Below are 95,828 nucleotides of genomic sequence, written 5' to 3'. Positions count from 1 at the left end.
GGTGCCAAATCTCTGGATGGTGCCGCCGGTCCATTGGACGGAAGCGGAGCCCCCAGCCCCACCGTTGCCCCCCGGCCCCCCCGTGGTGATGCCGCAGATCCGGCCGTCGCTGGCAGCCCCGCTGCCGCCCGGGGCCCCCCCGCCCCCCCCCGCTGGGGGGGGTGGGTGCCTCCGCCGGGGGGGGGGGGGGGGGGGGGGTGGTGCCCCCCCCCCCCCCCCGGCCGGTTCGCTCAGCGGCCGCGCGCCATGAAGACGCGGCCCGCGTCGTCGCCCGAGCGGCGGCGCGGGGCTTCGCCGCCGCGCGGCGCGTCGGGGCGGCGCTGCTGCTGCCCCTGCGGCTTCGCCGGCCCGCCCTTCGCGGCGGGCTGGTGACGCGCCTGCGCCCCCTGCGGCTTGCGCGAGGGCTGCTGATCGCGACCCGGGCGCGGCCCGCGCTGCGGGCGCACTGGGGTGGCGCGATCGTCCAGGCGGCCAGACTTGTCGGCGCGGTGGTCCTCCATCGGCACGGACTGGCGCGTCAGGCGCTCCACCGCTCGCAGCAGGCCCAGCTCGTCCGGCGCCACCAGGGCCACCGCCTCGCCCTCCGCCCCGGCGCGCGCCGTGCGGCCGATGCGGTGGACGTATGTTTCCGGCACTTCCGGCAGGTCGTGCTGGATGACGTGCGTCACCTCGCGAACGTCGATGCCGCGCGCCGCGATGTCGGTCGCCACCAGGATCGGCGCCCGGCCCGACTTGAACTCGGCCAACGCCCGCTCGCGCTGGCTCTGGCCCTTGTTGCCGTGGATGGCATTGGCCGCGAGCCCGTCCTGCTCCAGCGCCTTCACGATCTTGTCCGCGCCGTGCTTGGTGCGGGAGAAGATCAGCGTGCGGCCCACGCCCTCGCCGCGCAGCAGCTTGGCGAGCGTCGCGCGCTTCGCGCCCGGCTCCAGCAGGATGGCGCGCTGGTTCACGCGCTCCGCCGTGGTGGCGACGGGCGTCACCTCCACGCGCACCGGTTCGCGCAGCATGTCGCGGGCCAAGTAGGCGATGTCGGACGGCATGGTGGCCGAGAAGAACAGCGTCTGCTGGCGCTGCGGCACCGCGGCCACGATCTTGCGGATCGGCGGCAGGAAGCCCTTGTCGAGCATCTGGTCCGCCTCATCCAGCACCAGCACCTCGACATGGTCGAGGCGGGCATGGCGCGTGCCCATGTGGTCGAGCAGGCGGCCCGGCGTCGCCACCAGCACGTCCACGCCGCGCGCCAGGGCGCGCTGCTGCGGCACGTGGCCGACGCCGCCGAACACCACCTCGGTCGAGAAGCCGAGATGCTTGCCGTACTTCTTGAAGCTGTCCGCGATCTGCGAGGCCAGCTCGCGCGTCGGGCTCAGCACCAGCACGCGGCAGCCGCCGCGCGGCGGGCGCCCACCGCCCTGCTTCAGGCGATGAAGGATGGGCAGGGCGAAGGCCGCGGTCTTGCCGGTGCCGGTCTGGGCGATGCCCAGCACGTCGCGGCCCGCGAGGCCGGCCGGGATGGCCTGCGCCTGGATGGGGGTGGGAGTCTCGTGCCCAGCCTCCGACAGCGCCTGCAGCAGCAGGGGGTCGAGGCCGAGTTCGTCAAAACGGGTCATGATTCATCCTGCGGCGCGAGCGCGCCGCGTGTCGTCGTATCGTGGGGAAAGCCCCGCGTTCTGGGCCGTTCCGGGCTTGAAAGCCTCATGGAACCGGCAGGACGGGCCTGGGCTTTCGCCAGGCCGGCTAACGCGGCCGGTTCCGGGCGGGCCAGGAGGCCCGCGCGACATTCCCAACATGCTGCATTGCAGCGGCGATTGCAAGATCAGGCGGTGGGGAGGCGATGAAATCCCGGCTCGCTCGGATCTTCCGCCAGGCTTTCCTCCAGCGAATCGACGCGCGCCGCGGGCGGGCCGCGCCGGCAGGCGAGGAGAACTTCCTGCACGGAGGGCCGGTCACCCGCCAGCAGCGCCTCCACTGACCCGTCGCGCCGGTTCCGCACCCATCCCGCCAGGCCATGCGCCCGCGCCTCCGCGACCAGCCAGTCCCGGTAGCCCACGCCCTGCACGCGCCCGGCGATGCGGACCAGCGTCGCCATCAGCGCGCCAGCGCCGCGAGGCGCGCCGCCATGGCGATCTCCCCCGCCACGCGGGTCCGCCGCTCCTCCGCTTCCCAGTCCAGGCCCCATCGCTCCTCCTGGAACAGCTCGTCCAGGATGGCGAGGCGATGCGCTTCTTCCGGCGCGAGGCCGCCCTGCGTGACTGCGAGCCCCAGCACCAGCGAGCCGAGCGCGGGCACCAGCACGCCCAACGCCGCGAGGGCCACGGGCGGGTGCGCCGCCACCGCCCCCTCCAGCGCCCGCAGCGCTGCCGAGGGCTGGCGCAGCGGCATGATGCCCTCCGTCACCGCCAACTCCGCGCCCAGCGCATCGCGCGACCAGTCGAGCCAGGGCTGCCATGCCTTGGCCTGCCGCGCCGCCAGCGCCGGGTCATCGGCGCGGTAGCAGAGCAGGTCGGTCTCGCCATAGCGGGCAATGGCGGCGACGGTGGGGGCCGGGTCGGGGGCGATCCGCTCCGCCGCCGTGCCAACGAGGCGGGTGAGCGGCACGTCGTCCCAGCGCATCTCGCCGCCCTTCGTGCCGCCCGCGGCCTGCCATTCCGCCGCCAGCGCATCGGCGAGCGGCGCCTGCTCGACGGAAAGCGTGCCGCCGCCCGGCAGGCGCACCGGGCGCCCGTCCAGCCGCACCGCGAAGCGGCCATCCTCCGGCACCACGCCGGCCTCGTCCCAGAAGCGCTTCATCGCAGCAGTCCGCGCAAGAGGTTCTCGATCACGGGGGCTGGGTTGCGCGCCGGGTCGGCCGGCCGTGCCGCAGGGGCGGGCACGGGTCCCTCCCGTCCGCCCCGCGCCACGCGAAGCGCCGCGCCGCAATCCGGCAGGGACGGCCCCGCCTGGTTGGGCAGCACGCCGCCGATCCCAGGCACCAGCCGCTCCAGCTGATTGCCCAGATCGCCGGCCAATGCCCCCTCCACGAGGCCGCGCGCTTCCAGCTTCGGGTCCAGCAGCGTGCCGGTCACCGGGATGGGGGCGCGCACCCGCACCCCGGCGACGCGGAGATCCACGGTGATCCGGCCATTCAGCGTCTCGTCGCGCAGATTGACTGTCCCCTCCCCGGCGGCGCGGCCGGGCGCGCCTTCGAGATACAGCACCTCCGTCCGCGCCACGCCGCGGTCCAGCCGCCAGCGGAAGGCGCCGCAGGAAAGCGGCACGGCGCCGCCGGCCCCCGGCACGATCTGGCCGACCGCGTTGGCCCATCCGCCGGTCAACCGCCCTTCCGTCACGGCGAGGCCAAGATGCCCCGTGGCGGTCGCCGCCAGGGCCCGGGTGGTGCGTCCCTGCCCGCGCAGATCCATGTCCAGGTCGCCACGCCCCTGCACCGGCCCGCCTCTTGTCAGCGCGCCGAGGTCAAGCCCCTGCCCGCTCCCCGCCACCTGCAAGGCCGGCGGGTCGGCCATCGCATCCGCCGCGAGGCGCAGGTTGATCCGGCCGCCGGGCACCGTCGCCTGGAACGGATCGAGGCGCGCCCGACCGCCTTCGTTGACGAGGCGCCCGGACACGTCGCGGTAATCCGTCCCGCTCCAGCGCAGCGCGCCGATGCGGAAGCGCAGGTCGGAATCGAAGAGCCGCAGTGCCGAGACATCCACGGGCACCTCCGGGATCAGCCGGGCCGGACCCCCAGGCGCGGGCGAAGGCGTCGGCGCTGCCTGGGCCGCAGGGGCCCCCGCCCCGGCCGCGGCGCGTGCCGTCAACACGTCGAGGTCGAGGCGTTCGGACTGCACCTCCCCCCGCAGGCTGGGTCGTCCGGCCCAGCCCAGTTCCAGGTTCCCGCGCAGATCGCCCGCCGAGGAGTTGAAGGAAAGCTCTTCGAGCGCCGCGCCGGTGGTCCCGCGCGCCGTGACGCGCGCCGCCAGAGCCACGTCGCGCAGTGGCGGCAGGCCGATGCCGGCCAGGGCGGCGACAGGGGCAAGCTCCGGCGCCCGTCCTTCCACACGCAGCGCGCCGGGCCACTGCCCGGTCACCGCAAGGGTGCCGCCTGCCGCCTCCGCGCGCAGCGCGACGGGGGCTGGGCGCCCCTCGGTGAAGGCGATGGGCGTGGCCTCTCCCGTGATCACCAAGGGCTGGCCGCGAAACTGGCCGCGCGCGTCCAGCCGTGCCGGGCCGTCGATCGCCGCCATGGAAAGCCGCGCCCCTTCTAGGGTGAAGTCGGGCAGCGCACCGCCCTGCGCCGTCGCCTCCAGCGAGGCGAGGCGCGGCGTGCCGCCCACGATCCCACCCTCGGCGCGCAGGGACACGCCGGTCAGCGGCGGCAGCGGACGCCCTGCCAGGCCCGACAGATCGGCCAGGCGCGGTGCCTGCGCCTCCAGCCGCCCCTGCCAGTCCGCGCCCTCGCGCCGCGCCTCGGCGGAAACGCGGGCGCCGGGCAGCGTGGCGGAGATCCGCCCGCCCTCCGGGCCGCCGCGCCCTTCCACCAGCGCCTCCGCGCCGCGCGCCACCAGCGTGGCGGAAAGGTCGTAGGGCTGGCCCAGCCCCGTCCCGGCGATGCGGGCGCGCGGCACGACGATTCGCTCGCCGCCCACGGTCACCACCCAGTCGCGCAGCGTCACCTCGCGGATGTCGAGCGCCGTGCCGTCCTCCGCCGGGCGCGCCGTCGGTTCGGGGGTGGGCGCAGGCGCGACCTCCGCGCGCGTGGGGGTAAAGTTCCAGTTTCCCTTCTCCAGTAGGAGGTCGCCGCCTTCCAGGGTCAGTGCGCGCACCTCGGCCCGCCCGCCGATCAGCGGCAGCAGGGCGAGGCGAAGCTCGGCGCGGCGGAGCGTCAGCATCTCGGGCCGCGAGCCGCCCTCGACATTGCCCAGTCGCGCCCCCTCCAACACCACCACGGGCACGAGCCCCGGCGTCAGCGCAAGGCGTTCGGCCGAGAAGGGGCGGCCCGTGGCGCGCGACACCGCCTCGACGAGGCGTGGCCGGAAGGAGTCCGCGTCGAAGAACAAGAGAAATCCGCCGATGACGAGCAGCGGCAGGAGGATGACGAGGCCCAGAGCCACGAGGAGCCAGCGCCTCATGCCCGGCGCCTCGGCGGGCGGGGGGCGGGATTGTCGAAGCCCAGGAAGCGCATCGTTTCCTCCATGTGCGGCGGCACCGCCGCTTCCACCTCCAGCATGCCGCCGTCCGGGTGCGGCAGACGCAGGGCACGGGCATGGAGGTGCAACTGGCCGGACAAGCCTTCCAGATGCGCCGCCGCCCCGCCGTATTTTCCGTCGCCCAGGATCGGGGTCCGCAACGCCTCGGCACAGTGGACGCGAAGCTGGTGCGTGCGCCCGGTCAGCGGCTCCAGCCGCAGCAGCGCCGCGCGACGACGGGCCTTGTCCAGCACGGCGAACTCGGTCGTGGCGCGGCTGCCCTTGGGGTCGGGCGCCATGCGCTCGCCGCGCGGGCCGCCCTCCTTGGACAGCGCCATCTCGATGCGGCCGCCCGCGTGTTCCGGCTCGCCCACCACTACGGCCCAGTAGGTCTTGTGCACGTCGCGGCCCCGGAACGCCGCCGCCAGCGCACCCGCCGCGGACTGGCTGCGCGCCAGCACCAGGAGGCCGGAGGTGTCGCGGTCCAGCCGGTGGACAAGGCGCGGCCGATCCTCCGCGCCGAAGCGCAGTGCTTCCAGCGCACCGTCCAGGTGGCGCGTGATGCCGGGCCCTCCCTGCACGGGCAGTCCATGCGGCTTGTCCAGCACTATCACGCTCTCGTCGCGGAAGAGCACCCGCGCCTGGAGGTCGCGGGCCAGGGCCTCGGGCACCGGCTTCGGCTCGGCGCGGGGCGCCGGGGTGGTTGGCATGGGGGGGACGCGCAATTCCGCACCGGCAGGCAGGCGCGTGTTGGCCTCGGCCTTGCGGCCGTCCACGCGGATCTGCCCGGTACGCAGCATCTTCTGCAGGGCCCCCTGGGTGAGCGCGGGGAAGCGGCGCTTCAGCCAGCGGTCGAGGCGCGTGTCGGCCTCGGCGGGCGGGACGGTGAGGATCTCAGGCATGGCCGCATCATAACGCAGCCGGGCCGCCCCGGTCAGGCGGCCCCTTCCGGAGGCCGGTCCACGGCCCGGACGCCGCGCAGGAAGGCCAGGGTCCCGGCCAGCCGCGCCGACCACTTGGCGCGCGACGGATGGAAAGGCCGGAAGGCCAGCCGCGCCGCCAGTTCGGCCGCCAGGCCCACCCCATGCGCCGCCGCCCGCACCCTGCCGCGATGCTTGCGCTCCATGTGCAGGGCCGACCACGCCATGTGCCAGTGCTTCCACCATTCCAGGCGCGGCGAGGGTGCGGAGGAGCGACCGGCGGCGTGGTCCAGGGCCGCTCCCTGCACATGCACGAGCGAATGCCCCGCCCGGCGCAGGCGAAAGCACAGATCGTCATCCTCGAAATACAGGAACAGCGCGTCGTCGAAGCCGCCTACGGCGCGGAAGGCGTCCATGCGAAAGAACATGGCGGAGCCGCCGACATAGGGCGCGCAGCAATCCCCCGAGGGCATGGCGGGCACCGCCCCGCCGCGCTTCTCGAACAGCCCCGGCCGACCGAATTGCAGCGCCCCGTCCGGCGCCCAGCAGCAAGGCGCCAGCATACCCGCTCCCGGATAGCGTTGCGCCGCATCCAGCAAGGCCTCGAACATGCCAGGGCGGCAGCGCACATCGGCGTTCAGCAGGATGCCGAAGGGGGTCTTCACCTCGGCGAAGCCGAGATTGGCCGCGCGCCCGAAGCCCAGGTTGCGCGCAGGCCGCAGCACCTGGGCCCGCGGCGCAAGGCGAGCGGCGAGGTCGGCGCTGCCATCCCCGCTCGCATTGTCCACCACGACGAGCGGCACCGCCTCCGGGATGGAGGCGAGGCAGCCAGGCAGAACCTCCGCGCTGTTGAACGACACCACGACGGCGGAAACCGCGCCGATCCCCTCCGTCATGCGTGCCGAACCCGCATCAGTCCTGCGCCCACTCCCAGGCATAGCCCGAGGTGGCGCGCTTCAGCCGCCCGGCCGTGGGGCTCGGGAAGTGAATGGGCAGCAGCACCGTGTCCGTATCCGCCACTTCCGAGAACACCTCGCGCCGCGTCTTCCGCGCTGCCTCCGCGTCCCAGCAGAAGATGGTGGAAAGCTCCGGGTCCGAGCACTGAAGCTGGTGGTGGAACATGTCCCCGGTGATCATCGCGCGCTTCCCGCCGCTCTCGATGCGCAGGCAGCAATGGCAGGGGGAATGGCCAGCGGTGAGCATGAGCGAGATGCCGGGCTCGATCTCGAACCCCTCCTCCACCAGCAGCGCCTGCCCGGCCTCGACAATGGGCTTGCAGTTCATGCGCCACACGCCGCCCGCGCCGCCGGGGCGATCCACGCCCTCCTGGTCCAGCTTCTCCCAGGCTTCGTACTCGCCCTTGTGGAAGACGTATTTCGCACGCGGGAAGAAGGGGACCCAGCGCCCATTCTCCAGCTTCGTGTTCCAGCCCGAATGGTCGATGTGGAGGTGGGTGCAGAAGACGTAGTCCACGTCCTCCGGCTTCAACCCCGCGACCGCAAGCTCGTCCAGCCAGCGCTGCTTGGGGAAGTCCATGGGCGGGCCGTAGCCCTTGTCCTCGCCGGTGCAGGTGTCCACGAGGATGACGTGGCGCGCCGTGCGGACGATGAAGGTCTGGTAGGTGATGACCATCTTGCCCGACTCGCGGTCGAACACCTCGGGCTGAAGCCCGGCGACGTTCTGCGCCTGCTTCGCGGAATCGTAGCCGAGAAAGAAGTCCTCCGGCCGCCGCCACGGCCCGTCGCGCTCGATCACGCTGGTGATGGACACGTCGCCGACGCGCAATTCCTTCATGTCGTTTCCCCTGGTTGCACCCGAAAAGGTGCCCCCTTCCCGTGCGGGAGGGAACCCCGGCCCGTCAGGCGCCGCGCGCCAGCACGCCGCGCGCCAGCGCCTCGAAGGCAGGGATGGGAAGCTCCTCCGCCCGCTTCTCTCCGGCGATGCCGGCGCCTTCCAGCAGCGCCTCGGCGCCGCCCAGGGATTTCAGCGCGCCGCGCAGCATCTTGCGACGCTGCCCGAAGGCGGCGGCCGTCACCCGCTCCATCGCCCGGAACAGCGCCGGCTCCGGCTGATCCGCGCGCGGCTGCAGCACGACCACGGCGGAATGGACGCGCGGCGGCGGGCGGAAGGCCCCAGGCGGCAGGCGCAGCCCGATGAAGCACTTCGCCACCCACTGCGCGATGACGGCGAGGCGCCCGTAATGCTCCGTGCCCGGCGCGGCGACGATCCGCTGCGCCACCTCCTCCTGGAACATCAGCACCAGCCTTTCCCAGGCGGCCGCCTGGGCCAGCCAACCGAGCAGCAGGGGCGTGCCCACGTTGTAGGGCAGGTTCGCCACCACTTGCCGCGGTGCCGGCAGCGCCGTGCCGTCGAAGCGCAGCGCGTCCTGCCGCAGCACGGTGAGGCGCCCGGGCTGGGCCGCCTCGAGCTCCGCCAGCGCGGCCAGGGCCCGCTCGTCCAGTTCGACGGCGGTCAGGTGCGCGAGAGGCGAGGCAAGCAGCGCGCGGGTGAGGCCGCCAGGACCGGGGCCGACCTCCAGCACGTGGCGGCCCGAAAGATCGCCGGCCAGCAGCGCGACCCGGCGGCACACCGCCTCGTCCAGCAGGAAGTGCTGACCCAGCGCCTTGCGGGCATCCAGCCCGAAGCGCCGCGGCACCTCGGACAGGGGGGTTAGCGCCTCCCCGCTCAGCCGCGGGTCTCGATGATGGCGCGGCGGCGCAGGTCGCGCAGCAGCTGGCGGCTGATCACCTCCACGCGCTCGCGCAGGATCTGGCCGCGCGCCTGCTCGGCCGTGAAGCGCGGGGCCTCGCGCTGCTCCCGCTCGCACACCATCAGCAGCAGGATGCCGTCATTGGAAATGACGGGCTGCGAGGCGCGCCCGATGGGCAGGGAGGCGAGCATCTGCCGCAGCGGCGGCGGGTTCAGCCCCTCCAGGCGAAGCGGGCCGGGATCCGCCGGGCGGTCGCTGGTGCGGGGCTGCTGCTCCATCGCCTCGCAGCCGCGCAGCGTCGAGGAAAGGCGCTGCGCCCGCTCCAGCATCTGGCGATGCTGCTCCGTCGGGTTCTGCGGGTCGAGGCGCGTGGCGAAGGGCAGGAAAAGCTGCCGCACCGAGATCATGGTGGAACGCTGCTCGGACCCCGCCTCGCGCTTCGCACGCAGCGTGACGATCTGGTAGCCGCCCGGGACGCGGATCGGATTGCTGACCGCGCCGGGCGGCATGCGCTCGATGATGGAGGCGACCTCGGAGTCCAGTTCGCGCGGGACGACCCAGCCAAGGTCGCCGCCTTGCAGCGCGGATTGCGCCTGGCTGAACTGCGTCGCCACCACCGGGAAGGGGGAGCCGCGGCGAAGCTGGCCGATCACGTCCTCGGTGAAGCCGCGCACCTCGGATTCCACGCGCGGGTCGTCCACCGGGATGAAGATCTCGCCGACCAGGTACTCGGTCTGGCCGCGGCGGGCCTCGTGCTCGGCGACGGCGTCGCGGACCTCCGCCTCGCTCACCTCCGCCTGTGGGCCGAGGGCGACGCGAAGGAGGCGGCCCCAGCCGATCTGCACGCGGATCTGATCGTACAGGACGCGCGGCTGCACCCCGGCGCCGCGAAGCTGGGCGCGCAGCGCGCCGGAGGGCAGGCCGTTGCGCGACTCGATCTCGCGCACCGCCTCGGCGATGTCGTTGTCGGTCACGGCGATGCGCTGGCGCTGCACCTCCTGCAGGCGCAGCTTCTCGTCGATGAGGAGGCGCAGCACCTGCGGCTGCAGGCGCGCCAGCGTCTCCGGCTGGACGGGGACGCCGGAATTCAGCGCGAAGAGCCGGGCGCGCGAGGCCACCTCGGCCTGGGTCACCACGTCGCCATTCACGACGGCAAGGATGCGGTTGGTGGCGCCGGGCGCCTCCACGGCGCGCGGAGCCGCGCCGCGCGTCTGGGCGGGGGCGGGCCCGGCCATGAGGGCCAGGAGGGCGAGGGACGAGGCGGCGACGCGGAGCATGGTTGCGCGTCTTAGCGCAGTTCCGCGCCAAACCGGAACTGCCTGCCCTGGCAGGGTTGGCCCTGCCCGCTCAAATCGCCCGCAGGAAGTAGTCGCCCACGGTCTTGAAGCCGACCCGCACGAGGAAGACGGTGTTGCCCAGATACTCCCGGTTGGTGATCGGATCGCTGGCGAAGCGGCGCAGGAGGCGGCCTTCGACGATGAAGCACTCGTCCTCGTAGCCGCCCGAGGCGATGACAGCGACCGGCTCCTGGCGGCGCACGTCGTAGCGAACGCTGGCGTTCAGGCGCCACACCCCGCCCGCCGCGGATCGGACCTGGCCGCCCACGCCGAAGGACACCTCGTTCCGCCCCTGGTCGCCGGACAGGAACGGCAGGGCCGGGGCGTAAAGGTAGCCCGCGGTGAAGGAGAGCCCTTCCACCGGCCCCACCCGGCCGAGGGAAAGCCGCGCGACAGCCTCGCTCTGGCGATGCTGGCCCGACTCGCTGTCCAGCCGGGTCCGGCCCGTCAGGTCCAGCCACGACACGGGGGAGACGCCGACCCGCGCCACATAATCGGACCAGCGGCGCTCCAGCCCGGTGTTGCGCGGGAAGATCGCCTCGTCCGACATGCGGTAGGAGCGGCCGACGACGCCTTCGACCCGCCCGCCATTGGGGAACCGCCAGGCGCCGCGCAGCGCCGCGTCCACCCGCGTGCCGCCCTCGAACCGGTCGCGGCCGGCGAAGCGGTCCAGCTGGAACAGGTTGGCGTCGTTGAACTCGAAATCGACCGCGTCCTCGTTGGGGAACATGGTCTGCCGGCCGGTCGAGGGACCGGTCACGACCTGGATGCGCGGCTCGATCAGCTGGCTGCCCCAGGCGCCGGCGTCGCGGACCAGCGGCATGCGCCAATCCACGGCGAGGCGGAAATTGCCCGCCACATGCTCGCCATTGGCCGCCGGCTGGGAGACGGTCAGCTTCTCCTGTCCCCGCGCCACCACGCCGCGGAGGTCGCCCTGCGCGCGGACGGTCCAGATGCCGCCCGCCGCGTCGTGGAAGGGACGCTCCCACCGGGCCCGCGCCGTGACGCGCTGGCTCCACGCACCGACCGGACGGGTGAGGCCGAGCAGGCCGGAATCCACCGTCAGGTAGCCGCCTAGGATCTTCCGGCCCGGCGCCCACTCATAGAAGGCATTGGGCGTCACATAGGGCGTTTGGCTGAGGTTGTCGGTGGAGCGCAGCCCCTGATAGGCGCGCAGATCCACCCGCGCATAGGCTTCGGTGCCCCAGAATCCCTCCGCATACACGTCGCTCACCAGGAAGCGGCGGATGTCGAAGCGATAGGTGCGCAGATACTGCTCGGAGGAGGCGCGGTTCAGGTTGAAGCCCGCGCGCCAGTTCTCGTTCAGGGCGACGCGGCCGCGGGCGAAGATGTGCCCCGACAGCTCGGAACTGGTGCGGACCCCGGCCGAAAGCCGCTCGGCGTCATTGCCGTCGAAATAGCCGATCGAGCCCTGGACCTGCAGCTCGCCATTGTTGAAGCGGCGACGGTATTCGAGACCGAGATTGGGCAGGACCTTCTGCGCGATGATTGGCGTCACCAAAAGGTCCTGCGTGTCGTCGATCGCCCAGAAATACGGGACCTCGGTGAAGGCGCCGAGGAATCGCGTGTAGCCCAGCGTCGGGAACAGGAAGCCCGAGGCTCGCGGCGTCTGCGGATCGGGGTGCGAGAAAAAGGGCGTGTAGAGCACCGGCACGCCGCCGATCTGGATCGTGGCGTCGCGGTAGGAGATGCGCTGCGCCTCCCGGTCCTGGGTGGCGAGGCGCGCGCGCATCTGCCACAGCGGCGGGCGCTGCGGGTCCTCGGCGCACAGGTTGCAGGAGGAATACACGACGCGCGCAAGATCGGTGACCGTGCCGCCGCTCCGCCGCGCCCCATTCGCGGCCATGCGCGCATTCTGCGCAAGCCGGGCCCGCACCTCGCGCAGCACGCCGTCGCGGAAGCCCTCGGTCAGCTCCACTTCCTCGGCGTAGAGAACGGTGCCGTCCGCCTCGATGATCTGTACCTGGCCGCGCAGGATCGCGACGCCCGTCTCGCGGGCGTAGATGAACTCCTGCGCGCGGAGGAAGCGCTCGCCCTGCCACGCCTCGACGTTGCCGCGTGCGGTGACGATGCCGCGCTCGCGGTCGTACTCCACCTCCTCGGCCGTGAAGGTGACGGGCTGGTCGCCGCCGGAGGGCTGAGCCTCGGTGCGCGGCGTGGAGGGCGCGGCAGGTGGCAGGGCCGGCAGGTCGCGCAGCGTCGGTCCCGGCACGCTCGCCAGCCCTTCGGCCGACGGCGCGAGGTTCACCACCGAGCCCTGCGCGAAGGCGGCACCCGAGGCGATGGCAAGCGCGATGCCCGCCGCGCCGCTCAGCAGGGAATGGCGGCTTCGGTCGCGATGGGTGGGAAGCCCGCCGCGGGCGAGCCGCGGCTGGAAGGGGGGCGGGGCGGCCATTATCCGTCCTCCTGATAAACAAGCAACGCTGCGGAAGTCAGCAATCCGGCCACGGCCGGTACCCAGGCGGCGATCGCCACCGGCAAGGCGCCGCTCTCGCCGAACTCGCCGGTGACACGGTCGAGCACGAAAAGCGCGAAGCCCGCGGCCACACCGGCGCCTATCATGCGCGCAACGCCGCCGCGGCGCGAGTGCCGCATGGAAAACGCGGCGGCCAGCAGCGCCATGGCGATGGCCAGGACGGGCGCGCTCAGCATGGACTGGAACTGCAGCCGGTGCCGCAGGGCCGAGAACCCGGCCGCCTCCAGCACCGCGATGAAGCCTGGCAGCGCCCAGAAGGAAAGCGTGTCGGGCGAGGCGAAGCTGTCCTCGATGCGGTCGGGCGTCAGGTCGGTGGGCAGCGCCATCGTGCCGGCGGCGCGGGGCTGCCGGTCGGCGCCGAACACGACCGCCTCGTCCAGCACCCAGGTATTGGGCAACAGCCGCGCATGCGGCGCCTCGACGCGCTCCAGCGCGCGGTCCGTCGCGGAAAGCCGCCAAATCGTCACTTCGGTCAGCACGAACTCCGCGCGCGCCGAGGCGAGGAGGCGCGCCGGGCGGCCGGACACGATGGCGATGCCGTTCGGATCGATCCCCCGGTCCGACTGGCGCAGCCAGAGCCGCCCGCCTGCCAGCGCGGTCACCCCGCCGCCGGCGCGCAGGAAGGTGGCGTCCAGCCGCTCGGCCCGCGCCAGCATGGCCGAGGAAAGCGGCGAGATGGCCGTGATGGACACGAGGCCGAAGGTGAGCGCCACCACGACCGGCCCGGCCAGGAAACCCCAGGCCGAGACGCCGGCCGCACGCGCCACGATCAGTTCGGAAGCGCGCGCAAGGCGCCAGAAGGCGACGATGCCGCCGAGCAGGATGGCGAAGGGCAGGATCTGCATGGCGACGAAGGGCACGCGCAGCCCCGCGATGCCGGCGACAAGGCCGAAGGTCGCATCGGGACGCGTGGAGGCGCGACGCAGCAGCTCGATGAAGTCGAACATCGAGACGAGCAGCGTCAGCGCCACGAGCATCAGCGTCGCCGTGCCCAGGAAGCGCCGGGCGACATAGAGGGTGAGGGTCGGCGCCAGGATCATCGCGCCCAGCCCCGCAGCCGTTCCGTCAGCCCGGGCATGCCGCCCACCACCCAGGCGGAGATGATGCCCGGCAGCAGCGCATGCAGCCAGATCAGGAAGATGAGCTTCGGCTGCCGCGCCGCCATGGAACCGATGCCGAGGCCCAGCGCCAGCAGCCCGACCATGACCAGCGCCCCGATGGCGAGTGGCCCGGTCCCGCCATGGCGACGGAACCCCGCCGTCAGCGCCACAGCGAGCGCCAGCATGGCGAAGCTCAGCGCGGTGAGCGGACCCGCGAGGCGCTGATGCGCCTCCGCCAGGAAGCGGCGGCGGTCGCGCACCGAGATCTCCGGCTCGGGGTGGAACAGCTCCTCCAGCGTGCGTTCCTGGGCATTGCGGAAGCGGCTCGCCTCCGTTCCCCGGCTCGCCCGGGCAAGGTCCAGGCTGTTCTCCTGGAAGGACAGCACGGAAAGCCGCGGCACCGCGTTCGCGTCCGGCTGCCCGCCGCGCTCCAGCTGCTGGCGCTGGCCGTTGAACAGCGTCACGCGCGGCCCCTCGGGCGTCTGGGTCAGGCGGCCGCTTTCCGCCAGGATCGTCACCGGCGCGCCGCGTTCCCGCGTGTCGTGCACCAGGATTCCGCGCAGCGTGCCATCCGCGTCGCGGGAGCGGGCGTAGACGGTCAATTCTTCGCCCACCGCGGAGAAGACGCCTTCCTGCAGCAGCAGCCCGGCCATCTGGTTGCGGATCTCGAATTGCCACTCGCGGAAGGCGCGCGCGGAAACCGGCGTGAGCCAGAGGTTCAGCACGTAGCAGAGCATCGTCGCCACCGTGCCGATGGCGAGCGCCGGCCGCGCCAGCTGCCAGTTCGACAGCCCGGCGGCGCGCATCACCACCAGCTCCCGGTCGCTGGCGAGGCGGACATAGGTGAACAGCGTCACGACGAAGGTGGTGATGGGCAGGATGACGCCAAAGAAGGAAGGCAGTAGCAGCCCCGTCAGCTCCAGGAACACCCAAAGCGACAGGCCGCGGTCGAGCACCAGTTCGATGAAGCGCAGGGACTGCGTCAGCCAGACCAGCGCCGCCAGCCCCACCGTGACGGCGAGCAGCGCGGCGCCGAGCTGGCGCATCATGTAGGTGTCGAGGCGGCTCATCACCCGGTCATGCGTCCCCGGGCAGCACCTTGCCCGGATTCATGATGCCCAGGGGGTCCAGCGCGGCCTTGATGGCGCGCATCGCCGCCAGCTCCGCGCCGCCGCGCCATCCGGCCATCATGTCGGTCTTGAGCCGCCCGACCCCGTGCTCGGCGCTGAAGGAACCGCCCAGGCGGCGCACCACCTCGTTCACCGTGTCCATGATGTCGTGCGAGCGGGCGAGGAAATCCTCGGCCGTCATGGATTCCGGCTGCTGCAGGTTCATGTGGATGTTGCCGTCGCCCATGTGGCCGAAGGGCACGGGGCGTGCGCCGGGGATTAGCGCACGGCAGGCCTCCGATGCCTCGCGGATCAGCGTGGGCACGGCGGAAACGGGCACGGAGACGTCGTTCTTGACGGAAGCGCCGGCGCGCTTCTGCGCCTCCGGATGCTCCTCGCGCAGGCGCCAGATCGCGGCGCGCTGCGCCTCGGACTCGGCCAGCGCCGCGTCCGTCACCTCGCCCGCTTCCATGGCCGCCTCCAGCACGCCCTCCATCAGCGCGCGCAGCCCGGCCCTTTCCCGGCTGGCCGAAAGATCCACCAGCGCGTAATGGGCCGCCCTTTCGGAGAGCGGCAGGGTCGCGCCCTCCACGTAGCGGGTGACGAGGTCCATCCCGGTGCCGGACATGTATTCGAAGGCGCGCACCGCGCCCTCGTCGGCGGTGCGGAACCGGCGGAACAGGGTCAGCGCCGCATCCTCGTCCGGCACGGCGCAGAGCGCGGTGGCCGTCTCGCGCGCCGCGGGAAAGATGCGCAGCACGGCGCGGGTGATGATGCCGAGCGTCCCTTCCGCCCCCACGAACAGGTGGCGCAGCGCGTAGCCGGTATTGTCCTTGCGCAGCCGCCGCAGCCCGTTCACCACCGAGCCGTCGGGCAGGACCACCTCCAGCCCCAGCATCAGCTCGCGCGCATTGCCGTAGCGCACGGTGGTGTTGCCCCCGGCATTCGTGGAAAGCAGCCCGCCGATCATCGCCGTGCCCTCGGCGCCGAGCGAAAGCGGGAAAAGCGCCCCGTGCTCCTCGGCCGCGCGCTGGGCATGGGCCAGGACCAGCCCGGCCTCGACCGTCATGGTCATATCGGCCGTGTCCACCTCCAGCACGCGGTTCATCCGCGCGAGGCTGAGCACGACCTGGCGCGGCTTCGCCTCCGGCGTCGCCCCGCCCACCATGGAGGTGTTGCCGCCCTGCGGGATGATGGCGATGCCGTCCCGCGCGCACAGGCGGACGCAGGCGGCGACCTCCTCCGTCGTGGCGGGGCGCAGCACGGCCATCGCCTCGCCGCGCCAGAGCCCCCGCCAGTCGCGCAGATACGCCTCCATGTCGGACGGATCGGCGATGATGCCGGCCGGGCCGAGGATCGAAGCGAAATCCGGGGGAAGGCTATCCAGGGGCATGGATGGGTTATACCCGCCCCGGCGCCAGAGTCACCGAGGCGCGGCGGCGCGGGCGAGGCGATCGCGGATCGCTTCGGCCAGCCCATCCCCCGGCACCGGCATCGCGGCAATGCGAAGCAGGCCGCGCCGCGACCCTTCCGCATCCAGGAAGCGAAGCCCGGCGAAGAGGCGCGCAGCCGCCTCCCGCAAATCGCCGCTTTCCGAAAGCTGGAAGCTCAGCCCGGCGCCTTGCAAGGCTGGCCCGAAGGCGAGCAGCGCCTCGTCCGGCCCCGCCTCCTGCGCCTCCAGCCGGACCGGAAGGCCCGGCGCGTAGTGGGACAGCAGCAGCCCCGGCGAGCGCAGGGTCGGGCTGGGCCCGGCATCGGGCTTCAGCGGACGCCCGACCGGGCCGATTACCGCCTCGATCGCCTCGGCCGGGATGCCGCCGGGGCGCAGCAGCGCCGCGCCGCCGGCCGACAGGTCCAGTACGGTGGATTCCAGCCCGACCGTGCATTCGCCCCCTTCAAGCACCGCGGCGATGCGCCCACCCAGCTCGTCCAGCACATGCGCGGAGGTGGTCGGCGAAACGCGGCCCGAGCGGTTCGCGGAAGGCGCGGCGACCGACGTCCCGGCGGCCCGCACGAACTCCAGCGCAACGGGATGCGCCGGCACCCGCACTGCCAGCGTGTCCAGCCCGGCCCCGGCGAGCAGCGCGACTCGCGAATCCACCCGGCGCGGCAGGACCAGGGTCAAAGGCCCAGGCCAGAAGGCCGCGGCCAGGGCCTGGGCACGCGAATCGCCGCGCACCTCGGCGAAGGCCGCGCCGGCATCAGGAAAGTGGCAGATCAGTGGGTTGAAATGTGGCCGCCCCTTGGCCTCGAAGATCGCGGCGACGGCGCGATCGTTCCGCGCGTCGCCGCCCAGCCCATAGACCGTCTCGGTGGCGAAGGCGACGAGTTCGCCCGCGCGCAGCAGCGCCGCCGCTTCCTCCGGATCCTGCAGCAGCCGTGTCACGGCCGCGTGCCGAAGGCCAGGAATCCGTCCTGCCGGTAGCCGGGCTTGCCGTAGCGAAGGGGCCGCCCCTGGAGGTCGAGCACGGCGCCCCCGGCCCCTTCCAGCACCGCCTGGCCCGCGGCCACGTCCCATTCCATCATCGCGGCGCGCGGGCGGGGCGACAGATCGGCCTCGCCGGCCGCGAGGCGCGCGAACTTCAGCGCGGAGCCGAGCTTCAGCACCCCCGCCAGCTTCATCCCCGCGCAATGCTCCGACACGGCCGCCTCGTCGGTGCGGGAGCGGCTCTGCACCACCACCACGCCCTCGGGCGGCGGGCGGCGGGTGCGCAGGGGGGTGCGGCGGCCGGCCTCGTCCTCCGTCCAGGCGCCGATCCCCGCCCCGCCGGCGTGCACGAGGCCCCGCGCGGGTTCCGCCAGCACGCCCAGCAAGGGGACACCGGCCTCCACCAGCGCGATGCAGGCGCAGAACTCGTCGCGGCCGGCGGCGAATTCGCGCGTGCCGTCCAGCGGGTCCACGAGCCAGAAGACCGGGGCCGGAGGCGGCGGGTCCGAGGCCTCGCAGGCCTCCTCGGCCACCACGGGCCAATCGGGCGTCAGGGCCAGCAACCCTTCGGTGATGACCGTCTCGGCCAGGCGGTCGGCGGCGGTGACGGGGCTTTGGTCGGACTTGCGCTCCACCGCGAAGCCGGCCCGCCGCACTGCCATGATCGCCTCGCCGGCCTGCCGAGCGAGGCGGGCCATGGCGTCGAGGAGGCGGTGATGTTCCATGCCCCCGGGCTTATCCCCCCGCCCCACATGACGCAACGCGGGGGGCGGCCTATCCTCGCGCCCACACATTCGCGGAACCGGAGCCTTCATGCCCGACATCGCCTTCACCAAGCCGACGCTGCCCCGCTCCGGGGCGCTGGTCCTGCCCTGCTTCGAGGAATCCCCGCTGCCCGCCATGGCGCAGGCGCTGGACGAGCAGGCGGGCGGCGCCGTTGCCCGCGCGGCGCAGGCTGCCGCGTTCAAGGGCCGCAAGGGCCAGTCCGTCCTGCTCTGGGCGCCCGTTCCGTCGCTGACCCGCGTCCTCCTGCTCGGCCTCGGCAAGCGCGACTCGTTCAAGGCAGAGGAAGCGGGCGGCGGCCTCGTCCCGCATCTGCGGATGGAGCGCGAGGCGACCGTCGCGACGGAAGGGCTCTCGGGCGCCGAGGTGGCGGAGATGGCGATGGGCGCCCTGCTGCGCGACTGGCGCTTCGACCGCTACCGCACGACGGAAAAGCCGGAGGACAAGCCCAAGCTCGCGAAGCTTTCCTTCGCCACGGCCGAGGCCAGCGCTGCCAAGGCCGCCTTCCCCGCCCTGCGCGCCGTCGCCGATGGCGTGTTCCTGGCCCGCGAACTGGTCGCGGAGCCGGCGAACATCCTCACCCCCGCCGTGCTGGCCGATCGCTGCCGCGAACTCGAGCGCTTGGGCGTGCAGGTGGAGGTGCTGGGGCCGAAGGAGATGCGCAAGCTCAACTTCGGCGCGCTTCTCGGCGTCGCACAGGGCTCGGCCAACGAGGCGCGCACCGTGGTGATGCGCTGGAACGGCTCGGGCCGCCGCAAGCCCGAGAAGCCGCTCTGCTTCATCGGCAAGGGCGTCACCTTCGACACGGGCGGCATCTCCATCAAGCCGGCGGCGGGGATGGAGGACATGAAGTGGGACATGGCCGGCGCCGGGGCCGTGATCGGGCTGATGGCCGCGCTGGCCGGGCGCAAGGCCAAGGCCGACGTGGTGGGCGTGGTCGGGCTGGTGGAGAACATGCCCTCCGCCACCGCGCAACGCCCCGGCGACGTGGTGACGACGGCCAGCGGCCAGACGGTGGAGGTGATCAACACCGACGCGGAAGGGCGCCTCGTCCTCGCCGACGTGATCCACTACGCGATCGAGCGCTTCGACCCGCAATTCATCGTGGACCTCGCGACGCTGACCGGCGCCATCATCATCGCGCTGGGCCACGAGCATGCAGGCCTCTTCGCCAATGACGACGACCTCGCCGCGCGCATCGAGGCGGCAGGCCGAGCCACGGGCGAGAAGTGCTGGCGCATGCCGATGGGCGAGAGCTACGACAAGCAGCTGAAATCCGAGATCGCCGACATGAAGAATGTCGGCGGGCGTCCCGGCTCCTCCATCAGCGCGGCGCATTTCATCGGGCGCTTCGTGCAGGGCAAGCCCTGGGCCCATCTCGACATCGCCGGCACGGCGTGGAGCAGCAAGGACACGGCCACCGTGCCCAAGGGCGCCACGGCCTTCGGCGTGCGCCTGCTGGACCGCCTCGTCGCCGAGCATCACGAGGGGTGATCCGACTCCGCCGCGCCCCCGACGAGGAGGCGCACCGCCTCCTCCCCGACTCCGCGCTGTCGCGCGGCGAAACGAGGGGCGAGGCGGGGCTGACCCGCGTCGGCGCCGCCGGAGCGGAATCCGCGCGCGACTTCGAGGCGTTGGGCGCGCGCGCCGTTGCCGCCGCGCCGGTGGAGGCGCGGCACCTCGCCCTCGACACGCGCGACTTCCCGGCCGGGGCGGCGCGTGCCCTGGCCATGGGTGCGGCGATCCGCGCGCACCGCTTCTCCCTGAAATCCGTGCCCGGACACCGCAGGCTGGAAGTGGTGGCCGATGCGCCGCGCAGCCTCGACTGGGAGCGGGCCGAGGCGACCCTGGCCGGGATGGAGTTCGCCCGCGACTGCGTCGCCGAACCGGCGAACCGCCTTTCGCCCGAGGGCTTCACACGCCGCCTCCTGGCGCTGGAAAAGGAAGGGCTTTCCGTCCGCGTCCTCGATGCCGTGCGGCTGAAGGCGTTGGGCGCGGGCGGCCTGCTGGCGGTGGGGGGCGGCGCGGTGGAGCCGCCGCGTCTCGTCGAGATCGGCTGGAAGGGCAGCTTCGACGCCCCGCCCGTCGCCTTCGCCGGCAAGGGCCTCTGCTTCGACACGGGCGGCATCTCCATCAAGCCGGCGGCGGGCATGGAGACGATGCGCGCCGACATGGCGGGGGCCGCTGCCTGCGCGGGCGCGATGCTTGCCCTCGCCCGCCGCCGCTCCCCCTGCCCCGCCGTCGCGCTGCTCGCCATCGCGGAGAACGCGACGGGCGCGCGCTCCTACCGGCCCGGCGACGTGCTGCGCATGGCATCCGGCGTCACGGTGGAGGTTCTGGACACGGACGCGGAAGGGCGCCTGGTCCTCGCCGACGCGCTGCACCTCGCTGCACGGAACCACCGGCCACGCGCCTTGATCGACCTTGCGACCCTGACCGGCAGCGTCATCGTCGCCCTTGGCCATGCGCGCGCGGGGCTGTTCGGCAACGACCCCGCCCTGGCCGCCGCCGTCGCCGCCGCCGGGGAGGCGGTGGGCGAGCGGGTCTGGCCGTTGCCGATCGGCGAACGGCATCGCGACGATCTGCGCTCCGAGATTGCCGACCTGCGGCAATGCGCCCCCGCCGGGTCGGGCGCCTGGGGCGGGCGCCTCCTGCCCGATGCCTGCCATGCCGCCGCCTTTCTGCGCGAATTCGCCGGAAGCCTGCCCTGGGCGCATCTCGACATCGCGGGCGTGGACACCGCGGAGGATGACGAGGGGCTCGCCGCACGCGGCCAGCCCACCGGCTTCGGCGTCCGGTTGCTGGACGCGCTGGTGGAGCGGCATTTCGAGGATCCGCACAGGGTCTGACGGAATCCCGGCCGGGGTGGTAACCACTCCCGGTGACGGAGATCGGCTTCTACCACCTGACACGCTCGCCGCTGGAACAGGCCCTGCCGCGCCTTCTGGGCCGCGTGCTGGAGATCCCGGCCCGGGCGCTCCTGCTCTGCCCGGACCCCGAGCGGCTACGCGCACTGGACGACGCGCTCTGGACCTGCCCGGAGCCCGACTGGCTTCCGCACGGGACGGAGGAGGCCGAGAACCAGCCCATCTTCCTCACGGCGGAGGACCAGCCGCCACCCAACGGCGCGCGTCACCTGTTCCTGGTGGAAGGCGCGGAATCCGCGCATCTCGCCCATTACGAGCGCGGCTTCGACCTGTTCGACGGCAATGACCCGGCGGCCCTGGAGGCGGCCCGTCGCCGCTGGCGCGCCGCGAAGGAGGCCGGGCACGGCCTCACCTACTGGCAGCAAGGCCCGCGCGGCTGGGAACGCAAGGCATGAATGACGACCCCATCCCGCCGGTGCTGGAGACGGCGAATTTCCTGCTCGAACGCCTCGACGCGCCGCCGCGCTTCCGCGCCGGGATGGGCGCGCTGGCCGGTTTCGAGGTCGGAGGGTGGGCGCTCGACACGCAGGACCCGGCCCGTCCCGTCACGGTGGAGATCTGGGTCGCGGGCGAGTTGCTGGGCACGGCGGAAACCGGGCTCGAGCGCGGCGACATCGCCCGCTTCGTTCCCGGAAGCTGGGCGGGTTTCCTGCTCGACCTTCGACGCTGCGCGCCGGAGCGGCTCTTGGCCACGCTGCGCGCCCTCCTGCCCCTGCGCGACGACATGCGCCCCCTGGCGCTGCGGATCGAGGGGCTGGCGCAGCTCCCGCCCCATCCATCCTCCGGCATCACGGCCGACGCGCTGCGACGGGCGCTGATGACGCTCCCGCCCGGCTTGCTCCTCGCCGCGCAGGAGGAAGCGCCCTCGCCCAGCCATGGCGCGCTGCTCGCCACCCTCGCGGGGGAGGCGGCGCTGTTCGACGAGGACGCGCACCTCGCCGCCCATCCCGAGGCGCGGCGCACCGACCGCTCGGAACTGGCTGCCGCCTTTGAGGACGCCCTGGCCCGCGCCCTGCCCCCCGCCGAGCCCGACGGGACCTACCCCTACGGCGACGCCGTGCTGCTGATGCGCGGCGAGGTGGCACTGGCCGAAGGCCGCGCGGGCGAGGCGCGGCAGGCGCTGATGCTCGGGGTGGCGCGCCTGCTCGGCGAGGCGCTGGCGACCCATGCTGCGACGGCGCTGGACGCCGCCTGCGCGGCGCTGGAAGCGGGGCAGCTTTCTGCCGACCCCTGGCGGGAACGCCTTCTGGCCCGCGCCGCCTTCTTTCTCGCCCTGGCGCTGGAGGATGGTCCGCGCACCGCCGAGGCGTGGCTCGGCCGCCTCGCGCCGCTGCTGGACCGGCTGCACACGGCGGAGTCCGGCGGGCGATCGCGCCTCTCCGATCTGCGCTGGTGGGTCCGCCTTGCCCCCTTCCTGCTCGGCAACCGCGCGCCGGGGGCCGGGGCGTTGCGCACGCTCTGCCTGGAGGCGTGGCAGCAGGCGCCGCCCGGCCAGCGCGAGGGCAAACCCATGCCGCCTACGCCGAGGATGCGGCGCCTCCTCCTCCTCGCCTGGTCGGCCGAGGCCGCTGCGGCGGGCCAATGGAACGAAGCCCTGGCCGCCGCGCTGCAGGCTTCGCGCGAGTTGCTGTCGCTGCGCGAAGGCCCGTGGCGCCGCGCCATCCGCCCGGTCCTGCTGGCCCTGTTCGAAGCCGCCTCCCCGGACGCGCGCGACCTCGCCGCCGTGCTGGCCGCGATCTTCGAGGCGAATGCGGCGCCGCGCCGCGCCCCGGCCGGGCTCGCCTTCCTCCGGCTCTGCGGGCTGGCTGCGATGCCCTCCCGCCGCATCGCCCCGCGCCGGGAAGCGGCTCGGCCGGCGGTGGACGTGGCTTTCCTGGTCGGCGCCCCGGAAGGCGAGTCCCTGCGCTACCGCGTACTGAACCTGGTGGAGGCGCTGGAGGAGCGCGGCCTGCGCGCCGAAACCTTCCTGCCGCATGAGGGCGACCGCCTCGCCGCGCATTGCGGCTCGCTCGCCACGATGGTCGCCTTCCGCGCGCCGCTGGGCGAGCGCCTGGAATCCGGGCTGCGCGCCGCGCGTCGCCTCGGCGCCCGCGTGGTGTTCGACGTGGACGACCTCACCTTCGACCCCGCCCTGGCGCACGAGATGCGCTCCCTCGCCGAGATGGACCGGCAGGAGCGCGAGGGCGCGATGGTCGGGCTGCGCCTGTATCGCGAGGCGCTGCTGGCCGCCGATGCCGTCACCGGCTCGACCGCCGCCATCGCCGAAGCGGCGGAGGCGCTGGCCCGCCCGGCGCGAATCGTCCCCAACACCCATGGCGCCTTCGAGCGCCACATCGCCCGCCGCACGCCGCGCCACGACGAAGCAGGCATCGTGCGGCTCGGCTATTTCAGCGGCACCTGGACCCATCGCGGCGACTTCGCCCAGATGGAGCGCGCGGTGCTGGAGGCGATGCGCCGCCACCCGCAGACGCGCCTCCTCGTCGCGGGGGCGCTGCGGCTCGGGCCCGAATGGGATGAGTTCGCGGGGCGCATCACCCGCGCCCCGCTGCTGCCGCATCCGCTGATGCTGGAGCTCTACGCGCAGGTGGACGTGAACTTCGCGCCGCTGGAGCACGGCGCGCGGTTCTGCGAGGCGAAGAGCGAGCTGAAGGTGTTCGAGGCCGGGCTGTTCGGCGTCCCCTCGGCCGCCAGCCCGACCGCCCCCTACGCCGCCGCCATCACCGACGGGGTTGACGGCTTCCTGGCCGCGAGCGAGGCCGACTGGACCCGCGCCCTGGACCGGCTGATCGCCGAGCCGGAATTGCGCCGCCAGATCGGCGCGGCGGCCCGCGAACGCGCCTTGCGGCAATTCGCCGATGCGCGCGCCGGCGAGGCCTGGGAAGCGGCGAAGGCCGACCTCCTCGCCACCGCGCCGCGCCCGCTTTCCCTGTGCCTCCTTCCTCCATCCGGCAAGGCCGAGGCAGCAGAAGCGTTGCGCCTGGGCGAGGCGCTGTCCCTGCTTGGCCACCGCGTGGCGCTGGACATCCCACTAGGCGGCGAGGCGGACTCCACCTTGCCGGTCGCCGCGAACCCCGCCGGCCTCGCGCCCGACCTGCTGCTGGCCACGGATGGCCCCAGCCTGCCCCGGCTGCGGCCGCTGGAGGCGCAGACGGGCGGCCGCGCCGCGCGGCTGATCCAGGTGGACGAGGCTGCGCGCGAGCCGCTCGGCGCGCGACGCCTGGCAGCCGAGGCGGCGTTATCCCTCCCCCTGCCGCGCATCGCCCGTGGCGCGGTGCTGGCGGAGCGGCTGGGCGCGGCGCGCTTCGACCCGGCGCCGGACCGCACCCTGTTCCACCCGCGCCCGGAAACCGGCCGCGCGGCGCGCCTCGTCGCCTTCCGCACCGATTCCGACGACCCGTTGCGCTGCCACGAGCTCGGCATCGCGGCGCTGGAGCAGCTGCGCGCCATGGTGCCGGGCGTGGAGATCGTGGTCGCCGGCATTCCAGCACCGAAGCCGCGCAAGCCGGAAGACCCGCCGCCGCGCCGCCCCGTGCGCGCCCTGCCCGCCGGGCTTTCGGAGGAGAAGGCTTGGCCCGATCGCATGGCCCGCGCCCTGCTCTACAGCGCCGCCACGGTGGGGCTGTGCTTCGCGCCGGACGGAATGGACGAGGCGGGGTTCGAGATGGTGGCCTGTGGCCTGCCGGTGGTGGATGCGCTCTCGCCCCTCGCCCCGCGCGAGGACGCGCTGTGCCGCCGGGTGGAGCCGGCCCCCGAGCACATCGCCCGCGCCCTGGCCGGGCTGCTGGACGACGCGGCGGCGCGGGAGGCGCAGGCGGCGCGCGCGACTGCCGCGCTGGACGCGCTGCCCGGGCCGATCGGGCAGGCGCGCCAGGTCGAGGCGTGGCTGAGGGGGCTGGTCAGCTCTCCATCATGATGCCGGTGATCTGGGCCATCTCGCGCCAGCGCTCCACCTCTGCGCGCTGAAAGGCGGCGAAGGGCGCGGGGGCCAGCGGCGCCGGGTTCAGCCCCGCCTGGGCGAGGCGCGGCGCCATGTCCCCGGCGTTCAGTGCGCCCAGGAAGGCCTCGGCGAGCCGCGTCACCCGCGCGGGCTCCGTGCCGGCGGGCGCGAAGAGGCCGAACCACGCATCCACCGCCATGTAGGGCATTCCCGCCTCGGCGGCGGTGGGCAGGTCCGGGAAGCCCTCGATCCGCGCGGGCGCGCCGATGGACAGGGCGCGCAGCCGGTTGTCGCGCACGAGGTTCACCACGCCCGGCCAGGTCGAGACGTAGAAGTTCACCACCCCCGCCACTGTGTCCTGCGTGGCCGGGCCGCCGCCGCGATATGGCACGTGCGTCGCGTCCATGTTGTTCCGGCGCACGAAGGTCTCGGCGATGACGTGCGAGGCGGAGCCGGCCTGCGAGGAGGCGTAGGTGACGCGCCGCCCGTCGCGCCCCATCGCCACCAGCCCGGCCATGTCGCGCGCCGGGGAGTTCGCCGGCACCACGGTGGCGTGATGCACCGTCGCCAGCCGCGCGACCGGGGCGAAGCTTTCGGTGACGTTGTAGGGCAGGTTGCGCGCCATCCACTGGTTGCTGGCATGGGTCTGGTTGTGGCCCAGCACCACCGTGTTGCCATCCGCTGGGGCGCGCGACGCTGCCTCCGTTCCGATAATGCCACCCGCACCCCCGCGATTATCCACCACCACCGCCTGGCCCAGCGTCGCACCTGCGCGCTCGGTCAGCAGCCGGGCCAGGATGTCGGTGGACCCGCCAGGCGGGGCCGGCACGATCAGGCGCAGCGGCGCGCCGCCCTGAGCCAGCGCGAGGGCAGGCGCGGCAAGCGGCAGGGCAAGGACGTGACGGCGGCGGATCATCTGCTTCCTCCCGGATCTCGCCGCCGAGCATAGCGGCGCCGGCGCCGCCGGGCGAGGCGGGTTGCTGCCCCCTGCCCCCGCCGATACAAGCTTCCGCACCGGCCGAGGGACGCGCGATGGCGGAAAAGCAGGACGACATCCGGACCCGCATCGCGGCCGACTGGGCTGAATCCGACTACTACGACGAGGCGGAACGCTTCACCGAGGTGTTCTGGACACCCTCCTTCGTCTTCCGGCCGCGCTTCGAGAAGCTGGACCTTTCCAACGTCATCGAACTTGCCTGTGGACGCGGCCGCCACGCCGCGCAGTGCATCGACCGGTGCGGCATGCTTTCGCTCGTGGACGTGAACCGGAGCAACATCGAGGCCTGCCGGCGCCGCTTCGCGGGGCACCGCAATGTCCGCTTCCTCGTCACGCCGGGCAACTCCCTGCCCGACTGCCCGGACGGGACCTTCAGCGCCCTCTACTGCTACGACGCCATGGTCCATTTCGAGCTGCTGGACATCGTGGACTACCTGCGCGAGACGCGGCGCGTCCTGCAGCCAGGCGGGCGGGCGCTGCTGCATGTCTCCAACAACATGAGCAATCCGGGCGGCCACTATCACCAGAACACGCACTGGCGGAACTTCGGCCACGTGGACATCGTGCGCCACCTCGCCGACCGGCTCGGGCTTTCCGTGCTGGAGCACGAGGTGTTCGACTGGTCCGGCGCACCCAATCTCGACGCAGTGCTGCTGCTGGAGCGTCCGGGCGCCTGACTCCTCAGGCCGTCTCCAGCGCCTCGCTCAGCTCCAGCCACTCCATCTCCAGCCCTTCGACCTCCTTGGCGATGGCGGCGCGCCGCGCCGTGGCGCGGGCGATCAGGTCGGGCTTGGAGCGCTCGTAGAGGCGCGGGTCGGACAGGGCGGCATCGATGGTGCGCGCCTCCTCCGCCAGCTTCGCCATCTGCGCCTCCACCGTCTTCAGGCGCTGGCGCAGCGGCGCGGCGGCGGCACGGCTCTCGGCGCGGGCGCGGCGATCCTCGACGCGCGGGCCGGGCGCCGCCTCGGGCTCGGATGCCGCGCGGGCGGCACGGGCGCGCTCGGCCAGGTGGACGCGGTAATCATCCAGGTCGCCCTCGAAGGGCTGCACCGCCCCATCGGCCACCAGCCAGAGCCGGTCCGCCACCAGCCCGACCAGATGCGGGTCGTGCGAGATCAGGATCACCGCGCCCTCGTAATCGGCGAGCGCCTTCACCAGCGCGTCGCGCGCGTCGATGTCGAGGTGGTTGGTCGGCTCGTCGAGGATGAGCATCTGCGGCGCCTCGCGCGTGCAGAGCGACAAGAGCAGCCGCGCCTTCTCCCCGCCCGAGAGCGAGCGCACGCGCGTGTCCGCGCGGTCGGCATCCAGCCCGAACCGCGCCAGCTGCGAGCGGCACTGCGTCTCGGTCGCCTTGGGTAGCGCCGCCTGCATGTGGGAGAGCGGCGTGCCGTCGAGGTCGAGGTCGTCCTCCTGATGCTGGGCAAAGAAGCCCACGCGCAGCCGGCGGTCGCGGTGGATGTCGCCGGAAAGCGGCTCCATCCGCCCGGCCAGCAGCTTGGCCAGGGTGGACTTGCCGTTGCCATTCGCGCCCAGCAGCGCGATCCGGTCCTCCTGGTCGATGCGCAGGTCCAGGCCGCGCAGCACCGGCACGCCGCCATAGCCCACGGCCCCGCGCCGGATGGTGAGGACGGGCGGCGGCAGCGCCTCCGGCTCGGGGAAGGAGAAGCGGGTGGGCACATCCTCCACCAGCGATTCCACGGCGGGCAGCCTTTCCAACGCCTTCAGGCGGGACTGCGCCTGCCGCGCCTTGGTGGCCTGGGCGCGGAACCGGTCCACGAAGGCCTGCATGTGGGCGCGCTGCGCGACGATGCGAGCGTTCTGCGCCGCCTGCTGCGCCTGCCGCTCCGCCTTCACCCGCACGAAGCTCTCGAAATTGCCGGGGTAGAGGGTGATGCGCTGCCGGTCCAGGTGTGCGATGGAATCCACACAGCGATCGAGCAGCCCGCGGTCATGGCTGACGATGATCGCCGCGCCCGGGAAACGCTGCAGCCAAGTTTCAAGCCACATCGCCGCCTCGAGATCGAGGTGGTTGGTCGGCTCGTCCAGCAGCAGCAGGTCGGGCTGGGTGAAGAGCGCGCGGGCCAGCGAGACGCGCATGCGCCACCCGCCGGAGAATTCGCGCGAAGGCCGGTCCTGGGCGGCGGCATCGAAGCCCAGGCCGGACAGGATGGTGGCGGCGCGCGAAGGGGCCGAATCCGCCTCGATGGCGATCAAACGTTCGTGGATCTCGGCGGCGCGGGACGCCTCCGGCTCCGCTTCCAGTTCCGCCAGCAGGGCGGCGCGCTCCGTGTCCGCGGCCAGGACGATGTCCAGCAGCGCCGTGTCCCCTGCCGGGGCTTCCTGCGCGACGTTGCCGAGCCGGGCGCGGGCGGCGAGACGGATCTCGCCGGCATCGATGGGCTGCTCTCCGAGGATGGCGCGCAGCAGGGTGGACTTGCCGGCTCCGTTGCGGCCGACCAGCCCGACCTTGCGGCCGATATCCACCTGCAGGGACGCCCCTTCGAGCAAGGGACGCCCCATCATGCGGAGCGTGACATCACGGATGGCGAGGACGGTCATGGCGGCCCCTTCTATCCGCGGCGGCGCACTCCCGGCTAGGCGGGCTTGTCCTTCGCGGGCGGCTCGGGCGCCCATTCATCGGTGATGAGCTTCTGCTGCTCGCTCACCTCGCGCAGCTCCTCCTCCGAGGGTGGGCGGGGGATGTAGCCCTGCTTCTCCTTCGGGGTCTTCTTGCTCTCGTCCATGCGGGGCCTCCTTTGGTGGGACGGAGGCTCAACGCATGAGGCGGCGTCAGGACTTGCGCCGCGCCGCGCGCCCGGCCATAGCCCCGGCCATCCCAATCCAGGAGACGATAGGCATGGCCACCGAGCGCACCTTCAGCATCATCAAGCCCGACGCCACGCGGCGCAACCTGACCGGCGCCGTCAACGCCGTGTTCGAGAAGAACGGCCTGCGCGTCGTGGCGCAGAAGCGCCTGCGGATGACGCAGGAAATGGCGGAGACCTTCTACGGCGTCCATCGCGAGCGCCCGTTCTTCAAGGACCTCGTGTCCTTCATGACCTCCGGCCCCGTGGTCGTGCAGGTGCTGGAAGGCGAGAACGCCGTGGCGAAGAACCGTGACCTGATGGGCGCGACCAACCCGGCCAATGCCGCCGAGGGCACGATCCGCAAGATGTTCGCCGAGAGCATCGAAGCGAACAGCGTCCATGGAAGCGACAGCGCCGAGAACGCGGCGATCGAGATCGCCTATTTCTTCGCCGGCTACGAGATCGCGCCGTAACCAGCAGACGGGCGGGCGCCGCGCCGAGGCGCGGCCCCGCCTGATGCGGGCCTCAGCCCCAGAACAGGTAGAGGCCCACCAGCACCACCACCGTGGCGCCGACCGCGAGCGGGATGCTCTTCACGAAGGCATCATACAGGGCGCGCCGGTCGCCGATGATGTCCTCCGCCTTCACGGGGATGAAATCAATCTCGGTGTTGTGATCGGCCACCTGCGCGCTTCCCTCGAATTCAACTGGTGGCGTCGTGTGTAGGAAGCCCGAGGATTTCGGGCAAGGGGTTCGCCAGCGACCGCCCGCGCGCGCCCTCCGCCGCCACCACCGCGCGCCCCGCCTCCAGCCAAGCATGGCCCGAAACCAGCCAGCCCAACGCCGCAGGGTAGAGGCGGTGCTCCTGCTCCAGCACGCGCGCCGCCAGCATCGCCTCGTCGTCGCCCTCCAGCACCGGGACGGCGGCCTGCGCGAGGATCGGCCCCTCATCCACGCCGGGGGTCACCAAGTGGACGGTGCAGCCATGCAGCCGCACCCCCGCCGCCAGGGCACGGCGATGCGTGTCCAACCCCGGAAAGCTCGGCAGCAGCGAGGGGTGGATGTTCACCATCCTGCCTTCCCAGCGCCGGACGAATCCCTCCGTCAGGACGCGCATGAAGCCGGCCAGCGCGACATACTCGACCCGCGCCTCCTCCAGCGCGGATTGGAGTTCGGCCTCGAAGGCCTCGCGCGTCCGGCCACGGCTCGGCACCACTCGTCCCGGCACGCCAGCCTTGGCCGCCAGTTCCAAACCGGCCGCGTCGCCGCGGTTGGACACGACCAGCGCGATCTCGGCCGGGTAGGACGGGACGGAAGCCGCCGCAAGCAGCGCGGCCATGTTGGAGCCGCGCCCGGAAATCAGCACGGCGACGCGGGACCTCACAGCGGCAGCTTCCCCAGCATCTCCACCCCGGAATCGCCCTCGGTCAGCGCACCGATGCGATACGCGGCGACCCCGGCCGATTGCAGCGCGATGGTCGCCGCGGGCACATCCGCCTCGGCGACGACGAGGATCATGCCAAGGCCGCAATTGAAGACGCGCAGCATCTCCGCCTCCTCCACCCCGCCGAGCCGGGCCAGCCACGGGAAGACGGGCGGCAGCGGCCAGGACCCGCCCTCCACCACGGCGCGGATCCCCTCAGGCAGGACACGCGGCAGGTTCCCCGGCAGCCCGCCCCCGGTGATGTGGGCCGCGGCCTTCAGCAGCCCCGCGCGATGCAGCGAGAGCACCGGCTTCACGTAGATCCGCGTGGGCTCCAGTAGCGCATCGGTCACCGTCGCGCCCTCCGCGAAGGGCGCCGGGTCGCCCATCCCGACGCCGGCAGAGTCCAGGATCCGCCGCACCAGCGAGAAGCCGTTGGAATGCACGCCCGAGGACGGCAGGCCAAGCAGCACGTCCCCTGCCACGACCGCCCGCGGCAGCAGCGCGTCCCGCTCCGCCGCGCCGACGGAGAACCCGGCGAGGTCGTAATCCTCCCCGTGGTACATGCCCGGCATCTCGGCGGTCTCGCCGCCGACCAGGGCACAGCCAGCCTCGCGGCAACCCTCCGCGATGCCGGCAACCACCGCGGCGGCTCGTTCCACCTCCAGCTTCCCGGTGGCGAAATAATCCAGGAAGAAGAGGGGCTCCGCGCCCTGCACGACGAGGTCGTTCACGCACATGGCGACGAGGTCGATGCCGACCTTGTCGTGCCGCCCGGCATCGATGGCGAGGCGAAGCTTGGTCCCGACTCCGTCCGTGGAGGAAACCAGCACCGGGTCGCGGAACCCGGCGGCCTTCAGGTCGAAGAGCGCGCCGAATCCGCCGAGCCCGCCCATCGTGCCCGGCCGGTCCGTGGCGCGGGCATGCGGCTTGATCCGCTCCACCAGCGCGTCGCCGGCCTCGATGCTGACGCCGGAAGCCGCGTAGGTCAGTCCGTTGCTCGGGGCGTTGGTCGGGGAACTGGTCAGGGAAGCCTCCGATGCGGTAAGGCGTTGAAAGGAGGGAGAATGGATGGGGGACCCCACGTGACCGACCGAATTCGCCGACGCGCAGCCCTCCTGGCCCCTCTCTCCGTGGTGGCGTTTTGCCTTCCCGGGGCGGCGCAAGACAACCCCCTGGTGCAGCGCGGGGTGCCGGCGGAGGCCACGGCCGACAATGCGGTGCAGGCGCGCGACCGCGCCTTCGCCTCGGCGCGCCGCATCGCGTGGCAGCGCCTCCAGGCCGCGACGGGCGCGTCGGGCAGCCCCTCCGATTCCCAGCTGGAGTCCATGGTGAGCGCCATCGTGGTCGAGGAGGAGCGCACCACCCCGACCCGCTATGTCGGGCGGCTGACGGTGCAGTTCGCCTCCGGCACGGCGGGGCTGAGCCGCCCTTCGGGCGGTGGCGGCGGCGTTTCCGTGTCCATGGCGCCCGTCGCCAACATCGAGGCCGCGGCCAGCTTCGGCAGCCTGGGCGAGTGGCTGGAGCTTCGCCGCCGCCTCCTCGCCGCCGAGCCGGTCGCGGGGGTCGAAGTCATGTCCATCGCAATCAACTCGGCCCGGCTGCGACTTTCCCTGCGTGCCCAGCCGGGCGACGCGCAGGGCGGCATCTTCGCCGCCGGGGTCCTGGTGGACGGCGATGGCCCCTCCTGGCGGGTCGGCCTTGCCCCGGGGCGCTGAGCCCCCTCCGGCCGAGGGGTCGCCGCGTCACGCCCTGCTGACGCTGCCCAACCTCATCACCCTGGCGCGGCTTGTCATGGTGCCGCTGACGGTCTGGCTGGTCGTGCAACACCGGCTGGACCTCGCCTTCCTGGTTTTCCTCGCCGCCGGAATCTCCGACGCGCTGGATGGCTGGCTGGCGCGGGCCCTGGGGGCGCGCAGCGTGGTGGGGGCGATGCTCGACCCGCTGGCGGACAAGGCACTGCTGGTGTCGGTCTACGTCACCCTCGCGGTGATCGGCGTGCTGCCCGACTGGCTCGCCATCCTCGTCGTGTTCCGCGACGTGATGATCCTGGGCGGGCTGGCGCTGCTCTGGATGCTCGGGCTGCGGCCGACCATCCGGCCACTCGCCATCTCCAAGCTCAACACCTTCGCGCAACTGGCCCTGGCCGGGCTGGTCCTGTTCACCGAGGGCTTCGGCGTCCCGCTCGGCCCCGCCGTCACGGTGCTGATCCTCGCCACGGCCGTCACCACGGCGGGCTCGCTCATCGCCTATGTCGCCGCGGCATCGGGCCAATTGCGGGGCCATGGATGAGCGAGGCCGCCCCCTCCCCCGGGCGCGGCCGCCCGCGGCCCCGCACCGCCACGCCGCGCCAGCGCCTGATGCTGACGCTGGGCGCGCTGGGCGTCCTCCTGCTGGTGTTCTGGATCTTCTCGCCGATCCTGACGCCCTTCGTGCTTGCGATCGTGCTGGCCTATTTCCTGGACCCGGTGGCGGCGCGCCTTGCCCGCATCGGCGTCCCGCGCGGCCTCGCGGCCGGGCTCCTGGTGCTGATGATCCTCGCCGCCGGGCTGCTGGCCGCCCTGCTGCTGTATCCGCTGGTCATCGCGCAGATCGGCGTGCTGCTCACTCGCCTGCCCGGCTACATCGCCACCATTGGCCAGGCCCTGCGGGACTTCATGATCTCGCTGGAGGCGCAGGCGGGACCCGAGGTGGTGGATACGCGGCTGCGCGAACTCGTCATCGGCCAGGCGGGCGCCATGCTCGGCTGGCTCGGCACGGCGGCGACGCGGCTAATCGGCGGCGGATTCGCGCTGTTCAACGTCTTCACCCTCGCCATCGTGACGCCGGTCGTCGCCTTCTATTTCCTGCGCGACTGGCCGCGCATGATCTCGCGAATCGATTCCTGGCTTCCCCGCCGCTCCGCCGCCACGCTGCGGCAGTTGGCGCGCGACATGGACCGGGTGCTGTCCGCCTGGCTGCGCGGACAGCTCCTGTGCTGCCTGCTGCTGGGCGCCTTCTATGCCATGACGCTCTCCGCCATCGGGCTGGAGCTGGGGCTGATGGTGGGTCTCCTCGCCGGGCTCCTGTCCTTTATTCCCTATGTCGGCTCCTTCACCGGCTTCGCCATCGCGGTGCTGCTGGCGATCGGGCAATGGGGCACCACCGGAGCGGCGCTGCTGGTCACCGCGATCTTCGCGGTGGGGCACACGGTGGAGGGATACGTGATCTATCCGCGCCTGCTGGGCGACCGGGTGGAGCTGCACGCGGTCTGGGTCATCTTCGCGCTTTTCGCCGGTGGCGTGGCCTTCGGCTTCCTGGGCGTCCTGCTCGCCGTGCCGCTGGCCGCGGCGCTGGGCGTGCTGGCGCGGTTCTGGCTGCGGCGCTACCTCGAAAGCCCGCTCTACCTCGATCCGCCGCGACCCTGATGTCCCAGCTCGTCCTGCCGATCTTCCCCCCGGCCGCGTTCCGGGAGGAGGAGTTCATCGCCGATGGGAGCAACGAGGCGGCGCTGCGCTGGCTGGAGGCGCCGGACCGCTGGCCGAACCGGCGCCTCGTCCTCGCCGGGCCGCTGGGCACCGGCAAGACGCACCTGCTGCACATCATGGCGGCGCGCCACGGCTGGGACCTCCGCGACGGCCCGGCGCTGCGCGGCCTGCCCCCCGCCCCCCGGCGGGGCGTCGCGCTGGACGACGCCGACATGCCGGGTGACGAGGCGGCGCTGTTCCACCTCGTCAACGCCTGCGCCGAGGCGGGGCATCCCCTGCTGATGGCGGCGCCGCGCCCGCCTGCCTCCTGGCCTGTTCGCCTGCCCGATCTCCGCTCCCGTCTCGCCGCCAGCGGCCTTGCCACGCTGGAGGAGCCATCCGATGCGCTGCTGGAGGCGTTGTTCCGCAAGCAGCTTTCCGAGCGGCAGCTCCAGCTGGACCCAGCCGTGCTCGCCGCGGTGCGGTTGCGCCTGCCCCGATCCGCCGCCGCGGTGGCCGAGGCGGCCGCGCGGCTGGACCGCGCCTCCCTTGCCGCCGGGCGGCTGTCACGCCCCATCGCCCTCGCCGCCATCGCGCCCCTTGCCGCAGATGACGATCCCGAGACGACCGGCAGTGACCCGGTGCGGCAAGGCCCGGCGCTGTTGTAGGCTCTCCCGCATGTCGCAGGCCGAAACCCTCCTCCGCGCGCCCGAAATGGGTCCGGAGCGCTTCTTCAACCGGGAGATTTCCTGGCTCGACTTCAACACCCGCGTGCTGGAGGAGGCGGCCAACCCCCGGCACCCCCTGCTGGAGCGGCTGCGCTTCGTCGCCATCTCCGCCTCCAACCTCGACGAGTTCTACTCGGTGCGCGTCGCCGGGCTGGTGGGGCAGGAGCGGGAGGGCATCACAATGTCCTCGCCGGACGGGCTGTCGCCGACGCAGCAGCTTGCCGCCATCGAGACCCGCGCCCTCGAACTCGTGGAGGCGCAGCAGGAGGCGTGGCGCACGGTGCGCGGCCTGCTGCGCGATTCCCGGCTCAGCGCACTGGAGGCGGATGAGCTGGGCGAGCCGGACATCGCCTGGTTGGAAACCTATTTCCTGGAGCGCATCTTCCCGGTCCTCACGCCGCTGGCGGTGGATCCGGCGCATCCCTTCCCCTTCGTGTCCAACCTGGCAATCTGCATGGTCCTCAAGCTGGTGCGCGAGGAGGATGGCGGCACGATGCGCGCGCTCATCCCCCTGCCGCCGCAGGTGGAGCGCTTCATCCGCTTGCCGGACGGGGATGGCACCGGTATCAGATTCGCCGCGCTCGAGGACGTGGTGACGCTGAACCTGCACCACCTCTTTCCAGGCTTCATCGTGGCGGAGCGCGGCCTGTTCCGGCTGATCCGCGACACGGACGTGGAGTTTGAGGAAGAGGCAGAAGACCTCGTCCGCTCCTATGAGAGCGCGCTGAAGCGCCGCCGCAAGGGCCGCGCCATCCTGCTGGCCGTCGAGGCCCGCATGCCCGCCGACATGGTGGACTTCGTGGCGGAGGAGCTGGACGCCGACCGAAAGTCGGTGGTGACGGTGGACGGGCTGCTTGGCGCGTCCGACCTGCGGCAGCTGATCGTGGATGACCGTCCGGACCTGCTCTTCACGCCCTACACGCCCCGCTTCCCCGAGCGGATCCTCGATTTCGGCGGTGACTGCTTCGCGGCGATCCGCACCAAGGACATCATCGTCCACCACCCCTATGAGAGCTTCGACGTGGTGGTGCAGTTCCTGCGCCAGGCGGCGCGCGACCCCAACGTGGTGGCCATCAAGCAGACCCTCTACCGCACCACGCGCGACAGCCCCATCGCCAAGGCGCTGATTGAGGCGGCGGAGGCGGGCAAGAGCGTCACCGCCATGGTGGAGCTGAAGGCCCGCTTCGACGAGGAGCGCAACATCGCCCTGGCGCGCGAGCTGGAGGCGGCTGGCGTGCAGGTCGTTTACGGCTTCGTCGAGCTGAAGACCCACGCCAAGGTCTCGCTGGTGGTGCGGCGTGAGGGGGCGCTGATGCGCGCCTATGCCCATTTCGGCACGGGCAACTACCACCCGATCACGGCACGCATCTACACGGACCTGTCCTTCTTTACCGCCGACCCGGCGCTGACGCGCGACGCCGCCAAGCTGTTCAACTACATGACCGGCTATGCCCGGCCGGAGGCGATGGAGAAGCTGGCCTTCGCGCCCCTCACCATCCGCCCCACGCTGCGCGGGCTGATCGAGCAGGAGATCGACTTCGCTCGCGCCGAGAAGCCCGCTGGCATCTGGCTCAAGATGAACTCCCTGGTGGATGAGGAACTGATCGACCTTCTCTACCGCGCCAGCCAGGAGGGGGTGCGCGTCGAGTGCATCGTGCGCGGCATCTGCTGCCTGCGCCCCGGCGTTCCCGGCCTTTCGGACAACATCCGGGTGAAGAGCATCGTCGGACGCTTCCTGGAGCATTCGCGCATCTGCGCCTTCGGCAACGGGCACCGCCTGCCCTCGCGCCGCGCGCGGGTCTATGTCTCCTCGGCCGACTGGATGGCGCGCAACATGGATTGGCGCGTGGAAAGCCTGGTGCCGATCGAGAACCCGACCGTCCACGCACAGGTCCTCGACCAGATCATGGTGGTCAACCTGCGCGACGCCGCCCAAAGCTGGGAGTTGGAGCCGGATGGCAACTGGCGCCGCCTGCCCCCCGACCCCAACCAATTCTCGGCGCACGGATATTTCATGACCAACCCCTCTCTTTCCGGCCGCGGCTCCGCCCTCAACCCTCCGCGTCAACGGACCCCGCGCCGCAAGGCCAACCGCCTCTACCAGGACTGAGGGGGTGGAGGCAGAACGCTTCGGGGTCGTGGATCTCGGCTCCAACTCGGTGCGCCTCGTCGTCTACGAGGGGCGGGAGCGCAATCCGCACGCCATCTTCAACGAGAAGGCCGTGCTCGGCCTCGGGCGCGGCCTGCACACGACGGGCCGGCTCCACGACGGTGCCGCCGCCCAGGCCTTGACCGTGCTCGGCCGCTACCACGCACTCGCCCGCGGCATGGGTGCCGAGCCGATCGAGCTGCTGGCGACGGCGGCGGTGCGCGACGCCTCCAACGGCCAAGAATTCCTCGCCGGGGTGCAGGACGCCATGCCCGGCGTGGCGCTACGCATCCTTTCGGGCGACGAGGAAGGGCGGCTTTCCGCCGAGGGGCTGCTGCTCGGCGTGCCGCATGCCGACGGGGTGCTGGGCGATCTGGGAGGCGGCTCGCTGGAACTGGTGCGCCTCGTTTCCGGCCGGATCGAGGACACGGTGTCCCTGCCGCTCGGCACCATCCGCCTCTGCGACCGCGCCGAGGGCGACGTGACCCGCGCCCGCGCCATCGCGGAGGCGGAACTCAAGACGGTCCCCTGGCTAGGCGCCGCGCCGATGAAGGACCTGTTCCTGGTCGGTGGCACCTTTCGCGCCCTGGCGCGCATGCACATCGCCCAGACCGGCTACCCGCTGCACATCGTCCACCACTACGCCATCCGGCGGGAGGAGGCGCGCGACCTCGCGGGGGTGGTGATGAACGCGCCGCGCCGCGCGCTGGAGCGCATGCCCGAGGCGCCGGCCAAGCGCGCGGGCGACCTGCCCTTCGCCGCGGCGGTGCTGCGCCGCCTTCTCCGCGCCTCCGGCGCGGGGCGCGTGGTGTTCAGCGGCAATGGCCTTCGAGAAGGCTGGTACGCCCGACATCTGCCCGGTCCCGTGCGCTCCGAGGACCCGCTCCTCGCCGCCGCGCGGGAATTGGGGCTGCGGCTGGGGCGCGACCCGGCGTTGCCGGAAGCGCTCGTGGAATGGACCGCCCCCCTCGCCGAGGACGGGCCGGGCGAGGCGGAACTGCGCGTCGCGGCCTGCTGGGTGGCCGATACCGGCAGCCGCGACCACCCGGATTACCGCGCCGAGCAGGCCCTGCTGCGCCTCCTGCGCCTGCACGGCGTCGGGCTGGACCACCATTCGCGCGCATTCCTCGCCCTCACGACGGCCATGCGCTACGACGCGGAACCGGCGATGCCGGGGCTTTCCGTGGCGCGCGGCCTGCTTTCCGCCGCGACGATCCGCCGCTGCGAGGTGCTGGGCGCCGCCTTCCGCCTCGCCTTCACCCTGTGCGGCGGCGTGCCGGCACTGCTGCGCGCCACCTCGCTGGAGCGGCAGGGCGCTACGCTGCGCCTCCTCCTCGACCCCGGCGCGGGCGTCTTCGCGGGCGAGCCGGTGCGGCGGCGCCTGGAAGCCCTCGCCCTGCTGCTGGGGCTGGAGCCGGTGCTGGAGGGGGGCTGAACCTCAGACGGGCCGGAACAGCGCCAGCACCAGGGACAGGGTGCCGACGCTGAGCGCCGTGCTGACCAGCACGGCGGCTCCGCTCTCATCCGCGCCGCTGCTGTAGCGCCGCGCCAGCAGAAAGGCATTGGCGCCGGTAGGCAGCGAGGCGGTGAGCACCGCCACCGCCGTTTCCAGCGGTGAAAGGTCGAGCAGGCGGCAGAACCCCCAGACCAGCAGCGGCAAGGCGCCCAGCTTGAGGACCACGGTCATCGCCGTGCGCCCCGCCGCGCCGCGTGCGTCAAAACCGTGCAGGCTGCCGCCCAGGCAGAACAGGCTGACCGGCGGCGCGGCCGCGCCCAGCAATTCGAGCGTCGCCCGGGCCGGGGCAGGCACCGGTAGACCGAAGAAGGACCAGATTAGCGCCGCCAGCACCGCCATGACCACCGGGTTCCGGACCACCCCGCCCAGCGTGGCACGCAGCAGGGGCGCGGGCCGGGCGCCGGGGTTGCGCGCCACTTCCGCCACCACCGTCGCCGTGCCGAGCAGAACCAGCGAATGCAGCGCCAGGATCGCCAGCAGCACCGCCAGCCCGCGCTGCCCATAGGCGGCGGCGACCAGCGGAATCCCCATCATCACCGTGTTGCCAAAGGTGACGTTGAGCGCGAGCGCCCCCGACCCCGCCAAGCCCAGCGGTCGGCGCGCCAGGAGGATCGTCGCCCCGTAGAGCACCGCCGTGCCGCCGAAGAAGGCGAGCGCCGCGCCCCCGCCCCCCGCATATCCCGCCGTACCGCCCGCGAAGAGCAGCGCCGGCGCGGCGAAGGAGAAGGCGAAACCGGTGAGGCCCTTGAACCCCGCCTGATCCACCCAGCCGCGCATCGCCGCGACATAGCCCGCGAGGATCAGCGCGAAGACCGGCGCCGCGACGGAAAGCACCGTGGCGGCCGCATCCGTCACGCCAGCAGGCTTTCCACGAAGCCCGGCAGCCAGGGCTGGCGGGACCGGTGCGTGCGCGCGGCATGCAGGATGGCGCGCACCTCCGCCACCGTCGCCTCGAAGTCGCGATTCACCAGGACGTGGTCGAACTCGTCCCAGTGACGCATCTCCTCGCGCGAAGCGGCCATCCGGCGCCGAATCTCGTCCTCCGTGTCCGTCGCGCGGCCGCGCAGCCGGCGCTCCAGTTCCTGCATGGAGGGGGGAAGCAAGAAGATGCCGACCACGTCGCAGGCCATGCGGTGCTTCAGCTGCCGGTGGCCCTGCCATTCGATGTCGAACAGCACGTCGCGCCCGGCCGAGAGCGCCGCCTCCACCGGGGCGCGCGGCGTGCCGTAGGAGCGGCCGAGGAAGCGCGCATGCTCCAGCAACTCCTCGCGTCCGACCATTGCGTCGAACTCCGCCTCGCTGCGGAAGTAGTAGTGGACGCCCTCCTTCTCGCCCGGGCGCGGCGCGCGGGTGGTGGCGCTGACCGAAAGGGCGAGGCCCGGCTCGCTGCCCAGCAGGGCGCGGGACACGCTGGTCTTGCCGCCGCCCGGCGCGGCAGCAAGGACGAGGCAGACGCCGCGGCGCGGGGGGACGCTACTCGACATTGGCCGCCTGCTCCTTCAGCCGCTCGATCGCCGCCTTCAGCTCCAGGCCCAGCCGCGTCAACTCCGTGCTCGCCGATTTGGAGCAGAGGGTGTTCGCCTCGCGCACGAATTCCTGACCGAGGAAGTCCAGCCGCCGGCCGATGGCCTCGCCCTCCGCCAACAGGGCGCGGGCGGCGGCGATGTGGGAATCGAGCCGGTCCAGTTCCTCCCGCACGTCCGAGCGGGCGGCGAGCAGCGCCACCTCCTGCGCCAGCCGCTCCTCCGGGAAGCGGCGGCGTCCCTCCTCGCCGAGCAGCCGGTCCAGCGCTTCCTCCAGTCGGGCGCGCTGGGCGCCGGGCTGAGTTTCCGCCTCGTGCCGCGCGGCGGCCGACAGCGCCGCAACCTCGTCCAGTAGGCCCTCCAGCACGGCGCGCAGCCTCTCGCCCTCGCCGATGCGGGAGGCGGCCAGCGCGTCCAGGGCAAGGCGGAAGGCCGCGAGCAGCGCGGTGCGGCGCGCCTCCTCCTCGCCCTCTTCCGGCTCGGGGATCTCGGCGCGCAGGATCCCCGGAAGGGCCAGCAACGCCTCGGCACGGGGGGCCGGGGCGCCGGGGATGCGGGCGGAAAGTTCCAGCGCCATGCCGAGCGCACGTTCCAGCGCGGCGGGATTGGGGGAAAGCACAGGCCGCTGGTCCCGCTGCACGGAAAGCGCGACCTGCACGCTGCCCCGCTTCAGCGCCTTGCCGGTTGCGTTGCGCGCGGCGGCCTCCAGCGCCTCCATGCCCGGGGGGAGGCGGAAGCGCAGTTCCAGCCCGCGCCCATTCACCGAGCGCAGCTCCCAGGCGAAGGGCGCCCCGTCGGGCAAGGTGCCGGCCTCGCGCGCGAAGCCGGTCATGCTGGAAAGCGGGGATGAGGCGGGCATGGCCGGTGTTTCCCGCGCCATGCCGCCCGAGGCAAGGTCTAGAAGGGCGTCAGCTTGAACTCGCTATCCACCGGATCCCCGCCCACAGCGGGAGTGAACCTTGCCACCCCGAAAAGCTGGCCGGCCTCCATTGCCGCCTCCAGCTTCACCTCGTGGGGTACCCGATCCAGCAGCACCTGGCCCAGGGCGACGAAGCCACCCCCCTCGACGGCGCGACCGCGCAACTCGCCCATTCCGACGATGCCACCATGGGACTCGAGGCGGATCGTCACCTCACCCGCCTCCGCACTTCGCTCGACGAAAAGCCGCAGCCAGCCGCCGCGCGCGGCTGTCGCGTTGAAGTGCGAGCCGCGATAACCGCCCGCCCGAACCGCCAGGACCGGCGCCGGGGCGGGTGGCGACACGGGTGTGGCTGCCGCCGGGGACGCGGGGGCGGACGCCGGTGCCTCCGCCGCCGTGGCAGGGGCGGATGGAGCCGGCATGGGCGGCGCTTCGGCCACGGGAGCAGGTTCTCTGCCCGGCAGCAGCCATGCCCCGGCCAGGACCGCGCCCAGCGCCACAAGCCAGAGCAGGATCAGCCCGGTCCGGCGCGGCGGTGCGGGCTCCTCCACGAGCGGGGCGGCTTCTGGGACAAGGGCCGGCGGACCGGACCGGATGGGCGTGGGCGCAGGCCCGGGCTCGGCAGCCGGCTCGGGCTTCGGCTCGGGTTTAGGCTCCGGTGCCACCGTGGCCCGCGGACGCATCGCATCCGCGACCTCGACATGCTGCGCCCCGACATGAGGCGCGCCCTCCATCTCGGCCAGGAAAGTCGCGGCCCGGCCCAGCGAGTTCACGAGGCGCGGCAGCCCGCGGGACAGGAGCGCCAGAACCTCCACGGCTTCGGTGGTGAAACGGTCGGGATCGCTGCCCGCCGCGGCCAGGGTGGACGCGACGAAATGCCGCACTTCTTCTGGTGTGAGCGGCGCCAGGGAAACCAACACGACCGGGCAGGACATGCCCTCCAGCCGCCCGACGAAGCCCGGCAGGGCGGCGATGGCGACGGGAACGGCGGCACTGCACAGCCTGTTCAGCGCCGTATCGTCCAGCGAGCCCGCCTCGTCCACCAGCAGGGTCGATCCGGTTTCATCCGGATCGGCGAGCAGGGCATGCTCCAGGAAGCGCACCGGACGGCCCTCGTCGCGCAGGCTCCGCTCCAATTCGCGCAGCAGCAACGTCTTGCCCGATCCGGCCTCGCCCAGAAGCAGGACGACACGGCCTTGCCGCAGCGCCTCCATGGCGGCCGCGCGGGCGCGCTGCCAGGAGGCGTGCGGAACTGCATCCGCCACCTTCACCTGCAACTGAAAAGGCAGACTGGCCGCTGGCGGCCGCGCCAACTCGTTCACCCGTGCCCCCGGTCTGATCCCGGCGGAGTCTTACACCCGCCAGGATCAAAACGCACCAAGAGAGGGAAAGTTTATTGGGCCGGGGGCGCGCCAGCCCGGCCCTGGATCAGCCGCGCTGGATCAGCTCGATCTTGTAGCCGTCCGGATCCTCGATGAAGGCGATCAGCGTGGTGCCGAACTTCACCGGGCCGGGCTCGCGCGAGATCTTCACGCCCTCGGCGCGCATCTTCTCGCAGGTGGCATAGATGTCGGGCACCCCGATGGCCAGGTGGCCGAAGGCCCCGCCCATCTCGTACTTCTCCACCCCGTAATTGTAGGTGAGTTCGAGCACCGTCTCCTTGCTCTCGTCGCCATAGCCGAGGAAGACGAGGGTGTACTTGCCGTCCGGCACGTCGTTGCGGCGAAGCTCTCGCATGCCGAGGTGCTTCGTGTAGAACTCGACGCTGCGTTGCAGGTCGCCGACGCGCAGCATGGTGTGCAGGTAGCGGAAGCTCATTCGGTTTACTCCTCGATTCCGGTGATGAAGATTTGCGCCTGCTCCGCTGCGCGCAAGGCTTCGGCGCGATCGGCGATGATCGTGCCCCCCGCGGCCACCGCGATGCCGCGCAGCCCGGCCGCCCTGGCCCCCTCCACCGTGCGCGGGCCGATGATGGGCGCGTCCACGCGCATCTCCTGACCGCGCTTGGGCAGCTTCACCAGCACGCCGCCGGCCCCCTCCTGACGCAGCGTCGCGGCGCGGGCCAGCAGCGCATCCGTGCCCTCGATCGCCTCGATGCCGAGGATGAGGCCCTGCTGCACCACCACGGCCTGCCCGACATCCTGCGCCGCCAGCGCATGCAGCACCGCCACGCCGCGCGCGATGTCGGTGCGCGCCGCCGCATCCGGAGCGGGCCCCGCCAGAAGGCCCGCGGGCGCCATTGCCTCCTGGATCAGCGATTGCGGCGCCACGACGCTGAAGCCTTCCTCCTCGAGGAGGCGGACCAGTCCGCGCAGCAGCGCGTCGTCCCCGCGCAGGAAGGCGGGGCCGAGACGCGCCAGGGCACGCGCGGTCCAGGCATCGGGCCAAAGGCCAGTCAGGGAAGGACGGCGGGCCGTGCCGCACAGGGCGATGCGCGTCACCCCCTCGCGCCGGAAGCGGTCGAGGATGGCGCCACCCGCCCCGGCCCGCTCCACCATGTGGGGCAGATGCGCAAAGGCCGCGGGGTCGCCGAATTCGCGGATGCAGGCCACGAAGACGGGGCCTTGGGCGGCGGCGGCCTCGGCGACGCGAAGGGGAAAGGGACCGCCCCCCGCGATCACCCCGACCGTCACGTCCCGCTCTCCTCCTCGTCGCCGAACTCGGCGGCCATGCGGCCGGGGCGGATCAGCTCGCGCCGCCGGTCGCCGGCGCGGAGGAAGGCGATGACCTCACCGACCAGCGCGTCGCCGGCGAACTGCGTCTCGGCCTGGGTGAGGCGCTCCTGGAAGGTGCCCGGCTCACGGAAGATGAGGCGGAAGGCTGCGCGCAGCGCGTGCAGGTTCTCGCGCGCGAAGCCGCGACGCCGCAGCCCGATCACGTTCAACCCGACCAGGCGCGCGGGCAGGCCGAAGACATTGCCGAAGGGCGGGACGTCGTTGGTCACGCCCGCGAGGCCGCCCACCATCGCCTGCCGGCCGATCCGCACCATCTGGTGCACGGCTGCTCCACCGCCAAGGAAGCAATTGTCGCCCAGCCGCACATGCCCGCCCAGCATGACGTTGTTGGCCAGGATGACGCCGTTGCCCAGCGCGCAATCATGCCCGACATGCGAGCAGGCCATCAGCAGGCAGTCCGTGCCGACGCGGGTGAAGCCGTCGCCACCCACGCTGCCGCGATGCACCGTCACGTGCTCCCGCAGCGCGCTGCGCGCCCCGAGCAGCACGCCCGTCGGCTCGCCCTTGTATTTCAGGTCCTGCGGCGCGAGCCCGACAGAGGCATAGGAGGCAAGCTGCGCGCCCTCCCCGATCACGGTCCGCCCCTCGACCACGTTGTGCGAGGCGAGCATGGCGCCAGGGCCGATCTCGACCTCCGGCCCGATGATGCAGAACGGGCCGATCCGCGCCCCAGCGCCGATCACGGCCCCGGGCGCGATGACGGAGGAGGCGTGAACCTCCGCCGTCGGCGCAATGGAGTCCAAGCTTTTCACCGGTCCCTGATCATTGCGGCATAGGTGGCCTCAGCGACCACGACACCGTCCACCTTGGCCTCGCCGCGGAACTTCCAGACATTCATGCGGCGCTGCACCTTGTGGACGTGGACATGAACCTGGTCGCCCGGAACCACGGGACGGCGGAACTTGGCCGCCTCCACGGTCATGAAGTAGACGAGCTTGCCTTTCGACGCTTCGCCCAGCGTCGCCACCACCAGCACGGCCGAGGTCTGCGCCATGCTCTCGATGAGCAGGACGCCCGGCATCACCGGCTCCTGCGGGAAATGGCCCTGGAAGAAGTTCTCGTTAATCGAGACGTTCTTGATGCCGGTGGCGCGCTCGTCCAGCACGAGGTCCACGACGCGGTCGATCAGCAGGAAGGGGTAGCGATGCGGGATCGCCTCCATCACCTGCTGGATGCTGTAGGTGCCGAGCGTCACGCCCGCATCATTGCCGTCCATGGCGCCTAGCCGCCCTCTCCCTTGCCGCCGCGCGAGCGCGCAGACATCCGCTTCAACACCGCCACTTGGCGGAACGCTTCCTTCACCGGGAGTGCCGGCGTGCCGAACAGCTCGACGCCCGGCGACACGTCGTTGATGACGCCCGCCTGTGCGCCGATGCGCGCGCCGCGTCCGATGACCAGGTGCCCTGTCATCCCCACCTGGCCGGCGGCCTGCACGAATTCGCCCAATGTGGTGGAGCCGGAGATGCCGACCTGCGAAGCGAGAACGCAGCCCCGGCCGGTGCGGACGTTGTGCGCCAGCTGCACCAGATTGTCCACTCGCGTGCCCGCCCCGATCACCGTGTCGCCCTGGGAGCCGCGATCCACGCAGGCATTGGCGCCGATCTCGACCCCGTCCTCCAGGATGACGCGGCCGAGCTGCGGCATTGTGACGTAACGCCCGTCCGGCGTAGGTGCGAAGCCGAACCCCTCCTGCCCGATCCGTGCGCCCGGGTGCAGCACCACGGCGCGGCCGAGCAAGGCGTGGCTGACGCTGGCGTGGGCATGGATGCGGCACCCCTCGCCGAGCATCACGCCAGGGCCGATCACGGCATGCGGGCCGATGAGGCAGCGCGGCCCGATCTCGGCGCCCGCACCCACCACGGCCAGCGGGGCGATTTCCGTCCCCTCGCCGATGCGGGCGCTGGGGTCCACCACCGCACTCGGGTGGATGCCCGGCAGCGGCGCAGGCGCAGGATGGAACAGGGCAGCGATGCGGGCGAAGGCGAGATAAGGCGCCTTGGCGACAATGGGCACGCAGCCAGGGGGTGCTTGCGCCACGAACGCCTCGGCCAGCACCACCGCCCCGGCGCGCGTGCTGGTCAGCGCGTCGAGGTAGCGGCGGTTGTCGAGGAAGCTGACCTGATCCTCGGTCGCGTCCTGCAGACGCGCGACGCCGACGAAGCGCCGCGCCGGGTCGCCCGGGCTGGACGCCCCGGCAGCGTCGAGGAGGGCGGCCAGGCTCTGCGGCCCGGCCTGGAGGAAGAAGCGCGGGTCGGCGGCCATGCGGCCCCCTTTCCCTCAGTTGCGGCCTTGGGCCGGGCGCTGGCCGCCCTGCGCGGCCGGGGCCGGTGCCTGGCCACGCGGGGTGACCTGCTGTGGCGGCGGGGCGGGCGGGGTGGAGCCATCGCTGTCGGCCGGAATGTTCACCCGCGCGAGGATGCGGTTGAACTGCTGGCTGACCTCCTCCGTCATGTCGAAGGCGGGCTCGTTCATGATGACCAGCGGTCGCGGCAGCACGATGTTCACGCTGCGCCCGGCGGCCACCTGCCGCACCACGTTCGCCAGCGACTCCTCGATCTGCGACAGGGCCTGCTGCGCCGCCTGCTCGATCGCCTGCGAGCGGTTGCGGAAGATACGCTGCGAGTCGGTGATGCGGTCCTGCAGCTCGCGCTCGCGCTGGCGGATCTGCTCCGGGTTCAGCGTCGCGCGCTGCGTGGCCAGCTGCTGCTGCGCCTCGCGCCAGGTGTTCTGCTCGCGCTGGAGGTCATCGTTTAGCCGGGTGCGGCGCCGCTCGATTTCCTCTCGCACCTGGTTGAATGCGGTGGAGACGCGCTGCACCTCGGGGATGTCCACGATGCCGATCAGCGCTGCCGGGGGCTGCTGCCCGGTCCGCGCCGCCTGGCCCTGCGAAGGCTGCGCCGGACGCTGCTGGGCCGGAGGTTGGGCGGGGCGCTGCTGCGCCTGGGCCGGGCGCTGCCCGCCCTGACCCTGTCCGGGCACGAACCACTCCTGCCCACCCTGCTGCGCGAGGGCGAAAGCCGGAAGGAGGCCAATGGACAGGCCGAGGACGAGACGAGAAAAACGCATGAGGATCAGACTTTCCGGTTCAGAAGCGCGTGCCGAAGCCGAAGCGCACGACCTGGGTCTCGTCGTAGCGCTGCTTCGCCACCGCCTGCGCGACGTCGATGTTGATCAGCCCGAAGGGCGACCGCCAGGAGATGCCTACCCCCGCGCCAACGCGCGGCGCCGCGGTGTCGCCGATGCCTGTGCCGGCAACGGTGCGCGACAGCGAGCCGATATCCACAAAGGCGCGGCCGATCAGGCCAAGTTCCGACGGGACGGGCAGCGGGAAGCGGAACTCGCTGCTCTGGGTCCACATGAAGCGGCCACCCAGCGCGTCGCCCGTGTTGAGGTCGCGCGGGCCGGCGCCGGCCAGGGCGAAGCCACGCAGGTTCTCGCCGCCCAGGAAGAAGCGGTCGACGATGCGGTCGGGGCGGTTGCCAAAGGATTCCAGGATGCCGACGCTCGCCGTGAAGGAAAGCACGTAATCCTCGTGGCCGAGGATGCGCTCGAATGGCAGGTGCAAGCCGCCATCCAGCCGGCCGCGGAAATATGCGACGTCGCCGCCGAGCCCGGCGAGGTCGGTGCCAAGGCGGATCAGGTAGCCACGGCGGGGCTCCAGGAAGTTGTCGCGCGTGTCATAGGACAGCGTCTGGCTCACCTGCGACAGCAGGGTGGAGCCGCGCTGCTCGGTTACGTAGCGGCTGGCGCCAGCCTGGATGTTGTACACCTCGCGCTGGACGAGGCTGTAGGACACGTTCTGCCGCAGCCGCTCGTTGAACTCCCAGCCCGCGCGAAGCGCGAAGCCGGCGCGACGCTCGCTGTAGTTCGCGATGTTGAGCAGGTTGCGCTGAATGTAGAACACGTCCGCGCCGAGGGCGAGGTTGCGGTCCAGGAAGGCTGGATCGGTGATGGACAGGTCCAGCTGCGACCGGCGCTGCGCGATGGTCGCGGCGATGCGGGCGTCGAGGCCGGTGCCTGACAGGTTGCGCTCGCGGATGCCGAAATCCGCGAGGAAGCCGGCATCGGTCGAGTAGCCGCCGCCCACGCTCACCTCGCCCGTCGCCCGCTCCTGCAGCCGCGTCGTGATGATGGTGCGGTCCGGCGCGGAGCCGGGCGCGCTGGTGATCTGGACGTCGCCAAAATAGTTCAGGTTCCGGATGCGCTCGCGCGAGCGGCGGACCTGCGCGGCATTGAAGGCATCGCCCTCCGCGAGGCGGAACTCGCGCCGGATCACGCGGTCCTGCGTACGGGTGTTGCCCTCGATGTCGATGCGCTCGACGAAGATGCGCGGCGCCTCGTTGATCGCGAAGGTAATGTTGATGCGTCGCGCATCCGTGTCGCGGGTGATCTGCGGCTGCACGTCCACGAAGGGGAAGCCGCGCAGATTGGCCGCGTCCGCGATGGCCTGCGAGGTGCGCTCCACCGCGTCGCCGTCGTACCAGTCGCCGGAGCGGATCTCGATGAAGCGCCGCAGCTCCTGCGTGTTCAGGTTCGGGAAGGCGGAGGTGATCGTGATCTCTCCGAAGGAGAAGCGCTGCCCCTCAGTCATCGGATAGGTGATGAAGAAGCCCGAGCGGTCCGGCGCCAGCTCCGCCGACGGATTCCCCACCTGGATGTCGGGATAGCCGTTGCGCAGGTAGTAGCGGCGCAGGAGTTCGCGGTCGAAGGAGAGCCGGTCCGGGTCGAAGGTGTCGGAGGTGGAGAAGATCCGGTAGAAGGCCTGCTCCTTGGTCGCCACAACCTCGCGCAGACGTGAGTCGGAAAAGGCCGAGTTGCCGACGAAGTTGATGCGCGCCACCTGCGCGACCTCGCCCTCCGTGATCTCGAAGACCACGTCCACGCGGTTTTGGTCCAGTTCGATGATCTTGGGCTCGACCCGCGCTGCGTAGCGGCCGCGGCGGGCATACAGGTCGAGGATGCGCTGGCGGTCGCCTTGCGCGAGCTGCGGCGTGAAGACGCTGCGGGCGCGGAGCTGGATCTCGGGGCGGATGTTGTCGTCGGAGATGCGCCGGTTGCCCTCGAAGGCGACGCGGTTGACGATCGGATTCTCCTGAACCTGCACCACGAGGCGCGAGCCGTCGCGCGTGATGCGGACATCGCGAAACAGCCCGGTCTGGAACAGGGAGCGCAGCGAGCGGTCCGAGCGATCCGGGTCGTACGGGTCGCCCGGCTGCAGCAGCATGTAGGAGCGGATCGTCTCCGCCTCGATGCGCTGGTTGCCGCGAATGTCGACGGAGGTGATGACGCCCTGGGGCTGGGGCGCGGCAGCGGGTGCCGCGCGGCGCGGCGACTGCGCCACGGCCTCGGGCATGGCGAGCAGGCCGATTCCGGCGGTGGCGAGCAGCAGGGCGCGGAAGGTGGCGTGCAAGGGGCGACCCATGGGTTTCGTGGTGGCGACGGACGCGGGGACCATAGCGGCGGCGGGGTGGCCCCGCCACCCCGGCCCGCTGGGCGCAGGGCGCGACAGGCGGCTCATCCCAGCATCCCAGCGACCCACCGCCCGATTCCGCCATGGGCGATGTCGTTCCAGGTGGCGAAGACGAAGAGCGAGATGAGCAGCGCGAAGCCGGCGCGGAAGCCGTATTCCAGCGCGCGCGGCGGCAGCGGCCGGCCGCGCACAGCCTCGGCGGCGTAGAAGAGCAGGTGCCCGCCATCGAGAAGCGGAATCGGGAACAGGTTCAGCAGGGCGAGGCTGATGGAGAGAAGCGCCATCAGGTTCACGAGCGGCACGATGCCCAGACTCGCCGCCTCGCCCGACACCTCGGCGATGCGGATCGGCCCACCCAGCTCGCGCGCCGAGCGGCTGCCGCTCAGCATCTCGCCGATGCCGCTCAGCGTCAGCCAGGACATCTCGGCGGTCTGCACCGTACCGGCCCAGAGCGCGCTGAACGGGTCCAGGCGCTCGAACCGCGCCTGTCCGCCCTGGATGCCCAGGATGCCGACCGGCTGCGATGCCTCGGTGCCCGGGCGCGGCGTGGGAGTGGCGGTGAGCGTCACCTCGCGCCCCTCACGCGTCACCCGCACCTCGACCGGCACGTTGGCGCGAGGCTGGATGTGGCGCTGCACCTGGTCGAAGCGGCTCACGCGCGTCCCGTCCAGGGCCACGATCTCGTCGCCTGGCTGGATGCCCGCCTGCTCGGCCGGGGAGCCAGCGGCGACGACGCCCACCGCGGTCATGCCGCGCGGCTGGCCGTAGGTGGCGAAGAGGCCGGCGAAAAGCAGGATGGCCAGCAGGAAGTTCGCGATCGGCCCGGCGGCGACGATGATGGCGCGGTCGCCCACGGGCTTGTCGTGGAAGGTCTCGCCCTCGCGGGGGGGCGGGGTGTTCGGCTCGGGCGCGCCGTCCAGCGGCGACTGCCCGTGCAGCTTCACGTAGCCGCCCAACGGGATCCAGGAGATGCGCCATTCCGTGCCGCGCCGGTCCGTCCAGCGTGCCACCGCCCGGCCGAAGCCGATGGAGAAGGCGTCCACGTGGACGTTGCGCCAGCGCGCCGCCAAGTAGTGCCCCAGCTCGTGGAAGAAGATGAGCACGCCCAGCACCACCACGAAGGCGAGCAGGGTGCGGACGGCATCAGGCAGGAAGTCGAGCATCGCGTTTCCTCAGGCGGCGGCGCGCCGGGCAGCGGTGCGGCGCGCGTGGTCGCGCGCGCGCCCGTCCAGCGCCAGCACGGCGGGAAGATCCGGCACCGCCTCCCCGCCCAGTGCGGCAAGGGTATCCTCCACCACGGCGGCAATGTCCAGGAAGCCGAGTTCCCGGCGAAGGAACATCTCGACCCCGATCTCGTTCGCGGCATTGAGGACGCAGGGCGCGCCCCTGCCCGCCTCCAGCGCCTCCCGCGACAGGCGCAGGGCCGGGAAGCGCGCCGGGTCCGGCGCGGCGAAGTCCAGCCGGCCCAGGGCGGCGAGGTCCAGCGGCTTCACCTCCGCCTTCATGCGCCGCGGCCAGGCGAGGCAATGGGCAATGGGGGTCCGCATGTCCGGCGAGCCGAGCTGCGCCAGCACCGAGCCGTCCTGGTACTGCACCAGCCCATGGACGGTGGATTGCGGGTGGATCAGCACCTCGATCGGCGGGCCGGGGAAGAGGCGTGCCGCCTCGATCACCTCCAGCCCCTTGTTGAACATGGTGGCGCTGTCCACGCTGATCTTGGCCCCCATGGACCAGACCGGGTGGCGCACCGCCTGCTCCGGCGTGGCGGCGCGCATCTCGGCGAGGCTGGCCTCGCGGAACGGGCCGCCCGACGCGGTGAGGATGATCTTGGCCACCTGCTCTGTCGCCCGCTCGCCCAGGGCCTGGAAGATGGCGTTGTGCTCGGAATCCACCGGCAGCAGCGTGGCGCCGGAGGCGCGGGCCGCCTCCAGCACGATCTCGCCGGCGCAGACCAGGCTTTCCTTGTTGGCGAGGGCCAGCGTGCCGCCGCGCCGCAGCGCCGCGAGGGTGGAGGCAAGGCCGGCCGCGCCCACGATGGCGGCCATGGTCCAGTCCGCCGGCCGCGCGGCGGCTTCAGCGACCGCCTCCGGGCCTGCTGCCGCCTCGGTTCCGGTTCCGGCCAAGGCCTCGCGCAGGGCCGGCAGCCCCTCCGGGTCGGCCACGACGGCGAGGCGGGCGCGGTGCTCCCGCGCCTGGGCCGCCAGCGCCGCTACGTCGCGCCCGGCGACCAGGGCTTCGACCGAGAACTCGCCGGGTGCGGCGGCGGAAAGCAGGGACAGGGTGGAACGGCCGACGGAACCGGTGCTGCCCAGGATGGAAATGCTGCGGCCCAAGGCCCTTACCTCCAAAGATGCGTGCCCGGGCCGATGACCCAGGACAGCAGTGCGGCGACCGGCGCCGCCGCCAGGACTCCGTCGAGCCGGTCGAGCAGGCCCCCATGGCCCGGAATCAGGCCAGAGGAGTCCTTTACCCCGAAACGGCGCTTGATCCAGCTTTCCAGGAGGTCGCCCCCCTGGGTGGCGATGCCCAGCAGCGCCGCCACCAGCGCGGCCCTGATACCGGCAGAACCGGGCTCCAGCACGGTGGCTGCCAGCGCCCCGACCAACATCGCGCCGGCCAGCCCCCCAAGGGCGCCTGACCAGGTCTTGTTGGGTGACACGGCCGGCCAGAGCTTCGGCCCCCCAAAGGCCCGCCCCGCCAGATAGGCGGAGATGTCCGAAGCCCAGACGACCAGGAACAGGAAGATCACGTTCTCCCGCCCCGCCGCGTCGGCGTGCCGAAGCTCGATCAGCGCCACCCCGGCGAGGCCGATATACAGCGCCCCGAAGGCGAGCCAGAGCGGCGGGACCTTGCCGCGCCGCCGCGCCGAGTGCCGCGCCGCATAGGCGCCTACCAGCAGCAGCACCATGGCCGTGGGGAAGGACCCCGCCGTCGAGGCCGCGCCCGCCAGCAGCACCGCCGCCGGCACGAACAAGCCGGGGCGCGAGCGGGTGGAGCCGCCGCACATCCGCACCCATTCCCAGGCCAACCCGGCCGCGCAGACCGCCATCAGCGTCGTCCACCAGTGCGCCCCCAGCCACATGCAGAGCAGCGCCGCCGGCCCCAGCAGGCCGGCGGTCAGGGCGCGCTTTCGCAGGTCGCTCCAGTTCCGTCCGCCTGCGGCGCTCACCCCGCCCGCGCCCCGAAGCGACGCTCGCGGGCCGCGAAATCGGCGAGGCACGCGGCAAAATGGTCGGGCCCGAAATCGGGCCACAGCACCGGCGGGAAGGCCAGTTCTGCATAGGCCGCCTGCCAGAGAAGGAAGTTGGAAAGGCGCTGCTCGCCGGAGGTGCGGATGATCAGGTCCGGGTCGGGCTGGCCGGCGGTGTAAAGGTGTCGGGCGAAGCTCGCCTCGTCCAGCGCCTCGGGCGCAATGCCGGAGCGCATCGCCGCCCGCGCTGCCGCCACGATCTCCGATCGCGCGCCGTAGGACAGGGCCACGGTGAGGTTCAGCCGGACATTGCCGCGCGTGCGGGCCTCCGCCGCCTCGATGTCGGCCAGGGTGTCGGTCCCGAAGCGCTGCCGCTCGCCGATCACGCGAAGCCGCACGCCCTCGCGGTCCAGCTGGGCGACCTCGGCACGCAGGTAGTGGCGCAGAAGGCCGGTGAGTTCCTGCACCTCCTCCTTCGGACGCGACCAGTTCTCCGAAGAGAAGGCAAACAAGGTCAGCCACGGCACGCCGTGGGAGATCGCGGCCTCGATGGTGCGGCGCACGGCTTCCGCGCCCGCGCGGTGGCCCATGGCGGTAGGCAGGCCGCGCTGTTCCGCCCAGCGGCGGTTGCCATCCATGATGACGGCGACGTGGCGCGGCGGGACGCCGCCCGCGCCCGCCGGTTGGGCGGGGCGGTGGAGCATCAGACGGTCTTGATGTCCTTTTCCTTCGCCGCGACCGCGGTATCGATCTGCTTCACGTAGTCGTCCGTCAGCTTCTGCACCTCGTCGGACCAGCGCTTCGCGTCGTCCTCGCTGATCTCGCTCTTCTTCTTCCAGCCCTGGATCTGCTCCATCCCGTCGCGGCGCACGCCGCGGATGGCGACCTTGGCGCCCTCGGCGTATTTCGACGCCATCTTCGCCAGCTCGTTGCGGCGCTGCTCGGTCAGTGGCGGCAGGTTGATGCGGATGGTCTGGCCTTCCGATTGCGGGTTCAGGTTCAACCCCGAATCACGAATCGCCACCTCGACCTGCTTGGTGACCGAGCGATCGAAGACCTGCACCACCAGCATGGAGGGCCCGCCCACCGAGACGTTCGCCAGCTGGTTCAGCGCCTGGTTCGCGCCATAGGCCTCGACGCGGATGTTCTCCAGCAGGGCGGGCGAGGCGCGGCCGGTCCGCAGGCCGGAGAACTCCTTCTTCAGCGTCTCCATCGCGCCATCCATGCGGCGTGAAAGGTCGGCGCGGAGGGCGTTCTTGTCGGGCGGTGCGGCGGCCATGGCTTTCCCCTCTTCCTGGTTCAGGCGGCGTCGGTCACGGTGGTGAAGCGGCCATGGCCCTGCATCACGGCCGTAAATGCGCCCGCCTCATGGATGTTGAAGACGATGATGGGCAAGTGGTTCTCGCGCGCCACCGAGATCGCGGCCGCGTCCATCACCGCCAGGTCGCGCGACAGCATCTCGAGATAGGTGAGCGTCGTGTAGCGCTTGGCGTCCGGGTTCTTGCGCGGGTCGCTGTCATAGACGCCGTCCACCTGCGTGCCCTTCAGCAGCGCGTCGCAGCCCATCTCGGCGGCGCGCAGCGCGGCGGCGGTGTCGGTGGTGAAGAAGGGATTGCCCGTGCCGGCGGCGAAGATCACCACGCGGCCCTTTTCCATGTGGCGGATGGCGCGGCGGCGGATATAGGGCTCGCAGATCGCGGACATCTCGATCGCGCTCTGCACCCGGGTCGGCACGCCCAGCCGCTCCAGCGCCGACTGCATGCCCAGCGCGTTCATCACGGTGGCCAGCATGCCCATGTAGTCGGCCTGGGCGCGGTCCATCCCGGCCGCAGCCCCTGCGATGCCGCGGAAGATGTTGCCGCCGCCGATCACCAGCGCGACCTGCACGCCCAGCTCGGCCGCGTCCTTGATGTCCTGCGCGATGGCCTTCACCGTCGCGGTGTCCAGGCCATAGGCGCGGTCGCCCATCAGCGCCTCCCCCGAAACCTTCAAGAGCACGCGCTTGTAGGTGGGGGTCATAGGGTTTCCGGTTCCGTTCCGTGGGAAACTAGCAGGGGGCGGGGGGCGCGGCCAGCCACGCCCCCCTATCCTGGCCTCAGGCCTTCAAGCCGGCCTGGGCGGCGACCTCGGCCGCGAAGTCGGAGGTTTCCTTCTGGATGCCCTCGCCCAGCTGGAAGCGCGCGAAGCCGGCAAGGTTCAGCCCGGCCTTCTGCACCACGGCGCGCACCCGGCTCTCGCCGTCATGCACCCAGACCTGCTCCAGCAGCACCACTTCCTCGTAGTACTTGCGGATGCGGCCCTCGATCATCTTCTGGATGACGGCGTCCGGCTTGCCGGAGGCGCGAGCCTGTTCGGTCAGCACCGCGCGCTCGCGCTCCAGCGACGAGGGATCTACGGCGTTGACGTCCAGCGCCTCGGGGCGCGTCGCTGCGACGTGCATGCCGATCTGGCGGCCCAGCAGCTCCATCACCTCGCCCTCGCCCGCGCCTTCCAGCGCGACGAGAACGCCGATCTTGCCGAGGCCCGGCTTCACGGCGTTGTGCATGTAGGTGGCGACCGTGCCGCGCGCGACCCGGAACACCTTGGCGCGGCGGATCGTCATGTTCTCGCCGATCGTCGCGACGAGGCGCGTGAGCTCCTCCTGCGTCGAGTGCGTCGTGCCGGGGAAGGTCGCGGCCTTCAGCTTCTCGATGTCATCGCCCACCGAGAGGGCGAGCCCCGCCACCTCGGACACGAAATTCTGGAAGGTCTCGTTGCGCGCTACGAAGTCGGTCTCGGCATTGACCTCGACCATGGCGGCGACGCCAGGGCCGGAGGCAGTGCCTACCAGCCCCTCGGCGGCCACGCGGCCGGACTTCTTGGCCGCGGCGGAAAGACCCTTCTTCCGCAGCCAGTCGATCGCGGCATCCATGTCGCCGCCCGTCTCGGTCAGGGCCTTCTTGCAGTCCATCATGCCCGCGCCGGTCTGGTCGCGCAGGTCGCGGACCATCGCCGCCGTGATCTCAGCCATCGCTCGTGCTCCTGCTTGCGGGGTTCAGGCCTGGGCTTCGGCGGCGGGCGCCTCGGCGGCAACTTCCTCCGGAGCCAGCTCCTCCATCGCGCCGATGTCGCGGCCCGAGGCGGTCATCTCGGCCGAGATGCCGTCGAACACGGCCCCGGCGACAAGGTCGCAGTAGAGGTTGATGGCGCGGATGGCGTCATCGTTGCCCGGGATCGGGAACTGGATGCCGGCGGGATCGGCATTGCTGTCCACCACGGCCACGACCGGAATGCCGAGCGTGTTGGCCTCCTCGATCGCCAGCTTCTCCTTCACGACGTCGATGACGAAGATCAGGTCGGGCAGGCCGCCCATCTCGCGGATGCCACCGAGCGCGCGGTCCAGCTTATCCTTCTCGCGCGTCAGCATCAGGACCTCCTTCTTGGTGAGGCCCTGCACGTCGCCGGAGAGGCGCGAATCCATCTCCTTCAGGCGCTTGATGCTGCCCGTGATGGTCTTCCAGTTGGTGAGCATGCCGCCCAGCCAGCGGTGGTTCACGTAATACTGGCCGCAGCGCGTCGCCGCCTCGGCCACGTACTCGGCCGCCGCCTTCTTGGTGCCCACGAACAGGACGCGGCCACCCCCGGCCACGGTGTCGCGTACCTGGCGCAGGGCGCGCTCCAGCATCGGCACGGTCTGCTGCAGGTCCAGGATGTGGACCTGGTTGCGCACGCCGAAGATGTAGGGCGCCATGCGCGGGTTCCAGCGCCGCGTGTGGTGGCCGAAATGCACGCCCGCCTCGAGAAGCTGGCGCAGGGAAACCTCAGGCATCGCCATCGCGATCATCCTTCCATCGTTAGTCCGGTTGAGCCTCCGCGGCGCAATGAACCCGGGATTGACCGGGACCGGACCCTCGCCATGGGGGAAGGGCGCGCCGCGTGCGGATTACCGGCGGACAAGCGCCGCCGGCGGGCGGGTCATGGCGGAAATCGGCCCGCGGCGCAAGCCTCCAGCGCCCGGCGGAGGGCTGCGACGGCTGCATGGACGGGACCATCGTTGATGATCCGAACCTGGTTCAGCCCCTTGAGCGGGGTGCCCTTCCGGTCCAGCCGGGCGGCGATCTCCGCCCCCTCTTCACGCCCCCGCGCCCGCAGCCTTTCTGCCAGCACGGCGCGCGGGGCGGTGACCTCCGCCACCAGAAGGGGGTGGCGCGACGCGGCCTCCTCCAGCACGGTGCGGGACAGGTTCAGCAACGTGACGGGTGCCCGCTCCACCTCCGCGCGGCGGATGCCGTAGCGCAGCCCGTGCGCTTCCCATTGCAGGATGAGGTCGGCCGCGGCGAAGCCCTCGGGCGGGAGGTATTCATGCGCCTCCCCGCCCGCATCCTCGGGGCGGGAGATGACGCGACGGGCAAAGTGGAAGTGGGCATCGCCGGCGAGTTCTTCCCTCAGCGCGGCCAGGATCGTGTCCTTTCCCGCCCCCGAAGGCCCCACGATCGCCACCCAGACCATCCTGCCCCCCCGATTGACGAAACCGGCCCTTGCCTTCCCTATCCCGGCAACAGGAGCGTCACCAGCCATGTTCACCACCCGCCCCGAGATCGCCGGCACCTTCGGCGTCGTCGCCTCCACCCATTGGGTCGCCAGCCAGGTCGGCATGGCGGTGCTGGAGCGGGGCGGCAATGCCTTCGACGCCGCGGCCGCCGCCGGCTTCACCCTGCAGATGGTGGAGCCCCACCTGAACGGGCCGCTGGGCGACTGCCCGATCATCCTCCACTCCGCCGCGCTGGGGACGCAGCAGGTGATCTGCGGCCAGGGCCCCTCCCCGTCCGGGCTGACCGTGGCGCATGTGAAGGGGCAACTCGGCCTCGACATGATGCCCGGGACTGGATTCCTCGCCGCCCCGGTGCCCGGCGCCTTCGATGCCTGGGCGCGGATGCTGCAGGAGCACGGGACGTGGCGCCTGCGCGACGTGCTGGAATACGCCATCGGCTACGCCCGCCACGGCGCGCCCATGGTGGGTCGCGTCAAGGCGACGGTGGAGTCCGTGCGCCGCCTGTTCGAGCAGGAATGGACCACCTCCGCCGCCATCTGGCTGCGCGATGGCGGGCCGCAGGCGGGCGGGCTCTACAGCAACCCCACCCTGGCCGAAACCTATGAGCGCCTGCTGCGCGAGGCCGAGGCGCCCGGCCGCTCCCGCGAGACCCAGATCGAAGCGGCGCGCGAGGCCTGGCATGGTGGCTTCGTCGCCGAGGCCATCGACCGCTTCGTCCGCTCCCCGGCCATGGATACCTCCGGCGAGCGCCATGCCGGTGTGCTGACGGGCCAGGACATGGCGAAGTGGCGCGCGGGGGTGGAGAAGCCGCTCACGTATGACTTCAAGGGCCACACCGTCCTGAAGTGCGGCCCCTGGAGCCAGGGCCCGACGATGCTCCAGACGCTCTCCCTACTCGACGGGATGGACCTCGCCGCCATGGACCCCGTGGGGGCAGAGTTCGTCCACGCCGTCACCGAAGCGATGAAGCTCGCCTATGCCGACCGCGAGGCGCATTACGGCGATCCGGACTTTTCCGACGTGCCGATGGAGGCGCTCCTCTCGCCTGAATACGTGGCGCAGCGCCGCGCCCTGATCGGCCGCGAGGCCTCGATGGAGTTCCGCCCCGGCACGCCGGGCGGGCGCCCGGTGCGCGGCGTGGACTATGCCGCCGCCGTGGCCCGCGCCGAGGAGATGCGCGCGGCGGAAGGCAGCGGCGAGCCGACCGTCTCGCGCCTCGGCGCCTCGGGCGGCGACACCTGCCACGTGGACATCATCGACCGCTGGGGCAACTTCGTCTCGGCAACGCCTTCGGCGGGGTGGCTGCAATCCTCGCCCGCCATCCCGGAGCTGGGCTGCTGCCTCGGCACGCGCTGCCAGATGTTCTGGCTGGACGAGACGCTGCCCAACGGCCTCCAGCCCGGCAAGCGGCCGCGCACCACGCTTTCGCCCTCCATGGTGCTGAAGGACGGCGCCCCGTACATGGCCTACGGCACGCCGGGCGGCGAGCAGCAGGACCAGTGGCAGCCCATCATGCTGGCGCGGATGCTGGCGCACGGCTTCAACATCCAAGAAGCCATCGACCTTCCCAGCTTCCACTCGGAGCACTGGGTGTCCTCCTTCTGGCCGCGCGGCGCCAAGCCCGGCAAGCTGGTGCTGGAAGGCCGCTTCAAGCCGGAGGTCGCCGAGGAACTGCGCGCCCGCGGCCACAAGGTGGAGATGGGCGGCGACTGGTCGGAAGGCCGCCTCACCGGGGCGCGGCGCCTCGCAGACGGGCAGCTTCGCGCAGGCGCGAACCCGCGCGGCATGCAGGGCTACGCGGTGGGGCGCTAGCGGACCGCAGGCGACAGATGGTTGCCGCCCAGTCCGTTCCGCCCGAGGCGGTGGCGCTGGTGCCTGAGATCGAGGTGTCGGATTTCGCGCGCAGCCTGTGCTTCTACGTCGAGGTGCTCGGGTTCTCGGTGCTGTACGACCGTCCGGAGCGTCCCTTCGCCTATCTCGTTCTCGGAGCGGCGCACCTGATGATTGAGCAGGGCGGCACGTGGATGACCGGCCCGCTCGAGAAGCCTTTCGGACGGGGGATGAACCTCCAGATCACCGTCCCGGACGTCGCGGCGATGGCAGACCGCCTCGCCGGGGCGAACTGGCCGGTGTTCCGGGAGACCGAGGAGGTCTGGTACCGGCGCGGCGACGGTTTCGTGGGGGCCCGCGAACTGGTCGTGCAGGACCCGGACGGATACCTGCTGCGCTTCTCCCAGGATTTGGGCTTCAAGGGTCAGGAGGCGGCAGGCCGCTGAGCCAGCGCCCCCAGGATCCGCACCCAGGAGCGGGTGCCCTTCCGGAAGCTGTCGAGGTCGTATTTCTCGTTCGGGCTGTGAACGCGGTCGTCCTTCTGCCCGAACCCGGCCATGACCACGTCCATCCCCAATTTGCGGCGGAAATCCCCGGCGATGGGGATGGAGCCGCCGCCACCGATGAACACCGCCTCCCTGCCCCATTCGGCCGTCAGCGCGTCGCGAGCTCGGGCGAAGGCGGGGTCGGCGGTATCGAAGCCGATGGCGGAGGCGGAGCCGTGCTCGATGAACTCGGCGCGGCAGTCGGCCGGCAGGCGGGCCCGCACGAAGTCACGGAAGGCGGTGCGGATCGCGTGCGGGTCCTGGTCGAAGACCAGGCGGAACGACACCTTGGCGGAGGCCTGGGCGGGGATTACCGTCTTGAACCCCTCGCCCTGGTAGCCGCCGCCCATGCCGTTGATCTCCGCGGTGGGGCGGGACCACAGCATCTCCAGCGGCGTGCGATCCTTCTCGCCGGCCGGAACGGAAAGCCCGACCGCGCCAAGGAAGCCTGCGGCGTCGAAGCCCAGCCCCTCCCATTGCCGCCGCAGCGCCTCGGGCAGTTCCGGTACGCCGTCGTAGAAGCCGGGGATGGTGACGCGCCCTCCGGCGTCGTGCAGGTCGGCCAGGATGCGCGCCAGGACGCGATTCGGGTTGGCGGCGGCGGAGCCGAACATGCCCGAGTGCAGGTCCTGGTCTGCGGCGTGGATCACTACCTCCTCGCCGCACAGGCCGCGCAGCATGGTGACGATGGCCGGCGTCTCGCTGTCCCACATCCCGGTGTCGCAGATCAGTCCGAGATCGGCCTTCAGCTCCGCCGCATGCTCGCGCAGGAAGGGCGGCAGGCTGGCGCCGCCCGACTCCTCCTCGCCTTCCAGCAGGATCGTCAGCGGGATGGGCAGGCTCCCCGTCTCTTCCCGCCAGGCGCGGCACGCTTCGAGGAAGGTCATCACCTGCCCCTTGTCGTCGGCCGCTCCGCGCGCGCGGATCACGGTGCGGCCATCGGGCAGGGTGTCCAGCGCCGGCTCGAACGGGTCGCGCTGCCAGAGCGAAAGCGGGTCCACGGGCTGCACGTCGTAATGCCCATAGAACAGCGCCGAGCGCCCGCTTGCTGAACGGTCATGCCCCACCACGGCTGGGTGCCCCGGCGTCCGGTGCGCCTTGGCCTCGAAGCCAACCGCGGCGAGCTCCTGGGCCAGATGCTCCGCGCAGCGCACGCAATCCGCGGCGAAGGCCGGGTCCGTGGAAATGGAGGGAATCCGCAGGAGCGCGAAGAGGCGCTCCAGCGCGGCCTCCCCGTTCGCGTCCGCCCGCGCCAGCACCCGCTCCGTCACGTCCATTCCGGTCATTCCCTGTTGCGCGCGTGATGATCCATGACGGACGGGATCGGGCCAAGCCATTCGTCGCGCCGGACCGTCCAGAGCTCGTATTCCGGCGGCCACAGGCTGGTCTCGTCAAAAGAGCCGTGGTGCAGCTCCACCTCCCCCGCCTCGCTCTTCGCCAGACGGCCGAAGACATGCGCACCGCATTGGGGGCAGAAGGAGCGCTCGTAGCCGGGCTGGCTTTCGAAGCTGCGCGCTTCCCCCGTGATCGTGACCTTCTCCTCCGGAAAGACGACGAAGGCCATGAAGGGCGCGGCGTGCAGCTTGCGGCAATCGAGGCAGTGGCACAGGCCCGAGCGAAGCGGCTCGCCCTCCGTGCGGAAGCGCAGCTGCCCGCAGCAGCACCCGCCCTCGCGGCTCATGCCGCCTCCTTCCGCGCCGCGCGCGCCAGCTTGGCGAGGTTGGTGACGAGGCCGCGCGCCGCCTTCACACGCTGCGCGAAGGGCATCTCCTTCAGCAGCATCACCTTGCCGTCGGGCCGCAGCGTGATGAGGCCCTTCTGGTTCTGCGACCACTCCACCAGCCCGACCGGGTTTTCGAAGCGCCCCCGGTGGAACGTCACGACGATGCCCTTCGGCCCTGCATCCACCTTCTCCACGTTCGCCTCCTTGCAGCGCAGCTTGATGGCAACGACGGCGAGGAGGTTCTCCACCTCCTCCGGCAAGGCGCCGAAGCGGTCCACGAGTTCCGCGCCTATCGCGTCCACCTCCGCCTCACTGCCCAGCGCGCCGATGCGGCGATACAGGCCGAGGCGCACGGGAAGCTCCTGCACGTAGGTCTCGGGAATCAGCACGGCGAGGCCGAGGTTGATCTGCGGCATCCAGGCCGTCTCGGCCTCGTCACGCTTGCGCGAGCCGGCGCGGAGGTCGGCCACGGCGTCCTCCAGCATCTCCTGGTAGAGCTCGATGCCCACTTCGCGGATCTGGCCCGACTGCTCCTCGCCGAGCAGGTTGCCCGCGCCGCGGATGTCGAGGTCGTGCGAGGCTAGGGTGAAGCCGGCGCCCAAGTTGTCCAGCGTCTGCATCACCTCCAGCCGCTTCTGCGAGGTGGGCGAAAGGCGGTGATGCGCCGGCCAGGTCAGGTAGGCATAGCCGCGCTGCTTGCCGCGCCCGACGCGGCCGCGCAGCTGGTAGAGCTGGCCCAGCCCGAACATGTCGGCGCGGTGGATGATCAGCGTGTTCACCGCCGGCATGTCCAGCCCGGATTCGACGATGTTGGTGGCGAGCAGGATGTCGAACTTCCCGTCGCCGAACTCGGTCATCACCTGCTCGAGCTCTGTGGCGGCGAGGCGGCCATGCGCCTGCACCATGCGTGCCTCGGGCGCGATCTCGGCCAGGCGCTCGGCCATGCGGGCCATGTCCTCGATGCGCGGGACGACGCAGAAAATCTGCCCGCCGCGGAAGCGCTCGCGCTGGATCGCCTCGCGCAGCACCAGCGGGTCCCAGGGCATGATGAAGGTGCGGACGGCAAGGCGGTCCACGGGCGGAGTCGCGATCACGCTCATCTCCCGCACGCCGGACAGCGCCAGCTGCAGCGTGCGCGGGATGGGGGTGGCGGTGAGCGTCAGCACGTGGACGCCGGCCTGCAATTCCTTCAGCCGCTCCTTGTGCTTCACGCCGAAATGCTGCTCCTCGTCCACGATGACGAGGCCCAGGTCGGCGATCTCGATCCCCTTGCCCAGCAGGGCATGGGTGCCGACCACGATGTCCACGTCGCCCCGCGCCAGCGCCTCGCGCGTCTCCTTCGCCTCCTTTGGCGTCACCATGCGGGAAAGCTGGGCGATGCGGATGGGCAGCCCGGCGAAGCGGGCAGTGAAGATGCGGTGATGCTGGCGCGCCAGCAGCGTGGTCGGCACCACCACCGCGACCTGGGAGCCCGCCATGGCGACGGTGAAGGCGGCGCGCAGCGCCACCTCGGTCTTGCCGAAGCCCACGTCGCCGCAGATGAGCCGGTCCATGGGGCGGCCGGCCGCCAGATCCTCCAGCACGTCGGCGATGGCGCGGGACTGGTCTTCCGTCTCAACATAGGGGAAGCGGGCGCAGAACTCCTCATAGGCGCCCTCGGGCGGAGCGATGACGGGCGCATCGCGCGTCTTGCGCTGCGCGGCGATCTTGATGAGCTGCGCGGCCATGTCGGCGATGCGCTGCTTGGCCTTGGCCTTGCGCGCCTGCCAGGACGCGCCGCCGAGCTTGTCCAGCTGGACGCCGCCCGTCTCCGAGCCGAAGCGCGACAGGATCTCGATGTTCTCGACGGGCACGTAGAGCTTGGCGTCGCCGTCATAGGTCAGCTTCAGGCAATCATGCGGCGCACCACCGGCCTGGACCGTCTCCAGCCCCTCGTAGCGGCCGACGCCGTGCTCGGCATGGACCAGGAGGTCACCCACCTCGATCTGCGTGGCGTCGGCCAGGAACTGGTCGGCGCGCTTGCGCTTGCGGGGCGGGCGGGCAATGCGCTCGCCCAGCAGATCCTGCTCGGCGGTGATGGAGATGCCGTCGCCGATGAAGCCGCGCTCCAGCCCCAGCTGCGCCACGGCCACAGTGCCGGAGGGCAGCGAACGCGCGGCGTAGCCATCCTCCACCGCCTCCGCTGTCACGCGGTTCTCGCGCAGCAGCGTCACCAGCCGCTCGCGCGAGCCGCGGGTCCAGGCGGCGAGGACCGGGCGGCGGCCGCGGCCGATCTCGCTCTCGGCATGGGCGGCATAGGCGTGGAACAGGTTCTCGCCGGCCTGCCGGGCCTCGCTGAAGATGCGGCCCTGGCGGCCGCCCGCGTCGATGCCGGGCGCCCCTTCTGGCTTGTGGAAGGGCGAGAAGCGCAGGAGCGGCCCGCTGGCCAGCATCGCGTCCCAGGCCTTGCGGTCGAGGTAGAGGCGGTTCGGCGGCACGGGGCGGTAGGGCACCTCGCCCTCGTTGATGCGGGCGGGGATGCGGCGCGCCTCGTAGTGGTCGGCGATCATCTCCAGCCGCGCGGCCAGCGCGTCCTCGGCCTGGTTGTCCAGGCTGACGGAGGCCCCGGGCAGGTAGTCCAGCAGCGTTTCCATCGTCTCGTGGAACAGCCCGGCCCAATGCTCCATCCCCGGATGGCGCCGCCCGGCGGAAACGCTGACATAGAGTGGGTCTTCCGAGGCGGCGGCGGTGAACAGCTCGCGATAGCCGGTGCGGAAGCGCTCGATGCTGGCAGGGTCGAGGAAGACCTCGCCCACCGGACGCAGCACCAGCCGGTCCAGGTTCTCGCGCGAACGCTGGGTCTCGGTGTCCAGGCGGCGGATGCTTTCCACCTCGTCGCCAAAGAAGTCGAGGCGCAGCGGGTCGCTCATTCCTGCCGGATAGAGGTCCAGGATGCCGCCGCGCACCGCGTACTCGCCCGGCTCCATCACGGTGCCGGTGCGGCCGTAGCCGTTGGACTCCAAGAACTCCACCACCTGCTCGATGCCCGCGCGCCCACCCTTGCGGAGCGACAGCGCCGCCCCGGCGAAGGCGGCGCGCGGGGGCACCTTCTGCACCAGCGCGTTCACCGTGGTAAGCACGATGCGCGGACGCGTCGGCTTTTCCGTCAGCTCCGCCAGCGTGGCGACCCGTTCGGCGATGATCTCCGGGTTGGGGGAGACGCGGTCATAGGGCAGCACGTCCCAGGCGGGCAGGCGCAGCACCTCCGCCTCGGGCATGAAGAAGCCCAGCGCCTCGGCCATGCGTGCCATGCGGGCATCGTCGCGGCAGACATGGAGGACGGGCGCCTGCGTCTCGGCGCGCCTAGCGCGCAGCAGCAGCGCGTCGAATCCTTCGGGCGCACCATAGACGTCGAGCGGAGCGCTCATGGGGCGCGGCCGGCGCCGGGGCGCGCCATCTCGGCGACGATTCGGGCCAGCAGCGGGCCCTGCGCTTCCTCCGGGATGGGGCGGCGGCCGCTGAGCCAATCCGTGAGGTCCACGTCGGGCATCTCCAGGATCGCCTCCAGCTCGTCCAGCTCGGGCGGCGACAAGGCGGCGAGGTGGCGCCGGACGAACCCCCCCAGCATCAGGTCGCACTCCTTGGTCCCGCGATGCAGGGCGCGGAACAGGAGGCGGCGGTGGCGGGGGGTCAGGTCGTCGTCTGCGGTCACGGATGCCATATAGGACGCGTGAGCGGACCCGTCAGCCTCGAAGCCCTGCTGGAGCCCTTCTCCGGCCTGCCCGGAATCGGGCCGCGCCGCGCCGCCCTGCTTGCCAAGGCGACGGGCGGCACGCGCATCGTGGACCTGCTGTTCCACCTACCCGACCGCATCGCCGCGCGGGTCCGGGTGGATCACCCCGCCCGCGCCCCGGCCGAGGCGGATGCCGTCCTGCCCATCACCACCGTCTCGCTGCGTCCCAAGCGCGCCGCGAACACCAACCGCCCCTATGTCGAGATCCGCACGGAAGAGGGCCTCACCATCCGCATCCTCAATGGTTGGCTGCAGACCGCCGAGCGTCAATTCCCACGCGGCGAGCGGCGCTGGGTGTCGGGCAAGGTGAAGCCAGAAGGCGATGGCTGGTCCATGGCCAATCCCGACGTGGCGCGCGACCCGGACGCCCTGCCCGTGCTGGAACCTGTCTGGCGCCTCACCGAAGGGCTCCACCGCGCCACCATGGCAGCCTCCATGCGGGAGGCGGTTTCGCGCCTGCCCGAGGACATGGAGGAATGGGCCGACCCGCCTTTGCTCGCGCGGGAAGCCTGGCCCAGCTTTCCCGATGCCCTGCGCGTCCTCCACGCCCCCACCGCCCCGCTTGGCCCTGCGCCGCGCGAACGCCTCGCCTATGACGAGGCCCTGGCCGGACAGGTCGCCATGGGGCTGCTGCGGCGGCGGCACCGCGCCTCCTCCGGCCGGGCGCTGCGCGGGGACGGAACGCTGCGCCGGGCCGCGCTGGCCGAGTTCGGCCACGCTCTTACGCCGGACCAGGCCCACGCCCTGGCCGAGATCGAGGCAGACCTCGCCGCGCCGCACCGGATGCTGCGCCTGCTGCAGGGCGACGTCGGCTCGGGCAAGACGCTGGTCGCGGTGCTGTCCATGCTGCAGGCGGTCGAGGCCGGCGCCCAGGCGGCGCTGATGGCGCCGACCGAGATCCTCGCGCGCCAGCACCTCCGCACCCTCGCCCGGCTTTGCGGCGCGGCGGGGGTGGAGGTTGCGCTGCTGGCGGGCAGCGTGAAGGGGGCGGAGCGGCGGCGCGTGCTGGCCGGCTTCGCCGATGGCTCCATCCCGGTCGCCGTCGGCACCCACGCCCTGTTCCAGGAGGGAGTCGAGTTCCGCGACCTCGCCCTGGCCGTGGTGGACGAGCAGCACCGCTTCGGCGTGGCGCAGCGCCTCGAACTCGGCCGCAAGGGCGAGGATGCGGACATGCTGGTGATGACCGCGACCCCCATCCCCCGCACCCTGCAGCTGACGCAATGGGGCGAGATGCAGGTGAGCCGCATCGAGGGCAAGCCGGCGGGGCGCCAGCCCATCACCACCCGCGTCGTCTCCACCGCCCGGCACGACGACATCGTGGCAAGGCTCGGCCAGGCGCTGGATCGCGGCGAGCGCGCCTACTGGGTCGTGCGCGCCATCACCGGCGGCGAGCACGACGACAGCGTCGCGGCCGAGGACCGCTTCGCCCAGCTTTCGCGCCGCTTCCCGGGCCTGGTGGGCCTCGCGCACGGAGATCTCGACATGGAGGTGCGCGAGGGGGCGCTGCGCGACTTCGCCGAGGGGCGCACGCGGCTGCTGGTCGCCACGACGGTGATCGAGGTGGGGGTGGACGTGCCGGAAGCCACCATCATCGTCATCGAGCAGGCCGAGCGCTTCGGCCTTTCCGCCCTGCACCAGCTTCGCGGTCGCGTCGGGCGCGGCACCAAGCCCTCCTCCTGCCTCCTCGTCCATTCGGAGCACCTCTCCGAAAGGGAGAAGGAACGCCTGCTGATCCTGCGCGACACGGAGGATGGCTTCGTGATCGCGGAGGAGGATCTTCGCCTCCGGGGCGGCGGCGAGGCACTGGGGACACGCCAGGCCGGGCAGGCGCAGCTTCGCCTCGCCCTGCCGGAGGAGGACATCGCCCGGCAGAGCGACCTGATCGACATCGCCCACCGCGATGCGGAGGCCCTGCTGGAACGCGACCCCAACCTGGCCTCGCCGCGTGGGCTTGCGGTGCGCGGCCTGTTGCGCCTCTTCGGCAAGGAGGATGCGGCGGCCTATTTGAAGGCCGGCTGAGCCTTGCTATCCCGGACCGGGACCGGGAGTGCCGCCAAACGTGACCGCGTTGATCGAGATCGAGGGCCTTTCAAGGCGCTTCGGCGCCTTCACCGCCGTGGACGGCGTCAGCTTTTCCGTCGAGCGGGGCGAGGTGGTCGGGTTCCTGGGGCCCAATGGCGCCGGGAAATCCACCACCATGCGGATGCTGGCCGGGTTCCTGCCGCCCAGCGCCGGCACGGCCCGCATCGCCGGGCACGACGTGCAGAATGACGGCGTGGCCGCCCGGCGCCACCTGGGATTCTTGCCCGAAGGCGCCCCCACCTATCCCGAAATGACCGTCGAGGGCTTCCTGCGTTTCTGCGCCCGGGTGCGCGGCTGCGACCCGGCCACCGTGCCCGCTGCCATGGCGGTCACGCAGCTGGAGGAAGTGCGGCTGCAACCCATCGAAACCCTGTCCAAGGGGTTCCGCCGCCGTGTCGGCCTCGCCTCTGCGTTGCTGCACGACCCGGACGTGCTGGTGCTGGACGAACCGACGGATGGGCTCGACCCCAACCAGAAGCACGAGGTTCGCAACCTGATCCGCGCCATGGCGCCACGCAAGGCGATCATCATCAGCACCCACATCCTGGAGGAGGTCTCGGCCGTCTGCACCCGCGCCATCATCATCGCGCACGGGCAGGTGCTGGCGGATTCCACGCCGGGGGCGCTGACGGCCGATGGCCGCGACCTCGACACCGTGTTCCGCGCGCTGACGCTGGGCGAAGGAGAGGCCGCATGAGGGCGGTCTGGGCCATCGCGCGCCGGGAATTCGCGGGCTACTTCGCCACCCCCGTCGCCGCCGTGTTCATCGTGATCTTCCTGGTGCTGGCGGGCGCGCTCACCTTCACCCTGGGCGGGTTCTCCGGCCGCAACCAGGCAGACCTGCTGCCCTTCTTCGGCTTCGTGCCATGGCTGCTGCTTTTCCTGGTGCCGGCCCTGACAATGCGCCTCTGGGCGGAGGAGCGGCGCCTGGGCACGATCGAGATGCTGCTGACCCTGCCCATCGCGCCCTGGCACGCGGTGCTGGGCAAGTGGCTCGCCGCCTGGGCCTTCTGTGCCGTGGCGCTGGCGCTGACCTTTCCGCTCGTCATCACGGTGAACTGGCTGGGCGAGCCCGACAACGGCGCGATCCTCGCCGGCTACCTTGGCTGCGTGCTGGTGGCCGGGGCCTATCTGGCGCTGGGCGCCGCCGTCTCCGCGATGACGCGCAACCAGGTCATCGCCTTCGTGCTGGGCGTCGCGGGGTGCTTCGTCTTCGCCGCCGCCGGCTCGCCCATCGTCGCGGATTTCTTGTCGGCGCGCCTGCCCGTGCTGGGCGAGGTGGCGCGCGGCTTTTCCGTCGCGGAGCATTTCGGCAGCTTCGTCCGCGGGGTGATCGCCCTGCCCGACCTCGCTTTCTTCGCCGCCTTCACCGGGTTCTGGCTCTTCGCCAACGCGGTGGTCCTCGAATGGCGGAGGGGTTCGTGATGCGCCGCGCCGCCTCGCTCCTCGCCCTGCTCTTCGCCGCCGCGCTGGCGGTGGGCGTTGTCCTGCTGGCTCAGCGCCTCGCCCCGCAGGCGCGCCTCGACCTGACGGCGGACCGTCTCTACACCCTCGCCCCCGGCACGAGGCAGGTCCTGTCGGGCCTCCGCGACCCGGTGACGCTGCGCCTGTTCTACTCGCGCCGGCTGGGCGCCGAGGCGCCGCAATTCGGCGCCTATGCGGAACGCGTGCGCGCCCTGCTGCGCGAATACGCCGCCGCGTCGGACGGCAAGCTGCGGCTGGAGGTGCTGGACCCCGAGCCCTTCTCCGACACGGAGGACCGCGCGCTGGCGCTGGGGCTGCAAGGCGTGCCGCTGAACGAAGGCGGCGAGCAGGTCTTCTTCGGCCTCGCCGGCTCCAATGCCCGCGACGAGGAGCGGATCATCGCCTTCTTCCAGCCGGATCGCGAGCGCTTCCTGGAAGCCGACCTCACCCGCCTCGTCTTCGAGCTGTCCGCGCCGGAAAAGCCGGTGGTGGGGCTGCTGACGCCGCTGCCGCTGAACGGCGACCCGCGCGCGATGATGATGCGCCAGCCCGCCCTGGCCCGTCCGCAGGTGGTGATCCAGCAGTTGCGCGACGCCTACGAGGTGCGCGAGGTCGCGCCCGACGCGGCCGTGATCCCGCAGGGCATCCGCATCCTGCTGCTCGCCCATCCGCAAGCGCTTTCGGAGGCGACGCAATACGCGGTGGACCAGTTCGTGCTGCGCGGCGGCCGCCTTCTCCTGCTCATCGACCCCCTGAGCGAGATGCAGGCGACGCGCCCCGGCCCGGATGGGCGCCCGCCCACGGAGACCGCCTCCTCCCTCGACCGGCTGCTCGGTGCCTGGGGCATCGAGGCGCCGGCGAACGAGGTCGTGCTCGATCTGCGCGGCGCATGGCGGGTGCGGGCGCGGCCGGGCGACCGGGTGCAGGCGGTGGATTTCCTTTCCTGGTACTCGCTCCAGGGCGACAGCCTGAACCGGCGCGAGGTGGCGACCGCACAGCTCGACCAGGTCACGGTGGCCTCGGCCGGGCATCTGCTTCGCCGCGAGGGCGCGCCGGGCGAGTGGACAACCCTCCTGCAAAGCAGCGGCCAATCCATGATCGTCCCGGCCGAGCGCGTGGGCCGCGAGGCGGACCCGGTGCGGCTGCTGGCCGATTTCCGCGCGGATGGCGAGCGGCGGATCCTCGCGGCGCGGCTCCGTGGCGTCCTGCCGACCGCCTTCCCCGACGGCCCGCCCGTCCAGGCCGAGGGGCTGCTGCCGCATCTCGCGCGTTCGGAGTGGCAGGCCAACCTCGTCGTCATCCACGACACTGACATGCTGGACGACCGGTTCTGGGTGCGGGTGCAGGAGTTCTTCGGCCAGCCCGTCGCCACGCCCTTCGCCGGGAATGGCAGCTTCCTCGTGAACCTGGCCGACACGCTCGCGGGCACGGATGCGATGATCTCGCTGCGCTCGCGCGGGGAGTCGCTGCGGCCCTTCACCCGCGTGGAGGAGATCCGCCGCGTCGCCGACGCGCAGTTCCGCGCCAGCGAGCGGCAGCTGACCGAGCGCCTCCAGGCCACCGAGGCGCGGCTGCGCGAGTTGCGCCAGGGCACGGGCAGCGAGCGCAACGCGGCCCAGGCCGTCATCACGCCGGAGCAGCGCGCCGAGATCGACCGTGCGCGCGAGCAGATCGCGGCAACGCGGCGGGAACTGCGCGCCGTCCAGCTGGAGCTTCGGCGCGACATCGAATCGCTGGAAGCCGCGCTGCGGGCCATCAACATCCTGCTCGTCCCCGGGCTGCTGGTGCTGGCGGCGGCGGGGCTGGCCCTGCTGCGCGCGCGGCGCCGCGCGGCGGCGCGGCCATGATCGGGCGGCGCGGGCTCGCCGGGCTGGGCGCGGCGGCGGCGGCGACGCTGGGCGCGGGGCTCCTCCTTTCCCCACGCGAGGAGGCAGTGACGGCGAGCGGCGCCCTCGCCTTCCCCAACCTTGCCGAGCGGCTGGGCCAGGCGGCGCGCGTGGAGATCCGGCGCCACGATGGAGGCGTGACCTTGTCGCGCGACGGCGAAGCCTGGCGGATCGCCGAGCGCGCCGGCTGGCCGGCCCGCCCGGCCAAGCTGCGCGAGACGCTGACCGCCCTGACCGAGCTTCGCCTCCTGGAGCCGCGCGACGCCAGCGCCAGCTTCGGCACGGACGACCCGATGGGTCCCGGAGCAACGGGGGCGCTGCTTCGTGTCCTGGACGCCTCGGGGGCGCCGCTCGTCTCGCTGATCCTCGGCACGCGGCGCTCTCGTACCCAGCCCGGCGTGGCGGACACCATCCACATCCGCCGCCCGGAGGAGGCGCGGGGCTGGCTGGCCGAAGGCCGACTGACCGCCGAGGCCGATCCGGCCCTTTGGCTGCTGCGCGACCTCGTGGACCTGCCGACGCAGCGCCTGCGCCGCGTGGAAGTCAGCCGCGCCGGCGAGGAGACGCTGGTGCTGGAGCGGCCCGGCGAGGTGGACGCGCCGCTGGTCATCGTCGCGCCGCCCGACCCACCCCGCCCCGATGGCGTGGCGCTGGACGAGGCGGGCCGCGTCTTCGAGGGCCTCTCGCTGATCGAGGTGCGACGCGAGGCGGATGCCCCGGCCGATGCGCTGGGCGAGGCGCGCTTCACCTTCACCGACAACCTCGCAATCCAGGCCCGGGGCCGGCGAGGGGAAGGCGAGTTCTGGGTGACGCTGCGCGCCGAGGGCGATGCGGAGGCGGCACGGCTGAACGCGCTGTGGAACGGCTACGCCTTCCAGATCGGCCAATGGAAGGAGCGCGCCATGCTGCCGCGCCTGGAAGACCTGCTGGAGCAGGGATGAGCGACAGCCGCGAGTATCCCGACCGCCCCTGGATCGGCATCGGCGTCATCGCCTTTCGCGGCGGTTCCGTCCTGCTGGTGCGCCGCGCCCGGCCGCCGCGCATGGGCGCTTGGTCGCTTCCCGGCGGGGCGCAGCACGTGGGCGAAGGCGCGCAGGACGCCGCGCGGCGCGAGTTGCGCGAGGAGGCGGGGATCGAGGTCGGTCCGCTGCTTCTCGCGGACGTGATCGATTCCGTGACGCGCGACGAGGAAGGGCGCGTCCGGTTCCACTACACCATCGTGGATTTCTGCGGGGAATACCTGTCGGGCGACACGGTGGCGGGCGACGACGCGGCCGAAGTCCAGTGGGCTCCGCTCGACGCGCTGGACCCCTTCGACCTGACGCCCGAGGCGCGCGCCGTGATCGCCCTGTCCCGCCGCCGCCTGGACGAGGCGCGGCCGAAGCCTCAGTAGACCGCCGCCCCCAGCGGGACATCGGAGCGTGGCGAGAGCAGGATCACGCGTCCCTGTTCGTCCGGCGCACCGAGGATCAGCACCTCCGACCGGAAGCCGGCGATGTTGCGGGGCGCGAAATTGCAGACGCACACGACCGACGTGCCGACCAGTTCCGCCGCGTCATAATTCGTGATCTGCGCGCTCGACCACCGCGTGCCGAGCGGACCCAGATCCACATGGACCTTGTACGAAGGGTTGCGCGCACGCGGGAACGGTTCGACTGCGACGATCCGCCCGACACGGATGTCGAGCTTCGCGAAGTCGTCATAAGTGGCCTCCGGCTTCGCCGCGGAAAGATCGGCCATGGTCACTGCTCGACGCCCCTGGAGTGCTGCTGGGGCGACCTAGCCGCCCCGTCCCGACCTGTCGAGCCGTCAGCCCCAGAGGCGTTCGCGCTCCATCCCCGCATAAAGCCCGCCGACCCATTCGCCGTAGCCGTTGAAGATCCGCGTCGGCACGCGCTCGCCGCTGCCGAGCAGGCGTTCGGTGGCCTGGCTCCAGCGCGGATGGGCGACTTCGGGATTCACATTGGCCCAGAACCCGTACTCGCTCGCCTGGATGGCGGGCCAGAAGGTGCGCGGGCGGTCGGCAGTCAGGGTGATCTTCACCACCGACTTGCCGGACTTGAAACCGTACTTCCAGGGGAACACCACGCGCAGCGGCCCGCCATTGCTTTGCGGAAGCGGCTTGCCGAACAGCCCGACTGGCATGAAGGTCAGCTCGTTCGCCGCTTCCTCGATCGTGCACGCCTCGACATGCGGCCAGGGATACCAACTCTGCCGCAGCCCGGGCATGACGCCGGGAATGGCGGCGGTCTCGAAGGCCACGTAGCGGGCGTTGGATTTCGGTTCCACCAGCTTCAGCAGCTCGGAAAGCTGGAACCCGCTCCAGGGCACGGTCATTGCCCAGGCCTCGACGCAGCGGAGGCGATAAACGCGCTCCTCGACCGGCATCAGCCGCAGCAGGTCGTCGATCTCGAACTCGCGCGGCTTGTCCACCAGCCCGCCGACCGACAGGCGCCAGGGCCGCACCGGCATGCGGGCGGCGGCGGAGGCGATGCTCTTGCTCGTCCCGAATTCGTAGAAATTGTTGTAGGTGGTGGCGTCGCGCTCGGGGCTGAGGGCGCGCTCGGGCCGGAAGCGCATGTTGCGCGCGTGCTCCGGCAAGGGCGGGGCCTGGGTGACGCCCTGCGCCGCGGCGATTCCGGGCAGGAGCGCGGCTCCCATCCCCATCAGGGCACGGCGGTTCAGCACCAGTGCCTCGGGCGTGACCGCGCCTTCCGGTGCGTTCCAGGGGCGTCGGCGGAGGATGCGCATCTCGTTTGGCCTTCGGCTGCCCCCCGAATGTAGGGCGCGGCGGCGTTCCGAAAAGACTCAGGGCGCCGGAGGGATGACCCAAACCCCATCCACGCGCCGCAGCGAGGCCGCCATGCCCGCCCGCGCCGCCTCCAGCGCCACCTCGTCCCGCAAGACGTAGATCACCCCTGGCTCGGGCTCGCCGCGCCGCAGCCGGTCCAGCACCGCTTCGGCGATCTGGGCGGCGACGGCGGCATCGGCGCGGGCCAGATAGGCCGCATCGGTGGCGAGGCCGTGCCGCGCCGCCAGCACCGCGACCTCCTCCCAGAAGGGGCCCTGGTTCGCGGCGGGCACGGCGCGGATCGCGTGGGCCTTGCGCGCGGCCTCCGCCCAGAAGGGGTCGGACAGGCGCAGGGGAAGGGTGGCCTCCGTGGACGGGAAGAAGCTACCCAGCCGCGCGATTCCCGGGCGCAGGTCCACGGCCTGCACCGCCAGCAGCACGGCGAGCGCGAGGCCGGAGCGGCGCGGCCCGAGCCAGCGCGCCAGCCCCGCCATGCTGAGCAGCAGAAGCGCATAGGCGATCGGCCAGAAGAAGCGCTCGGAGGCGCGCAGGGCGCCCGCGAGTTCGACCAGGGCGGGCGGCAGGGGAAACAGAGTTGCCTGCACCCCTGCGACCGAAGGCCGGTGCGTCACCGCGAAGCCGAGCATCAGCAGGAGCACCAGGGCAAGCGGCGCGGAGAAGCGCCGCCAAGGGGCGCGCAGCAGGAATGGAAGCAGCAACAGCCCGCCCAGGCCGAGATAGGAGGCGCCCACCTCCGGATGCCCGGGCCCCGGCAGCACCGGCAGGAACCCGCTCCAGTACCCGCCATCGAAGGGCGCCAGGAGGTCGAGCTGCATGGCTCCATAGCCGGCGCCGCCATGCCCCGTCCGCAAGGAAAGGAACCCGGCGGCCCAGAGCGCGGCGAGCGCGGCCCCCAGCACCAGCGGCGCCTCGACCCAGGCGCGCCGACGCAGCGCATCGGCGAGCCAGAGCGCCAGCACCATGGGCAGCAGGTAGGAATGGATCAGCGCGGCCGCGCCCGCCAGCAGCACCCAGCCCCAGGGCCGGCGCGCGGTGGACGGGGCGAGGTGCATCCAAAGCCCCGCCAACAGGAGCCATTGTCCCGCGAGGGCGAAATGCCCGCCCATGCGGTTGAGCAGCATGGGCTGAAGGACCAGCAGCCCCGCCCCCATCACCTGACCCAGCGCATCCAGGCCCAGGCGCCGCAGCGCCAGCGCGCCGAACAACCCCTGCAACGCGCCGCAGAGCAGCAGCCACATCCCCCAGTACTGATCCACGGCCAGAGCCGGCCGCAGCGCCTTGAACAGGAAGGCCAGCAGCGGGATCGAGTCGGAGAAGAAGATGGAGGAGCCGAGTTCCATCCCGAAGCGCGGCGACAGGCCGGGCGGAAGGCGCCAGGCATCGTCGCGGAAGAAGGCCCAGCCCAGCCAGTACTGCACCGGGTCCGGCCCCGGGACACCGGACAGCATCCAGCCAGTGCGCCAGGGCGGCACGATGCCCAGCCCGAAGATCACCAGGGTCAGGGTCGCACCCAGCAGCGCCGCGACCGGGGCAGCGCCCCGGTCCGGCCAGATCGTCGATCGTCCCGGCATCATCGCCGGAAAGAAACCGGCGATGATGGCAGGGTTGCGGCGGCTCAGCCTTCCTGCGGCACGTCCACCCAGCGCAGATAGGGACGCTCGGCCTTCCAGCCCTGCGGGAAGCGAGCCTTCGCGTCCTCGTCCGACAGGCTGGGGACGATGATCGCTTTGTCGCCCTTCTGCCAGTTCACCGGCGTCGCGACCTTGTGCTTGTCGGTCAGCTGCAGGCTGTCGATCACCCGCAGCACCTCGTGGAAGTTGCGGCCGGTGGAAGGCGGATAGGTAAGCGTCAGCCGCACCTTCCGCGCCGGGTCGATCACGTAGACGGTGCGGACGGTGATGGTGGGGTCGGCCTCCGGATGGATCATCCCGTAGAGCTCGGACACCTTGCGGTCCGGGTCGGCGATCATCGGGAAGTTCAGCGCGGCGCCCTGCGTCTCGCGGATGTCCTCGGCCCAGGCATCGTGCCGGTCCAGCGGATCCACCGACAGGCCGATCACCTTCACGCCACGCTTGTCGAATTCCGGCTTCAGCTTCGCGGCCTCGCCCAGCTCGGTGGTGCAGACCGGCGTGAAGTCCTTGGGGTGGGAGAAGAAGACCACCCAGGAATCCTTGCCCCAATTGCTGAAGCGGATGCGGCCCTGCGTGGTGTCGGCCTCGAAATCGGGCGCCACCTGCCCGAGGGAAAGCTGCTGCGACATGGTTTACTCTCCTTCAGCTCTTCGTTGGTCAGATCAGTCGTGCAAGAAGCGCGACAAGGGCAAGGACGCCAAAGCCGATGCCGGCGACGTCGCCTGCCGGTGCCCAGGTCTCGTCCGTCAGCGCGGCGAAATCAGGCATGGGCGGCCTGCGCCGGCAAGGGGGCATCCAGGGTGCCGGCCAGCGCCGCCGCCTCGCCGATGACGACCAGCGCGGGGGCCGGCATCCCGGCGCGCCGCGCATCGAGCGTGCAGGCGCCGAGCGAGGTCCGCAGCACGCGCTGCGTGGGCAGGCTGGCCTCCGAAACGATGGCGACGGGGGTAGAGCCGGGGCGCCCACCCGCCAGCATCCGGGTCGCGACCTCGTCCAGTTTCGTGAGCGCCATGAAGGCGACCACCGTGCGGGGCAACGCGCCCCATTCCATCGCCGGCAGGCCGCCCGCCTCATCATGCGCGGTGAGGAAGGTGACGGCGGAGGCGATGCCGCGCTGCGTCAGCGGGATTCCGGCCGCGGCCGGCGCCGCGAGCCCGGCCGAGACGCCCGGCACCACGCGCCAAGTCACCCCGGCCGCATCGCAGGCCGCCGCCTCCTCGCCGCCACGCCCGAAGATGAAGGGGTCCCCGCCCTTCAGCCGCACCACGCGCAGCCCCGCGAGCGCGCCCTGAACCAGCCGCGCGTTGATGCGCGCCTGCGGCACCGGCGCGGCGCCCTTACGCTTGCCGACCGCGATGACCTCCGCGCCACGCCGGACATGACGGAGCACGGCGCGGCCAGGCAGCGCGTCGTGCAGCACGAGGTCGGCGGCCTCCAGCGCCTGCACCGCGCGCAGGGTCAGCAGGGACGGGTCGCCGGGGCCGGCACCGACCAGCCAAACCTCGCCGCGGGCGAAGACCGGTCCAGCGAGGCGGCTCGTGGATTCCACTTTCATGTTGCGGCCAATTCTTCCAATAACGCTTGTTATGATCGTAGAATCATGTTTTCACTTTTGGCAAGCGCATTGAAAGAGGCGACGCGATGAAGGCGGGTGAAGTCGAGGCGATCAAGGCGGCAAGCCAGGGGCTGCGCGGGCCAATCGCGAAGGAGATCGGTGGCCGCAACTCCGGAGGAGGGCTGAGCGAGGCTGCCTACACCCTGCTGAAATTCCACGGAACCTATGAACAATTCGATCGCGACACGGCCACCGCGCGCAAGCAGGCAGGGCAGGACAAGGACTGGTCCTTCATGGTGCGCGTCCGCGCGCCCGCCGGGCGGCTTTCCGCGTCCCAATGGCTCGCCCTGGACGCGCTGGCGGAAAGCCATGCTGACGCCACGCTGCGGGTCACCACGCGACAGGGCGTGCAATTTCACGGCGTCCTGCGGGAAAATTTGCGCGGCACCATTGCCGGCATCCACGAGGCGTTGCTGACTACCCTCGCCGCCTGCGGCGACGTGGTCCGCAATGTCATCACCTCGCCTGCTCCGCGCCGGGACGCGGTCCATGCGCGGTTGGAAGCGGAAGCCTTCCGCCTGTCCTCCGCCCTGCTGCCGCGCAGCCGCGCCCACCACGAGATCTTCCTGGGCGAGAAGCACGTGGCGGGCGAGGCGGAGGACGCGCTCTACGGCGCCGCCTTTCTGCCGCGGAAATTCAAGATTGCCCTGATCCATCCGGACGACAACTCGGCAGATGTGCTGGCCAATGACCTCGGCTTCGTCCTGGTACCGGAGGGGTGGATCGTGATGCTGGGCGGCGGCATGGGCATGACGCACAACAAGCCTTCCACCTTTCCGCGGCTCGCCGACCCCGTGGCGCTGATCGGCCCGGACGAGGTGCTGGAGGTGGCGGAGGCGGCCGTGCGCCTCCATCGCGACTTCGGACGGCGGGACGACCGAAAGCAGGCGCGGCTGAAATACGTGCTGCACGAAAAGGGCCCGGCCTGGGCCCGCGCGCAGCTTTCCGCCGATCTGGGCCGCACTCTCGCCCCACCCCCTTCCCTGCCGAGGCTGCGCGTGCCGGAGCATCTGGGGTGGCACGACCAAGGCGACGGCAGGTTCTGGCTCGGCCTTTCGGTCCCCTCGGGTCGCGTCGCCGGACCCTGGCGCGAAGCCCTGCGCGAGGTGATCAACCTTTCCGGCGCCAATCCGATCGGGACACCGCAGCAGGACCTGCTGCTCTCCGACATTGCGCCGGAGCAGCGCGCGGCGGTGGAGGCGGTGCTGGCCCGGCACGGCATCCCCCTGCCCGAATCCCTGTCGCCCCTGCGCCGCGCCACCCTCGCCTGCGTCGCCTTGCCCACTTGCGGCCAGGCGCTGGCGGAGGGCGAGCGGGTTCGGGAGGAGGTCACGTCGGCCATCGAGGCGGAACTCGACGCGCTGGGGCTGCTGGGGGAGCGGATCAGCCTACGCATCACCGGCTGCCCCAATGGCTGCGCCCGCCCCTACCAGGCGGAGATCGGCGTGGTGGGGCGCGCGCCGGGGCTCTACACGCTCTTTGTCGGCGGCGCCTTCGAGGGCACGCGGCTGAACGAGGCCATCGCCGACAAGATCCCGCCGGACCGCATCGCCCTGACCTTGCGGCCGGTGCTGGAAGCCTGGGCGGCGTGGCGCCTCCCAGGCGAGGGCTTCGGCGATTTCTGCGCGAGGCTCGGCCGCCTGCCGGTCCAGCGCCTGCTGAAACCGGCGGCGGCCTGACGCGGCTCAGAACCGGTAGCGGACCGATGCGCCGATCACGAAGGGATTCACGTCGGCCCGCGCCCGGATCAGCCCGCTATTCACGCTGACATCCGGCTGCATCAGGATCCACTTGGCGTCGAAATTGAGGAGCCAGTTCGGCGCCACCTCGTAATCCACGCCGATATTGGGCGCGACGCCGACGGTGTTGCGGACCCGGACTCTGGTCACCGGCGGCGTCATCGCACCGCCATGGCCGTAGAAGAAGGTCGTGTTGAGCCCGACGCCGACATAGGGGCTGAAGCGCGACTGCGGCAGTGGGTGGTACTGCACCGTCAGAGTCGGCGGCAGCGCCCACACCCGGCCCAGCTTCACGTCGCCCAACGCCGAGCCGGTCACGCGCAGATCGTGCCGGGTGGTGGCGGCAATCAGGTTCGCCGACAGGTTCGGCGTGAAGAAGTAGGTAAAGTCCAGCTGCGGGCTGGCCGCGTTGCTCGCCTGCGGCGTCCCGCCGATCAGGCCCACGCGCCCGCCATTGGTGGGCAGCACGCCGACCGCGCCCAGGCCCACCACGAAATCTCCGGCCCGCTTCCCGCGCGGCGCTTCCTGCGCCGCCGCCTGTCCCGCGCCCAATGCCAGCAGCCCCGCCGCCAGCAGCACCATCGTCTTCATCACGTCCTCGCGCCTTTCGATTCGTGTTGCGCGAGGACCGGGTTACGCCCCGGGCTGCGGCGCGTCGTTGCGCCGCATCAAGCCACGGGGCATGGACTTAAGCGCTACTCGGCGCGGATGTTCGCCTCGCGCACCACTTCGCGCCAGCGCGCGATCTCGGCCTCCTGGAAGCGCCGGTAATCCGCGGCGCTGCTCGCCACCACGTCGAAGCCGATCCCATTCAGGCGCTGCACGCTTTCCGGGTGGCGCAGGCTTTCGCGGCACATCGTCTCCAGCCGCGCCAGCACCGGCGCGGGCACCGCGGCCGGCGCCATCACCGCCTGCCAGGAGGTGACGACGAAATCCTGCAGGCCGCATTCGCGCGCCGTCGGCACGTCGGGGATGGTCGGGTGACGCTCCGCGCTCGTCACCATCAACGCGCGCATCCGCCCGGCCTGGATGTGCGGCGCGACCGTGCCAAGATTCTGGAAGGTCATCTGCACGTCGCCCGCCAGCAGCGCCGTCGCCGCCGCCGCGCCGCCCTGGTAGGGCACGTGCTGGATGTCGCTGCGGGTACGAAGCTTGAACAGCTCCATCGTCATGTGCTCCGAGGAACCGACGCCGGAGGTGGAGTAGGAGGCGCGGCCGGAATTGGCGCGCAGCCATTCCATCATGCCGTTGAAGTCACGCGCCGGCATGGCGGTCGGGTTCGCGATCAGCACGTTGGGCGTGGTGACGGCCAGCGTGACCGGCGCGAAGTCGCGCACCGGGTCATAGGGCAAGTTGGGCCGCAGCGCCGCGTTGATGGCAAAGACGCCGATGGATCCGGTCAGCAGCGTGTGCCCGTCCGGCGCGGCGCGCGACAGTGCCTGCGCGGCCACGGCGCCATTCGCCCCGGGCCGGTTCTCCGCCACCACGGGCTGGCTCACCATGCCCGTCATGCGGGCGGCGATCAGCCGGGCGACGATGTCGGACGGGCCGCCCGCGACGAAGGGAACCAGCATGGTCACCGGGCGCGTCGGCCACACCGCGTCCTGGGCGTACCCCTGGGTCGGGGCGGCGAGGAAGGGGGCGGCGAGCAGCGTGCCGCGACGGGTGACTTTCATGGATTTCCTCCGGGCTCTTGTTTTGCGTGCGTGCATCCTGCCGCCGCGCTGCGCCGCTTGTCCAATCCCCCAGCCGCCGCCATACGGGCGGGGCAAGGGGGAAGCCGCGTCCATGTCCATCGACCTCGAGATCGCACGCGCCGCGAAGCTGCGGCCCATCGCCGCCATCGCCGCGCGCGCCGGCATCCCGGACGAGGCGGTGGAGCCCTACGGCAAGCACAAGGCCAAGATCTCCCTCGACTTCGTGGAGCAAGCACGGCGCGAGCGTCCCAGGGGCAAGCTCGTCCTCGTCACTGGCATCAGCCCCACCCCGGCCGGCGAGGGCAAGACGACCACCACGGTCGGGCTGGGCGACGCGCTGAACCGCATCGGCCGCCGCGCCGTGATCTGCCTGCGCGAGCCGTCGCTCGGCCCATGCTTCGGCGTGAAGGGCGGCGCGGCCGGGGGCGGCCACGCGCAGGTCGTGCCGATGGAGGACATCAACCTCCACTTCACCGGCGACTTCCACGCCATCACCGCCGCCAACAACCTGCTGGCGGCGATGCTCGACAACCACATCCACTGGGGCAACGCGCTGGGCATCGACCCGCGCCGCGTCTCCTGGCGCCGCGCCCTCGACATGAACGACCGCGCGCTGCGGCAGGTGGTGCAGAGCCTGGGCGGCGTGGGCAACGGCTTCCCGCGCGAAGACGGGTTCGACATCGTGGTGGCGAGCGAGGTGATGGCCGCCTTCTGCCTCGCCGACAGCCTGGAGGACCTCCAGGAAAGGCTGGGCCGCATCATCGTGGCCGAGACGCGCGACCGCCGCCCGGTGACGGCGCGCGACCTGAAGGCGGATGGCGCCATGGCCGTGCTGCTGCGCGACGCGCTGGCGCCCAACTTGGTGCAGACGCTGGAAGGCACGCCCGCCCTCGTGCATGGCGGGCCCTTCGCGAACATCGCACATGGCTGCAACAGCGTGATGGCGACGCGGCTCGGCCTGCACCTGTCCGACGTGGTGGTGACCGAGGCCGGGTTCGGCGCCGATCTGGGCGCGGAGAAGTTCCTCGACATCAAGTGCCGCCTCGCCGGCCTTGCCCCCGATGCCTGCGTGATCGTTGGCACGGTGCGCGCGCTGAAGATGCATGGGGGCGTCGCCAAGGCGGATCTGGGGCGCGAGGATCTGCACGCGCTGCACCGGGGCGTCGCCAACCTTGCGCGCCATGTCGAGAACATCCGCAAGTTCGGCCTGCCCCCCGTGGTCGCGATCAATCGATTCACCTCCGACACCGAGGCAGAGCTCGCCGCGATCCGGGAGGCGATGAAGGAGATCGGCGTCGAGGCGGTGCTGTGCACCCACTGGTCCGATGGCGGGGCGGGGACGGAGGCGCTGGCCCGTGCCGTCGCGCGCCGCCTCGATTCCGGGGAAGCGCATTTCGCCCCCCTCTACCCGGATAACCTCCCGCTCGCGGACAAGATCCGCGCCGTGGCGCGGGAAATCTACCGCGCCACCGACATCGCCCTGCCCGACGCGGTGGCCTCCCGGCTGCGTCGCTTCGAGGAACTGGGCTTCGGGCATGTCCCGGTCTGCATCGCCAAGACGCAATACTCCTTCAGCGCCGATCCGACCCTGCTGGGCGCCCCGACCGGCCACACCCTGCCGGTGCGGGAGGTGCGGCTTTCCGCCGGGGCCGGCTTCGTGGTGGTAATCTGCGGCGAGGTGATGACCATGCCCGGGCTGCCGCGCGTCCCCGCGGCCGAGGCGATCCGCCTGGACGCGAATGGGCGGATCGAAGGCCTATTCTGACGGGAATCTCCGGCAACCGCCTTGCGTCCGGGGCTTTCCCTCCCTGATGCTTGCTATCGACAGGAAGGCCGCACGCTCCCGATTCGGCGGCGGCCTGGAGGATCGCCGGCCCGCGCCATGACTGCCCATCGCCCCGCCCCCCTCACCCGCCGCCATGCCTTGGTGGCCGGGCTGATGCTGCCACCTGCCCTCACGGGCTGCGGCGGCCCCGCCATCGCCCAGCGCGGCGGTGCCGCTGCCCTTCCCGATTTCGCCGACCTCGCGGAACGGGTGCTTCCCGCCGTGGTCAACATCTCCGTCGCCTCGGAGACGCAGAGCGCCATCCCGCAGGAATTCCGCGGCACCCCGCTGGAGCGGTATTTCCGCGGCCGCCGCGAGCGGACGATGGGCGCTGGCAGCGGCTTCGTCATCGATCCGGGCGGCTTCATCGTCACCAACAACCACGTGGTCGGCAATGCCAGCCGCGTGACCGTCTCGCTCCAGGGCGGGCAGGAATTGCAGGCCCGCGTCGTCGGCTCGGACGAATTGATGGACCTCGCCCTGTTGCGCGTAGAGCCGCGCAACCCGCTGATCGCCGTGCCCTGGGGATCGAGCGGGGCGCTGCGCGTCGGGCAATGGGTGCTGGCGGCGGGCAATCCCTTCGGCCTCGGCGGCTCGGTCACCTCGGGCATCGTCTCGGCGCGGGGGCGCGACATCGGCGCCGGTCCCTTCGACGACTTCATCCAGACGGACGCCGCGATCAACCCGGGCAATTCGGGTGGCCCGCTCTTCAACGTCGCGGGCGAGGTGGTGGGCATCAACACGGCCATCTACTCGCCCTCCGGCGCCAATGCCGGCATCGGATTCGCCACCCCCTCCGACCTCGCGCGGCCCGTGATCGAGGGGCTGCGCCGCGACGGGCGGGTGGAGCGAGGCTGGCTCGGTGTTCAGGTGCAGGACCTCGTGGCGGAGGATCCGCGCGCCGGGCGCCGCGCCGTGCTGATCGCGGGCGTCGAGCGCAACGGCCCCGCCGCGCGGGCCGGGCTGCGCTCCGGCGACGTCGTCCTGTCCATCAACGGCCAGCCCGCCGAGACCTCGCGCATGCTGGTACGCTCCATCGCCGCCGTCCCGCCGGGCCAGTCCGTCCGGTTGACGCTGCTGCGCGACGGGCGCACCCAGGATCTCTCCGTCCAGGTCGGGCGGCGGCCCGGCGGCACCGGTTGAGGCAAGGCAGGGGGCGGCCCGCCCCGATGGAAGGCAGGAGCGAATGATGCGAATCCTCCTCGTCGAGGACGACGTGGAAGTGGCCCGCTTCGTGAAGAAGGGCTTGCAGGAGGCCGGCCACACGGTCGAGCACGCACCGAACGGACGCGAGGGCCTGTTCCTGGCCGCCAGCGAGGCCTTCGACATGCTGGTCCTGGACCGGATGTTGCCTGGCGGCGTGGACGGGGTGCGCCTCGTCGAGACGCTGCGCGGCCAGGGCAACCGGACGCCCGTGCTGTTCCTTTCCGCCCTCTCTGCCGTGGATGAGCGCGTAAAGGGGCTGAAGGCGGGCGGCGACGATTATCTCGTGAAGCCCTTCGCCTTCGCCGAGCTCCTGGCCCGGGTCGAGGCGCTGGGCCGCCGCCCCTCCTCCGAGGCACCGGTCACCAAGCTCCGCGTCGCCGATCTGGAGCTAGACCTGCTGAGCCGCACCGTCACCCGGTCCGGCAAGCGCATCGACGTTCAGCCGCGCGAGTTCCGCCTGCTGGAGCACCTGATGCGCCATGCAGGCCAGGTGGTCACGCGCACCATGCTGCTGGAGAAGGTCTGGGACTACCATTTCGACCCGCAGACCAACGTGATCGACGTCCATGTCTCGCGGCTGCGGCAGAAGCTGGACAAGGGCTTCGACAAGCCGCTGATCCACACGGTCCGCAACGCGGGCTACATGATCCGCGCCGAGGCCTGAGCGCAGCGAGGTCGCCATGAGCGAACGCCTCGCTCGCCCCCCGCCGCCGCCGCGGCTGCTTCAATCGGCCGGGTTCCGCTTCGCCCTGTTGTTCATGGCGATCTTCTCCGTCGCCGCGGGGCTGCTGGTGGCGGTGCTGTGGTGGGCGACAGCGGGCGCCATCGACCGCCAGACCGTCGCGGCCATCCGTGCCGACACGCTGGCGCTGATGGACCGGCACCGCGATGCCGGCCCGCTGGGCCTCATCGAGTCCATCGAGGACCGCATGGCCCAGGATGCCGAGGCGGTGACGATCTACCTCCTCATGGACCGGGACGGCCGCAAGCTCGCGGGCAACCTGGACCACTGGCCCGAGGGCATCGCCGGCGACGGGACCTGGTTCCGGACCGAGCTTCACCACGACGGCGCCACCTCCGAGGCGCGGCTGCACCGCCGCGACCTGCCCGGGGGGCTGAGTCTCCTCGTCGGACGCGACGAGAGCGAGCGCACGCAGCTCGACATCGTGATGGCGGAGGGCATGGCGTGGTCATTGGGCGCGATCCTCCTGCTGGGCGGCGTCGGCGCCTCGCTGGTGCGGAAGGCGCTGCAGCGGCGCATGGCGCCCGCCATGCTGACCGCCCAGGGCATCGCCGCGGGGGATCTGGCCCGGCGCGTCCCCGTTTCGCTCCGCCACGACGAGTTCGACCAGCTGGGCGCGACCATGAACGCCATGCTGGAGCGGATCGAGGCGCTGATGTCCGGCGTGCGCTCCGTTTCCGACGCCATCGCGCACGACCTGCGCACCCCCATCGCCCGCGCGCGCGGCAAGCTGGAGGAGGCGCTGGACGCCGCGCGGAGCGAGGAAGGGCTGCGCGCGGCAGTGGAGGAGGGCATCGCCGACCTCGACAACATCAGCCGCGTCTTCCAGGCCCTGCTCCGCATCGCCGAGGCCGAGGCGGGCGCGCGCCGCGCCGCCTTCGCGCCGCTCGACCTTTCCGCCGTCCTGTCCGACGCCGCGGATTTCTACGAGGCGATGGCCGAGGCACGCGACCAGCACCTCGAAACCGACCTGCCGGACAGGCTCGACCTCGTCGGAGACCGGGACCTGCTGCTCCAGGCCGTCGCCAACCTGCTGGACAACGCGATCAAGTTCACTCCGCCCGGCGGGAAGGTGCGGCTTTCCGCGCGCCGCGACGGCCGGGTGGCCGAGATCGCCGTGGAGGATTCAGGCCCTGGCCTGCCGCAGGCCGACAAGGATCGGGCGCTGGACCGCTTCTTTCGCGCCGACGCGTCGCGCAACGCGCCCGGCTCGGGACTCGGCCTTTCCCTGGTGCGCGCCGTCACGCAGCTGCATGGCGGCGAGGTGTGGCTGGAGGACGCGCAACCCGGCGCGGAGCCGCCGGGGCTGCGCGTTTCGCTGCGGGTGCCGCTGCCCTGACCAAAGCTTCACCCCTGGCCAACTCGTTCTTAGGGCACGAAAGTGCAGACACCGCCCATGCTCGTTGCGCGCGTCCTTCTCCTTTCCGCTTTCGTCCCGCTGCTTGTCCTGCCCGCATCCGCGGGCGCCGAGCATCAGGCGCACGACCTGCGCCTGACCACCGACACGCTCGAGTACTGCCAGTCCCTTGCGCGGCGTCTCGAATCCATGCCGGGCCACACGGAGCCGACGCCGCGCCTGTTGGGCCAGCAGGGGCGCCGGCTTTGCGCGCGTGGCCATGTCCGGACCGGCATCGCCCGCCTGCGCCGCGCCATCCGCATCGCGGCGAGCCGGCAAGCCGACGGGGGCTGACCCCGGGAGGCCCATGTCGCCCTTCCTGAGCGCTGCGCTCTCGGGCGCCGCGGCCACGGCAGCGGGGATCGGCCTCGCCCGCTTCGCCTTCGTGCCGCTTTTTCCCGCGCTGGTCGAGGCCGGGTGGGTCTCGGGCGCCGAGGCCGGGCTGCTCGGTGCGGCCGCTCTCGCGGGATATCTGATCGGCGTCATGGGGGCGCAGGCGCTGGGGCGGCGCCTCGGCACGCGCGGCGCGCTGCGCCTGGGCATGGCGGCGGTGTTCCTGTCGCTCGCGCTTTGCGCCGTTCCCGGCGGCGTGGCGTGGCTGCTGCCCTGGCGGCTGCTCGCGGGGGTGGCGGGGGGCGTGCTGATGTCGCTCGCCGGACCTTCGGTGCAGCGCGCCGTGGAGGCCGCACGGCGCGGCACAGCCTCGGGCATCGTGATCGCCGGAGTGGGCGGTGGCATCACGCTCGGGGCGTTGATCCTGCCGCCCTTGCTGCAGGGCGGACCTGCCCCCGGCTGGCTAGGCATCGCGGCGCTGGCGCTCGGCCTCGCCATCTTCGCGCATTGCCGCTTTCCCGAGGATGCGGGCGGCATCCCGCCCGGTGCCCCGCCAGCGGCGCCGCGCCTCCTCCTCGCCTATGCGCTGTCAGGGGCGGGGATGGTGCCCCCCATGGTCTACCTTTCCGACTTCGCGGCGCGCGGCGTGGGGGTCGGGGTGCTGGCGGGAAGCGGCATCTGGGCCTTGTTCGGGCTGGGTGCGCTCGCCGGGACGCTGCTGGGCGGGCGCGCGGCCGACGGGCTGGGCGGGGCCGTCTCGGTCCGGCTCTGGCTCGGCGTGCAGGCGGCGGCGCTGGGGCTCGCCCTCCTGCCGCATGGCGCTGCGCTCGCGGGGGCGGCGGTGCTGGGCGGGTTCTCGGGCGTCGGGATCTCCGCCGTCACCCTGGCCTGGGCCCGGGAAATGGCGGGGCCACAGGCCGGGGCGCTGTGGGTGCGGGCGACGCTCGTCTACGCGGCGGCACAGGCCGGCGCCGCCGTTGCCCTGGCGGTGCTGTTCGGCATCACGGGCGAAAGCCATGCGGCCGTCTTCGCGGCGGGCCTCGCCTGCTCGCTCGGCGCGCTCATTCCGGCCATGTTCCATCGGCCTTGAGCACCTCCCCGGCCAAATAGAGGCTGCCGCAGACCAGGATTCGCCCCGGCGGGGCGTCCGCGCGCAACCGCGCCAGCGCCGTCGCCACGTCCGGGCCAGGACGCGCCGCGCCGCCGCTCGCTGCGACGATGTCCTCGACCTCCATTGCTAGGTGCTGGCCGGGCTCGCGCACGGCGTGGATCGTGTCGGCCAGGGGTAGGAGGGGGCGCAGGAAGCCCTCCGCGGTCTTGCCCTGCTTCATCCCGACGACGAGGTGCAAGGGCCGGTCGCGCCAGTCGCGCAACGCCTCGGCCAGCGCCTCCCCCGCCCCCGCATTGTGGCCGCCATCGAGCCATAGCTCCCAGGGCGCGGGCGGGGTGAGGCGCCCGTGCAGGCGTTGCAGCCGCGCGGGCCAGGTCGCGCTGGCGACGCCCTCGACGATGGCAACATCGGACAGCCAAGGCGGGTTCCAGGCGCGCAGCGCGGCGATGGCGATGCCGGCATTGTCGTGCTGGTGCGGGCCGCGAAGCCCGAAGCGCGGCAGGGGAATCCGTCCCGCCGCGTCGGCAAAGGCGCCATCTGCCACGTCCCACTCGCGGAACCGGGCATGGAGCGGCGCACCCACCTCGCCCGCGACGCGCTCCAGGACCGACAAGGCCTCGGGGTGCTGCGCGCCGGTCGCGCAGGGCACGCCGGGCTTAAGGATCCCGGCCTTCTCGAAGGCGATCCCGGCCAGCGTGCCACCCAGGAACTCCATGTGGTCCATGGAGATGGATGCAATGGCGCAGGCGGCCGGGCGGTCCACCACGTTGGTCGCGTCGAAGCGGCCGCCCAGCCCGACCTCCAGCACCAGGAGGTCCGCCGGAACTCGCGAGAACAGCAGCAAGGCGACGGCGGTGGTGATCTCGAAGACGGTGATGGGCTCGCTCGCATTCACCGCCTCCACCTCCTCCAGCGCGTCGGCCAGGGCATCCTCCCCCACCAGCGTGCCCGCCAGGCGGATGCGCTCATGGAAGCGGACAAGGTGCGGCGAGGTATAAGCGTGGACGCGCTGCCCCGCGGCCTCGGCAATGGCGCGCAGATGGGCGCAGGTGCTGCCCTTGCCGTTGGTGCCCGCGACATGGACGACGGGCGGCAGCGATCGCTCCGGATGGCCGAGCCGCGCGAGCAGCCCGTGCAGCCGGTCGAGCGACAGGTCGATCAGCTTCGGATGCAGCGCGTGCAGCCGCTCGACCAGCGCCTCGGCACGGCCGATGGTGGGTGCGCCCATCAGGCGGCGTCGGCGGCCGGTTCCGAACGCAGCAGACGGATCAGGCGTCCCAGCGTGGCGCGCATCTCGCCGCGCTTCACCACCATGTCCAGAATGCCGTGCTCCAGCAGGTACTCGGCGCGCTGGAAGCCTTCGGGAAGCTTCTCGCGCACGGTCTGCTCGATGACGCGTGCGCCGGCGAAGCCGATCAGCGCCCCCGGCTCGGCCATCTGCACGTCGCCCAGCATGGCGAAGGAGGCGGTGACGCCGCCGGTCGTCGGGTCGCACAGCACGACGATAAAGGGCAGCCCCGCATCCTTCACCATCTGCGAGGCGATGACGGTGCGCGGCATCTGCATCAGGCTCACCGCGCCTTCCTGCATCCGCGCCCCGCCCGAGGCGGCAAAGACGATCAGCGGCGAATCCTGCAGCACGGCAAGGCGCGCGGCGGCGACGATCGCCTCGCCCACCCCGGCGCCCATAGAGCCGCCCATGAACGCGAACTCGAAGGCCGCGACGACGGCGCGTTGCCCCTCGATGGTGCCGTGGCCGACGGTCACCGCGTCATCCATGCCGGATTTCGTCTGCGCGTCCTTCAGGCGTTCGGCATAGCGGCGCTGGTCCTTGAAGCGCAGCGGGTCGGCGGGCGCGCGCGGCAGCTCGATGCGCTGCCAGCCTTCATCGAGCGTGGCGTCCAACCGGGCCATCGCCGAAAGCCGCATGTGATGGCCGCAATGGGTGCAGACCCGCAGGTTCTTCTCCAGGTCGGTCTGGAAGATCATCTGCTCGCAGCTGGGGCATTTGTGCCAAAGATTCTCCGGCACCTCGCGCGTCGCGCCGAAGAGCGTCTTGATCTTGGGCAGGGCCCACTCGCTGATCCAGTTCATCGCACATGCCCTCGCTTCGCGCCGGGCGGACCGGCCGGCGCGCGCAGAGGCATGGCGGCGCGCCCGCCGCCGGTCAAGCCGCCCCGGGCGGGGGTCAGCCCGGCGCCTCGGCCAGCAGGGCGTCGAGGTCCAGGCGCTTCGTGTGCATGGTCATGCGCCCGGCCTCGTCGCGCGGCCATTCCGCCTCGGGCCGGTCGCGGTAGAGCTCGACCCCGTTGCCGTCGGGGTCGCGCAGATAGACCGCCTCGCTCACCCCATGGTCCGAGGCGCCTTCGAGCGGCCACCCCGCCTCGGTGACGCGCCGCACCGCAGCGGCCAGCGCGGCGCGGTCGGGATAAAGCAAGGCGACGTGGAACAGGCCGGTGTGGCCGGCGGGCGGCGGCGTACCGCCTGCGCTTTCCCAGGTGTTGAGGGCGATGTGGTGGTGATACCCCCCTGCGGAGAGGAAGACCGCGCCGGGGCGGCGCAGCATCACCTCCAGCCCAACGAGGTCGCGCCAGAAGCCGAGGGCGCGGTTCAGCTCCGCGACCTTGAGGTGGACATGGCCGATGCGGACGGAAGGGTGGATGGACGTCATGACCCCGAGATGGGGCTTGGGCGGCGCGGATGCCAATCACGCTTTCGGATGGGCTTCATCGCCACTCTTGATGGCAGCCCCGCGGCCGCGCCATAGCTGGACGCGCATGACCGAGACCGAACTGGTCCCCCTCCGCCGCGATCCCCTGCTGCCGGCCAGCCCCTGCCCTGTCCTGTGGCGCCGCTCGGCGCGGGCGCGGCGCGTTTCCCTTCGCGTGGACCCGGTGGCCGGGGCGGCAGTGGTCACCCTGCCCCGCCGCGCCAGCCGCGCCCATGGGCTGCGCCTGCTGGAGGAACACGCGGCCTGGGTGCTGCGGCAACTGGATGGGCTGACCCCCGCGCTGGAACTGCGGGACGGCGCCACCGTGCCAATCGGTGGGGTGCCGCATGTGATCCGCCACGCCCCCGAACGGACCGGCGGCGCCTTTCTGGAGGATGGGATCCTTTTCGTGACCGGCGCGGCCGAGTTCCTCCCGCGCCGAACCGAACGCTTCCTCCGGGCGGAGGCGCTGCGCCGCATCGGCGTGGCGGCCATGCGCTACGCCGGCCAGTTGGGCCTGCGCCCCAAGGCCATTCGGCTGAAGGACACGCGCACGCGCTGGGGAAGTTGCGCGCCCGACCGCACCCTGTCCTTCACATGGCGCTTGGTCATGGCACCGGACTGGGTGCTGGACTACGTCGTGGCGCACGAGGTGGCGCATCTCCGGGAGATGAACCACTCCGACCGGTTCTGGGCGGTATGCGAGGCGCTGACCCCCCACCGCGCCGAGGCGACCGCATGGCTGAAGCGCCACGGGCCGGCCCTGATGCGCGTGGGGTGAGACGGCGCCTCAGCCGACGTTGAGGCGACGCTCCGTGATCTGCTGCTTCATGGACTTCTGCAGCTTCTCGAAGGCGCGGACCTCGATCTGCCGCACCCGCTCGCGCGAGATGTTGTACTGCTGAGACAACTCCTCGAGCGTCGTCGGCTCGTCCTTCAGACGCCGCTCGATCAGGATGTGGCGTTCCCGCTCGTTCAGCGTCTTCAGGGCGCCAGCCAGCATGTCCTTGCGGTTGGACATGTCCTGCGCGTCGGCGATGGTAGTTTCCTGCGTCTCGCTCTCATCCACCAGCCAATCCTGCCACTCGCCCTCGCTGTCGGCGCGCACGGGGGCGTTCAGGCTGTTATCGGGCGAGGCGAGGCGGCGGTTCATGCTCACCACGTCCTGCTCGGGGACCTGCAGGGTCTTGGCGATCTTCGCCACCACCTCGGGCTGCAGGTCGCCATCCTCCAGCGCCGCCATCTGGCCCTTGAGCCGGCGGAGGTTGAAGAACAGCTTCTTCTGCGCGGCCGTGGTGCCCATCTTCACGAGCGACCAGGAATGCAGGATGTATTCCTGGATCGCGGCGCGGATCCACCACATGGCATAGGTGGCAAGGCGGAAGCCGCGATCCGGGTCGAACCGCTTCACCGCCTGCATCATGCCCACATTGCCCTCGGAGATCAGTTCGCCGACGGGCAGGCCGTAGCCGCGATAGCCCATCGCGATCTTCGCCACGAGGCGCAGATGCGAAGTCACCAGCTTGTGGGCCGCCTTCTCGTCCCCCTCGTCGCGCCAACGCTTGGCGAGCGACAGCTCCTCCTCGGGGGAAAGCATGGGAAACTTGCGGATGTCCTGCAGGTAGCGCGACAGGTTGCCTTCGGGCGCAATCGGGATGCTCAAGGACGCCATTGTGTTCACGAGCCTTCCATCTCTGCCCCCTCCGTCCCAAGTAAGGCGACGAAGGGCGACGTTTTCCGACCGAACGCCCCCGGACCCGCGAGGCTGCATCGACCCCCTTTCGGGCGGGCGATTGATCAGCCTGCCTTCTGGGCATGGCATCCGGGTTGTCGGTCGGATTGGGAACATCCGTACCAGAACTCTCCCGTCTTGTCGAGCAAAACTGACCAATCTGGTCGGCTTAAGCCGGCGCGGCCTCGCCGCGCAGCAGGGAAAGCAGGGTGCTGAAGTCCTCCGGCGGTTCGACGCGGAAGGCCAGGGCCTCGCCGGAAACCGGGTGGCGGAAGGCGAGCGACGCTGCGTGCAGTGCTTGACGCGGGAAGGCCAGCGCGGCGTCGCGCACATCCTGCGGCAGCCCCCGGGCCGTGGCCGGGAGACGGCGCAGATAAACCGGGTCGCCGACCAGCGGATGACCGATATGCGAAAGGTGCACGCGGATCTGGTGCGTGCGCCCGGTGCCCAGGCGGCAGCGCAGCAGGCTGCACGCGCCGTCGAAGCTTTCCAGGACGGCATAGCGCGTCAGGGCGTGCTTGCCCGCCCGCGCCCCGCCGCGCCCCACCACGGCCATGCGCTTGCGGTCCGTGGCGTGGCGGCCGATCGCCGCCTCCACCTCCCCTTCCCGCTTCTCTGGCACGCCCCAAGCCAAGGCAAGGTATTCGCGGTCCAGGTCGCGCTGGAGGAAGGCCTCGGACAGGGCGTTGTGGGCGCGCTGGCTCTTGGCCACGACCATGACGCCGGACGTGTCCTTGTCGAGGCGGTGGACGATGCCCGGCCGCGCCTCACCCCCGATCCCCTCGAGTTCCTCGCCCGCATGGCCGAGGAGGGCATTGACCAGCGTTCCCTCCGCATGGCCGGGGGCCGGGTGGACAACGAGGCCGGCCGGCTTGTCCAGGACGATCAGGTGGCGGTCCTCGAACAGGATCGCCAGCGGGATGTCCTGTGCCACCGGCGCGGCGGGACGGGGCGGTGGCACCTCGAGGCAGTAGGTGGCGCCCGGGCGCACGGGCTGCGCCGGGTCCTCGATCGCGGTCCCGTCGCGCGTCCCCTTCCCTTCTTCCAGCAGCGCCTTGACGCGGGAGCGGGACAGGCTGCCTATCCGTGCCGCGAGGAAGCGGTCCACGCGCTCGCCCCGATCCGTTTCGGCGGCGGTAAAGGAATGGGTTTCGGAGGCCACGATGCGCGCGCTCAAGTTCCTGGTGGTGGCGATGGGGGTGCTGATCGTCGCCGGCACCGTGACGCTTGTCGTCCTGCTCGTCCAGCGCGCGGGCGGGCGCAGCAGCGAGGCGCCCCGTCTTGCCCTCGACCTGCCCGCGGGAACGGAGATCGTGTCCGTCTCGGGGGCTGGAGACCGCTTCGCCCTGCTGCTGCGCGACGCACAGGGCCGCAGCCGCGTCCTGTTCGTGGATGGCCGCACCGGCCGCCCGGCCGGCGAGATCACCCTAGGCACCGCCGTCCCGACGCGATGAAGGAAGGGCGCGGCGCCCCACGCCCGGAGAAAACCTGCGCCGCCTGCGGCCGTCCCTTCGCCTGGCGGCGAAAATGGGCGCGCGACTGGGCTTCGGTACGCTTCTGCTCCTCAGCCTGCCGGGAGGGGCGATATTCCCGCGCGCGCGGGCTTGCACGCGAGCGTGACGGGCGTTAGACACCCGCCCACAGGCCACGTCCCCTTCGTCTAGAGGCCTAGGACACCGCCCTCTCACGGCGGCAACACGGGTTCGAATCCCGTAGGGGACGCCAGTCTTTTCAGGCAGTTAGCCGCACAAGCCCGAAACCTCTCCGACGGTTTCTCCAACGGCATTTTGAATGTGCGCCGTTCCCTCAGACCCGGCATCCTGCGCGCCGCCGCATCGTCCCGTATGCACAGACGCCGGAGTGCTCCACGCCCCACCAAGCTTGGCAGCTCAGCGTCACCAGCGCACCCGCCCGCTCCACTGTCCTGGCCGAGCACATCGCTGACCGGGCTCCTGCGCGGACAGGAGGTTCCTCTTGTGACCTCGCCCAGTCGCTGAAGGTCTCCCCCAACCAGTCCACCGCGACGATGGTGTGGTGGGTGCGTCCCGCAAATTGAAGACGGCGAGGCTTAACGGTTTCGGTATCCATGGATCAACAACACCGGCGTCGACAACATCCTCGGCAGCCACATGATCCGCATCCAGCCCGACGTATGCCACCAGCCGCGGCCGAGGCTCGGCGCAACCTAGCGCCTCCCGCCGCCGATGAACTGAGGCGGCTGCGGGACGATCTGCATGGCGGGACCTTTGATCACGTGGGGCTGATCGCCGACAGCTACGCCGTGATCTGGCCCTGGCCTGACCCCGAACGGCGGTCCATGGGTCATGAGTGAGATGGCCGATGTTTTGGCGCGCCCGGCCGGGCGTGCCTAGGGGCAGCGTGGGCAGGCCCAACCAAGCGCAGCAGGACGGCGTCTGGCGCGGGCGGGCGGCAGCCCAAGGCACTGTGTGGACGCACGGTGTTGCCGTGTTGGCGCCACCCCTCGATCAGGACCTCTGCCTTCCTGAGTGAGCGGAAGATCTCGCAGTCCAGCGGCTCGTCGCGCGGCTTGCCGTTAGACGGCGGATTGTATCCATTCTCCCAGGGGCACCCGCGTTCGATCAACGGAGTGCGTACGCCGATGCCCTCCATCCACGCTCGCACGGCCGTCGCCGTGAACTCAGCGCCCTTGTCTGTGCGAATGCGCTCAGGTGGACCCCGTCCGAGGGTATGCAATCAATGCGATTCCGAGCCCGGTAGCAAGGATCGACATGGCCGCCGCAGCCGTCGGCACCTCACCAAGCAGCACGAAGCCACCGAGGCACGCCGCACCGGGAGCCAGGCTCCCAAATGCGGCAGCCTTGGAAGCGCCGAGCCGCTGCACCGTCGCGGCGAAGGCGACCGGCGCAAGGATCCCCGAGGCCATGCCCTGGAAGCCGATCTGCAGGGCGATCACCTCCCATGACGCCGCGATCAGGCCCGGCTCCATGACGAAAGCATAAGGGGGACCAAGGGTCAGCACCGAGCCTGCGCTGACGAAGGCCGCCGCTTCCCAAGGGCCGAGCCCGCTCCGCCGCAGCGCGATCGTGTACCCGGCCCCTAGCGCCGCCGCACCCAACAGAAGGGCGTAGCCCTCCCCGCGGTCGCCGGACCCCGCGCCGAAGGATGGCAGGACGACCGTCGCGACCGAGGCGCCGATGATCGCCAGCCCGACCAAGCCTGCCGTGCCGATCCGCTCGCCCAGAAGCCGGGAAAACATTGCAACGCAGATCGGCATCGCTCCTGGCAGCAGTGCGCCCGCTTCGGCCGCTCCCGCAATGCCGAGGCCGCTGCCTGCCAGGATGACGAAGGGTGCACCGCCGCCGAGCAGCAGAAGCGCCAGAAGATGGACCGGCACCTGTTGCAGCCTCGGCCAGGCGCGGCGCAGCACCGGAAGCAGCAGCAGTGCAGGCCCCGCGAAGCGTAGCATCGCAATGTCCGCCGGCGAGAGCGGCGTATCACCCGAGACGCCGAAGCGCGTCACAGCAATCGCGCCGCCCCAGATCGCGGCCGCGGCCAGCCCGGTGGCGATGCCGGGCACCGAAGGCGAGGTGAACATGCGTGCGGTCTCCGGATCAATGCGGCGGGGCCATCGCGCCTAGTGCCGCCACCAGGGCTTCGCGGCTTCCGCCTCGGCGATTGCCTCGGTGAGGCCGATGTCCTTCAGCAAGCGGGCATCCATCTCCAGCAACAGGCGCCGGCCCCTCGCGCGCTCTTGGATTCGAACAAGTCCGTCAATCAGGAAACCGATGGTCGTCATGGCACATCCTCCAGTCCTCGTTGGCGCGGCGATGTGCCGCGACAGGACGGTTGTGCGGGACGGCGCAACCCGGCGCTTGGAGCCGGGCTGATGGAAACCTGGAGATTTCCTCTGGTTTTCCCTAGTTCTCGCCGTCCGGCTCACAGAAGTGTTGAGTCGGCGGCCGCGACGGCCGATACTCGGGACCAACGTGCTACAAGCCTCACCGCGCGGTGACCGAGACTGTGGCCACCGCGCCTGCCTCTCGACTGGGGAGGACGGGTATGCGCCTCGGCTTTGCGGGATACGAGATGGATCTGCGCCGCCAGGAGCTGCGGTGCGCCGGAGCTCGCGTGCATGTCGAGCCGCAGGTCTTCGATCTCCTGCTTCACCTCATGCGCAATCGCGATCGCGTCGTGAGCAAGGACGAGTTGCTCGACGTCATCTGGAACGGGCGCATCGTGTCCGAGGCTGCGCTCAGCAGCCGCATCAACGCCGCGCGCAAGGCGATCGGCGACGATGGCGAGCGCCAGGCGCTGATCAAGACCATGCACAAGCGCGGCTTCCGCTTCATGGGAGAGGTGGCGGAGATCGCAGTCGAGGACGCGCAAGAAGCGCCCGCCGCAGCGACGCAACAGCCCGTGCCTGCCGAGATGTCGAGCCGCCCCTCGGTGGTCGTGCTGCCCTTCACCAATCTCAGCGCCGAGCCTGACACCGACTATTTCAGCTATGGACTCACGGAGGACGTGATCCGACTGCTCGCGCGGCATCGCTGGCTGGACGTGATGAGCCGCCACACCGCCGCCGCCTTCCGCGGCAAGGAGGTGGATGCGCGCGAGATCGGCACCGCCTTCGGCGTGCGTTACATGGTCCATGGCAGCGTCGCCAAGCATGGGGACCGCGTACGGCTCGGCGCCGACCTCGTTTCCTGCGAGAGCGGGCGGCATCTCTGGTCCGAGACCTACGACTTCCCGCTCGCCGACGTGCTCGACATCCAACGCGCCATGGCCGAGCAGATCGCCGCGGCGATCGAGCCGGAGATGGCGCGGCTCGAGCGCGACGCCGCCGTACGCCGCCCGCCGGTAAGCCTCGGGGCCTGGGACTGCTACCAGCGCGGGCTGTTTCACCTCTGGGGCTTCACGAAGCCGGGCCTCGCGGAGGCGGAGGCGATGTTCCGCCGCGCCATCGAGCTTGATCCCGGCTTCGCCCGCGCCCATGGCGGCCTCGCCTATGTGCTGCTGCAGGAGACGGTGGTGGGCGATCGCGAAGCGCGCGCCATGCGGCTTGACGAGGCACTCCGGGCAAGCCGCAACGCTGTCGGCCTCGATGGCCAGGATTGCATGAACCTCTGCGTCCTCGGCCGTGTTCACGCCTTCCACCATGAGTACGAGGAGGCGATTGCGCTGCTGGAGGAAGCGGTGGCGCTGAATCCAAGCTTCGCCCAGGCGCATTTCGCCCTCGGCTGCACGAAGGTCTGGAGTGGCCGTGCCCGCGAGGGCATCACCCATGTCGAACGCGCAACGCAGCTCAGTCCGCGGGATCCGCACCTCTCGAGCTTCCACGCCACCCGCGCCTTCGCGCATATCAGCCTCGGCGAACTGGCTGAAGCAGTGGAGAGCGCGCGGCGAGCGACGCGCGTGCCCAACGCCAAGGCTTGGCCGCATATGATGCTCGTGTCGGCACTTGGCCTGATGGGGCGGGAGGAGGAGGCACGCCGCGCGCTCGACGGGCTGCTGGCGAAGGAGCCAGGCTACACGCTGGCACAAGCGGAAGCGGATTCGTTCTTCTGCGCGGACCAATCCTTGGTCGCGCGCTGCCTGGACGGGCTGCGGCGGGCTGGCCTCCCGGAGGAGGGCGTGCCCGCCGCAGCCCCGGC

At 71.7% G+C, this 95,828-nt stretch carries 91 protein-coding genes and 1 tRNA gene (1 of these 92 only partly in view); 32 read left to right on the top strand and 60 right to left on the bottom strand.

Annotation, left to right across the window (positions count from 1 at the left end):
- Positions 1-230: 230 nt before the first annotated feature.
- The 15 genes from OF850_RS00670 to OF850_RS00600 form a co-directional block, all read right to left on the bottom strand.
- Positions 231-1,607 (bottom strand): DEAD/DEAH box helicase, encoded by a 1,377-nt coding sequence (locus OF850_RS00670; protein WP_301587738.1) that lies wholly within the window; start codon positions 1,605-1,607, stop codon positions 231-233.
- A 206-nt stretch (positions 1,608-1,813) separates the two neighbouring features.
- Entirely contained in the window at positions 1,814-2,086 is a 273-nt protein-coding gene (locus OF850_RS00665) for an acylphosphatase (RefSeq protein ID WP_408906450.1), read from the bottom strand.
- Positions 2,086-2,787 carry an ATP12 family chaperone protein gene (locus OF850_RS00660; RefSeq protein WP_301587737.1) on the bottom strand — a complete coding sequence of 234 codons (702 nt, stop codon included), beginning with the start codon at positions 2,785-2,787 and terminating at the stop codon, positions 2,086-2,088. The genes OF850_RS00665 and OF850_RS00660 overlap by 1 nt, the downstream gene beginning before the upstream one ends.
- Positions 2,784-5,105: an AsmA family protein gene (locus tag OF850_RS00655; RefSeq protein ID WP_301587736.1), complete on the bottom strand. Its 2,322-nt coding sequence runs from the start codon at positions 5,103-5,105 to the stop codon at positions 2,784-2,786. The genes OF850_RS00660 and OF850_RS00655 overlap by 4 nt, the downstream gene beginning before the upstream one ends.
- On the bottom strand, positions 5,102-6,064 hold the full coding sequence (locus OF850_RS00650) for an RluA family pseudouridine synthase (protein WP_301587735.1): 963 nt from the start codon (positions 6,062-6,064) through the stop codon (positions 5,102-5,104). Before OF850_RS00650 ends, OF850_RS00655 begins: the two co-directional genes overlap by 4 nt.
- A gap of 32 nt (positions 6,065-6,096) precedes the next feature.
- Positions 6,097-6,978, bottom strand: a complete 882-nt coding sequence (locus OF850_RS00645; protein ID WP_301587734.1) for a glycosyltransferase family 2 protein — start codon at positions 6,976-6,978, stop codon at positions 6,097-6,099.
- Between the two features lie 16 nt (positions 6,979-6,994).
- Positions 6,995-7,876, bottom strand: a complete 882-nt coding sequence (locus tag OF850_RS00640) for an MBL fold metallo-hydrolase (protein ID WP_301587733.1) — start codon at positions 7,874-7,876, stop codon at positions 6,995-6,997.
- Between the two features lie 64 nt (positions 7,877-7,940).
- Positions 7,941-8,738, bottom strand: coding sequence for a 16S rRNA (adenine(1518)-N(6)/adenine(1519)-N(6))-dimethyltransferase RsmA (rsmA, locus tag OF850_RS00635; RefSeq protein ID WP_301587732.1), 798 nt, complete (start codon positions 8,736-8,738; stop codon positions 7,941-7,943).
- Positions 8,739-8,767: 29 nt separating this feature from the next.
- Positions 8,768-10,069, bottom strand: a complete 1,302-nt coding sequence (locus tag OF850_RS00630; RefSeq protein WP_301587731.1) for a peptidylprolyl isomerase — start codon at positions 10,067-10,069, stop codon at positions 8,768-8,770.
- A 70-nt stretch (positions 10,070-10,139) separates the two neighbouring features.
- Entirely contained in the window at positions 10,140-12,545 is a 2,406-nt protein-coding gene (locus OF850_RS00625; protein WP_301587730.1) for an LPS-assembly protein LptD, read from the bottom strand.
- A complete protein-coding gene (gene lptG / locus OF850_RS00620; protein WP_301587729.1) occupies positions 12,545-13,666 on the bottom strand; it encodes an LPS export ABC transporter permease LptG in 1,122 nt (373 codons plus the stop codon). Before lptG ends, OF850_RS00625 begins: the two co-directional genes overlap by 1 nt.
- Positions 13,663-14,796 carry an LPS export ABC transporter permease LptF gene (gene lptF, locus OF850_RS00615; protein WP_301587728.1) on the bottom strand — a complete coding sequence of 378 codons (1,134 nt, stop codon included), beginning with the start codon at positions 14,794-14,796 and terminating at the stop codon, positions 13,663-13,665. The genes lptG and lptF overlap by 4 nt, the downstream gene beginning before the upstream one ends.
- Before the next feature lie 7 nt (positions 14,797-14,803).
- Positions 14,804-16,228, bottom strand: a complete 1,425-nt coding sequence (locus OF850_RS00610) for an FAD-binding oxidoreductase (protein WP_301587727.1) — start codon at positions 16,226-16,228, stop codon at positions 14,804-14,806.
- A gap of 30 nt (positions 16,229-16,258) precedes the next feature.
- Entirely contained in the window at positions 16,259-17,221 is a 963-nt protein-coding gene (locus OF850_RS00605; RefSeq protein ID WP_301587726.1) for an L-threonylcarbamoyladenylate synthase, read from the bottom strand.
- A complete protein-coding gene (locus OF850_RS00600) occupies positions 17,218-17,988 on the bottom strand; it encodes a 3'(2'),5'-bisphosphate nucleotidase CysQ family protein (RefSeq protein ID WP_301587725.1) in 771 nt (256 codons plus the stop codon). The genes OF850_RS00605 and OF850_RS00600 overlap by 4 nt, the downstream gene beginning before the upstream one ends.
- 88 nt (positions 17,989-18,076) lie before the next feature.
- On the opposite strand from OF850_RS00600, the gene OF850_RS00595 reads away from it, so the two are divergent.
- The 4 genes from OF850_RS00595 to OF850_RS00580 are packed head-to-tail and all read left to right on the top strand — an operon-like array spanning position 18,077 to position 24,886.
- Complete coding sequence (locus OF850_RS00595) at positions 18,077-19,540, top strand: leucyl aminopeptidase (protein WP_301587724.1); 1,464 nt, start codon at positions 18,077-18,079, stop codon at positions 19,538-19,540.
- Positions 19,537-20,895, top strand: coding sequence for a leucyl aminopeptidase family protein (locus OF850_RS00590; RefSeq protein ID WP_301587723.1), 1,359 nt, complete (start codon positions 19,537-19,539; stop codon positions 20,893-20,895). The genes OF850_RS00595 and OF850_RS00590 overlap by 4 nt, the downstream gene beginning before the upstream one ends.
- 32 nt (positions 20,896-20,927) lie before the next feature.
- Positions 20,928-21,368, top strand: a complete 441-nt coding sequence (locus OF850_RS00585) for a DNA polymerase III subunit chi (RefSeq protein WP_301587722.1) — start codon at positions 20,928-20,930, stop codon at positions 21,366-21,368.
- Complete coding sequence (locus OF850_RS00580) at positions 21,365-24,886, top strand: glycosyltransferase family protein (RefSeq protein ID WP_301587721.1); 3,522 nt, start codon at positions 21,365-21,367, stop codon at positions 24,884-24,886. Before OF850_RS00585 ends, OF850_RS00580 begins: the two co-directional genes overlap by 4 nt.
- Here the strand turns inward: OF850_RS00580 and OF850_RS00575 are convergent.
- Positions 24,870-25,826: a Bug family tripartite tricarboxylate transporter substrate binding protein gene (locus tag OF850_RS00575; RefSeq protein ID WP_301587720.1), complete on the bottom strand. Its 957-nt coding sequence runs from the start codon at positions 25,824-25,826 to the stop codon at positions 24,870-24,872. The two genes, OF850_RS00580 and OF850_RS00575, sit on opposite strands and share 17 nt — an antisense overlap.
- Before the next feature lie 116 nt (positions 25,827-25,942).
- Between OF850_RS00575 and OF850_RS00570 the strand changes: the two genes are divergently transcribed.
- A complete protein-coding gene (locus OF850_RS00570) occupies positions 25,943-26,584 on the top strand; it encodes a class I SAM-dependent methyltransferase (RefSeq protein ID WP_301587719.1) in 642 nt (213 codons plus the stop codon).
- Between the two features lie 4 nt (positions 26,585-26,588).
- Here OF850_RS00570 and OF850_RS00565 read toward each other — a convergent pair whose 3' ends face one another.
- Together OF850_RS00565 and OF850_RS00560 are read right to left on the bottom strand one after the other, a co-directional pair.
- A complete protein-coding gene (locus OF850_RS00565) occupies positions 26,589-28,466 on the bottom strand; it encodes an ABC-F family ATP-binding cassette domain-containing protein (protein WP_301587718.1) in 1,878 nt (625 codons plus the stop codon).
- 35 nt (positions 28,467-28,501) lie between these two features.
- Complete coding sequence (locus OF850_RS00560) at positions 28,502-28,651, bottom strand: hypothetical protein (RefSeq protein ID WP_301587717.1); 150 nt, start codon at positions 28,649-28,651, stop codon at positions 28,502-28,504.
- A 113-nt stretch (positions 28,652-28,764) separates the two neighbouring features.
- Here OF850_RS00560 and ndk point away from each other — a divergent pair, with 113 nt between their 5' ends.
- A complete protein-coding gene (ndk, locus tag OF850_RS00555; RefSeq protein ID WP_301587716.1) occupies positions 28,765-29,187 on the top strand; it encodes a nucleoside-diphosphate kinase in 423 nt (140 codons plus the stop codon).
- 52 nt (positions 29,188-29,239) lie between these two features.
- On the opposite strand, the gene OF850_RS00550 is transcribed toward ndk, so the two are convergent.
- From OF850_RS00550 to purM, 3 genes are read right to left on the bottom strand one after another with little or no spacing between them, the layout of a single operon-like run.
- On the bottom strand, positions 29,240-29,398 hold the full coding sequence (locus OF850_RS00550) for a preprotein translocase subunit SecE (protein ID WP_301587715.1): 159 nt from the start codon (positions 29,396-29,398) through the stop codon (positions 29,240-29,242).
- Between the two features lie 19 nt (positions 29,399-29,417).
- On the bottom strand, positions 29,418-30,098 hold the full coding sequence (gene purN, locus OF850_RS00545; RefSeq protein WP_301587714.1) for a phosphoribosylglycinamide formyltransferase: 681 nt from the start codon (positions 30,096-30,098) through the stop codon (positions 29,418-29,420).
- Complete coding sequence (purM, locus tag OF850_RS00540; RefSeq protein ID WP_301588832.1) at positions 30,095-31,165, bottom strand: phosphoribosylformylglycinamidine cyclo-ligase; 1,071 nt, start codon at positions 31,163-31,165, stop codon at positions 30,095-30,097. Before purM ends, purN begins: the two co-directional genes overlap by 4 nt.
- Before the next feature lie 57 nt (positions 31,166-31,222).
- Between purM and OF850_RS00535 the strand changes: the two genes are divergently transcribed.
- Genes OF850_RS00535 through OF850_RS00510 form a run of 6 tightly spaced genes read left to right on the top strand, consistent with a single transcriptional unit; the run spans position 31,223 to position 37,895 of the window.
- Positions 31,223-31,855, top strand: a complete 633-nt coding sequence (locus tag OF850_RS00535) for a hypothetical protein (RefSeq protein ID WP_301587713.1) — start codon at positions 31,223-31,225, stop codon at positions 31,853-31,855.
- Positions 31,839-32,429 (top strand): CDP-alcohol phosphatidyltransferase family protein, encoded by a 591-nt coding sequence (locus OF850_RS00530; RefSeq protein ID WP_301587712.1) that lies wholly within the window; start codon positions 31,839-31,841, stop codon positions 32,427-32,429. The genes OF850_RS00535 and OF850_RS00530 overlap by 17 nt, the downstream gene beginning before the upstream one ends.
- Complete coding sequence (locus OF850_RS00525) at positions 32,426-33,544, top strand: AI-2E family transporter (protein WP_301587711.1); 1,119 nt, start codon at positions 32,426-32,428, stop codon at positions 33,542-33,544. The genes OF850_RS00530 and OF850_RS00525 overlap by 4 nt, the downstream gene beginning before the upstream one ends.
- Entirely contained in the window at positions 33,544-34,251 is a 708-nt protein-coding gene (locus OF850_RS00520) for a P-loop NTPase family protein (RefSeq protein ID WP_301587710.1), read from the top strand. The genes OF850_RS00525 and OF850_RS00520 overlap by 1 nt, the downstream gene beginning before the upstream one ends.
- A 10-nt stretch (positions 34,252-34,261) precedes the next feature.
- Positions 34,262-36,421, top strand: a complete 2,160-nt coding sequence (locus OF850_RS00515) for an RNA degradosome polyphosphate kinase (RefSeq protein WP_301587709.1) — start codon at positions 34,262-34,264, stop codon at positions 36,419-36,421.
- Positions 36,422-36,425: 4 nt separating this feature from the next.
- Positions 36,426-37,895 (top strand): Ppx/GppA phosphatase family protein, encoded by a 1,470-nt coding sequence (locus OF850_RS00510; RefSeq protein ID WP_301587708.1) that lies wholly within the window; start codon positions 36,426-36,428, stop codon positions 37,893-37,895.
- A gap of 3 nt (positions 37,896-37,898) precedes the next feature.
- Here the strand turns inward: OF850_RS00510 and OF850_RS00505 are convergent, their stop codons facing one another.
- The 20 genes from OF850_RS00505 to OF850_RS00410 form a co-directional block, all read right to left on the bottom strand.
- On the bottom strand, positions 37,899-38,831 hold the full coding sequence (locus OF850_RS00505; protein WP_301587707.1) for an AEC family transporter: 933 nt from the start codon (positions 38,829-38,831) through the stop codon (positions 37,899-37,901).
- On the bottom strand, positions 38,828-39,460 hold the full coding sequence (gene gmk / locus OF850_RS00500) for a guanylate kinase (RefSeq protein ID WP_301587706.1): 633 nt from the start codon (positions 39,458-39,460) through the stop codon (positions 38,828-38,830). Before gmk ends, OF850_RS00505 begins: the two co-directional genes overlap by 4 nt.
- Positions 39,450-40,358, bottom strand: coding sequence for a YicC/YloC family endoribonuclease (locus OF850_RS00495; protein WP_301587705.1), 909 nt, complete (start codon positions 40,356-40,358; stop codon positions 39,450-39,452). Before OF850_RS00495 ends, gmk begins: the two co-directional genes overlap by 11 nt.
- Before the next feature lie 38 nt (positions 40,359-40,396).
- Positions 40,397-41,683, bottom strand: coding sequence for a hypothetical protein (locus OF850_RS00490; RefSeq protein WP_301587704.1), 1,287 nt, complete (start codon positions 41,681-41,683; stop codon positions 40,397-40,399).
- A gap of 163 nt (positions 41,684-41,846) precedes the next feature.
- Complete coding sequence (gene gloA / locus OF850_RS00485; RefSeq protein ID WP_301587703.1) at positions 41,847-42,236, bottom strand: lactoylglutathione lyase; 390 nt, start codon at positions 42,234-42,236, stop codon at positions 41,847-41,849.
- A gap of 5 nt (positions 42,237-42,241) precedes the next feature.
- Positions 42,242-43,051 (bottom strand): LpxI family protein, encoded by an 810-nt coding sequence (locus OF850_RS00480; RefSeq protein ID WP_301587702.1) that lies wholly within the window; start codon positions 43,049-43,051, stop codon positions 42,242-42,244.
- Positions 43,048-43,905 (bottom strand): acyl-ACP--UDP-N-acetylglucosamine O-acyltransferase, encoded by an 858-nt coding sequence (gene lpxA, locus OF850_RS00475; protein ID WP_301587701.1) that lies wholly within the window; start codon positions 43,903-43,905, stop codon positions 43,048-43,050. Before lpxA ends, OF850_RS00480 begins: the two co-directional genes overlap by 4 nt.
- Complete coding sequence (gene fabZ, locus OF850_RS00470; protein ID WP_301587700.1) at positions 43,902-44,369, bottom strand: 3-hydroxyacyl-ACP dehydratase FabZ; 468 nt, start codon at positions 44,367-44,369, stop codon at positions 43,902-43,904. The genes lpxA and fabZ overlap by 4 nt, the downstream gene beginning before the upstream one ends.
- 5 nt (positions 44,370-44,374) lie before the next feature.
- Positions 44,375-45,415 (bottom strand): UDP-3-O-(3-hydroxymyristoyl)glucosamine N-acyltransferase, encoded by a 1,041-nt coding sequence (gene lpxD / locus OF850_RS00465; protein WP_301587699.1) that lies wholly within the window; start codon positions 45,413-45,415, stop codon positions 44,375-44,377.
- 15 nt (positions 45,416-45,430) lie between these two features.
- Positions 45,431-46,219 (bottom strand): OmpH family outer membrane protein, encoded by a 789-nt coding sequence (locus OF850_RS00460; RefSeq protein ID WP_301587698.1) that lies wholly within the window; start codon positions 46,217-46,219, stop codon positions 45,431-45,433.
- Between the two features lie 19 nt (positions 46,220-46,238).
- Entirely contained in the window at positions 46,239-48,575 is a 2,337-nt protein-coding gene (bamA, locus tag OF850_RS00455; protein ID WP_301587697.1) for an outer membrane protein assembly factor BamA, read from the bottom strand.
- Between the two features lie 92 nt (positions 48,576-48,667).
- Complete coding sequence (gene rseP, locus OF850_RS00450) at positions 48,668-49,786, bottom strand: RIP metalloprotease RseP (RefSeq protein WP_301587696.1); 1,119 nt, start codon at positions 49,784-49,786, stop codon at positions 48,668-48,670.
- Between the two features lie 9 nt (positions 49,787-49,795).
- A complete protein-coding gene (dxr, locus tag OF850_RS00445; protein ID WP_301587695.1) occupies positions 49,796-50,956 on the bottom strand; it encodes a 1-deoxy-D-xylulose-5-phosphate reductoisomerase in 1,161 nt (386 codons plus the stop codon).
- A gap of 5 nt (positions 50,957-50,961) precedes the next feature.
- Complete coding sequence (locus OF850_RS00440) at positions 50,962-51,792, bottom strand: phosphatidate cytidylyltransferase (RefSeq protein WP_301587694.1); 831 nt, start codon at positions 51,790-51,792, stop codon at positions 50,962-50,964.
- On the bottom strand, positions 51,789-52,517 hold the full coding sequence (uppS, locus tag OF850_RS00435) for a polyprenyl diphosphate synthase (protein ID WP_301587693.1): 729 nt from the start codon (positions 52,515-52,517) through the stop codon (positions 51,789-51,791). Before uppS ends, OF850_RS00440 begins: the two co-directional genes overlap by 4 nt.
- Positions 52,517-53,092 (bottom strand): ribosome recycling factor, encoded by a 576-nt coding sequence (gene frr, locus OF850_RS00430; protein WP_301587692.1) that lies wholly within the window; start codon positions 53,090-53,092, stop codon positions 52,517-52,519. The genes uppS and frr overlap by 1 nt, the downstream gene beginning before the upstream one ends.
- 20 nt (positions 53,093-53,112) lie before the next feature.
- Positions 53,113-53,832, bottom strand: coding sequence for a UMP kinase (gene pyrH, locus OF850_RS00425; protein ID WP_301587691.1), 720 nt, complete (start codon positions 53,830-53,832; stop codon positions 53,113-53,115).
- A gap of 76 nt (positions 53,833-53,908) precedes the next feature.
- The gene (gene tsf, locus OF850_RS00420) at positions 53,909-54,823 is read right to left on the bottom strand and encodes a translation elongation factor Ts (protein WP_301587690.1); all 915 of its coding nucleotides are present in this window, start codon (positions 54,821-54,823) and stop codon (positions 53,909-53,911) included.
- Between the two features lie 24 nt (positions 54,824-54,847).
- Positions 54,848-55,627, bottom strand: a complete 780-nt coding sequence (gene rpsB, locus OF850_RS00415; protein WP_301587689.1) for a 30S ribosomal protein S2 — start codon at positions 55,625-55,627, stop codon at positions 54,848-54,850.
- Between the two features lie 140 nt (positions 55,628-55,767).
- Positions 55,768-56,292, bottom strand: a complete 525-nt coding sequence (locus tag OF850_RS00410) for a phosphonate metabolism protein/1,5-bisphosphokinase (PRPP-forming) PhnN (RefSeq protein ID WP_408906449.1) — start codon at positions 56,290-56,292, stop codon at positions 55,768-55,770.
- A 76-nt stretch (positions 56,293-56,368) separates the two neighbouring features.
- Between OF850_RS00410 and OF850_RS00405 the strand changes: the two genes are divergently transcribed.
- Complete coding sequence (locus tag OF850_RS00405) at positions 56,369-58,156, top strand: gamma-glutamyltransferase family protein (protein ID WP_301587687.1); 1,788 nt, start codon at positions 56,369-56,371, stop codon at positions 58,154-58,156.
- A gap of 17 nt (positions 58,157-58,173) precedes the next feature.
- Positions 58,174-58,620: a bleomycin resistance protein gene (locus OF850_RS00400; RefSeq protein WP_301587686.1), complete on the top strand. Its 447-nt coding sequence runs from the start codon at positions 58,174-58,176 to the stop codon at positions 58,618-58,620.
- On the opposite strand, the gene OF850_RS00395 is transcribed toward OF850_RS00400, so the two are convergent.
- The 4 genes from OF850_RS00395 to OF850_RS00380 are packed head-to-tail and all read right to left on the bottom strand — an operon-like array spanning position 58,599 to position 64,133.
- Entirely contained in the window at positions 58,599-60,005 is a 1,407-nt protein-coding gene (locus tag OF850_RS00395) for a M20/M25/M40 family metallo-hydrolase (RefSeq protein WP_301587685.1), read from the bottom strand. The genes OF850_RS00400 and OF850_RS00395 overlap by 22 nt on opposite strands.
- Complete coding sequence (locus OF850_RS00390) at positions 60,002-60,400, bottom strand: GFA family protein (RefSeq protein WP_301587684.1); 399 nt, start codon at positions 60,398-60,400, stop codon at positions 60,002-60,004. The genes OF850_RS00395 and OF850_RS00390 overlap by 4 nt, the downstream gene beginning before the upstream one ends.
- Complete coding sequence (mfd, locus tag OF850_RS00385; RefSeq protein WP_301587683.1) at positions 60,397-63,849, bottom strand: transcription-repair coupling factor; 3,453 nt, start codon at positions 63,847-63,849, stop codon at positions 60,397-60,399. The genes OF850_RS00390 and mfd overlap by 4 nt, the downstream gene beginning before the upstream one ends.
- Positions 63,846-64,133: an FAD assembly factor SdhE gene (locus OF850_RS00380; protein ID WP_408906448.1), complete on the bottom strand. Its 288-nt coding sequence runs from the start codon at positions 64,131-64,133 to the stop codon at positions 63,846-63,848. The genes mfd and OF850_RS00380 overlap by 4 nt, the downstream gene beginning before the upstream one ends.
- Before the next feature lie 18 nt (positions 64,134-64,151).
- Here OF850_RS00380 and recG point away from each other — a divergent pair, with 18 nt between their 5' ends.
- From recG to OF850_RS00350, 6 genes are read left to right on the top strand one after another with little or no spacing between them, the layout of a single operon-like run.
- Positions 64,152-66,233, top strand: a complete 2,082-nt coding sequence (recG, locus tag OF850_RS00375) for an ATP-dependent DNA helicase RecG (RefSeq protein WP_301587681.1) — start codon at positions 64,152-64,154, stop codon at positions 66,231-66,233.
- A gap of 40 nt (positions 66,234-66,273) precedes the next feature.
- Positions 66,274-66,993 (top strand): ABC transporter ATP-binding protein, encoded by a 720-nt coding sequence (locus OF850_RS00370; RefSeq protein WP_301587680.1) that lies wholly within the window; start codon positions 66,274-66,276, stop codon positions 66,991-66,993.
- Complete coding sequence (locus tag OF850_RS00365; RefSeq protein ID WP_301587679.1) at positions 66,990-67,721, top strand: ABC transporter permease subunit; 732 nt, start codon at positions 66,990-66,992, stop codon at positions 67,719-67,721. Before OF850_RS00370 ends, OF850_RS00365 begins: the two co-directional genes overlap by 4 nt.
- A complete protein-coding gene (locus OF850_RS00360; protein ID WP_301588831.1) occupies positions 67,721-69,607 on the top strand; it encodes a Gldg family protein in 1,887 nt (628 codons plus the stop codon). Before OF850_RS00365 ends, OF850_RS00360 begins: the two co-directional genes overlap by 1 nt.
- Positions 69,604-70,587, top strand: a complete 984-nt coding sequence (locus tag OF850_RS00355; protein WP_301587678.1) for a DUF4340 domain-containing protein — start codon at positions 69,604-69,606, stop codon at positions 70,585-70,587. Before OF850_RS00360 ends, OF850_RS00355 begins: the two co-directional genes overlap by 4 nt.
- Positions 70,584-71,039 carry an NUDIX hydrolase gene (locus OF850_RS00350; protein ID WP_301587677.1) on the top strand — a complete coding sequence of 152 codons (456 nt, stop codon included), beginning with the start codon at positions 70,584-70,586 and terminating at the stop codon, positions 71,037-71,039. The genes OF850_RS00355 and OF850_RS00350 overlap by 4 nt, the downstream gene beginning before the upstream one ends.
- On the opposite strand, the gene OF850_RS00345 is transcribed toward OF850_RS00350, so the two are convergent.
- The 5 genes from OF850_RS00345 to cobA form a co-directional block, all read right to left on the bottom strand.
- Positions 71,033-71,386, bottom strand: coding sequence for a tRNA-binding protein (locus OF850_RS00345; protein ID WP_301587676.1), 354 nt, complete (start codon positions 71,384-71,386; stop codon positions 71,033-71,035). The two genes, OF850_RS00350 and OF850_RS00345, sit on opposite strands and share 7 nt — an antisense overlap.
- A 69-nt stretch (positions 71,387-71,455) precedes the next feature.
- Positions 71,456-72,397, bottom strand: a complete 942-nt coding sequence (gene msrP, locus OF850_RS00340; RefSeq protein WP_301587675.1) for a protein-methionine-sulfoxide reductase catalytic subunit MsrP — start codon at positions 72,395-72,397, stop codon at positions 71,456-71,458.
- Positions 72,398-72,454: 57 nt separating this feature from the next.
- Positions 72,455-74,032, bottom strand: a complete 1,578-nt coding sequence (locus OF850_RS00335; RefSeq protein ID WP_301587674.1) for a DUF6311 domain-containing protein — start codon at positions 74,030-74,032, stop codon at positions 72,455-72,457.
- A gap of 41 nt (positions 74,033-74,073) precedes the next feature.
- Positions 74,074-74,718, bottom strand: coding sequence for a peroxiredoxin (locus tag OF850_RS00330; RefSeq protein WP_301587673.1), 645 nt, complete (start codon positions 74,716-74,718; stop codon positions 74,074-74,076).
- Positions 74,719-74,849: 131 nt separating this feature from the next.
- Positions 74,850-75,644, bottom strand: coding sequence for a uroporphyrinogen-III C-methyltransferase (cobA, locus tag OF850_RS00325; RefSeq protein WP_301587672.1), 795 nt, complete (start codon positions 75,642-75,644; stop codon positions 74,850-74,852).
- A gap of 86 nt (positions 75,645-75,730) precedes the next feature.
- Between cobA and OF850_RS00320 the strand changes: the two genes are divergently transcribed.
- Positions 75,731-77,383 carry an NADPH-dependent assimilatory sulfite reductase hemoprotein subunit gene (locus tag OF850_RS00320; protein WP_301587671.1) on the top strand — a complete coding sequence of 551 codons (1,653 nt, stop codon included), beginning with the start codon at positions 75,731-75,733 and terminating at the stop codon, positions 77,381-77,383.
- A gap of 6 nt (positions 77,384-77,389) precedes the next feature.
- Here OF850_RS00320 and OF850_RS00315 read toward each other — a convergent pair whose 3' ends face one another.
- The gene (locus tag OF850_RS00315; protein ID WP_301588830.1) at positions 77,390-78,034 is read right to left on the bottom strand and encodes an OmpW/AlkL family protein; all 645 of its coding nucleotides are present in this window, start codon (positions 78,032-78,034) and stop codon (positions 77,390-77,392) included.
- Between the two features lie 104 nt (positions 78,035-78,138).
- Entirely contained in the window at positions 78,139-79,119 is a 981-nt protein-coding gene (locus tag OF850_RS00310; RefSeq protein ID WP_301587670.1) for a Bug family tripartite tricarboxylate transporter substrate binding protein, read from the bottom strand.
- Positions 79,120-79,231: 112 nt separating this feature from the next.
- Between OF850_RS00310 and OF850_RS00305 the strand changes: the two genes are divergently transcribed.
- The 6 genes from OF850_RS00305 to OF850_RS00280 all read left to right on the top strand — a co-directional run bounded on the left by OF850_RS00305 (position 79,232) and on the right by OF850_RS00280 (position 85,732).
- Complete coding sequence (locus OF850_RS00305; RefSeq protein WP_301587669.1) at positions 79,232-80,905, top strand: formate--tetrahydrofolate ligase; 1,674 nt, start codon at positions 79,232-79,234, stop codon at positions 80,903-80,905.
- Positions 80,906-81,022: 117 nt separating this feature from the next.
- Positions 81,023-82,108, top strand: coding sequence for a trypsin-like peptidase domain-containing protein (locus OF850_RS00300; protein WP_301587668.1), 1,086 nt, complete (start codon positions 81,023-81,025; stop codon positions 82,106-82,108).
- A 46-nt stretch (positions 82,109-82,154) separates the two neighbouring features.
- Positions 82,155-82,835, top strand: coding sequence for a winged helix-turn-helix domain-containing protein (locus OF850_RS00295; RefSeq protein ID WP_301588829.1), 681 nt, complete (start codon positions 82,155-82,157; stop codon positions 82,833-82,835).
- A gap of 16 nt (positions 82,836-82,851) precedes the next feature.
- Positions 82,852-84,252, top strand: coding sequence for a HAMP domain-containing sensor histidine kinase (locus OF850_RS00290; protein ID WP_301587667.1), 1,401 nt, complete (start codon positions 82,852-82,854; stop codon positions 84,250-84,252).
- Between the two features lie 57 nt (positions 84,253-84,309).
- Positions 84,310-84,603, top strand: a complete 294-nt coding sequence (locus OF850_RS00285) for a hypothetical protein (RefSeq protein ID WP_301587666.1) — start codon at positions 84,310-84,312, stop codon at positions 84,601-84,603.
- Positions 84,604-84,616: 13 nt separating this feature from the next.
- Entirely contained in the window at positions 84,617-85,732 is a 1,116-nt protein-coding gene (locus tag OF850_RS00280; protein ID WP_301587665.1) for a YbfB/YjiJ family MFS transporter, read from the top strand.
- Here the strand turns inward: OF850_RS00280 and OF850_RS00275 are convergent.
- The 3 genes from OF850_RS00275 to OF850_RS00265 form a co-directional block, all read right to left on the bottom strand.
- Positions 85,704-86,981, bottom strand: a complete 1,278-nt coding sequence (locus tag OF850_RS00275; protein ID WP_301587664.1) for a bifunctional folylpolyglutamate synthase/dihydrofolate synthase — start codon at positions 86,979-86,981, stop codon at positions 85,704-85,706. The two genes, OF850_RS00280 and OF850_RS00275, sit on opposite strands and share 29 nt — an antisense overlap.
- Complete coding sequence (gene accD / locus OF850_RS00270) at positions 86,981-87,847, bottom strand: acetyl-CoA carboxylase, carboxyltransferase subunit beta (protein ID WP_301587663.1); 867 nt, start codon at positions 87,845-87,847, stop codon at positions 86,981-86,983. Before accD ends, OF850_RS00275 begins: the two co-directional genes overlap by 1 nt.
- 94 nt (positions 87,848-87,941) lie before the next feature.
- Complete coding sequence (locus OF850_RS00265; protein WP_301587662.1) at positions 87,942-88,424, bottom strand: VOC family protein; 483 nt, start codon at positions 88,422-88,424, stop codon at positions 87,942-87,944.
- A 106-nt stretch (positions 88,425-88,530) separates the two neighbouring features.
- On the opposite strand from OF850_RS00265, the gene OF850_RS00260 reads away from it, so the two are divergent.
- Positions 88,531-89,244, top strand: a complete 714-nt coding sequence (locus OF850_RS00260) for a M48 family metallopeptidase (protein WP_301587661.1) — start codon at positions 88,531-88,533, stop codon at positions 89,242-89,244.
- Between the two features lie 9 nt (positions 89,245-89,253).
- Here the strand turns inward: OF850_RS00260 and rpoH are convergent, their stop codons facing one another.
- Positions 89,254-90,135 carry an RNA polymerase sigma factor RpoH gene (rpoH, locus tag OF850_RS00255; RefSeq protein WP_301587660.1) on the bottom strand — a complete coding sequence of 294 codons (882 nt, stop codon included), beginning with the start codon at positions 90,133-90,135 and terminating at the stop codon, positions 89,254-89,256.
- A 229-nt stretch (positions 90,136-90,364) separates the two neighbouring features.
- Positions 90,365-91,357, bottom strand: coding sequence for an RluA family pseudouridine synthase (locus tag OF850_RS00250; RefSeq protein WP_301587659.1), 993 nt, complete (start codon positions 91,355-91,357; stop codon positions 90,365-90,367).
- A 1-nt stretch (position 91,358) separates the two neighbouring features.
- Between OF850_RS00250 and OF850_RS00245 the strand changes: the two genes are divergently transcribed.
- The 3 genes from OF850_RS00245 to OF850_RS00235 all read left to right on the top strand — a co-directional run bounded on the left by OF850_RS00245 (position 91,359) and on the right by OF850_RS00235 (position 91,920).
- Positions 91,359-91,649 carry a DUF6476 family protein gene (locus tag OF850_RS00245; protein ID WP_301587658.1) on the top strand — a complete coding sequence of 97 codons (291 nt, stop codon included), beginning with the start codon at positions 91,359-91,361 and terminating at the stop codon, positions 91,647-91,649.
- Positions 91,646-91,825, top strand: a complete 180-nt coding sequence (locus tag OF850_RS00240) for a DUF2256 domain-containing protein (protein WP_301587657.1) — start codon at positions 91,646-91,648, stop codon at positions 91,823-91,825. Before OF850_RS00245 ends, OF850_RS00240 begins: the two co-directional genes overlap by 4 nt.
- Before the next feature lie 19 nt (positions 91,826-91,844).
- Positions 91,845-91,920: transfer RNA gene (locus OF850_RS00235), tRNA-Glu, on the top strand.
- Positions 91,921-92,517: 597 nt separating this feature from the next.
- Here OF850_RS00235 and OF850_RS00230 read toward each other — a convergent pair.
- Genes OF850_RS00230 through OF850_RS00220 form a run of 3 tightly spaced genes read right to left on the bottom strand, consistent with a single transcriptional unit; the run spans position 92,518 to position 93,973 of the window.
- Positions 92,518-92,826: an integrase core domain-containing protein gene (locus OF850_RS00230; RefSeq protein ID WP_408906447.1), complete on the bottom strand. Its 309-nt coding sequence runs from the start codon at positions 92,824-92,826 to the stop codon at positions 92,518-92,520.
- 55 nt (positions 92,827-92,881) lie between these two features.
- On the bottom strand, positions 92,882-93,772 hold the full coding sequence (locus OF850_RS00225; protein WP_301587656.1) for an EamA family transporter: 891 nt from the start codon (positions 93,770-93,772) through the stop codon (positions 92,882-92,884).
- Positions 93,773-93,811: 39 nt separating this feature from the next.
- The gene (locus OF850_RS00220) at positions 93,812-93,973 is read right to left on the bottom strand and encodes a DUF1127 domain-containing protein (RefSeq protein ID WP_301587655.1); all 162 of its coding nucleotides are present in this window, start codon (positions 93,971-93,973) and stop codon (positions 93,812-93,814) included.
- Between the two features lie 263 nt (positions 93,974-94,236).
- On the opposite strand from OF850_RS00220, the gene OF850_RS00215 reads away from it, so the two are divergent.
- A protein-coding gene (locus OF850_RS00215; RefSeq protein WP_301587654.1) for a winged helix-turn-helix domain-containing tetratricopeptide repeat protein crosses the window boundary here: on the top strand, positions 94,237-95,828 show its 5' portion. Its footprint extends 16 nt past the window's final position; 1,592 of the gene's 1,608 nt are visible here — the first part of the coding sequence; the start codon lies at positions 94,237-94,239; the stop codon falls past the right edge of the window.

Source organism: Sabulicella glaciei, from assembly GCF_026183895.1.
In the GTDB taxonomy this organism is placed as follows: domain Bacteria; phylum Pseudomonadota; class Alphaproteobacteria; order Acetobacterales; family Acetobacteraceae; genus Roseococcus; species Roseococcus glaciei.
This window is presented reverse-complemented; position numbering and strand designations above follow the sequence as displayed.

Bases quoted from the DNA above. Each gene is read 5' to 3' on its own strand.
- OF850_RS00670 (WP_301587738.1), bottom strand. From the start codon at position 1,607: ATGACCCGTTTTGACGAACTCGGCCTCGACCCCCTGCTGCTGCAGGCG.
- OF850_RS00665 (WP_408906450.1), bottom strand. From the start codon at position 2,086: ATGGCGACGCTGGTCCGCATCGCCGGGCGCGTGCAGGGCGTGGGCTAC.
- OF850_RS00660 (WP_301587737.1), bottom strand. From the start codon at position 2,787: ATGAAGCGCTTCTGGGACGAGGCCGGCGTGGTGCCGGAGGATGGCCGC.
- OF850_RS00655 (WP_301587736.1), bottom strand. From the start codon at position 5,105: ATGAGGCGCTGGCTCCTCGTGGCTCTGGGCCTCGTCATCCTCCTGCCG.
- OF850_RS00650 (WP_301587735.1), bottom strand. From the start codon at position 6,064: ATGCCTGAGATCCTCACCGTCCCGCCCGCCGAGGCCGACACGCGCCTC.
- OF850_RS00645 (WP_301587734.1), bottom strand. From the start codon at position 6,978: ATGACGGAGGGGATCGGCGCGGTTTCCGCCGTCGTGGTGTCGTTCAAC.
- OF850_RS00640 (WP_301587733.1), bottom strand. From the start codon at position 7,876: ATGAAGGAATTGCGCGTCGGCGACGTGTCCATCACCAGCGTGATCGAG.
- OF850_RS00630 (WP_301587731.1), bottom strand. From the start codon at position 10,069: ATGCTCCGCGTCGCCGCCTCGTCCCTCGCCCTCCTGGCCCTCATGGCC.
- OF850_RS00625 (WP_301587730.1), bottom strand. From the start codon at position 12,545: ATGGCCGCCCCGCCCCCCTTCCAGCCGCGGCTCGCCCGCGGCGGGCTT.
- lptG (WP_301587729.1), bottom strand. From the start codon at position 13,666: ATGATCCTGGCGCCGACCCTCACCCTCTATGTCGCCCGGCGCTTCCTG.
- lptF (WP_301587728.1), bottom strand. From the start codon at position 14,796: ATGAGCCGCCTCGACACCTACATGATGCGCCAGCTCGGCGCCGCGCTG.
- OF850_RS00610 (WP_301587727.1), bottom strand. From the start codon at position 16,228: ATGCCCCTGGATAGCCTTCCCCCGGATTTCGCTTCGATCCTCGGCCCG.
- OF850_RS00600 (WP_301587725.1), bottom strand. From the start codon at position 17,988: ATGGAACATCACCGCCTCCTCGACGCCATGGCCCGCCTCGCTCGGCAG.
- OF850_RS00595 (WP_301587724.1), top strand. From the start codon at position 18,077: ATGCCCGACATCGCCTTCACCAAGCCGACGCTGCCCCGCTCCGGGGCG.
- OF850_RS00580 (WP_301587721.1), top strand. From the start codon at position 21,365: ATGAATGACGACCCCATCCCGCCGGTGCTGGAGACGGCGAATTTCCTG.
- OF850_RS00575 (WP_301587720.1), bottom strand. From the start codon at position 25,826: ATGATCCGCCGCCGTCACGTCCTTGCCCTGCCGCTTGCCGCGCCTGCC.
- OF850_RS00570 (WP_301587719.1), top strand. From the start codon at position 25,943: ATGGCGGAAAAGCAGGACGACATCCGGACCCGCATCGCGGCCGACTGG.
- OF850_RS00565 (WP_301587718.1), bottom strand. From the start codon at position 28,466: ATGACCGTCCTCGCCATCCGTGATGTCACGCTCCGCATGATGGGGCGT.
- OF850_RS00560 (WP_301587717.1), bottom strand. From the start codon at position 28,651: ATGGACGAGAGCAAGAAGACCCCGAAGGAGAAGCAGGGCTACATCCCC.
- ndk (WP_301587716.1), top strand. From the start codon at position 28,765: ATGGCCACCGAGCGCACCTTCAGCATCATCAAGCCCGACGCCACGCGG.
- OF850_RS00525 (WP_301587711.1), top strand. From the start codon at position 32,426: ATGAGCGAGGCCGCCCCCTCCCCCGGGCGCGGCCGCCCGCGGCCCCGC.
- OF850_RS00520 (WP_301587710.1), top strand. From the start codon at position 33,544: ATGTCCCAGCTCGTCCTGCCGATCTTCCCCCCGGCCGCGTTCCGGGAG.
- OF850_RS00515 (WP_301587709.1), top strand. From the start codon at position 34,262: ATGTCGCAGGCCGAAACCCTCCTCCGCGCGCCCGAAATGGGTCCGGAG.
- gmk (WP_301587706.1), bottom strand. From the start codon at position 39,460: ATGTCGAGTAGCGTCCCCCCGCGCCGCGGCGTCTGCCTCGTCCTTGCT.
- OF850_RS00495 (WP_301587705.1), bottom strand. From the start codon at position 40,358: ATGCCCGCCTCATCCCCGCTTTCCAGCATGACCGGCTTCGCGCGCGAG.
- gloA (WP_301587703.1), bottom strand. From the start codon at position 42,236: ATGAGCTTCCGCTACCTGCACACCATGCTGCGCGTCGGCGACCTGCAA.
- fabZ (WP_301587700.1), bottom strand. From the start codon at position 44,369: ATGGACGGCAATGATGCGGGCGTGACGCTCGGCACCTACAGCATCCAG.
- lpxD (WP_301587699.1), bottom strand. From the start codon at position 45,415: ATGGCCGCCGACCCGCGCTTCTTCCTCCAGGCCGGGCCGCAGAGCCTG.
- OF850_RS00460 (WP_301587698.1), bottom strand. From the start codon at position 46,219: ATGCGTTTTTCTCGTCTCGTCCTCGGCCTGTCCATTGGCCTCCTTCCG.
- bamA (WP_301587697.1), bottom strand. From the start codon at position 48,575: ATGGGTCGCCCCTTGCACGCCACCTTCCGCGCCCTGCTGCTCGCCACC.
- rseP (WP_301587696.1), bottom strand. From the start codon at position 49,786: ATGCTCGACTTCCTGCCTGATGCCGTCCGCACCCTGCTCGCCTTCGTG.
- uppS (WP_301587693.1), bottom strand. From the start codon at position 52,517: ATGCTCCACCGCCCCGCCCAACCGGCGGGCGCGGGCGGCGTCCCGCCG.
- frr (WP_301587692.1), bottom strand. From the start codon at position 53,092: ATGGCCGCCGCACCGCCCGACAAGAACGCCCTCCGCGCCGACCTTTCA.
- pyrH (WP_301587691.1), bottom strand. From the start codon at position 53,832: ATGACCCCCACCTACAAGCGCGTGCTCTTGAAGGTTTCGGGGGAGGCG.
- tsf (WP_301587690.1), bottom strand. From the start codon at position 54,823: ATGGCTGAGATCACGGCGGCGATGGTCCGCGACCTGCGCGACCAGACC.
- rpsB (WP_301587689.1), bottom strand. From the start codon at position 55,627: ATGGCGATGCCTGAGGTTTCCCTGCGCCAGCTTCTCGAGGCGGGCGTG.
- OF850_RS00405 (WP_301587687.1), top strand. From the start codon at position 56,369: ATGTTCACCACCCGCCCCGAGATCGCCGGCACCTTCGGCGTCGTCGCC.
- OF850_RS00400 (WP_301587686.1), top strand. From the start codon at position 58,174: ATGGTTGCCGCCCAGTCCGTTCCGCCCGAGGCGGTGGCGCTGGTGCCT.
- OF850_RS00395 (WP_301587685.1), bottom strand. From the start codon at position 60,005: ATGACCGGAATGGACGTGACGGAGCGGGTGCTGGCGCGGGCGGACGCG.
- OF850_RS00390 (WP_301587684.1), bottom strand. From the start codon at position 60,400: ATGAGCCGCGAGGGCGGGTGCTGCTGCGGGCAGCTGCGCTTCCGCACG.
- mfd (WP_301587683.1), bottom strand. From the start codon at position 63,849: ATGAGCGCTCCGCTCGACGTCTATGGTGCGCCCGAAGGATTCGACGCG.
- OF850_RS00365 (WP_301587679.1), top strand. From the start codon at position 66,990: ATGAGGGCGGTCTGGGCCATCGCGCGCCGGGAATTCGCGGGCTACTTC.
- OF850_RS00360 (WP_301588831.1), top strand. From the start codon at position 67,721: ATGCGCCGCGCCGCCTCGCTCCTCGCCCTGCTCTTCGCCGCCGCGCTG.
- OF850_RS00355 (WP_301587678.1), top strand. From the start codon at position 69,604: ATGATCGGGCGGCGCGGGCTCGCCGGGCTGGGCGCGGCGGCGGCGGCG.
- OF850_RS00350 (WP_301587677.1), top strand. From the start codon at position 70,584: ATGAGCGACAGCCGCGAGTATCCCGACCGCCCCTGGATCGGCATCGGC.
- OF850_RS00345 (WP_301587676.1), bottom strand. From the start codon at position 71,386: ATGGCCGATCTTTCCGCGGCGAAGCCGGAGGCCACTTATGACGACTTC.
- msrP (WP_301587675.1), bottom strand. From the start codon at position 72,397: ATGCGCATCCTCCGCCGACGCCCCTGGAACGCACCGGAAGGCGCGGTC.
- OF850_RS00335 (WP_301587674.1), bottom strand. From the start codon at position 74,032: ATGATGCCGGGACGATCGACGATCTGGCCGGACCGGGGCGCTGCCCCG.
- OF850_RS00330 (WP_301587673.1), bottom strand. From the start codon at position 74,718: ATGTCGCAGCAGCTTTCCCTCGGGCAGGTGGCGCCCGATTTCGAGGCC.
- cobA (WP_301587672.1), bottom strand. From the start codon at position 75,644: ATGAAAGTGGAATCCACGAGCCGCCTCGCTGGACCGGTCTTCGCCCGC.
- OF850_RS00320 (WP_301587671.1), top strand. From the start codon at position 75,731: ATGAAGGCGGGTGAAGTCGAGGCGATCAAGGCGGCAAGCCAGGGGCTG.
- OF850_RS00315 (WP_301588830.1), bottom strand. From the start codon at position 78,034: ATGAAGACGATGGTGCTGCTGGCGGCGGGGCTGCTGGCATTGGGCGCG.
- OF850_RS00310 (WP_301587670.1), bottom strand. From the start codon at position 79,119: ATGAAAGTCACCCGTCGCGGCACGCTGCTCGCCGCCCCCTTCCTCGCC.
- OF850_RS00305 (WP_301587669.1), top strand. From the start codon at position 79,232: ATGTCCATCGACCTCGAGATCGCACGCGCCGCGAAGCTGCGGCCCATC.
- OF850_RS00300 (WP_301587668.1), top strand. From the start codon at position 81,023: ATGACTGCCCATCGCCCCGCCCCCCTCACCCGCCGCCATGCCTTGGTG.
- OF850_RS00295 (WP_301588829.1), top strand. From the start codon at position 82,155: ATGCGAATCCTCCTCGTCGAGGACGACGTGGAAGTGGCCCGCTTCGTG.
- OF850_RS00290 (WP_301587667.1), top strand. From the start codon at position 82,852: ATGAGCGAACGCCTCGCTCGCCCCCCGCCGCCGCCGCGGCTGCTTCAA.
- OF850_RS00285 (WP_301587666.1), top strand. From the start codon at position 84,310: ATGCTCGTTGCGCGCGTCCTTCTCCTTTCCGCTTTCGTCCCGCTGCTT.
- OF850_RS00280 (WP_301587665.1), top strand. From the start codon at position 84,617: ATGTCGCCCTTCCTGAGCGCTGCGCTCTCGGGCGCCGCGGCCACGGCA.
- OF850_RS00275 (WP_301587664.1), bottom strand. From the start codon at position 86,981: ATGGGCGCACCCACCATCGGCCGTGCCGAGGCGCTGGTCGAGCGGCTG.
- accD (WP_301587663.1), bottom strand. From the start codon at position 87,847: ATGAACTGGATCAGCGAGTGGGCCCTGCCCAAGATCAAGACGCTCTTC.
- OF850_RS00265 (WP_301587662.1), bottom strand. From the start codon at position 88,424: ATGACGTCCATCCACCCTTCCGTCCGCATCGGCCATGTCCACCTCAAG.
- OF850_RS00260 (WP_301587661.1), top strand. From the start codon at position 88,531: ATGACCGAGACCGAACTGGTCCCCCTCCGCCGCGATCCCCTGCTGCCG.
- rpoH (WP_301587660.1), bottom strand. From the start codon at position 90,135: ATGGCGTCCTTGAGCATCCCGATTGCGCCCGAAGGCAACCTGTCGCGC.
- OF850_RS00245 (WP_301587658.1), top strand. From the start codon at position 91,359: ATGCGCGCGCTCAAGTTCCTGGTGGTGGCGATGGGGGTGCTGATCGTC.
- OF850_RS00240 (WP_301587657.1), top strand. From the start codon at position 91,646: ATGAAGGAAGGGCGCGGCGCCCCACGCCCGGAGAAAACCTGCGCCGCC.
- OF850_RS00230 (WP_408906447.1), bottom strand. From the start codon at position 92,826: ATGGAGGGCATCGGCGTACGCACTCCGTTGATCGAACGCGGGTGCCCC.
- OF850_RS00225 (WP_301587656.1), bottom strand. From the start codon at position 93,772: ATGTTCACCTCGCCTTCGGTGCCCGGCATCGCCACCGGGCTGGCCGCG.
- OF850_RS00220 (WP_301587655.1), bottom strand. From the start codon at position 93,973: ATGACGACCATCGGTTTCCTGATTGACGGACTTGTTCGAATCCAAGAG.